Here is a 115,343-nt window from a genome sequence, read left to right as displayed (position 1 = left end):
AATGGCTTTCCAAGGCAGACGCATGAGCATGAACGGCGCCATCAGCAACAGCCAGGTGAAGGCGATGCGCGGGTGGGCGAAGACGCAGAGCACGGCGAGCAGCACCGTCAGAACCAACCAACGCAGGATATGGTACCGGTCGGCAAGCGCGTCGAGCAGGCGCAACGTCACGTAAAGCCAAAACGGCAGAATGCTGGTGGCCAAACCGAACGCGATCAACGGGCCGGAAACCAGCATCTGGAAAGGATGGCTGGCCGACGCGACCGCGAGCAGGGGCACGATCAGCATCATCGCGCACGAGAAAGGACGCCAGTGGGGCGAATGGGAATCGACGATCTCATCCCAATTCCCTTCTTTTTCTTTGGCTTCGGCGAACGCGCTTTTAGAGGGAACCGCCGCTCCCAAGGGTGAGGGCAGATCCTTGAGCCACGGTTTTTCTGACTTTCCCTTGCGTTTCCGGGAACCCAAAGCGACATGAACGGCAGATTCGAGGCCGCGCCATCCTTCGACGAATTTGCCGTCGACCTTGCGCGTGAAATAGCTGGCCCAAAGCGACACACCGGCCGGCCAGACCAGACCGGAAGTCATCAGCCAGACGAGATTGAAGGCCGTATAGATATTGACCTTGATATGCAAAAGGTTGCCAAGCGAAATGATGGCGGCCGCGATGAGATGGAACAACGGTGGATAATAGGCGTCGTTGGGCCACAGCCTGGCCGCGGCCGGGAGCCCCTGACGCAATAGCTTGCGAATAAAGTAGTAGTGCGCGGGTGCGTCGATTTCCTGCAATGGCAGGTTCCACGCGTCCCACGTTTTCGGGAACCATGCCACAACGATGCCGAATGCCGCCAGCACGCCGAGAACCGAACATATAGGCAAAGCGGCATGGCCCAGACGTTGTTTCCATTTCGTATTCATCACCGATAATCCTACCTGTCATATGGCGAATTTATCGGCATTTCCCGTAATACCGTCAAATAATTCCCTCATATCTCCGCCAGAAAATAAAAATTCCCAGAAAACTTTCAACATTTCCTGAGGTTTTGTTCGTCTCATCCAAGCTAAGGCACATATACTTGAACCTGTTGCCTATGCTGCGGCCTAGCATCGAAAAGGTGCAAGCCCAAAACGGCGGGAAACATGTGGTGCCTGTGTGTCATGCTCGGCGAAAAAGTTTTCAACGTGGCAAACCTCAGGCCTGAGCAGCGGGAGAAATAGATGTTCGTGCTAACCAATGCCTTCTCAAAGGTGATACGTCATAAATGGCGCAGCATCATGATGCTCCTTGTCGCCGGAGTCATGATATTCGGCGTTGTCTTTGCAACCGCCGTATCCAGCGCCAGCGACACGGCGCATGGAGACAATTACCAGGCACAGGCACCAATCGCCGTTGTTCGGCCAAATGCCGCAATGGAAAACAAGCTCAAGGGCGACGACGCCACAAGCGTGAAAAAGTACATTACTTTCGACAACTATAGCAACTACGCGATGGTACTGCAGCAAATCGGCGTGCAGCAACCACAATTCTCAATCAGCATCTCCCTGCCGATGCGTCAAACCGACTCGACCAAGGCCATCGCGGGCAAAAGCGACGAAAGCGCCAAGAAAACCGGCGGCGAGACCACACTTTACAGCTATTACGACAAAGACGGCATCTCGATCAATCCATGGGGCGCTTTCAAGATCAGTCAAGGAAAATCCTTGGATTACCAAGCCAAAGACGGCAGGAATGTGCTCGTCTCCCAGGCTTTTGCCCGCAAGAACAACCTGCATGTGGGCAGCACGCTCAAACTCGGCAATCCGATGACAGAAGACACCTATCAGCTGAAGGTGCGCGGCATCTACACCTATACCGATCCCGCACCAACCGGACATGGCAGCGACGCCAAACTGGCCAAGAACAACCGCGACAACGCAATCTACGCCGAACCGTCGGTTCTTACCAAGAACAAACTGCTCAGCGACAATCCCGAGGGATGGCTCAACCCGCGTTTCGACGTCGGTTTCAAGCTCGAAAGCGTCGACCAATACAAGGCCTTCACGCAAGCCCTCAAAGGGATGAAAATGCCGAAAGGCTACGAGGTCAGTTCACCTACGCTCGACCGTTACAACGCCTCACTGAAACCTTTGGATTCATTGAACAACGTCATGGTCAAGGTTCGTATCGGTCTCTACGCGGGCGGCGGAGTTGTCCTGCTGCTGCTCTTGGGGCTCGCCTTGCGTCGCCGTAGCGACGAGATTTCGATGGATATGGTCATCGGCGTCACCCGCCCCCGCATCGGCTGGCAGTTCTCTTTGGAAACGCTGATTCCCACCATTCCGGGACTGCTGATCGGCGGCATCGCCGGGGCGCTATCTGCCAAACCTTTGGGGAAGGCCTTGGCCGGAGGAATCAACACACCTGCCGTATCGGCTTGCTGGATGGCAATGTGGTATTCCATCGCCATCGTCGCGGCGCTGGCCGTCATCGCCTTCTTGAGGGCTATGTTCGCCGGAACGCGACGCATTTTCGATGACCGCCAAGCAGTCGGCAGTGCCGAGCAATCGCCGGTTGCAGGCGCGAGCGAAGAAACCGACGAAAGCACGGTTGACGATGACGCGGAGTCGAAGGCGGGCACGGACGCCGACAGCGACACCAACCAACCAAGCGATAATGACGATAAAACCGACAATCACAACGCGTCCGAAGACGATACGGAGGCTCAAGCATGAGCAAGAACACCGATTCGAAAGACGAAGCCAAAAGCTACGAACCCGATAACACGGGCAACTTGGACGAAAACGCGGAAGGCACCTCGGCGGTCAAGTATGATGTTGTCTTCGATGATGACGATGATGCCCTTGACCTTGGCAGCCTCGCGACCCCCGGACAGGTTTCTGACGACATGGCCAGTGCTGATGGCGATGAACTCCAAGATAGCAAAGCCGAGGATTCGGACGAGCAAAAGGCCGAATCCGATAATGCCAAGAGCGCAGGAGCCAAGAATTCACGGACAGGCACCAGGGCCAAATCTGGAGACAAAACCGAAGAAACAAGAGAACCCGAAGAAGCCGACGAGGAAGAGAACGCTGAAGACAAGGCAAGCCCTGATAGCGCTGCGAGCGCAAATGCCCAACGTGTCAACGAAACCCTCGGGCTGGCCATGGAGGAAGAGGACAAGCTGAGCGCTCACGAAGCGAAATCCCCTGTGATCGAGCCGGCCACCGCCGTCTCGACGCGCCTCGACAAAGAGACCATCGCCGAAGCCGACATTCTGCTGAAGCCGAACCCTACCTTCGCACTCGACCACGTCACCTTCACCAATCGCAAATCCGGACGAAACGTCTTGGACAATATCGACTGGGGATTCTTCGCCGGATCGCTATACGCCATCACCGGCGCCGACGACGAGCAACGTCGTGCCCTGTTGGCGGTGGCTTCGGGCTTCTACCGCCCCGACAGCGGCCAGGTCATGGTGAAAAGCCAGAGCCTGCTGGAGCTCGAGACCAACGAAATTCGCGGCCATCGCATCGGACTGATCACCCAGCGTTACAGCCTGCGTAGCGACCTTGACGCGCTGACAAATCTGACTTTGACCATGCGCGCTTCCGGACGCACGTTCCTGAAACCGATTCCTGTAGTGGCACGTGACGTGCTCAAATATGTCGATTTCGATGAAGCGGCCACGGGAGTAAAGACCGCCGACCTCAAACCGGTGAATCAGCGCCGCCTGGCCATCGCACGAGCCATCTGCTGCGAGGCCACGGTCATCCTCGCCGACGACCCGCTGGGTGGACTTGATAGCGACGACCGCACCGTCATCCTCGACCTGCTTGCGCGCATCGCCCACGCCAGGGATCCAAAACGTTGCGTAATCGTTTTGGTTCCGGATTTTGAAAGCTCCTACGCCAAGGGCGACCGCAGTGCCGACGGCACGGCAAGTGCCCATGATGATGGCGGAAACAGCACGAAAACCAAGGCCGACACTGCCACGAACAGGAATTCGGACGAGTACAGCAGCAAAACGGACTATGAGGCCAAAGCCGATAAAGTCTACTCGTTCTGAGCCAAACCGTTAGTGACGCCTTCCCGCTCACATGTACTTGATTCTATAAGTGCGACGAAAAGCACGGTTACGCATGCTTTTCGTCGCACTTTATTCATTGCTGCGACCAAAAGCACGAAATCAGACTATTTTTCGTGCTTTTGGTCGCAGCAGCATCGAACTCCGGAAGGCCGACTACTCATCCAGTTTCATGTCGAACTTCTTGGCGAGGGCAGGAATGTCAGGAACGCCGTATTTCTTGACGAGGTCGAGCCACTGGCGCTCGTTGTCGGAGCCGAAGCGCCGTGCCTTGCGCGCGTAGGCCCCAGCGGTGAGGAAGCGCGGCGGAATGGACTTGCTGTTGTATTTGTCGGCCACCATCACCACCTCCTGTTCGAGGTTCATCGGCACGTAGTCGGCCGGCGGAAGCGGCAGGCCCTGCGCTACGACCTGTTCACGGGTCAGCCCTACTCCGGTATGGTTACGCGCGAATTGCGCGATGGACTCGTCAACGCCCTGCGAAAGCAGCCAGTCGTAGCCGCGCAGACCGTGCAGGATGTAGTTCGGACCGTCGAATTGCAGCTTCTCGCCGTCCGAGCCATCGTGTTTCAGCACGAGATAGGTGCCAATGTCGTGAAGCATTGCCCCCACCACCGCGAGGTTCTCGTCGAGCAAACGCGGCGGAACCATGCCTCCGGTCACGCCGTCGGTCGGCGGAACCGTTGCGTTAATACCGGCTAAAATGTTGAAATTGCTATGTTTCTGAGCCAACACGGCAGGTGTGGCAGGGCTATCAGAAGCAGGTTTCGCACGATCCGAATCCGCGGTATCGGAAGTACCGTCTGCCTTGCTACCAGTACGGCCGGCACCACGGCTTCGCCTGGACTCTTCGTTCCCGCTATCATCGCAATTCACGGAACCACAGGCACTACGGCTTCCTCGGAACCCTTCGTTTTTAGCAGGACCAACAGCAGCGGCATCACCGCCACCCACACCAACAGCGGAAGCGTTCGCTCTCTGCGTTTCGCGGCAGGGAACCGAAACGGTATCCCCAGATCTCCCCGTAAGTTCAGGCGCGTCTTTGGGCAACGTGCAGCGCCGCACAAACAGTGCGTTCTGCCGACGTACGAGCTGCCGGGTTATCGTCGCAATAATGACGCAATGGGTATGGATAAGGTCATAGGCGGCCTGCGATGGCGCGATCTTATGATGCAGCTCATCCGCCTGGGCAAGTGTAGGAATATAACCGGTCATGACCTCTATTGTAGGGAGGTTTGGATACCTTCACCTCGCACAACGTACATGACACAACAAGTTAAACCGAGCCCCAAACCGTCGAACCTCGGCAAACACCATAGAAACAAGATTGGTCATCCGCTTGGAACAAAAGCGAATGACCAATTCGATATCGTTACTTTGTCCGTCACTTCAAGTGAATCGCCGTCCACGAAACCGGTGGCAACGTAAGCTTCACCGTTCCCGATTGCGGGTCAAATGCAACGGTTGCGTTGGCTTTCGGGGTAACGCGGTTCTGATTATCCAGCGTATTCTTCGCGTTGATGTCATCGTCGTTCAAGGTCTGCGCCTCGACACGCAGCCCGGATCTACCACGCACATCCTCGGGAAGCCTCACTTCGAATTCGGCGGGCGTATCAAGGGAACGATTGACCGCGAAAACCGAGACCGTGCCATCACCGCCGCGTACCGCCACCGCGTTGACGCCATCAACATTCCCGTACTTTGGGGTGGAAACTTGAGAGGAGTCAAGCTTCGGCTCGAGCACCGTGCCACCCTTGGCAAGCCTGGCGGTAATCGCGAAGGGATAGAACGTTGTCTGCCTCCAGGCCGGGCCACCGGGTTCTGTCATAATCGGCGCGATGACATTGACCAGCTGGGCCAAACTCGCAGCATGAACACGGTCGACGTTTTTCAAAAGAGTAATCATCAAATCGCCGAAGACCACCGCATCAGCCACGGAATAGACGTCCTCCAACAGCCGTGGGGCGACCGGCCAATTGCCGATACCCTCAGGGTTCTTGCTCGCTTCGGCGTCCTGATACCAGACGTTCCATTCGTCGAAGGAAATGAATACATCGTGCTTGCTCTTGAGCCTCGCCTTGGTGGCATCGATGGCGGCGGCCACATCCTTGATGAAGCCGTCCATATCGACGCCGGAAGCCAAAAAGCTGGCCATGTCGCCGTCGTGAGGCTGATAGTAGGCGTGGCAGGAAACGAAATCCACCAGATCATAGGTCTTTGAAAGCACCGTCTCCTCCCACGTGCCGAACGTGGGCATATTATGCGCCGAGGAACCACAGACCACCAATTCGACGTCAGGATCCATCTGCCTCATTCCACGTGCCACCGATGCGGCCAACGTGCCGTAGTCCTCGGCCGACTTGTGGCCGAGCTGCCACGGCCCGTCCATCTCGTTGCCCAGGCACCACATGCGGATGTCGAACGTCTTGTCGGCGCCATTAGCGCGACGTTCTTCGGAGAGTTTCGTTCCGCCAGGGATGTTGGCATATTCCAGCAAATCCATCGCGTCCTCAAGACCGCGGGTGCCGAGGTTTACCGCCTCCATCAGCTCATTACCACCGACCTTGTCGAGCCACTTGGCCATCTCATGCAGGCCGAACTGGTTGGTTTCGGTGGAGTGCCACGCCATGTCGAGACGGCGCGGACGATCGTTCTTTGGGCCTACGCCATCTTCCCAGCGATAGCCGGAAACGAAATTCCCGCCTGGGTAACGGATGGTGGTTGCCCCCAGCTCACGCACTAAATCGATGACATCTTGCCTGAAGCCGTTCGCGTCAGCAGTGGGATGGCCCGGTTCATAAATGCCTGTATACACGCATCGACCAAGATGTTCGACAAACGAACCGAACAGCCGGTCATTGACCTTGCCCACTTTGAAATCATCGTCGACAATCAACTCTGCTGAATTGGTGGATGACACCTGAGTCATATCACTCCTTTGATATATAGGCTGGAATGCCATAAATGCCATGTTAGCGAGAACATTCGAAATAGAACAGTCATTACCCGCCTACCCGTGTCGCGAAGAATTCATCGGTCATCATGAAGAATCGGAACATCGCTAAATAGCCTGTCAGTCTTTCTTCGTCTTGGCTGGATCACGCTTATCCGTAGACGCTGCACCAGAAGGATCCGAGGAACCATTGGAAATATTGGCGGAAGCAGCTGTCTTACGCCGGGTGGAGGTGTGGAAAGCAACGCGCTTCAGGCGCGGGGGACGGCGGGTGGAGAGGAAGAGCGGCTGCACTTCGACCACCGGGTTATAGGGAGCCAGGCCGAACCACTTGACCGGCGAACCGGCCATATGGCGGATGGCGTACTTCATCTTAAGGCTCAACGCCTCACGACCGGTAATCTTAGACTCCGGCATCAGGGCCTTATGAACCAGCACGTAACGCACAGTACCGATATCGGGGTCGGCGTCAACCTTCGGATAAACCGACTTCTGCTCAGGCAATTCCCCGGACGATGACAAATCGTGCATGATCTGATGGATATAAGCAGGAATCGATTGGGAGACCTTGAAACCGAGCCTGATCCGCACGCGGAAGATATAGTCCGTGTCGAAGTTCTCCACCGAATACTCGCGCGTGAATGGCTCGTCCGTGGTCACCACGGAAACCGCCCACCAGGCGCGCGCACGCTTGGGATGGTCGGCGAAGATCGAGAAGAAGATGTCGGTATCAAGCCGGCGCAACTCGGAATCGGAAGTGAGATAAACGATGTTGTCCGCGAAATATGGGATACGGAAATCATCATGCAATTTCGCGAGCGCGGGCTTGAAATCACGCGGCTTCATATGCCGACGCTGCGAACGTTCGATCTTGGTTCCGTCGTTCCACGTGATCATGATCAGCAAGATCACCGCGGTCAGGAGCATCGTGAACCAACCGCCGCGCAGGAACTTCGACATCGAGGAGATGAAGAACAGCGAGTCGGTGGTGACGAACAACGCGAAGAAGAACACCGCGCCCACGCGATGGTGATGGTGCCAGACATATGTGGTCAAAAGAATCGTCGTGGCCAGCATGGTGATGGTCAATGCCAGGCCGTATGCGGCGGAAATATGCTCGGAATCCTTGAAAATGGCCAGCACCGTAAGAGTTGCTATACACAGCACGACGTTGACGGTCGGGATATAGAGCTGGCCACGGGTACGCGAGGGGTAGCGCACCTGAAGATGCGGCATCCAGTTGAGGCCAGTGGCCTCCGAGACCATCGTGAACGCGCCGGTGATCAAAGCCTGCGAAGCGATCACACCAGCCGCCACGGAGAGGATTACGCCGACGTAACGCACGTTCGGGCTCATCATCTGGAAGAACGGATTGACGGTCGCATTTGCCCCCGCCAGCGACTTGTCGCCGCGGTTGCCCAGCATCCACGCGCCCTGCCCGAAGTAGTTGAGCACGAGCGCGACGTTGATGAAGGGCCAGGTGAAGTAGATGTTGCCACGCCCGACGTGACCCATATCGGAATACAGCGCCTCGGCGCCCGTGGTCGAAAGGAAGACCGTGCCCATCAGCGAAATGCCGGCGACGTTGTGCGAGCTGAAGAGGAATTCGACACCGTAGACCGGGTTGATGGCCTCGAAAATGCTCCAGTCGCCGCTCAGGTTGACGATGCCGACCAGCGCGAGGAACGCGAACCAGACCAGCACCACCGAGCCGAAGACCTTGCCGATGCTCTCAGTGCCACGCGCCTGGACGGAGAAAAGCACGACGATGATGACGATGGTGATCATTAGCGTCAAACTCGTGTTCTCTTCGAACGCGTGGGTGAACGCAGGGATGGTTTTGAGACCTTCCACTGCCGAGGAGATCGAGACGGCCGGAGTCAAGACGGAATCAGCCAGAAACGCCGCACCGCCGATCATCGCGGGCACGACCAGCCATTTGCCGTAATGACGTACCAGCGAGAAGAGCGCGAAAATGCCGCCCTCGCCCTTGTTGTCCGCGTGCATGGCGACCAGCACGTATTTGACGGTGGTAATCAGCAGCAAGGTCCAGAAAATCAGCGAAAGCATACCCAGCACCGCGGGCCGATCGATCTTCGCCAGTCCGCCCTGCCCGGCCAGGAACGTCTGGACAGTGTAGAGCGGCGAAGTGCCGATGTCGCCGTAGACCACGCCGAGGGTGACAATGGCCATCGCAAGCGTCACTTTGTCGGGGCTGGCCTGCACCTTGCGCCACCAGCGGCCAATCGGGCTGCGGGAGGTCTTTCTCAGTTTCTTGGCTTCCTTGCGCTCTTCCTTGACGTGCTTGGCGATCTCCTCGCGCTCCTCTCGGGTCAAGGTATCGCGCGACACCTTAGGCGCATTGGTAAAGGTGTCGGCACGCAACAGGGCCTTCTTTTCAGCCGCTGCAGCCCGTTGCTCGGCAGTCAACGCCTTCTTTTCGGCGCTGGCCACTTTCTTTTCCGCAGTCTTCGCCTTCCGTTCCACGTTGACGACTTTCTTTTCCGCGTTCGCCGCCTTCTTTTGGGCATGGACGACGGTTTTCTTCACCTTGGTTGGAGCCTTGTGAGTTCGCAAAGACGTTTCTGCAACGTTTTTCACCGCCTTCGCCTTGGCTTCGACTTTGCCCGCGGCCCTGGCTGTGGCCTCGTGCGCATGCGAAGAAGTTTTCGCAGCATGGCCTACAGCCTTGGCTTTGGCGGCCACACCCAACGGGGTCTTGACCCGCTTCGTCTTGCCTGCCTTGCCGGCATCAGCGGTGTGCTTGGTTCCAACGTTATCGGTCTTATTGGCTGCCTTAGAAGCTTCACCGGCATTTTCGGCCGTTTGCGTGTCTTCAAAACGCGTACGAGCCTCTTGATTTTGCTGATTTTGCTTTTGCTGACGATTTTGAGGTTCACTTGACCCATGATGTTGCGATTGCGCCATGATTTGCCCTCCAGAAACGGAAACCTTTATGCGCTTGTCTTCTTCTCAAGCCCGGCTATCGGGCGCTCTCGTTTACAAACCAACGGGCAAGTGTAGCCATCAATTAGTGAAAACCAAAATCGAAATTGAATGTCAAGATGTAATTATGATTATTACTAGATAATCGTCCGGAAAATCAGCAGAAAACGTGTTGCCTCACACCGTTTTGAGGCAAAATACGACAATCCTATCCTGCTTTAACCTCCATGATTACCAAGTCGAAATTATGCTGTGAGAACATGCGATTACCGTCCTCTCGATTTATTCGAAGCTCCGATAATCCTTATATCAGTAAGTTGGCTTTTGGCGGCGTGCGGCACTTTCTAAAGTAGAGGCTACGTAGGTTTTCGGGTTAAATGTCAGAATGTGGGCTTTTTATGGGGTCTGAGGCCTTGCGGAAGTAAGCGTTTCGAGGGTTTTTCTTCTTCACGGTCGAAGAAGGTCCTGCGGAAAAGAATACGAAAAGTGCGCCACCCGTATTTGACGGCTGACGCACTTTAACGGTGACACCCGAAGGCTATACGGCTATCGAATTATTCGATTATGACAGCTTCCCGGATTTCTTGGCAGCGGTATCGGGACGCGGCATGACCTTGGTCTGCTCGCCGGTATCGGCTTTCTTGCGTTTGGCCTCACTGCCGTGGCCGGTATCGTCTGCGGAAGCGCCGGCCTTGCCCTCCGCGTCCTGCATTTTCTGCAACTTGACGGATTTGGCAAGATTGCCGAGGCCCTTGCGACCTTTGGCGAGTTCCTCGCTATCGATACCGTGGCCGGTCTTCTTGACAGCAGTTGCGCTGCCGGCTGCACTCGCCTTGGAACGCGTGCGCTCCGTCTCCGACTTGCGAGCAGTGCCACCCGCTTTCGGCTCGTGGGATTCCACGCGGCGTTTGCCGGTGGTGGCACGCAGCGCCACGCGCTTGAGCCTCGGCGGACGACGAGTGGATACGAAGAGCGGCTGCACCTCGACCACCGGATTGTAGGGGGCCAGGCCGAACCACTTGACCGGCGAACCGGCCACGCGACGGATGGAATACTTCATCTTGAGCGACAGCGACTCGCGGGCCGTCAGCTTCGATTCCGGCATCAGGGCCTTGTGCACGAGCACGTACCGCACGGTGCCGATATCGGGATCCGCGTCGACCTTCGGATAGACCGACTTCTGCTCAGGCAAATCACCGGAAGCGGACAAATCGTGCATAATCTGATGGATATAAGCGGGAATCGATTGCGAGACCTTGAAACCAAGCTTGATACGCACGCGGAAAATGTAATCCGTACCGAAATCCTCGACCGAATACTCGCGCGTGAACGGCTCGTCCGTGGTCACCACGGAAACCGCCCACCAAGCACGCGCACGCTTGGGATGATCGGCGAAAATCGAGAAGAAGATGTCCGTGTCAAGGCGGTGCATCTCCCAATCGGAGGTCAGGTAAACGATGTTGTCGGCGAAATACGGGATGCGGAAATCGTCATGCAATTTCGCGAGCGCGGGCTTGAAATCACGCGGCTTCATATGCCGACGCTGGCTGCGTTCGATCTTGGTCGCGTCGTTCCATGTAATCATAATCAGGAGGATCAACGCCGTCAGAAGCATCGTGAACCAGCCGCCATGCAGGAACTTTGCCATGGAAGCGACGAAGAACAGCGTCTGGATGGCAATGAACACCACGAAAAAGATGATGGCGAACACGCGATTGTGCTTGAACCAGAGATAGACGGTGAGCAAGATCGTCGTCGTAATCATCGTGACGGTGAGTGCCAGGCCGTATGCCGCGGAAATGTGCTCGGAATCCTTGAACAGCGCGAGCACGGAAAGCGTCGCTATACACAGCACGACGTTGACCACAGGGATATAGAGCTGGCCGCGTGTACGAGCCGGGTAGCGCACCTGAAGATGCGGCATCCAGTTGAGGCCGGTGGCCTCGGAGACCATCGTGAACGCACCGGTAATCAGCGCCTGCGAAGCGATTACGCCTGCCGCGACGGAAAGAATGACGCCGACGTAACGCACGTTTGGGCTCATCATCTCGAAGAACGGGTTGACGTTGCCAAGCGCGGTGTTGCCTTGGTTGCGCAGCATCCACGCGCCCTGCCCGAAGTAGTTGAAAACGAGTGAAACGAAAATGAAGGGCCAGGTGAAGTAGATGTTGCCACGGCCGACATGACCCATGTCGGAGTAAAGCGCCTCGGCACCGGTGGTCGAAAGGAAGACCGTACCCATGATGGCCAGGCCCGCAAGATTGTGCTTGCTAAAGAGGAATTCGATGCCGTAAACCGGGTTGATGGCCGCGAAAATGCTCCAGTCGCCACTGATGTTGACGATGCCGGTCAGCGCGAGGAACGCGAACCAGACCATGACCACCGAGCCGAAGACCTTGCCGATACGCTCGGTGCCGCGCGACTGCACACAGAAGAGCAGAACGATGATGATGACGGTGATGACGAGGGTGATATTCGCGTTCTCGTGGAACATAGGCTCGAAAAGCGGGATGGTCTTCAAGCCTTCCACTGCCGAGGAAATCGAGACGGCCGGGGTCAAGACGGAATCGGCGAGGAACGCCGCACCGCCCAGCATCGCCGGGATCACCAGCCATTTGCCGTGGTGACGAATCAGTGAGAAGAGCGCGAAAATGCCGCCTTCGCCTTTGTTGTCGATACGCATGGCGACCAGCACATATTTGATGGTGGTGATTAGCGTGATCGACCAGAAGACCAACGAAAGCAGGCCGAGAACCGCAGGACGGTCGATGTTGCCGAATCCGCCTTGGCCGACGACGAACGCCTGCGAAGTGTAAAGCGGGGACGTGCCGATGTCGCCATAGACCACACCGAGCGCGACGATGGCCATGCCAAGGGTGACCTTGTCCTGGCTGGACTGCATCTTGCGCCACCAGCGGCCGATTGGGCCGTGCGCCGAGGCCTTGGTCAGTTTCTTGGCCTCTTGCTCCTCCTCCTGCTCGTGCTTGGCAATGACCTCGCGCTCCTCACGTGTCAGCGTGTCGCGCGAGACTTTGGGAGCATTGGTGAACGTGTCGGCACGCAACAACGCCTTCTTCTCCGCGCTTACCGCACGTTTCTCCGCTTTAAGAGCCTTTTCCTCGGCGCTGACAGCTTGTTTTTCCGCCTTTGACGCGACCTTGCTGGCCTTGTCGGTTTCCCTGACAAGCTTGCGAACGGCTTTCTTCTCTGCCGGCTTTTTGCCTACGCCACTATTCTCGCTTTGATTCCTGCTGCGACGACGATTTCTTCGATTTTGAGGCTGCTTCGACTCACGATCCTGCGATTGCGCCATGACCTTGCCCTCCAAAACGGGAAAGCGGACACTCCCCCGTATTTATCTTCTTTACAGCCCGGCTACCGGGCGCTCTCGTTTATAAACCAAGGCGATAGTTTAGTCTTGCACCCCAAATAAACCAAAATCAGCCTGAGGGAAGGCTATAAGGAAACTTTCAGAATTAGGCCAAATTGACATAAATTTTCGCAACTGCATATTTTTCACCAAAGACTCGCAAAAATCGCTGTAACTGAGTTTTATACACCGTAAACGACCCTCGTTGTTCGGCGCGTCGCCTCGGCAACTTCACCTATCGGCAAATCAAGGGTGTCCGCGAGCGCTTTCAAGGTATAGGGAATCATATAAGGAGCGTTCGGACGGCCGCGATACGGCATCGGGGTGAGGTAGGGGGCATCGGTTTCGACCATGATATGGTCAAGGCCTACGATTGCGGCGGACCTGCGGATTTCCTCGTTGCCTTTGAAGCTGGATGCGCCGGAAAAGCTGAGGTACCAGCCCTGCTCTTTGGCGATTTGCGCAAGTTGCGTGTCGCCCGACCAGCTGTGGAAGACGGTGCGCTCGGGGCTGCCGTCCTTGAGCAGGGTTTCGATGACCTCTTTGTGGGCGTCGCGGTCGTGAATCTGCATCGGCAGGTTGAGTTCCTTGGCCAGCGCGATGTGAGCGCGGAAGGCGTCACGCTGGATTTCTATCGCGGCCTCGCCGGTGCGGAAAAGGTCCATGCCGGTCTCACCGATGGCGACCACCTGCTCGGGGTATTTCGTGGCCAGGCGATGGACTTCCGCGAGCGCGTCCTCGAAGCTCACGTCGTGCCACGGCTGGTATTTCAGCGGCAATCCGTCGGGGCCGGGGACTCCGCGATGACCGTGCAAGACGGCTTCATTCGGATGAATCGCAAGTCCCGCGTGGACGGTTGCCGGGTGGTCGAGCGCCATCAGCACCGCGACCTTGAGATTCGGCAACTCGCAGCCCACGTCGATGACGCCTTCGACACCCACGGCTTTGGCCTGATCCAAAATCTCATCGACGCTATAAACCGGCACTGGCGGCTGGTCACGCTCGATGGCCTGCCGGTTCATCTCGCACGCGAACGGCACGACGCTCGCCACATGCGTGTGGTCATCGACCACACGCACCCCGTCCGGCAACGCCTCCGGCGCCGGCGCCCAGCTTCGATCCCGATGTTTCTTGCTCATGCCGCCCAGTCTAACGAAAGGCGTAACAGCATGCACCAGCCAAAAGCCGGCAATTCTGCGGTTTTCGGATGTACGCTGCCAGTTTTACCCTAGGAAAATTCTGTAATCCTGCCAGTTTTACCCTAGGAAAATTTGGGATTTCCGCCGATTTCATCCCAGGACATCCGATGTTATCGACCATTTTCATGAGCGACTCAGCGGCCGTAGGGCTGGCCAGTCAGGTCTTCTACCGTGGCGCGAATCGCGGGGTCTACGTCAGCCGGGGCGCCACCGGACTGCACGCGGTTGACTTCGGCCAGTGCGATGGCGTCGGTACGCTTGTCGAGCGTGAAACGGCGGACGATAATCCATGCGATGATGACGGAAATGCCATACCAACCGAACATGAGCGCGGCGAGACCGTTGCACGCCAACTGCGATTGGGAATGCAACGAGGAATTAAAACCGACAGCACCGAGCACGGCACCCACGCAAACCGAGGCGAGACCGGCGGTGCACTGGCGGAAGAAACCTTGGAAGCCGGAGAACGTCGAGCCTCGGTAACGGCCGGAAACCAGTTGGTCGACGTCGGCGATGAACGGGAACACGGCCCACGGCAGATAGCTGGAAAGCCCCTTGGCGCAGAAGAAGAACATCACGCTTGCCACCGCAAACACCGTCCACCACCCGCCCGGCAACGTCCCTTCCAGCTTCCACGCGGCGAAAATCCACGTCAGCCCGACAAGGCAGCCGGCAAAGCCCAACTTATAGAGCCGTTTGGGCCCGAATTTGGTCATCGCCACACCAAACAGCGGCGTCAGCGGCACGGAAATGATGCTCGCGCTGAGCAGCAACGAGGCGAAAGCGGCGGATTTATGCCAATCGTAAATGACGAAGAACAGGAAGGTCTGGTTGAACACGTCTCCGGCGGTCAGAATAAGCAGATAAATGGCCAGGTGACGGCGGAACGACGCGATTTTCAGCGTGCTCGTGTACTCCCCCATCATCTTGGCAATCCGACGACCCCAATCCCGCAAACCGATATGGGAAGCACGAACCCCGTCATGAGCATAGCGGTCAAAGCCGGCGTCGGCGGGAGTCATCTCCCACGTGGCGCGCCAGCAGACCAGCACTTCCAGTACGAAGCACAGCGTCACGCCGATGGCCAGCACCATATAGCCCAACGGCCGACGCTCTCCGAACACCGAAAGCACCAAGCTGCCCATCCAGAGGATGACAGTGCTGGAAGCCCCGGAAATCAGGAGACGAACCGTGGAAAGCTTGGTACGGTCATCAAAACTCGAGGTCATCTCGCCTGGAAGCGTGTTGTAGGCCGAAGCGAAAAGCTGGCCGGCGGCGACCCACAGCAGATAAACGAGGAAATAGACCACGAACGGCAAGCCGGGAACCCACATCAGCATGCCGACCAGCAGCAACGGAGCGGTCAGAAGAATGAAGAAATGCCGGCGACCGAAACGCCGCCCCAAGCCGAAACGGAAGAGGTTGTCGTCGAGCACGCCGAAAACCAACGAGGAAACGCCGCTGATCACGGCGCTCAGGCCCAACACGGACTGGGCGGTGGAGATGGACATGCCGCAGAAACGGGTCCAGAAGAGCACCAGATAGGTACTGACCAAGCCTCCTGACCCGCCGCCGTAGGCGTCGCCGAGCCCGTAACCGATGGCGTCAAGCAGGCTGATGGGCGCACTGCGGTCGCCACGGTAGGGATGGCGGTTCCAGCGGGTGGGGGTGGAGGCGGGATTGGTGGTATTCATGGATTTGAACGATTCCTAACAACTATGTTTGAAGTGATGAATCTATGCGCCTGTGTGTTTGTTTGAGTGTGTGGGTACGTGATTACGATTCGCATGTTTGCACGTTCAGCGATCCAATACAAACCAAAGGACACCGTGCGGCTCAATGGTGCCGCGGATGACACAATCGGAGCCGGTTCCTTCGAGTCTGGCAGTGGAGCGTTCGGTCTCACCGTCTTGGATTCCGGCGAATAAATCGCCAATCGTCCACGATTGTTTGTTTTCGGCCTCGTTTTCGACCTTTTCTTTGTTTTCTGGCCAATAACTTTTGTTTTCCTTATTCTTATCGCTTTTGTCTCTGACATTTTCCAAACCGACTATGCTCTTCAGCTCGATATTGCCCTTGAGCTCGTGCGGCTTGTCGCCCGTCCAGAAAATCGCGGCATAGTATGCGCCCGGATGCGCCGAAGCCGTGCCATCGGCCCAATCAGCTGCATCAGCGGCCCAAACGATCAGGTCACCCTCATAGGTGCTCGGGTCGCCCCACTCGGCATAGATTCTCTCGCGTGTAACTTCGTGGTTGTTGGTCGAGCCTGCGGTCACTTCCCGCAACGCAGGATTGGCAAGCAGGGCGATGGTTTCGGGCGTGCTGGTCGGCAAATCACCACCCACCATCAACGGCGAGCGCCCCATCGCCCAGAGTGCCACCAGCGTACGCCGCTCATCGCGGGTCAGCAGGCTGTCGCGATTGTCGCCGCGTTCCGCACGCAAACCGATATGACCGAGCGGCAGCATATCCGCGTCGGCCCAATGTCCGGATTGCTGGAACGGCGCCCAACGCGCGAGACGAGAGAATTGCTGAAAAACGTCTTCCCACTGGTCCCACAAATCGTCGGAGATGCGCCACATCTCGGCGTTGTCGCGCAGAAAACCGGTATAGGCGGTGCTCAGCCACTGCCCCGGTGAAAGGGAAAGCGAAATCGGATAGCCATATTTTGCCTCGGCCTTGGCGATCGCGCGATGGTAGGCGGCGATCTCATCGTCGTGGAACGGCGACTGCATGTCGTCCACTTTGAGGAAATCGATGCCCCAAGTTCCGAACTGGTCGATTTGCGCGTCATACCATGCCTGAGCTCCGGGATGCTTCTGGTTCAGTCCGTAATTGTCCGGATTCCAGACGCAGACGTGCTTCTTGTCGGCCACGTCCCGTGCGGTGTATGACGTGCCTTTGACCGGCAGGTTGCGTTCGACGGCGAGCTTGGGGATGCCACGCATCACATGAATGCCAAGTTTCAGTCCCAGCTCGTGCACCTTGGCGGCGAGCGGGCCGAAACCCTTGCCGTTTCTCGCACTCGGGAAACGTACCGGATCGGGCAGCTGGCGACCGTATTCGTCAAGAACCAGCGGAGCATCGGTGTTATAGCCGTGAGCTCGGGCGGTCGGATCGTACCAATCGATGTCAATGACCACCGTGTCCCAGCCGACATCTTTCAAGTGCTCGGCCATGAACCGGGCGTTGGCCAGCAACTCGTCTTCGGTAACCGTGGTGCCATAGGAATCCCAGCTGTTCCAACCCATCGGCGGACGCAGCGCCTTGTGCCTGGCCGCGTTTCCCTCGTCTGCGAAACTGTCGGTCTGAGCCGTCATATCAAACCTTTCATCGTTGAATAATGCTGGTTGAACGTATTATCCGCTACCTTCACTGTAGCTTCTGCCGAGTGACAAATCGACATACCTCATCGATTAGGCTAGTTTATTGCCTCGCTCGGCATTCCCATTTGGGTTTCCATGGAACAGAGCGATGAGGCCAGTCATACGGAAACCACACAGGAATCATATAGAATCGGCGGAATACTGATGTTCTTGAATTGAAAATAATCAATCTTCTCATCGAAAAACGGATGTCGAGAAAAGCACGCATCTCGTTTTCACTGCGATTGGCCCACGCGAAATAAGGAATCGGCGTCGGCAGATACATGTGTGTCGGCACGCTTGCTGTCTTTAATTATTCTTTCAATTTCAATGTCGCCGTGTAGATGGCCTTGCGATTCGGGAGGGAGCCGTCGGGGAGCGGATGCTCCTTGACCACCTCGGCGATGGCGTCCTTGATGCGTTCGTTGGTTTTGTTGGCCCGTTCGATGGCGAGCGCGGCCAGATCATCGACACTGAGGACCGTTGCCATAGCTTCTCCGGCCTTGAGGGCTTCATCCTCACTCGCGCCGGCGATAACCAGAACAATTTCGCCGCGCGGCGGATCGTCGATGACCGACTGATGAATCTCGCTGATGGTTCCGCGACGAATCTGCTCGTAGTCCTTGGTCAGCTCGCGGCACAGGGCCATCGGGCGGTTCGGGCCGAACATCTCCAGCAAATCGTCCATCGTCTCGGCGATACGGTGCAGCGTTTCGTAGAAAACGATGGTGCGCCGCTCCCCCAATAGCGAACGGAAGCGCTGGATGCGCTCGTTGTGTTTGCGGGGTACAAAGCCCTCATAGCAGAAGCGGTCGGTCGGAAGACCGGAAAGCGCGAGCGCATCAAGCACGGCGGAAGGGCCGGGGGCACAGGTCACCGGCAGATCGCGCTCGATGGCGCGGTGGACGATGGCCACGCCCGGATCGTTGACAGTGGGCATGCCCGCGTCCGAGACCACCAGCACGGTCGCCCCGCGCTCGACCTCGTCAAGCAGGCCGTCGGCCTTCGAACGCTCGTTGTGGTCGTGGTTGGCGACGACACGGCCACCAACGTGTACACCAAGCCGGTTTGCCAAATCGTAAAGTCGACGCGTGTCCTCCGCCGCAACGATATCCGCACGCTCAAGCAACGCGCGCAACCTGGCCGAGGCGTCGCCCACATTGCCAATCGGCGTGGCCGCCAAAACGACGGTTCCCCGCGGAATCTCGACCATCACACCATCTTCCGCGACTTCGCGCTCCGCATGGGGATTTTCACGAATATCACCTTCGTCAATCGCTTCTTCCGCAACTTCGCGTCCGTTGGTCACACTTCCCGACAGGCTGCTTTCCTCGCCGCCGGTCCCGCGTTTTGTAATTTTGATTTCCTCCACATCACGTTCTTCGGCGCCACGTTCCTCCACATCGCGTTCTTCGGCGCCATCTTCCGTTACATCACGTTCGTCGGTCTCATCCGCCACTGATTCCATATCACTCGTTTCCATACTTTAAGTATCCACCACCACAATGACGCGCAACACATCAACCATTAAACCGTTTCCTACATCGTCATCTATCTTCGTCATCATCAGAAAAATGACGAAGATAGATGACGATGACGAAGACATGTCCATGTGAAATGACCATGAGAGCTGCGCAATAAATCAACGAATCAGTCGCGCAAACCCATAATCGGATGACAAATTGCTCTTCAATAGGGATTTGAACTGCCTCCAATCGGTCACTTCTGCGAGAAACCGGTCAATTCCGCTAGATAGCGTACGTTTTGAAGCCGTAAAACGTACGCTTTCTGGCAGGATTGTCTTGTTTCTAACAGGATTGACCGGTTACCAGCAGGAAAAGGCCATGTTCTTATTGAAAACAGGCACACAAACCGTCGGGCAACCTTCTTAGAATCCGGAAGTAGGAATCAGTTGGTTCGACAGCATCATTGATAATTATTGATAAGGCACGAAAAGACCACTGACTACAAAAAGGGGCATGAAATGCAATACATTACTAAGACCATCAAAGGCATCGACGGGAGCGCAGCGACGCTGACCGGCTATATCATCGACAACTCCAAGGAAATCGACCCAGACCGTCGGCGTCCGGCGGTGCTCATCTTCCCCGGCGGCGGATTCAACAAGGTGACCGACCGCGAGGCCGAACCCATCGCAATGATGGCCGTGGGCGCGGGTGTGCAGGCGTTCGTGCTGCGCTATTCCATCGCACCCTCGCGCTACCCGGTGCAGATGCTCGAAGGCGCAGAGGCCATGAAGCTCATCCGCGAGAACGCCGAGGCCTGGCACATCGACCCCAATGCCGTCACGGTAATCGGCTTCTCGTGCGGCGGCCAGCTTGCCGCCTCGATGGCAACGACCACCGGCGACGACGTGATGCGCGAAAACGGTTACGATCCGGATGAGGTTCGCGCCAACGGCCTGGCGCTGGGCTATTCCGTGCTCACCGCCGGCAAATACACGCACGCGGGCACTGTTGACAAGCTGCTGGGTGAAAAGAAAACCGACCAGAAGATGCTCGACGAAATCTCCTGCGAGAAGCACGTCGACGCCAAGACGCCGACCACCTTCATCTGGCAGACCGTCACCGACGCGGTGGTGCCGGTGCAGAACTCACTGCTCTTCATCAACGCCTGCGTCGATGCCGGCGTGCCTGTCGAAGCGCACATCTTCCCACACGGCCCGCACAGCCTCTCACTGGCCACCGCCGAGACGGCCGCCGTCGGCAACACCGCGCAGATCGAGCCGAGCGCCCAGGTCTGGCCGAGCCTCTGGGCCGCGTGGATCAAGCGCAATTTCGTGAAATAAAGTATCGAAACCGAAGGGCTGGTTTGTGCAATGACGCAGAAACCAGCCCTTTGACGGTAAAACCACAGCATTAAAAACTGACCGCCGTTAAAAGCAAGGCATCCGTAGCATTGAAGCCAGAAAACACTCGTTTCACGCTTCAATGCTACGTAACACAAAAACACTGAGGGACAGATTCGCGCAATGATGCCGTTTTCTGAATAACGCTCAATGTGCAGACCATCAAAACGCAGCTTTAAAGACCAAAATCACTGTTCCCGTCGTTCCGCGCTACACGCACCGAGGAATATACCGCCTCAGAGCGCAAGTTTCCCTGAAACCCAAGAAAGTCGGCCGCCGGATTCTCATTCGGCATCCGAGCCTACATACCCGTTTCATACAAGGCCTTTTGGCCGAAACCGACATTTGGCCGGTCACCCGATTGTGGGTGACCGGCCAAATGCTTATAGAAAGAAAAGTATGAAATGGGACTGCAGTTGCCTGGCCTTACTCGCTCAAGGCTTCGATCATGTAGTTGTTGATCGTGGCCTTGACGGACTCAAGGTGATCGGAGTGCGTGGAGGCGATAAGCTCGCTCTGCGGCTTGTCGATCGCATAGTCCTCAAGCGTGGCCAGCGTGGCGGTGCCGTCTTCGACGGTCTTGCCGATGCCGGAATCGTAGGAGCTGTAACGCTGGGCGACGAGATCCTCGATGTACTTGTCCTCGTGCATCTTGGCGGCGACCAGCAGGCCGGCGGCGAAGGAATCCATGCCCGCGATGTGGGTGCGGAAGAGGTCGATGGCTTCGAAGGAGCTGCGGCGCGGCTTGGCGTCGAAGTTCAGGCCACCGTGAGGGCCGATCTGGCCTTCGGCGAGGACTTCCCACATCACTGCGGTGGTCTCGTAGAGGTCGGTCGGGAACTCATCCATGTCCCAGCCGATGAGCTTGTCGCCCTGGTTGGCGTCCAGCGAGCCGAGCTCGCCGGCGTCACGCGCGATGCGGATCTCGTGCTGGTAGGTGTGGGTGGCGAGGTTGGCGTGGTTGCCTTCGAGGTTGAGCTTGAAGGTGCCCATCAGGTCGTACTTCTGCAGGAACGAGATGGCGGTGGAGGCGTCGAAGTCATACTGCAGGCTGCAGGGCTCCTTGGCCTTCGGCTCGATCAGGAACTGCGCGTTCATGCCGATTTCCTTGGCATAGTCCACGCACATGTGGAAGAACTCGGCCATGTGGTCCTTTTCGCGGGCCATGTCGGTGTTCCAGAGGTTTTCATAGCCTTCGCGGCCACCCCAGAAGACGTAGTTCTCGCCGCCGAGACGCTTGCCAATCTCCAGGCTGTGCTTCAGCTGGGCGCCGGAATAAGCGAAGATGTCGGCGAACGGCGAAGTGGAGGCGCCGTCGACGAAGCGCGGGTTGGTGAAGAGCGATGAGGTGTTCCACAGGAGCTTGACGCCGGTGGACTTCATGTTCTCTTCGATCTTGTCAACCACCTTGTCGAGGTTGGCGTTGGTCTCGCGCAGGGTGTCGCCTTCCGGCGCCAAGTCGCGATCATGGAAGCAGAAGTACTGCACGCCGAGCTTCTGGAAGAGCTCGAATGCATAGTCGACCTTGGCGAGCGCCTGATCCATCGGATCGGTGTACTTGTAATAAGGACGATGTGCGGTGCCGTCGCCGAACGGATCGACGAGCTGCTGGTCGAAGGTGTGCCACCAAGCCACGGCGAAACGCAGCCAGTCCTTCATCGGCTTCCCGGCGACCACGCGGTCGGCGTCATAGTAATGGAAACCAAGCTCTTCCTTGACCCCCTTGTCGTGCCCGACGTACTGAATCTTGTCAACATCCCACAACCCCATAGGTTGCTCCTTTGCACACGTGCCGTCGTTGCAGGCGACATCGATTAATTCGTTTCACCTATATCGTAAGCCGCTTGACCCCATTATGTCAAATCATTTAATTATTGTTTCGGCAAACATTTCTTCCGATAAGCCTATGCTCCGAACAACAAACAATATAGAAAGATACCCACCAACAAATAAAGCGGCGTAAGGGCCCTCCGCCTGCCATTGCAAGCATACGCAGCCATTGCAATTGCGACGATTGTGCATTCGGGAATGTCATAACCGCAGTAGTTTGTTGTATTTGCGACGGTTATCCACTTGCCGGCGTCTCACCTGCAACCGGACATTGCACTTACGACGCTTACAACCACACTGGCGTCGCAAACGCAAGATGCTATCGCAAGTGCGACGCTCTCAGATCAGCTAGCGTCGCATTTGCAACGCTCACAATGTCACCTTATGTCCGAGCAAAACCCAAACATCACTTCAGACGGTACGAAGCTCGCCTTTGACTTTGAGGGTCACCGGGTCACCGGAGACACGGCGGACGGTGACGCCGCCGTGCGTGACGGTGACGACCAGGCGCGAGCCGTGGACGACGAGGCGATAGGTGAGGCTGTCCCACTCGTTCGGCAGGTGCGGGTCGATCGAAAACTCTTCGCCGCCGGAATCGCGCAGGCCGCCAAAGCCCGCCACCACCGACATCCACACCCCGCCGGCCGAAGCCAGATGGATGCCGTCGGAGGTGTTGCTGTGCAGGTTGGCGACGTCGGCGTACAGCGACTCCAAAAAATACTGCATGGCCAAGTCGCCATAGCCGACCTCAGCGGCCAAAATGCACTGCGAGGCCGCGGAAAGCGAGGAATCACCTGTGGTCAGCGGGTCATAGAAGTCGAAATCGCGGCGTTTGACGTCCATGCCAAATTTCGAAGAAAGCAAGTAAAGCGCCAATACGGTGTCGGTCTGCTTCAAGACGCGACGACGATAAATGACAATCGGATGATAATGAAGCAGCAGCGGGCGCTGGGTGTCGTGTTCGAAATCCCATGGTTCACGACGCAGCACGTCGTCGTCCTGAAGGTGGACGCCGAGCTTCTCGTCGTACGGCAGCTTCATCAGCTCGGCCACCTCGCGCCAGCGCATCGATTCGCCGGGCTTGATGGAAAGGCGCTGAACCGCGGCATTGAGCTCGTCGCCGTCAAGCGATTCAAGGGCCTCCGCGGCCTTGCGCAGGTTGAATTGCGCCATGGCGTTGGTGTAATAGTTGTCGTCCACCAAGGCCGTGTATTCGTCGGGACCGGTGACGGTGTTGATATGGAAGGTGCCGTCCCAGCCCATGTAGCCGAGGCTCGCCCACATCCGCGCGGTCTCGACCAGGATGTCGATGCCTTGTGTGGCCAAAAACTCGTGGTCGTCGGTCGCCGAAACATACTGGCAGACGGCGTAGGCGATATCCGCGTCGATATGGCATTGCGCGGTGCCGGCTTCGAAAAAGGCCGAAGCCTCCTCGCCGTTGATGCCGCGCCATGGGAAGAGCGCGCCTTCCACACTCATCATACGGGCGCGTTTGCGGGCAGCCGGCAGCATGCGGAAGCGATAGGAAAGGATATCGCGGGCGCGCGCCGGGTTGGTATAGATAAGGAACGGGACGATGTAGGTTTCCGTGTCCCAGAAGTAGTGGCCGGAATAGCCGGTGCCACTCAGGCCCTTGGCCGAAACGCCGTTCTCAACAGTGGCCGTGGCCTGCGCAAGCTCGAAAAGCTCCCAATGCATCGTCTGCTGGAGCCGCCCGTCGCCGCCGTCGACGATAGCCACGTCCGATTCCTCCCAGAAGCGGGTGAGCCACGCACGTTGCTGCTCCTGTAGACGTTCGAGGCCCTGAGCGACGGCCCAGTTGAGGGTTTGCGCGCAAAGCCTGATGAGTTCGGCGGAGTTCTGAGTGCCGATGGTCGCGACCTCAAGTCCTTTATCGACACCGATGGGATTGATCGGATATGTATTGTATGCGGCGTAACGCAGCACCTGCTTTTCGCCGCCGTCCGGCACTTCAATGTCGAAAACTTCGGGAATCATTTCGTCGCCGGTTTGCTGGCAGAAGCCGACGCCCATCGTAAGCCCGGAATGCAGGCAGTGGAAGGCGCCGAAACTTTCGTCGGCCACGCCTCGGGAAATGGCGTCGACTTCGAGCTTGCGCAGGCCGCCGTCGGCGATCAGGTCGGCCTTGCGCGGGTCGACGGCACGGGAGACCACGGGGTGATCAGTGTTCATCTTGCCCTCGACGTGGACGTTCAAGTCGCGCCCGTGGGCTTTGAAGGTCAGGGCCGTGGCCATCAGGTCGGCGCGGAACAGGCAGACCATGGTGACGATATCGATCTCGAGGCTCACGCCGTCATCGATGTCATACATATAGGAACGGGTGGCAGTACCTTCCTTGAAATCAAGCGTCTGCGAGGTTTTTCGAGGGTTGCTCAGCTCCTTGCCATCCACGGAAAACTTGAAATCCACCGTATCGGGCACGCCCTGCACCACCTGGCCGACGCGCGCGAAACCGTAAGCCTCCTCGGCGTGACGGATGGCAAAGGTCTCGTGGAAACCGCTCAGGAACGTGCCGGAACCTAGATTTCGTGGGGCGTTGGCCTCACCGCGCACGCCGATGGTGCCGTTGGAAAGGGAAAACAGCGTCGCGCTTTCGGCCGTCGGCTCGCCATATTCCGTGAATTTCCACGGATCGATGGGGTAACGGCCGGCGTCAAGCGGGTCGTCCTGCAAGTCCAATTGTCGAATCTCGTTACTGTCCAAGGCTTTCCTCCAACATCGCCGACATTCCCAACATCGTGCCGCACCCCGGATGTCGCCTGACGACATGGCCCATGGTTGGCAGCATGAAAAACACAAGGCTGCCCGCAATCTCACATTATTTGGACAGCCTGCGCATCATTTACTGTTGGCAAGCATACTCCACACGAAGTAATAGCGTGGCCGGGAAACACCATGAGAACATTAACGAAAACTTTTATTCCTCGCAGCCTCACCTCGGCTGACGGAAATGACGGTCACCGATAGGCGGGAAGGGGGTATGCGGCTCGCGCTGGTACCAATAAGCGACGCTGGCCACGTCGTCGGAACGCTCGAAAAGCCCGGCTTCCTGGCTGCCGATCTGCTGGACGGTCACACGCAGGTTGTCCTCGAAATAAATCGGGTCGGGAATATGCCAACGGTAGAGACCACGGGTCACCGGCGTGGATTTGTCCCAGTAATCGCTTTCCCGGTCGCCGAGGCTTTGCGAACGGAACGGGAAGCCTACGAACGGAGCGCAATAGGTCTGCTCGCGCATGTGATGGTTTTCATCGAAAGCGGCGAAGCTCCAGGCCCCGCCGAAATAGTCCTCGGTGCCGGTGCTGGTGACGGTCGGATAATCGCTGTCGCCGTCCAGGTAGAACTTCATCTCGCCCTCGCCCCACCAGCGGCTTTCCAGCGCCGTCAACGCCAGGTAGGTGCCGACGTAGGTGCCTTGACCGCGCACGCCGTCGAGAATGGTGTAATCCTGCTGCTCCTTGGTGACCCGTTCGCGGCGCCACTGGGCGTGGAAACGCATCGCGTCGGCCGGCAGCGCGTCGTATTCGGTGTAATCGATTTGGTAGAAAAACGCCGGAACGTCCTCGTTGTGGTCGCTGCGCAACACGATTTTCGCATGTTCGAACGGCATGGCGAAGTAGCAGTTGAAGCCACGGTTGGGCGCGACCATGATGGGCATGGAATTGACGCGGCAATCCTGCGCATGGCCACAGCAGAAGAAGTCGCCGATCGGGCAGACAACCGACGGGCTTTCCTCGCCGTCCCAATAGAATTCGAGGATGAGGTTGCGCAGGACGTTCGGTCCGGTGGGAGAAGTTTTATCGGTTACGGTCATCCAGATATGGCGGATGACGCCGGGGCCGTCAACGTCCATCAGCGTCACGGATTCGCCGGCCGGAACGGCGCCGAGGCAGGGAGTTCCCTTGCGCGAGGGGCCGAGATCGCTCGCGCTCATCGCCGCAACGCCTTTGCCCCCGGTCGGGTTCTCCGCGTTGACGCAGCGAGAGCGCCCGCGCGAGGCCGTCGCCAGCCCGTCCATCATGCCGATGCCAAAACTCGGGATACTCTCATTTATTCCTGCGTTCACACCGTTCATTGATCCCTGCCTTTCATATTTTATTCAACATTATCGCTAAGGTTATGCAAATTCGCCCCGCCGAATCCAACGACGCGAATTTACATAACCGTCGTCATATATATCTGTTTATTAATTGCGTCTTCTTTATTGGCCTCGTTTACTTCACCGCGCCGGCGACAATGCCCTGGTTGAGCTTGCGCTGGAAGAGGATGAAGAAGATGATGGTCGGGATGATGCTCAAGAGCGACGCTGCGGCCAAGGTGGTCGCGTCCATCGTGTGCTGGCCCTGCAGGGTGGCGAGCGCCAGCGGGACGGTCTGCACGTTGTCGTCCATAAGGAAGGCCATCGGAATCATGTATTCGTTCCAGGTCCACACGAAGAAGAAGACGAACAGGACGCTGATGGTCGACCACGAAATCGGCAGCACGACCTTCAGCAGGGTCTCCCAACGGGTTGCGCCGTCAAGCGTGGCCGCTTCGAGAATGGCCTGCGGGAACGTGCCATAGACCGAGGAGAGCAGGTAAGTGCCGTACGCGCTCTGGATGATGGTGAAGATGACGACGATCGCCCATTGCGTGTTGTAGAGGCCGATGTGCTTGAACATCGTATAGAGCGGGAAGAGCAGCGCTTCCTGCGGCATCATGTTGGCGAGCATGATGATCAGCACGATCCAGCGGTTGCCCTTGACCTTGCCGATGCCCAACGCGAAGGAGTTGAGCACGGAAAGCACCACGCCCAGCACCGCGACGATCAGCGAGATGAGCAGGGAGTTGCCCAGCTTCACTGGAAAATCGCTCATCTTCCAGAAGCCGACGATGCCGCTCATCGTGGGGTGCGCCGGCAGGGAAAGCGGACCGGTGGCGTTGTAGTCGCCGATGGTCTTGAAGGCGTTCATCGTCAGGATGATGATCGGGAAGAGCATGATCAATGCACCCACAATCAGAAGGATCAGCGCCATCCAATCGCCCCACGACCTGATGTGCTTGGCCTTGTGATTGACCTGCGCGGTTTTCGCCTCACTGCCTTGCTCGACCACAGAGGCTTTTGCATTACTTTCCGTTGCGGCGACGCCGGCCTGCGCCATCTGCGAGTTACTCGCGTTGCGCGCATTGCGCCGCACGGTTTTGATGGCCCTTGACTTGACGCTTGATTGGGCACCGCCCATAGCGGCTGCCGATATTGTTGCTTCAGACATGTTGCACTCCCCTCAGTCGTCCATGTTCTTCTCGACATGGCCCTGGAAAATCGTGAACACCACGGAGAACACGATGATGACCAAGGTCAGCGAAGTCGAGATGGCGGCGCCGTAGCCGACCTGATGGATTTGGAAGAATTGGTTGTAGGAATAATAGGACGGCACGATCGTTGTAGTGCCGGGGCCGCCTTTGGTCAGCAGATAGACCGGGCCGAAGGTCTTCAGCGCGCCGATGGTGGCGGTGAGGATGACGACCATCAGCTCCGGCATGATCGACGGCAGGGTGACCACGCGGAACTTCTGCCACCAGTTCGCGCCGTCAAGTCCGGCGGCTTCGTAAAGCTCGGGGTCCACGCGCTGCAGGCCGGACATGAAGATGACAATCGGATAGCCCAGCTGAATCCAGATGAGGATGAACATCAGGCTTGGCAGGGCCAGTTTCGGATTGCCGAGCCAGTTGATGGCGACCGAGCCGCTGGTGAACTTGGCGATGAGCGCGTTGATCGCGCCGTCGTCCGGGCGGAAGATCCAGCCCATGATGATGGCGGCCACAGCGACCGGCAACAGCTGGGGAAGATAGTAGAGCGCGCGGATGAACGAGGCCGTCTTGGAGCCGAATTTCTTCTGGATGACGTCAGTCAGCACCGAGGAGATAAGCAGGCCGAGAATGGTCGGGATGACCACGATGGCGACGATGATCCAGAACGAGTTGAGGAACGATTTCCAGAACGTGGCGTCGGCCATCAGCCGGATCCAGTTCTTGGTCCCGATGAACTTCATCGGCCCGACACCACGCCAACGCGTGAAGCTCAGGCAGACGTTCCATAGGAACGGCACGATGATGATGACTGCAAGCCCGAGTATGCCGGGAATGAGGTAGGGAACGAATTTCGAGGATTTATTGCCGGGAAGGCGCGACATCGCGGGCCTCTTGGCTTTGTCTTTTTGCATTACAACCTCCTTGGAAGTAATGAAACGATGAATTGATGATTGAGATGATCGGTACGGAACGAATCCAAAGGAAGAAACGGCAAACGCCGCTCAGTCCTTGAAGCCCATGTCGACCACACCGGTGTCGTAGGACTTGTGAAGCGAGTCGAGCACCTGCTTGGGCGTCTCGGTGCCGTTGACGAGCTCCTGGAACTGCGCGGAGATGTCGTCAGTCAGGTTCGAGGCCGGATAATCCGGGTAGTAGGAGAGGTCGCCCTTCTTGGAATATTGCGAATACTCCTTGATCATCTCCTGGTTCTTCACGTTGGTGATCTTGCTCATATCGGCTGCAAGCGGGATGCCGCCTGCGTTGCCGATGCCGTCCTGGTTCTCCACGGAGAGCACGTTGTTGAGCAACTTTGCGGCAAGGTCCTTATGATGCGATTTGGTGGGGATGGTCAGCAGATTGCCCGTGCAGCCCTGCAGCATCTTGGTGCCCGGCAGCGCGGCGGCGGTCCATTCGAAGTTCTTGACCTGGTCGATGAAACGGCTTTGGTTCCACGTCCCGGTCTGGTAAATCGGATATTCCTTGCCTTTGATGAAGGAGTTCGTGGTGTCTTCGGCCTTGAGACCGGTGGCGCTGCGGGAGATATAGCCTTCCTTGACCCAATCGTTGATGGTGTTGGTGGCGTAGGTCAGCGGTTCGGCGTTCCAGTTGACATCGTGCTTGTACATCTGCCAGTCGGCGATGAATTTCTTGTCGGCCTTCGTGCCCACAAGAGACCACCAGAGCCACATCACGCCATATTCCTGGGCGTCGGCGGCGATCGGGGTGATGCCGTGCGATTTGAACTGCTTGCACGCCTGCTCGAACTCGGCCATCGTGGTGGGAATCTTGATGCCGTATTTGTCGAACATCGTCTTGTTGTAATACACACGCTGGTATTCGGCGTAGCTGGGCAGGCCGACCCACTTGGTGCCGTCCATGATGCCCATCGCATCGTACTTGGCGATCGAGGCATCGGCCTTGGTGATCTTCTTGTCCCAACCGTATTTCTTGACGTATGGCTTCAGATCGCTCAGGAGCTCCATCGAGGAAAGCATGCCGGCCGACCCATTGCCTCGGTTGGATTCCATGATGTCCGGGGCCTGGTTCGAGTCGAGGAACTGGCTGGAGTTCTGCGCGATCTGCGTGAACGACTTGACCTCGAATCTCACCTTGACGCCGGTTTGTTTGGTGAACTGGTCTGCCGCCTTCTTCCAGGCCTCGGTCTGGGCCGCGGTTGGCAGGTCATAGTACCAGAACGAAATGCTTTGCGGATGCGCATCGTCCTGGGCGTTACTCGACCCGCAGGCCGAAAGCGCCGTCAACGAGAGCACCGCCGCGAGCGCTGTCGCGACAATCTTCCTTATCTTCATCTTTCCTCCTTGAAATATCCAGATGAATGGAATTATGCAACTTATAATCGAAACGTTTCGATTTACGGGACAATGAACCAAGCACTATTTTTGTGTAGTTTCCTTGCTTCATTGAAAGGCAGAATCAAAGCCACGCGTCATTCAAGCTCTCATCGCTGAAAGTCTGACCAACCGAAGCCACCAATCCTTCACGCAACTCAATGTTTGCCGTTGATTCAATCCATGGGTTCCCCTTCCAGGTTTCTGCTTTGGCTAGCAGAAGCGATTGATTCCGAAGCTGAAGTTTCGACGTCCGCCTGAGCAGAATCAGCCTGTGCCAGATCTGCCTGCCGGCCGCCAAAGGATGCGGAAACGGAAAAACCACCGTCACCGGAACCCACGTTTCGCGGGGCAGAAGCAAGCGAACCTCGATCAATGAATTTCGGATCGATCAGCGTCACTTCCCCGGCAATGCTCTGACGTTTTTCGATCGAGGAGATCAACGAGCCCATGGCGATCGCGCAGAGCCGTTCCGGTTCGAACGGCTCTTCGCTGACCGGCCGGCGCATCGGTTCGTCACGCAGGAACGTCCCGCAGGAAAGCACCGAAATATCCTCGGGAATCTTCAAGCCAGCAGCCATCAAAGCGGTGACCGTCAGGTTGAGGATACTGACTCCGGACTGACTGACCAAAGCCGTCGGGCGCGGATTTCGCGAAAGCATGTCGGACACGAATCTTCTGGCATCGAACGTCGCGTTATCGACGGGTCCTGATTCGAAGACATCAAGCCCGATCTCGTCTGCGCGGGCGAGGAATTCTTCACGGAAGAGCAGCACATAACCGGCATGGCGCTCGTAGTCGATTTCCTGGGCCCGCAGCAAAGCCACCTGACGATGCCCCAACGCAAAAAGCCTATCGGCGCTACGCCGACCCATTTTGGCGAAATCGATGTCGATGCAGGCGCAATCCTTATGGCTTTTCGGCAACCCGATGGCCACGCAAGGCTTGCGGTATCGGGCGGCGGCAGCCACCCGCGCATCCCGTTCCTCCACGTCGAGCAGAAGCACACCGTCGACGAGATTGCTGTGCGTCACCCGCTCGATGTCGGCCACGGCATCGGGTCCGGTAAGCAGCAGCACATCGTAACCGGCGCTTCTGGCCTGCCAGGCGGACTGCATGAAGTAGGCACTGTATTGCATCTGGTTCATGCCCTCGTGCATCGGTTCGCTGATGGCGATGATGTGGTTGAGCTGCCCGCGCATCTTCTGCGCGCTGGCGTCAGGAATGTAGCCGAGCTCCTCGATGGCCTTCAGGACCTTGTCAGTGGTTTTCGAAGAGATGGGCCGCTTGCCCGAAAGCACGTAGGAAACGGTGGAAACGGAAACCCCTGCAGTCTTTGCAACGTCTTTGATACCAGCCATGTGTCGCCTCCTTTACCGTGCACGTAGCGCCGAACTTTCCCCTTAGTCCGTCTTTCAACGTTCCGAAAACTTTATCGAAACGTTTCGAAGCTAGTGACTATGCTAGACCTCTTATCGTTGATTTGTCAATTCAGCATCGTTGAAGCTTTTTGCGGATTCGCTCCTCCCGTACCGCGTCATCTTCCCATCCCATCAGGCTGCGCTGTGTCTTGGTTCATCTCGTTCTCTCGCCGCTCAGGACCACCGAGCAATCCCCTTAAACTTTCCAAGGAAAAATAAATGCGAAGCCTTTCCTCCCGCAAGAGCAAAACCCAATCAGAAACAACATTTTTGGCTTACAACCAGGAAATGGGCAACCCAGTTTTGCCATACGCAACAATTTTGTGCAGATTCATGTGGATGTCAGGCACTTGACAGCCAATTGCCAGAATGATGCTGGTACAGTGGAGCAGTTGGACAAAATCGAGCGTTTAATACGCGCAATCCGCCCACAGAGCTTGCGGTTCAGGCGATTCATTGACACGGCTGAGGCCGCGCACAGCGCAGGCAGAGGCCAAAGCACCTTTGACCGACGACTTTACCACCGGGATTTTTTAGTACGACAGACGGGACACCATGGGTTTCATTCACTTCCTCATTGAGCTTCTGAAAGACCCACGCACCATCATCGCCGGCTGGATCTCGATGGGGGTGGCGCCGACACTCGGCTTCATCTTCCTGATCGTCTTCATCGAGACCGGCGTGGTCTTCTTCCCGTTCCTGCCAGGCGACTCGCTGCTCTTCGCGGCCGGCTTCTTCGCCGCCCCCGACGCCGTGACCGGAAAATCCGCACTTCCTTTGATCGCGCTGCTGCCGATTGTCTGGAGCGCACCCATCATCGGAGACCAGTGCAACTACTTCATCGGTCATTTCTTCGGCCGCAAGATCATCGAAAGCGGCAAGGTCAAGGCCATGACCCCGGAGCGTCTTGCCAAAACCGAAGCCATGATCGACAAATGGGGTCCGCTGGCCGTCTTCCTCGGCCGTTTCTTCCCGTTCATCCGCACGTTCATGCCGTTCATTTCCGGACTTTCGGGCATGCACTGGCGCCGCTTCACACCGTTCTCGATGCTCGGCGGGCTCACCTGGTCGACGCTCTTCACCCTGCTCGGCTATTTCTTCGGCGGCATTCCGATTGTCCAGAAGAATTTCGAGTTGGTGATCGTCGCCATCCTCGTCATCTCGCTGCTGCCCACCATCATCGGGCTGGCAAAGGCCAAGTTCGGCAAGAAGAAAAGCGCCACGACAGTTGAAGAAACCTCGGCGGTTGAAGAAAGCGAAATCGCCGACTGAGGCGATAAAACCAAACACCAATTTCACCCCAATTAAGACAACGCTGTGCCGCAAAATAAATGTCAAACGTTATTATTATTTCAACAGTCACTCATTTTTTGCCAGTTGGCAATAGGCAAATTTATTGTCTAAAACCAACAAAATAATGTAAACGACTAATTTAAATGTTCTCAAAATGCCGCAATACAATAAATTTACAGACCGGGCGTATAATCGTCAAATCTTGTAATTCCTTTATTTTGCAAGCATTACCAAACACTTTATTGCAACAAAGATGTTAATAAATAACTAGTTTAAACAAAAAATGTGAGCAAACTCACATTGACATTTCTCCTTTTATAGTAAATCTCGGCTTTTCATAATTTCTTCCATATATCGTTATATGTTGAGGGTTACTTTTGATGGAGCATTGAACGTTAGATATATACGCGCAAAGAAGCCATCGATACAAGCCTATAGCAATAACATCTAAGGCCAACTCGAAGGAGTCAAGATGAAGGTAGTGATTTTCTCCACCTGCCTGGTCGACCTGATATTTCCCAATGTCGGGAAAGCCATGGTTGAAGTTCTGGAAAGGTTCGGCTGCGAAACCTACATGCCGATGCAACAGATCTGCTGTGGGCAGATCACGTTCAACAGCGGATATGTCAAGGAATCCACCAAAGTGATGCACAACGAAATCGACGCCCTGATGAGCGTCGACGCCGATTACATCGTCGGGCCCGCCGGTTCCTGCGTCAATATGCTGAAGGAACTGCAGTTCCACCTGCCCAAGGGCGATGACGCATACAAGGCCAAGGCCCATGAAATGGCCAACAAGACCTATGAGTTCTCGCAGTTCCTCTATCGTGTGCTCGGCGTGCTCGACGCCGGCGCCGAACTGGACGCGGTGGCGACCTACCACCGCTCCTGCCATATGACCCGCCTGCTCGGCGAGCGCGAAAGTCCTTATATTCTTATGGACCACGTCAAGGGCCTCAAGGTCCAGGAACTGCCGCATATCGAAAACTGCTGCGGTTTCGGCGGCATGTTCTCCATGAAGATGCCTGAAGTCTCCCAGGAAATGGTCAACGAGAAGGTCGCGGACGTGCAAAGCACCGGCGCGCAGGTCCTGATTTCCTGCGATCCCGGCTGTTTGATGAACATCGGCGGGCGTTTCAACCGCTTGGGCAAGAAGATCACCATCATGCATCTGGCGGAAGTGCTCAACAGCAACGTCGACATGAGCCGCGTGAAGTATGTCGACGCCGAACAGCGCAAGGCAATCGACCAACAGACTTTGCAACATTCCAACGCACATGAGGAGGCATTGGTATGAGCAACACCCAAATGGACGACACCCTGTTCAAGCGTACCGGCAAGAAGACCGGTACCATGCTGCAATACGGCGATCCCAATTTCGTGACCCGCGTCAAGATCAACGAGAAGGACAAGTTCGCACACAAAGCCATCTCCAACGCGCAGGACGCGCAGTGGGTCAAGCGTGAGACCGCACGTGCCGAACTCGGCAACTGGGAAGGCTGGCGCGACCTCGGCGAGCAGATTCGCCAGCAGTGCGTGCGTTACCTGCCCGACTACCTGGAGGAATTCGCCGACAACGTCGAAAAGCGCGGCGGACACGTCTTCTTCGCGCAGACCGACGTCGAGGCGCGCGATTTCATCACCGATCTGGTCAAGAAGAAGCAGGCGCACAAGATCGTCAAGCCGAAGTCCATGGTCACCTCGGAAATCGGGCTCGACAAGGCACTCTTAAAGATCCCCGATGTCAAAGTAACCGAAACCGACTTGGCCGAGTTCATTTTGGAGCTCGACAACTGGGATGAGCCGTCGCATTTGGTCTTCCCGGCCCTGCACAAGAACCGCGATCAGGTACTTGAGCTCTTCCGCAAGATCGGCTACACCGGCGACAACGACCCACAGCACGAGGCGCGTTTCTCCCGCAAGGTGCTGCGCGAACGGTTCCTTGAGGCCGACATGTCGATCACCGGCTGCAACTTCGCCGTCGCCGACCAAGGCATGGTCAACATCGTCACGAATGAAGGCAACGCCGATCTTTCCATGTCCATCGCGCCCACGCAGGTGGTCGTCATGGGTATGGAACGTATCGTGCCGACGCTGCGCGAAGCCGAGACGATGGACAACATGCTGGTCCGTTCCGCCGTCGGTTCCAAGCTCACCTCCTACTGCAGCTTCGTTTCGCCGAAGCTCCCCGACGAGGCCGACGGACCCGAGGACTTCTACGTGGTCATCGTCGACAACGGGCGTTCCAACGCTCTGGGCACCGAGTTCGAGCCGATTCTGCAGTGCATCCGCTGCGCTTCCTGCCTGAACGTCTGCCCGATCTACCGCAACATCGGCGGCAAGGGCTACGGCTCCATCTATCCGGGACCCATCGGCGTTGTGCTCTCCCCGTTGCTGCAAGGCGACTATGGCGAGTTCCATGATTTGCCGTACGCTTGCTCTCTCTGCTCTGCCTGCACTGCGACCTGCCCCGTGAAGATCCCGCTGCATGAGATGATCTTGAAGCACCGCGAGATCGAGATGAACGACAAGCATATGGGCGACCTCATCGCCGACACTGTGATGAAGGTCGTCGGTATGGGTACCGGCCATTCCTCGCTCTTCCGCACCGCGCTGACTTTCGACCATGTTGCGATGAATACCATCGCCAAGAAGGGCCACAAGGACCCGGCCACCGGGCAGCGCGTCCCCGACACCGCCAAGAACCTCGACGAAAACGGCAAGCACGAAGAATGGATGCCGTTCGTCTTCGGCGGGTGGACCAAGGTCCGCGATCTGCCGGAGCCGCCGGCCCATTCCAAGAACTTCCGCACGTGGTTCAACGACCGCAAGAAGGAGCAGGTGAAGGCCGCAGGTGGCGAAGCCGCATTCCACAAGAAGCAGTCCGCGATTCTCGCCGAGAATCCGAATACCCCGGACTTCGGCTCGTTTGACAACAGCGTTTCGGCGCGTAGGGCCGCAAAGTACGGCACCAGTGAGCCCGCACCATTGAGCGACGCGACCGTACCTGTGGCTTTGGGAACGATCGAGGAAGCCGGCACCGGCAACTATGGGAAGAAGGACTGAGCAATGACAGATCGCGAAGTATTTCTTGATTATCTAGCAGCCAAGAGCGGGCGTCCGCGCCATCAGCTCAAAGACCATCCGATGACCCCGGTCAACGATCTTCCAGAGAGCACGCTTTCCGGGCATACCCAGGACGAGCTGCTCGAGATCGCGCGCAAGAACGCTCCTGCCGTCCACGTCGATTTCCAAACGACCGACAAGGCCGGACTGCCTGCGGCGCTCGATAAGTTCATCGCTGCCAAGGCCGACGGCAAACTGTTGCTGCCGACCTATGACGAGAACTATCAGGCGTTCGGGCTTGAGGCTTGGCGCGACGGGCTCGACCCGAAGCCTTCCTTCTGGATTCCGGGTGCTGGCCGCGAGGTCAATATCGATACCGCGAACCACTCGGAGGCGGCCATCGGTTTCGCCGACTTCCTGTGCGCGGAATCCTGCACCATTACCGCCCCGACCACGCCTGGCCAGGGCCGCGCCTTCCACTTCCTGCCGGTTCATTACCTGAGCATCATTCGCAAGTCGAAGATCGTGCCGAGAACCCGTCAGGCGATGGATTACTATGAGCCGGCCATGAAATCCGGCAAGCTCAAGACTTCGAACATCAACTTCATCACCGGCACCTCATCGACCGGCGATATCGAGATGGTACTGGTCGTGGGCGTCCACGGCCCGCTGGATATGACCTATCTGGTCGTCGAAGACATGTGATTGATATCAGTTCATCTGCCGCCTGACTAGTCACAGACGATAGATTACAGCTGAAAATAATAAATTGGGCATCTCCTTGAATATTTGAGGGAGTGCCCAATTGCTATTTCTGATATTTACCGACCGTCATAACTCACGTGCGGCATCAGTCAGTCCAGGATAGGGTGCATCATCGTGTCGCCCTCGACGACAGCGCACAAATAGTACGTCGAGTCTGCAGAGAGCTCATTAACATTTCACCCGGAAGTATAGAGCGGCATCGTTCAACCGGAGTTGAAGGTACGCGCCACAGCACCCCGAACCAGCACTGACAAAACGCATGCGGCAAAAGACCCCCCCCCGGAAGGTGAAGGTGTACAAAAGTACATCGAGTCTTCAGTAGGTCTTTAACAGTTCACCCGGAAATATAGAGCGGCATCGTTCAGCCAGAGATGAAGGCGTACTTAGGGTACGTCGAAATCTCTGACTGGGCGATGCCGCTCTATATTTTCAGTGCTGGCCGTAGACGTTCTGGTAGCGGTCGTTCAACTTATCGATGTCTTCCTGCGCGATCGGGATGATGTCGCCAATCTGGCGGGCGGCCCACATCGTGTGCGCCACCTCTTCGGTCATCGCAGCGGCCTTGACGGCGGCCTCGGCATCCTTGCCGATGGTGAAGGGACCATGGTTCTGCATCAAAACGGCCGGCGAATGCGGATACTTCTTGAGTGTATCCACCACGCCCTTGCCGATGGCCTCCGAGCCGATCAGCTCGAACGGACCGACCGGAACCGGGCCGCCGAACTCGTCGCCCATCATCGTCAGACCGCACGGGATGTTCTGGCCGGTGGCCGCCCAAGCCGTAGCGTACGTGGAATGCGTATGCACCACACCGTAAACGTCAGACATATTGCGATAGATATACGCGTGCGACTTGGTATCGGAGCTCGGCGCGGCCAGGCCGTCAACCGGGTCGCCGTTCAGATCGCAGACCACCATCGATTCCGGCGTCAGGCTCTCATAGCGCATGCCGCTGGGCTTGATGACCATCAAATCGGCCGTGCGCAAGCGCTGTGAGACATTGCCCGCCGTCCATACCACCAGGTTCCACTTCAAAAGCTGCTCATGCAGCGTGGCGACGACCTCGCGCACCTGCTTGACCTCGGCGCGGACCTCGGGCTCGAAATCATCCAACGTAGTCATTGAATGCTCCTTTCAATCACAATCGCCACAGACGTGACTTCCACGTCACCGGCAATCATCCATCTTTATTGATATTTCAAGCTTACAGCATCTATGTTACCGCTCACATAGGCGTAGCCGCAACCAAAGCCCAAGATTTAAAAACCCCCGGTTTTTGGGCCGCACCACGGTTTTGGGCCGCACCACGGTTTTGGAGTGGACCTCGGCTTGGACTGCACCCCGATTTGGGATTGGTCCCGGTTTGGGGGATGGATCACAGTCTTGGATTACGCCCGATTGTTGGACAACGAAGATTCTGTTCGACGACTGGGCGCGATTCTTTCCCATCCCACCACAGCGCGCGGCAAACCCACCACAGCGCAACAGCAACCCGCCGGATTGTACTTGGGACTGGGTTGTACTAGAATATGTAACGTTGTCTTGAGCGATGAACTTAGGCAACATGGGGCTGTAGCTCAGTTGGTAGAGCGCTTCGTTCGCATCGAAGAGGTCGTGGTTTCGATTACCATCAGCTCCACGATATGGGTTTTCGGGATTTTACCGGAAACCTTTTTATGTTCTCTTATGCGCTTTGCCGTCCAAGCTCCCTGTGGCAGGCTTCGCGCATGAAATCGGCAAAACTCACGCCACGCTTCTCTGCGGCCTTGCGAAGCGCCTCCGGCTCGCTGCCCGGCATACGGAACGTCACCGGAACCATCGGCTCCTCATACAGTGGCGGACGACCAAGCGGCTTGTTGACAATCAACTTGCCGGGAGTGCCATGGTAGACACCGTTATCGGCGTCCCTGTCCCACTGGTCGATCATCTCGTCGGTGACTTCGACTCCGCCTTTTGCCCTGTAGTCCTTCATGGGTTATCTCCTTCCCAACAACTGACGAATCATAGCAGAGAACTTACCTCGGTTTAATACACAGCCAGACGATAAATGAAGATACGGAAGTTTTTGCTTTCACAACAATTGGTTGAGACGCAAAAGTGATAGCCTAGAATTCAATAGCACGACAACTCATCGGATGAAGGTGGAGGCGAAATGAGTACCGAGACATACGATCCCATGATTTACGACACCATGCGTGAAACCGCGAACCGGCTCGTCGGAAAGTATTCGCGCAGACTCAAGCAATCCTCTGACACGAATCAACGTGAGGCCTTGCTCAAAAACATCAGTGGCGTACGGCGCTGGGTATCCGGCATCGATGCGAACGACAAGCAGTCCGTCCTCGATGTGACCAATCAATTGCGTCAACTGTGCGACGATCAATCTGTGCTGTTGCAGGTTGAGGAACTGGCGATGCGCCTCACCGGTAAACGCGACGATAAATCCGACCGACAAGTTGCATATGTCTGATGAACAGGATGCTCTCTGACACAACCCTGCAAGCTATTTTCGATACAGAAATAGCGCCCATTCTCGATTCAGAAATTGCAGGCAGGACCAGAATTGAACAGCCTGTTTTGTTTATGGTCGGTGCCCAGCCCGGAGCCGGGAAGACCAAAGCCATCGCGAGCATAGCATCTGCGAACAACGCGATAGAGATAAACGGTGATGATTTAAGAACTCATCATCCTGACTACGACCAGCTGATGGACACTGACCCTTTGCTGATGCCCTCGGCCACGAGTCAGGCTTCAGGTGCTTGGGTTGGCATGTCCCTTGATTATTTGAGACACCGGCACGTAAACACTATCATCGAAACGACTTTCAATCATCCGGATTCCAACGCCAAGACGCTGCGTGACTTTCATCAGGCAGGATTCCATACTCGGCTCATTGCCCTTGCCGTTCCTCCGACCCTTTCCCTCTCCGGTATTGTCATGCGTTACATACGCCAGGTCGAAACCAACGGGAGCGGGCGCTGGACCGATCCCGCATACCACGACAAGGCCATGCAGCAGATTCCCGAAACCTTACGTCTGCTTTTGGAAACCGGTAACATTGACATGGCGAGCATTGCGAATCGCGACGGCGACATAATCGAAACCGTTGAAGTCGACACAGCCAGCATGAACGAACAACCCATTGAAGAGTTGCTAAACGCACTTGCTAATTCCACAAATATCGAGGCCATAACCTCTGACCAAAAGCAAATCTTCGACGACAACCTTGAAAAGATTCAGACATTCCTTGAAAAACATCCCGATGAATACGCGTTGATTCAACCCGTATTTGAACGTCTCGAACATGCAACCGATGAGCTGTCTGAAGAGCCGAAAAAATGACTTTAGGTACACATACAGGTACACAAAAGTTCAATAAGGTCAGTAATCGTTGAAATATCAACAGATTATGCGATTACCATCAGCTCCACGATATGGGTTTTCGGGATTTTCCCGGAAGCCCTTTTTCCATGCCGTTTTGCGAGTGTTTGCAAGAGTCTCCGACATTTTGCCGGAAACTTTTTCATTACTCCATAGTAGCCAACCGCTGCTCGACATAACGTTTGAGGACTTCGGCGGTAAGGCCGTCGTAACTACTGATTGAAGCGAATTGGGGGCCGGCGGACGTGTCCGTCTTGATAAAACCGGTCTGAGCAATGGTCGTCGCGCCGGAAGCGGCCGCGGACTGGATGCCCGTCATTGAATCCTCGATGGCCACGCATCTTGCGATTGCAAGAAGGAAATCGTCATACGTTGGGACGACAGCCGCATCGTTGACATCGGTATGACTCGCTTCATCAGCACGAATCGCTTCCTCGTCGCGGTTTATCTTGCCGGCATTATTGCTCTCAGGAGCACGTTGCCCATTGTCAGCACAGTTCGTCTCGCCAGCACGTCTCGTTTTGCCAGCACGTCTCGTTTTGCCAGCACCATTCGTTCCGCCCACACTACGCTTTCGACCAGAGCGATCGAGTGAAAAATCGGCCAAGCCATTGGCCTTTACGAGATCGCTCGGAATTTGGACTCCTATGACTTCCGCGGCAGCAAGATACGGCGCGGGATTCGGCTTTTTCGGGAGGTCATCCTCGCCACAGACGTAACCTACAAATGCGCCTTCGGGGGCCTGACGCACCAAGTTTTCAGCCATGAGTCGCGGCGATGCCGTCACCAGAACTGAAGGAATACCCGCCGCAATCAGCGAGCGCAGCACATCTTCCACCCCATCAATCCAAGGCATACGTTCCGCTTCCATGCGCGCCACGCCTTCGATCATCAACCGGCCGACTTCTGCGACAGACAACCGGGTGCCCTTATCAATCATGAGCTGAGCGACCTGCGGCACCGGCTTACCCGAGCAGGTCCAACCGATCTCCTCGCTCCAATAGCCGCCATGCTCGCGGGCGATATCCATTTCAACCTGATGCCAGTAGGGCTCGGAATCGATCAACGTGCCGTCCATATCCCAGAGCACAGCCTTGAACAGAGCCGAGTCGATCTTACCGTTCATCGAATGCAATGTCATCGTCCAACCTAATTCGTTTCCAAATCGTCTTTTCAACGCGCAAAATATCGGAAACCGCCCAAACATCAGAAGCAACTATTCACAAACCTGTGAACGATCCCCCATAGCAGTTTCTCTATAATTCCGTACGCGACGAAACCATTATATAGGAAGAACAAGCTCAGTCTCTTTGGCCTGCGCCCGTGGAAGTGTCATTGGAGCTCGTATAACCCATCTCTTCAGAGATCTTCTTGGCATACTGTTTGATGCGCTCACCAAGCTTACGCATTCTCTGCGCTGGCATGAACGTGGCAATTGCGGAAATCGATATAGCCGCGATTGTTTTGCCTTCAACCCCTTTGATAGGCGCCGCCACGCAACGAATATATTTCTGATTCTCTTCAAGATCGTAGGCAAACCCTTGTTTTGCGAACTTTGCCATCGCGTTGGCAAAAACGTTGGCATTGGCATAATCATGCTCGGGAGATCGATCCTGCAGACTTCTATCCTGCAAGTATTGGGAGGTCCAACGCTTGGAGTCATCAATAAGAAGAGCCTTGCCGACGCCGGTATAGGTCAACGGCATCCGGCACCCCGGCCACGAACGAATTTCAACACCTCGTTGGCCATGTATCTTGTCGAGGTAAAGCACGCTTCCGCAATTCTCTATGGCCAGATGAATCGTATCTTTCGTCTCATGACTCAAATCGACGAGGTATGGGTGGGCGACTTCCTGTATCGAGATACTGTCACGCGCCTTAAATCCCAGCTCGATAAGAGCAGGGCCTAAGCTCAAACCACTTCTCCCTTCATCCCTCAGAAAACGTTCGCTACACAAAGCCTGCACCAATCGGTGAGCGGTGCTTCGATTCAAATGAGTAGCAGCCACAATCTCCTTGAGGTTGCTGGCTCCATCTGACACCGCCTTCAACACGGCGATTCCATGCATCAACGTCTGTGTTCCTGCTGGAGCTTCACTACCATCCATATATTCCATAATATATCCATCTTTGTCTAATAAACGCTCGAACACGATACAGAAAATGGCCGTGCAGCAAAACCGCAACGGCCATATTCTTTGACTAGAACTTATTGATTTCCGACAGACATAGGCATAATGGCTATCCGACTACCGGAACTGCTCAAGTTCCTCGCTCAGGGCATGCACATAAAGATCAGTGTCCCCAGCGACTGCAACGAAATTCGCGCCCCAGTCAAAATACTTCTTGGCGAGATCCGTGCCAAAAGCCAGCGACCCTATAGCCTTGCCATGCGAAGCAATCACATCGAAAGCATGGTGAATCGACTTTTGGACATCCGGATTCTCAGCATCGTCGGGATGACCGAGGGAAGCCGACAAATCAGCCGGTCCGATGAACACGCCATCGACGCCATCGACGGAAGCAATCTCGTCCACATTCGCAAGCGCTTCCTTAGTCTCCACCTGCACCAAGATGCAAATGTCGTCGGCGGCAACGCGCATGTAGTCGGGAATCCGGCCCCAACGCCCGGAACGCGCCAAAGAGGCACCTACACCTCGGAAGCCTTCTGGAGCATAATGAGCGGCACGCACCATTGTTTCGGCTTGTTCACGAGTGTTGACCATCGGCAACAACAAGGTCTGGGCGCCAAGGTCGAGGACCTGCTTGATGAGCACAGGATCGGAGTTAGCCGGTCGCACGATCGGATTGACCGGGTACCCATAAAGGGCGCGCAGCTGCTCGAGAATGGTCGTCAGATCGTTCGGACCATGTTCGCCATCGACCAGCACCCAATCGAACCCGGCGTCCGCTGAGATTTCAGCAGCGGTCGCCGATCCGAATGCGAGCCACAGGCCCAACAGTTTCCGGTCGCTTTTCAACGCCTCTTTGAAGGCGTTATGTGGATTTGCATATTCCACGGGTTTTCCTTTCCTATAATATTCGTCTCATCTGCCTGAAGATGGCGCCCATACGCAAATCAGTGCGTGTAAGGACGCTCGAGCGGGCACTTGGTGTTCAACTCAACGCCGAAACCAGGCTTGTCAAGCTCCTCAGCGGTGATAATGCCGTCATGAGGCACAGGCTCGCCAATGAGGACCGGGTCGAACTGCGGACGAATGCGATCAGCCTTCGGAGCGACCATGAGCATCTCGCTGAACGGCGTGTTCGTGAAGGTGATGACCGCATGGTGCGAATACACGGAGGAGCCATGAGGAACCACCAGCTGGCCATGCGACTTCGCCAAAGCGGCGATCTCGCACAGCGAGGTGATGCCGCCGCACCAGCCGACATCCGGCTGCAGGATGTCAACGCCGGCCTCGCACAGTTCCTTGAACGCCATGAGGTTACCGGTGTGCTCGCCCGTGGTCATCATCATGCCCTTCGGCATATTGGGCTTGAGCTTACGATAGCTTTCAACATCAGCCGGCGGGAAGCACTCTTCGAGCCACTTGAGCTTGTAAGGCTCAGCCGCCTTTGCGAGCTTCGTAGCGTAATTAACGTCCTGGCTCATCCAGCAATCGAACATCAGCCAGAAATCATCGCCGACCTTCTCACGCATGCCCTTAAGACGCTCGATATCCTTGTGGATGCCCTCGTCACCAAAGGCAGAGCTCCAATGCGTCGTCATCTTGCCGCCGATAAAGCCCAGTTTCTTCGCCAGATCAGGACGATCGCCGGTCGCATAGAAGTGAATCTCATCGCGCACCGCGCCACCGAGAATCTTGTAAACGGGCAGACCAATGACCTTGCCGTAAAGATCCCACAGCGCCAAGTCGACGCAGGAAATCGTGTTCATCACAACACCGCCGCCACCGGAATAGAACCAAGTGGAATTGAGCATCTGGTCGTGAATCAGCTTGATCTGATCAACGCGCTTGCCCTCAACAAAGCGGTTCAGATGCTTCTCGACGATGAAGCAGCCAACCTGTCCTGCCGTTGAGATGGCAAAACCTTTGGTCCCATCGGAAGCCTCAACCACGACCACCAGCGTGCCCAGCACGTTAAGGCCGAAGGACTGACGAGACTGCTCGTATTCCTTATACTTGCTCATCGGGGTCGCAATATGGTTGTCAATCCAATGGCCCTTGGGCTGATCGTGGTAATCGCCACCACCTTGCCCTTGGATCTTGGCAGCGGCACCACCCATACTGTAGGCTCTAATCGCCGTAATTGTTGGTAGCTTCATTGCTGCTTTTAGCGACATATCTGTCTCCTTCGTAGACGTTACAGAACAGCCTCCATACCGTTCTGCATTGCACAGCCCCGCTTTAGCTACACGTGGCGGAGCCGTCAATTGCCACTATAAGATTCACGAATCGGCCATCCCGATATATGAACGGCCCCTCATCCAACGGGATAAGCAAACCGCACTTTTCCCCATATTCTTTAATGTAACCTAAATCACATTTGTTCACATACCGGGACGACCTTCAGCCCCTACATACGATGGTGGCAACAGGGAGAACAGGCTTAACTCATTTATGGTCATCATCAGACTATATTGCGCGCAATGTCGCGTAACCATTTAACTCAACCGAGGCCTGAACTTTTTGTTGTGTAAATGTTCGATTTGCCATGCAACAGGGAGGTTTATATGGCGGAAACAAACGTTTCAGCGAAGAGACAGGGAAAACCGAAAGAAGACAAGCAGGCAGAGCTGACTCGAATCATCAGCAAGACTGCGCGGCATCTTGTTCCGTTCCTGCTACTGATGTATGTTATGGCGTTCTTCGACCGCAGCAACATCAGTTATGCACAGCAGTCATATATGGCAGACACAGGGCTGACCGCCCAAGGATACGCATTGGGTTCAGGCATGTTCTTCGTCATATACGCGTTCCTCGGCACACCGGCGAACCTGATGTTGCGCAAGGTCGGCGCACGTAAATGGTTGACGATACTGACCATCGTTTGGGGCATCGTCGGCGCTTCGATGGCGTTTACCAACGGCACCTCTTCCTTCATCATCGTTCGAGTACTGCTGGGCGTGGCTGAAGCCGGATTCTTCCCGGGCGCGATTTATCTGACCACTATCTTCTTCCCGAAGAAACAGCAGGACGAGATACGCGGCCTCTTCTATATGGGCGTTCCGATAGCCATGGTCATAGGCGCCCCGCTTTCTGGCCTCCTGCTGCAGATGCACGGCCTGGGCGGAAAGCCAGGCTGGTTCTGGATGTTCCTCATTGAAGGCATTCTCGCTATTTTCGTCGGCTTTGCCGCTTGGTATTGCCTTGACGATTCGCCGCGCGTAGCACGCTATCTCACACACGATGAAGGCGAGTTGCTCGCTGACACCATTGAAGAGGAAGCGAATTCCGGCGAGGTCAAGACCGAGTCCAGCATGTCTGGAGCCGTCAAGTCCTGGCGCGTATGGGTTCTTTCCATCGTCTATTTCATGATTCAGGTTGGCGTCTACGGAATCACCTTCTACCTGCCCACCCAGGTTTCCGGGCTTATCGGCAAGAAAGTCGGCATGACCGTCTCGCTTATTTCAATGATTCCGTGGGCTTGCGCACTTTTGGGAACCTGGCTGCTTCCGAAGATTTCTTCGAAGTATGGCCATCATCCCCAGTTTGTGGCGCTTATCCTGCTCATCACCGGACTGGCCATCGCGCTTTCGCCATTCGTCCCGCCGGTGCTTGCCATTGTGTGCCTCTGCTTTGCGGCGACCGGCGTTGTGGCTTCGCAACCGATCTTCTGGAGGATGCCCACCGAGCTGTTCACCGGCGCCGCTCTCGCCGGCGGTATCGGCATGGTCAATATGGTTGGTAATTTCGGCGGATTCTTCGCCCCGAACCTCCGCGTTTGGTTCGATACGCTGTTCGGCACCCTTGGCTCCGGTAAGGCGGGCCTTGTAGCGCTCGGTTCCTTCGTTCTGGTAGGCGCTTTGCTTTCCTGGATCGTAGGATTGTCAGAACGGAAGCCGAAGAAGGAAGCTGCCTCGAAGTAAATAGCCGAACCTTAAAAATCGAGACACAATGACCAACAATCGGCCGGTCAACGTCAACTAGTCAATGCTGACTGGCCGAAAGGTCTGCAAGATTCAAACCTATCTCAATCAAACCAATGGCCTGTGGCTTTTGGAAACGCACATAATCGTGCAATATCCAAAAACCACAGGCCATTTTTTACTTTCCAAATTCATCGGTTTACGGTTCCGGTCATTCCTATTTCATTGAGGTGACAGCAATCACCAATCAGTCGAAATAGTTGCTCCAGACGACCAATGAACGCGGATCGACGAACGGATCGGAATGCGGCGAATCGTCGCCGGGCTTTGCGGCATGACGGGGCTTGTGGGCAGCGCCTTGTTCCTGCGATGCGTCGGCTCCGGTTCCAGCTGCGTCCGATTGCGCATTCGAAACATGGGGATTGACGGCATCGTTGGCATAGTACGGGCGACCGGGAAGCTCACGGGTATGCGCCTGTACCTCGTGACGCCAGCGACGGGCCTGACGAGAGCGCTGAATCTCGGTGATGTCACCGTCGGAATCGGCCGCGAAAATACTTGAACCGCGCGGGCGTTCAAGACGCTTCACCTCGCGCCGCAGTTGGCGGTTCTCCTCCTGCAGGTCGAGGATACGCGAAATGCCGGCGAGGTTGATGCCGTCTTCCTGGCTCATCCGCTGAGCCTCGGCGAGCTTGTGCACATCGCGCAGGGAGTAGCGGCGGGCGCCGCCTTCCGTTCGCTGCGGAACAATAAGCCCCTGACGATCGTACTGACGCAGGGTCTGGGGATGGATGTTGGCCAGCTGCGCGGCACGGCCGACGCTGAAAACCGGCAGGTCGATATCAAAACCGACGTCGTCGGCACCGTCCAAATCAGCACGCTGCTCGACCAGCGCAACGGCGCATAATCCATACAGCGCCTGTACTTCACGAGAAATCCGAGCCATCACATTCACCTCCGCTCGTCGTTGTCTGTCACTTCATTCATAACGTATGACGCTGACCTCTTTATTCGCCAATGTCATACAAAATGCCTAGCCAACCCAGAACTGCTTAATTGACCTATCCGCAGATATCCTAGATACTCACGAATAGGCCAATCAAACAGCCTATCGCTTGACTTGATGAATACGACCAATCGTCGCGATCCATCAAATCAATACGTCAACCACACATTTCAGCCGGCACCTGAACCAAACCAACGGTTCTTCAACCGGTCATTTCATTGTCGGGTTCGACAGCCGATTCACAACTAACCGACCGTCAAACCATTTCCGCAAAATTCAAGCCGAATATCACTCATCTCTACCCGGTTTTGCTGTAGCCTCAGCCGCGCGAATCACTCGCGCTCTTTGGCCACCTCGTCGACGAACTCACCGGAATTCTTGTCGAATTCCTTGGCGTCGTGCTTCTGCGCCATGCTGGGCCTGCTCGGCACGCGAATCTCCACGCGCCCGACCAAGTCACCATCACGACCAGGAACACCCTTGCCGCCGACACGAACCTCGGTGCCGCTCGACGTACCGGCCGGCACGCGGAACGTCACTTCGTTGCCGTCGAAGTCGAGCGCCTTGACGCGGGCGCCGGCAACGGCCTCGCCGATGGTCACCGGCAACGGCATCACGATGTTGTTGCCGTCGAGGCTGAACTTCGTGTCGTTCTTCACGTGGATCTGCAGGTACATATCGCCTGCGCGCCCGCCGTTGGAGCCGAGCTTGCCCTTGCCGGGAAGCCGGATCTTCTGCCCGTCCTTGACGCCGGCCGGGATGTGGGTCTTGAACTTGCGTCCGCCTGCTTTGAGCGAAACGGTCGCGCCCTTCACGGCCTGACGGAAGGTCAGCGTGATCTTCGAGTTACGGTCCTCGCCGCGCACCGGTTCCTGCGGTTCGCGGTAGGTACTCGACCCGCCGCCGAAACCGCCACCGTAAGGCGAGCCTGCTCCCGCATAGCCGCCGGCACCCTGGCCAGCCGCGTTGCCGAACATCGAGAAGATGTCGTTCAAGTTGGTCGGACCGCCGCCGGAGGTCGAGAAACGAACCCCGCCGGGGCCGCCCGCGCCGCCGCCGAACATCGAACCGAAGATGTCGGAGAAGTCGGAGGCTCCGCCGCCAAATCCGCCTTGTCCGGAACCGCCGGCGAACCTTGCGCCGCCGCCCGCGAACTGGCGGATAGCGTCGTACTTGCGACGCTGGTCCTCGTTGTTGAGCACATCGTAGGCCTCCGAGATGTCCTTGAACTTCTCCTCGGCCTCTTTGGTCTTGTTGAGATCGGGATGATACTTACGCGCGAGCTTGCGGTAAGCCTTGGTGATCTCCGCGCTCGTCGCGTCCTTGGAGACGCCGAGCACCTTGTAAAAATCTTTATCTAGCCATTCATTCTCAGCCATATCACTGCCCTCCTTCTCGGGCTAAGCCGATACATTCCCTGCAACGACTTTACAAACGATAAGTGCGACCCTCCGGCCACGCGGGGAATCGCACTCTACGTATTACGTCATTGCGGAAACCCGCTAGGCCTTCGGGGAAGCCACCACCACACGGGCGGCCCGGATCACCCGGTCGCCGATGCGATAGCCCGCCTCTACGACGGTGTCCACAGTCTCTTCGGTCGCGTTGGCGTCCGGTTTGTGAAGTATCGCCTCGTGTTTGGTCGGATCGAAGGTTTCGCCCTTCTTGCCGAACTTCTCCACGCCGAATTTCTCGAACGCCTTGTCGATCTTGTTGGCAACGGCGGCGAACGAATCGTCCAGATCGCTGTGCTCGCGGATGCGGTCGATGTCGTCGAGAGCCGGGAGCAACGCGGTCAGCACATCGATGATGCCATGCTGGCGGAAGATCTCCTGCTCTTTCTTGGAGCGGTTGCGGAAGTTGACGAATTCGGCACGCTCGCGTTGGAGCGCATCGAGGTAGTCCGCGGCTTCCTTCTTCGCCTGCCCGAGCGGTGTCAGCGTGTTCTCGCCGTCCTTGCCATCGGCAGTGTCGGTCGCATCAGCCTTGTTTGCGTCGCCGGTTGCTTTGTCGCCGTTAGTAGCGTTAGCGGCAGCTGCGGCACCGGCAGCATTGACCTGACTATTGTCAGCACCAGCCTGACCAGTACCCGCCTGCGCGGAAGCGTCGTTCACATTCGTATTGTCGTTGTTGTTGGCAGCTGAAGCGGCAGTACCATCTGGGTTCTGCTTCGCCTCGTCGTCGGCCTTGTCATTCGACTGTTCGGAGCTCATTGTTTCACCCGCCTTTTCGCCGGTTGCACCGGCGCTAGTCTGCTCGGGTTCGGCCGGATTGGCCCCATCGGGGGACCCGCCGAATCCCTCACCCGGCGCATTGAACCCAGCCATCGAGTTGAGCCATGCGTCGTCGGGATCCGGCAGATCCTTCAGATAGTCGTCCTTATCGAACCCGGACATAATTACTTGTTGTCCTTCTTGTCGTCATCGTCGTCAACGACCTCGGCGTCAACCACGTCGTCGTCATCGGACGAGGACGAGCTGGAGCCTGCCGCACCGGCAGCACCGGCACCTGCGGCGCCAGCGGCACCCTCGGCACCCTGCTGCGCATAGAGCGCCTGACCGATCTTCTGCGAGGAAGTGGTCAGCTTCTCCTGCGCGGCCTTGATCTTGTCGATATCGTCGCCTTTCAGGGCTTCCTTCAGGTCGTTGACATCGGCCGTGACTTCCTTGACCACATCATCGGAGAGCTTGGCCTTGTTGTCGTTGACCATCTTCTCCATCTGATAGGCGAAGGATTCGGCGGTGTTGCGGGTATCGGCCTCTTCCTTGCGCTTCTTGTCGTCGGCCTCGTGGGCTTCGGCTTCCTTGACCATGCGGTCGATCTCGTCCTTCGGCAGGGCGGATCCGCCGGTGATGGTCATGGACTGTTCCTTGCCGGTGCCCTTGTCCTTGGCGGAAACGTGCACAATGCCGTTCGCGTCGATGTCGAAGGTGACCTCGATCTGCGGGACGCCACGCGGAGCCGGAGCGATGCCGGTCAGCTCGAAGGTGCCCAGCGGCTTGTTGTCGCGGGCGAACTCGCGCTCACCCTGATAGACCTGAATCAGCACGGAAGGCTGGTTGTCTTCAGCGGTCGAGAAGACCTCGCTGCGCTTGGTCGGGATGGCGGTGTTGCGGTCGATGAGCTTGGTCATGATGCCGCCCTTGGTCTCGATGCCGAGGGAAAGCGGGGTGACGTCGATCAGCAGGACATCCTTGCGGTCGCCCTTGATGACGCCGGACTGCACCGCGGCGCCGATCGCCACGACCTCATCCGGGTTGACGGACTGGTTCGCGGCCTTGCCACCGGTGAGTTCCTTGACGAGTTCCTTGACGGCCGGCATACGGGTCGAGCCGCCGACGAGGACCACGTGGTCGATCTCGGAAACCGAGATGTTCGCATCGTGCAGCACGTTGTTGAACGGCGTGCGGCAACGGCCGAGCAGGTCGGAAGTCATTTCCTCGAAGTGGGCGCGGGTCAGCGTCTCGTCGAGGTGGACAGGCGTTCCGTCGGGGGTCATGGCCAGATACTGCATCGAGATGTTGGTCTCGGTGGAGCTGGAAAGTTCCTTCTTGGCCTGTTCCGCGGCTTCCTTCAAGCGCTGCAGAGCGATCTTGTCCTTGGACAGGTCGACGCCGTACTTGTTCTTGACTTCGCTGACGAGCCAATCGATGATCTTCTGATCCCAATCGTCGCCGCCGAGCTTGTTGTCGCCGTTCGTGGCCTGCACCTGAATGGTGGAGAAGCCGTCGTCGTCCTTGCCGATCTCCAGCAGGGACACATCGAAGGTGCCGCCGCCGAGGTCGAAGACCAGGATGCGTTCGTCTTCCTTGCCCTTTTCAAGGCCGTAAGCGAGTGCCGCAGCCGTCGGCTCGTTGATGATACGCAGCACGTTGAGGCCTGCGATCTTGCCGGCGTCCTTGGTCGCCTGACGCTGTGCGTCGTTGAAGTATGCGGGGCAGGTGATGACCGCGTCGGTCACCGGTTCGCCCAGGTACGCCTCGGCGTCCCTCTTCAACTTCATAAGAATCTGTGCGGAAATCTCCTGCGGAGTCCACTTCTTGCCATCGATATCCACCGACCAGTCAGTGCCCATGTGGCGCTTGACCGAGCTGATGGTGCGGTCGACGTTGGTCACGGCCTGACGCTTGGCGACCTCGCCGACGAGAATCTCGCCGGACTTGCTGAACGCGACCACCGACGGGGTGGTGCGAGCGCCCTCGGCGTTCACGATGACCGTGGGTTCGCCGCCTTCGAGCGTTGCGATGCAAGAGTTTGTGGTACCCAAATCAATACCTACTGCACGTCCCATATTCGTATCTCCTTATTCGTTACGTTTCACATCTGTTCGCTCGGGTCCGGAAGCCGTGCCGAGACTTTCATTTCTCGTTCGCGGCCCGTATCCAGGTTCGCACCTGATTGATGTTCCAAAACCTGAGCCTACTTCACTCAACTTTGTATTGTCAAATTATATTCCCAAATTGAAGAAAAAACTTGAGTCTTTTTGGCTCAAGTTTTTGAAATCGGAGATTTATTCGTCATGAAACGTTGGAATTCCAAGGATTTAATAGATAAATCAAAAATCATACCTTGGTAGAAATCTGAAACTCACGCAAAAGCATCGATTCGCCATACAGAGGCCTTTATCAACTTGATTCCAGTTCGATACGACATGCGCTCCGCCCATTGGGCGGAGCGCACATTAATCACCGATGCTGCCAACCATGGCCTGGCTGTTGGGTTGGTGGGAGACGATCACCATTCCCTATCGTCACAATATGGGGATTCGGCACAGCTCCTCCCCTCGGTCCAACCTCAATATAAGAACCAGGTTGATGATTATCCTCACCGGGCTTGTATACTTCTGTCATGTTGACTCCTATTTAGTCAAAAGCCTATGGGAATCAAAAGAGGGCTTGACATACTTCATTCCGCTCTTGCTGCAACATGTTTATGTGCTTTAAAATCGCTTAAACACGCACGACACCCATGGGCCAATTTTGCGACTTCGGCCTACTGGAACAGGCCGAAGTTTTTTATTATCCGACCCGCCACAGCATGCCAAGTCGTTAGCAATAACAATACCACAAAAATACAATTTGGGACATTAATTCTAAAATTGGGACAAAATTGAGTAAAATTATGCTATAATTATCTTAGTTATAAACAATCTCTAAACGCAGGAATTAGGTGAAACGCAATGAAGAAACGTGACGTGCTCAATCTCATCAGATATTATTCAGAGCACAACGATGCCGCATTCAGAAACGAGGCATACAACATTGCTAAAGATTTCGATCACTCCGGAGACTCTCAGCTAGCGGAGTACATCATAGCGCTGCTTTCCGGCACAAACACTTTTGTACCACAATCGACAGAATCCGATGTTCACTCAGGTTTTCTTAACAAATTGCCGGTTGTGAAAACATCGTTACCTTTACCAACAGCCATAGCACAGGATATTCAAGGACTAATTAACGCTATAGGTCGAAACGTTGGTATTCATCGCTTTCTTTTCCATGGCCCTGCAGGAACCGGTAAAACCGAATCGGTTAAACAAATATCATCAATCCTGCAGCGCGAACTTTACGTTGTTGATTTCAGCGCGATGATTGATAGCCGACTTGGCCAGACAGCAAAAAATATCACCAGCCTCTTTGCGGAAATCAACAGCTTCACACAACCGGATAGAACGGTAATTTTATTTGATGAAATTGACGCATTAGCTCTAGACCGCGTGGATTCCCATGACGTGCGCGAAATGGGCCGAGCAACTTCGACATTGCTTACACAGATGGACAACCTGCCTGAGAACATCGTTTTATTCGCAACCACTAATCTGTTTAGCAAATTCGACAAAGCATTTATTCGTAGATTTGATGCGGTTATTGATTTCGGTCGATACACGAAAAGCGACCTTTCTGATGTGGCCACAAATATCATGAATGACTATGCGGGGCAATTCTCCTTTATAGGCAAGAACATCCGCCTGTTTAAAAAAATTATGAATCTTGCACCGAAACTTCCCTATCCCGGCGAGATGAAAAACATCATTCGCTCCTCGATTGCATTTAGCAAACCAGGAGACGAATTCGATTATCTCCGCCGAATCTATACCTCATTAATCCCAAACGGAAATGCCGTACTCACCGATCCTCAAAAACTCAGAGCACAAGGATTCACTGTACGGGAAGTAGAAACACTAACGGGCATTCCAAGAAGCACTGTATCGCGAGAAACGAAGAGAGGTAAGAATGAATAACATCCTTCGCCTTAAAGGCACGTTACATCGTGGAAACGGCTCGGCACCTGGGCCGGCACACCTACCTGCTCATGAAAAAGTGACTGCCGATGAAATACTCCAGAAAAAGCGGCAACTACTTTCAGTACTCAAGTTCTGGCAGGCGCAACGAATAAACATAGATCCACTCGTCGAAGTCCATTATCGTACTGTCGTAGCAAAAAGCAATCGCATTAAAAAACTGCTTTCTTACCCGAACCACCTCGCAAGCACTTCAATTGTTGGTGCCACCTTTGAGGGGCCAGAAGAAAATCCAAATCACGTCATCACGTATTGCGTGCCATTAACGGCAATCGAGTCAACAATTATCGACTTGCAACGCTGTGCTGATACGCTCAATGTGTACGGCAAAGAAATAACCGCTACTGAACTCAGCGAAATCACTAAAAACGGCCTATCAACGTCGGCAAGCCGGTTTGGCCTGAGCAAGTCATCTTTTGCGCAAATCATATGCGACGTACATGCTATCAACAGATTCGACGTCAAAAGCGAAGCGCCAGAAAATAGCCACTCATCCTTAGTTACCATTTATGACACGAAAAAAGAAACCGTGCAGCTTCTTAATGAGCTAGGCCTTGATATTATCGACGCGAACCTCCTTGACAAGACGACAATAAATCTGCGGCCCGATCAATATGATATCCTTCGGGCAAAAGCCCCATATCTCGTTGCCATGTCGTTGCAAGATATTACAGAGTTCAAATTCGAAAAGAGCACAAACGGACAACGTTCCACACTAGAAATTCCAGAGCCTAAAAATGAGCCCATCATCGGCGTCATTGATACATGCTTTGACAAAACCGTATATTTCAAGAATTGGGTCGAATACCATGACGAACTCAATCCAGAATTCGATAAAAATCAAAGAGACTATCGTCATGGTACCGAAGTCTCATCAATCATCGTTGACGGGCCACATTTAAATCCAGAACTTGATGATGGTTGTGGCCGTTTCCGCGTACGACATTTTGCTGTTGCAACCGCTGACAAGAACAGCTCCTTCACTATATTCAAGTCAATCCAACGCATCGTTGCTCAAAATCAGGATATTAAAGTATGGAATTTAAGTCTAGGCTCCATATATGAAGCACCCACAAATTTCATCTCACCTGAAGCAGCACTCCTCGATGAGTTGCAAAATCGTTATGACGTGATTTTCGTCGTTGCAGGTACTAACAAACTGCCAGGAGATGACCCGAACCGTCCAAAACGGATAGGTTCACCTGCAGATTCAATCAACTCAATTGTTGTCAATTCCTCATCAAGCCTGAACGAGCCTGCAAGCTATACACGAGAAGGTCCCGTCCTCCAATTCTTCAGGAAACCAGACATTTCCTGTTTTGGCGGAGACAATTCAGATCGCATGGCAGTTTATTCGCCCGATGGCATCACTACAACTGCCGGAACCTCGTTTGCGGCACCTTGGATCGCCAGGAAAATGGCTTTCTTAATACAGACCATGGGATTGTCTCGTGAAATAGCAAAAGCACTCCTCATCGATTCAGCTTCAGCATGGGGAAGTGTCAATACCAACAGAACAAAACTCGGCTACGGAATCGTCCCACGGAAAATTCAGGACATATTAAAAACACCAGCCAACGAAATACGATTTGTCATAGAAGGCACAGCTAAAACCTTCGAAACATCAAACTATCGCATCCCGGTTCCAATAACAGATGACAAATATCAATACACTGCTCGCGCAACTTTGTGCTATTTCCCAAAATGTAGCCGGCAGCAAGGAGTGGACTATACGGACACCGAACTCGATTTCCATTTTGGAAGAGTCAAGAAAAACGGCATCGATTCTCTCGACCAAAACGTCCAAGGCGACCCTGGAGCAAAAGTATATGAGGGATCGGCACGTCAACTGTATCGAAAATGGGACAATGTCAAACATCTAAGTGATGTTGAAAAAAGCCGTTTTATACCTCGAAAAATTTTAGGACAACCATATTGGGGATTCAAAATACGGTCAACAACACGTTCTGATACTCAGGAAAAAAGAGACCTACGATTTGGAATCGTGGTCACTCTGAAGGAGATGAAAGGACGTAACCGAATCGATGAGTTCATTCAGACGTGTCAGCTTCAACCTGAACCATGGATTGTGAACGAAATTGACATGAATACCGGTATTGAGCTCTATCAGCAATCTGAAGCTGAAATCGACTTTGATGAGCACGATGATGAAACTGGAGATACGGACTAAAAACAAACTTATACATGCAAGGCCCCATGAAAGTCACTCATGCGAAACATCATGAAATTCCGGGGTCAATTCATTTAAGAGGACGAAGTTTGCCGAAGCCAACTTACGCTAACCCGCAGTCACCAAATACCGTACATACCTACTAGATTTCCTTTGGCAACCATGGGTTAGGCTGAGCGTACAACAGCGAAAAACATCCATCCACGCGGGCGCTCTTCTATGGACGAATCAATCCAAACCGCCAAACAGTCGCATCTCATAACCATCTATAGTGATACGCCATGAGTCCAAGGATGCCACCTATGACGGCAGCCACCACCACGACCACGGCAAACACCTTCCACTGATTTTCCCATCGCTGCCAAGGCTTTCGGGAGGAACGGTCGATATCCTCACCGGCAAGATATGCCTTAAGTTCCTTATACGTAACGATGTCGATATCTCGCGACAGCCGGTAGCTGGCACCCCCCAATCCGCAACTCAGCGCCAATAGCAATATGCCCGTACCCATCAACCACCACCACTCCAACCTCGGGCAGACCGCGAAAGCGACACCCAGCATCACTAAGCCGACAATGAGTGCGATCCACCCTGCCGTGTTTAACATCACCAGCTGTCGCCCATTGCGCTTGATTTCCTCGTTCATGGTTTCCACATCTCCTTTGACCAGTTCGTCCAGTGTGATGCCGAAAAGATTGCCGAGAAGCAAGAGGTTCTGCACATCGGGATAGGTGCGGCCGGTCTCCCAGTTCGAGACCGTCTGACGCGAGACGAAGATCTTGCCCGCAAGGTCGTCCTGAGACAGGCCCATCGCCTCACGATGGTCACGAATCTGACCACCCAACTGCATCTCGACCGCCATCGTACTTCACCGTTCCTTATCCCAAAACAGAAGATTGCCATTGCCAGACTGCACCGAACCGCTCGCACGCATAACCAGTCATGTGAGTTCCTCAAGCTTCTGCAATCACCTTTAGCTTACAGAATCAGGATGGAACAGACACGGCCAACTGTGGAATCCGTTACGAGCATTCAGTCGGCTCAGCCAATTCACCGGCAACCGTTCCGGCAATCCCAACGTAATCCAACGCGCCCGGACGCACCAAGCCAGAACGCGAAAAATCCCTGCCAAAAGTCTTTGACATGGCGGAATTTCAACGATTCTGAGATGTCTTTTCAAAAGCGGCCATCACCAACCAACGAATTACATAATCCGAAACCGTCAATTTGCATAAAACGAAACCGACAACTTGCATAAGCCCTAATTGACAATTTGCATAGTTCGAATTTAACAATCTACATAGTCTGAATTGACAGATTTACATAATTTGAATTTTACAATTTGCATAACTTGAACTGACAGATTAACATAATTCCTACTGACAGATTTGCATAAGTTCTAATCGTCAATCTGCATAATTTCTATTGACAGATTATCATAACTTGAACTGACAGATTTGCATAATCCGAATTGACAGATTAACATAATTTCTGCTAACAGATTTACATAATCCGAATTGACAGATTATCATAAGAAAGTGCGACCATGATTCCTCGATTGCTCACCGAAGAAGCCAAGAAAATGGCAACCTGGTTCCCTATCGTCTCCGTCATGGGGCCACGCCAATCAGGAAAATCAACCTTGCTCCGCAACGCATTTCCCGACTACACCTACCTCAATCTCGAACTCGGACGCTTACGGGATTCGGCCAATACAGACCCTGAAGGGTTTATGGTCACGCAACCAGTACACTCATTCATCGATGAGATGCAATACGCGCCCGATTTGTTCCCAGAAATGCAAGCAGTCTCGGACGAGCGCCACGAAACCGGACAATATCTGATTTCCGGATCGCAGAATTTTCTAATGAACAAAAACATTACGGAATCGCTGGCCGGCAGAGTGGGAATTCTGGAATTGCTGCCGCTCAGCTACAAAGAAGCCCAAGGGGTTCCAAGCGTTCCAAGCGTCGACGAATTCACCTTCCGAGGCGGGTACCCGCATCTTTATGAAACAGACGTGCCGGAAGGTACGTTCTATTCAAGCTATCTGTCAACATACGTCCGCCGCGACGTGAGTACACTTTCCAATATCCGCGATTTTTCATCATTCGAGACGTTCCTGAGGCTTTGCGCACAGAGTTCCGGCGAATTACTGAACACGACGCATCTCTCCAGGGAATCACAAATATCGTTGAACACCGCGAAAGGGTGGCTGAATATCCTCGCAGCCAGTTATATCGTGTTTCTGCTGCCGCCGTATTTTTCGAACGCGCGCAAACGACTGACGAAGACGCCAAAGCTCTATTTCTACGACACGGGTTTGCTCTGCTATCTGCTCGGCATCCGCAACGTCGACGAACTGATTCGACATCCGAAGCGCGGAGCCGTGTTCGAGAACCTCATCATCGAGGAGACGCTTAAACGCGGGTTCAACGCCAACAGCGAATCGAGGCTCTATTTTTATCGTGATTCCAATGGCGTGGAAGTCGATCTGATGGACATGACGGATTCACTTTCGCCGCAGCTCATAGAGATCAAGTCCGGCATCACACCGCGCGACGATTTCTTCCGCCACTTGAAAACCGTCGGTCGTGACCTCGATATCCCGATCGAGCAACGACAGGTCGTTTATCGCGGCAAGTCAAGTTTCCGCACCCCCAACGGCCGGTTCGTATCGGCTAAGGATTATCTGCTGAAATAGATTCAACACGAAAACCTGTAAAATCTTTAGCCTGATGAGATTCCGAAGTCTAGCAATCGGTAGAGCGCACAAATCCGTTATACTTTTATAGAAGTCAAAAAGGAATACGGGCTATGAATAAATACCTGATTCCTACTTGTGGGGCAGCGTCATTCGTGACGGATGCCCCACAAGTTTATGCAGTCAAACTTTCCAAATAATCCGAAACCATAGATACTGCTCTATCTATCGCCGGTTCTTGAAGAAGGCGAAAAGCTGGGTGCTGCGGATGGAGGTCAGACCGACGGCGGTGCCCAGTTGCGCGGTCAGAAGGGCGGCGATCAGCGGCGGGAGCTGTACGAGCGTGAAGGTGACGGCATTGGCTCGACCGGACATGGCGGTTGCGGCAAACATGGACGCGGCGACACACAATAGCACCGCGGGCACGCTCCACCCAAGGGTTTCTAGGGCGAAAATGACATGGAGGCCACGTCGCGGCAGACCCATGTGCAGGTCGTCGGCAATCTCAACCTTGCGCATGCGTACGGCGAAAAGCGCGATGACGAATGCCAGCAACGGAGTAAGAGCCAGCATGAAACGGCTTGACCGCGCGTTGTATTGCGCATTGAGATCGGCGGAAGTGCCCAGCGAAACGTTAGCTTGGCGAATCTGTGAGCTGGGTATGCCGCCGGGATAAGCGAACCACGCGGTGTTGATCAGGTCTTTGGCGCTGGGATTGCTGGGGTTGACGCTCGCCCAGCACTCGTCCCACGGTTCGTCCCAGCTTGTGGAGGTGGAGGTGATGACGGAGTAGGCGATGCGCTGGTCGCGACCGTCTTCGGGCCACGGGAATATTCCAGCGATATGCATGACACCTTGATTGCTGGGCAGGCTATCGCCTTGACGGACTTTGAGCGTATTCGCCAGCTGATCGGATATCCACACGCCTGACGAGGCCGAATCACTGTTCGAGAATCTGACACCAAGTACATCCGCCATCGACGGCGTTACATCCCATTGATCAAGCTGCACACTCGGCATGGCATCGAGAGTGACATCATCGTCTTCGCGCAGGGCACCGGCCGACTGGATGGGATGGGTGCGTTTCCCGTTCGCGCCTTTGCCCGACGCCTCAGTAAGCGCACCGCAGGAAACCGGGTTGATCTCCTGCTCCTGCGCGAGGATATGGATGGACGAGCCGCTCGAAACCCATTGCCGGGCCTGATGCTGCAGGCCTGCCACAGTGTTGAGGTCGAACATAGTCACCACGATGGCGAGCACGGCCAGAATCGCAAGGCAACTGATGGTGCGCGAGGTGCCGGAAGTGATGTCGCGCCAAGCCTCCGAGAAAATGCTGGAACGTTTCATGCCTGCTCCTTACGCTCTTCGTGGTTTTCATGCCACGCAAGGTCGATGACCCTGCTGCAGGCCGCGCGGGTGTTGGGGTCGTGGGTGGCGATAACGACGATGGTGTCGCCAGTCGCCAAGCCGGTCAAGGTCGCGTCGACGTCGCTGGCGGTGCGCTGGTCGAGTTGGGCGGTGGGTTCGTCGACCAACAGCAGCCCGGGCTTGCTGGCTACGGCACGGGCGAGCATAAGACGTTGGGCCTCGCCGCCGGAGAGTTCGCGGAATTGTCGGTCGGCCAAATCGGCCAGATGGAATGTGGTCATGATGTCCATCGCTTCATCGACAGCCTGCTCGCGTTCGTAACCCCGCCCGAGCAGCGGCTGGACGACGTGGTCAAGCGCGGTTCGGCGAGGCATGCCGTGCGGGTTCTGGAACACCCACCGAACGCTGCTGATATTGTGGCGCTCGACCTGCCCTTCGGCCGGTTTAGCAAATCCCGCGACGATTGAAAGCAGCGTGGATTTCCCTGAACCGGAGGGTCCGCACAACCCGATGGCCTCCCCTGGTCTCAGTGTGAAATCAAGGTCTCTGAACAGCCAAGGCCCGTCGCCAAAGCGATGTCCCAAATGCTCCCCGACAACCGCAGGTTCACCCGCATCATCGGCAATGTCGGAAGAGGAATCGGTCACATTGGTTTCATTCGCAACAGCAAAAGGGACGACGGCATCCTCAGCTTTGGTATTCCGAAGGAGATTTACAGTATCGGCTGGTTGCGTACGAGAGCTGTCGGGTTTCTTGGCCGAATCATTTCCGCTCGAATCATCCTCAGATATGTTGGTATTCTCAGATATCGCAGTATTTCCAGGACCTATGTCTGAAGAAGAATCCGTATCGTTAACGCCATCGGTCACACCTGCAACTTCGCCGACGCTCTTAGTATCGTCTGCAACCGCAGGCTCATCAGATAATAACCGTGCAGAATCCCCGGCCATTATTCCGTATCCTTTTGGGTGCCTTGCACGTCGGTTTTCCCGTCTCGCAAGTTAGCCGAAGCGGAACCATCCTTCAAATCGCTCATATCACCCTGTTTATCAACGCCGTTGCCGCTGCTGCCTGACTTGCCGCCCTTATCCGCTTTGCCCGCGGTGCATTTCACGCCATCAAGGCGATGGCCGAGCACGACCTTGCCGATCGGCGTCTTACCGTCGGAAGGCTGGACGAGCGTGGCTCCCAGCGCGGAACCGATGACATTGACCGGTATGGCTTTCTTCCCATCGGGCGAGACGCAAGCGGTTTCGCCATCCTGCCCGACGATGGCCGACGGCGGCACCTTCATGGTTTCGATGGGTTTTTCTAGGGCCAGCAAACCGTTCGGTTTCTTGCTTTTGTCAGCCAAGCTGTCCTGATACTCTTGGCTGGCGGAAATCTTGCTAAGGAATGTTGCGTCCGTAATACGTCCGTCCACTTTGTCAAGTCCTATCGTGACGTCAAACAGCGAGAACGTACGCCGCCCTGCCCGCAGCCCGGTTGGAGGCCGAAAGGTGACGGCGGTCAGCTGGCCACCGACCTTCATCACTTCGACATCCGGCGAAAGCGCCGCGTTCAGATCCACGGAACATTGCGTAGGAACGACCGTGGATTCGGGAATCCACACCACATCTTCGGGTCCGATCGATCCGCCGGCATTGGAAATTCCTGCATGTTTGAGCAGTTGGGAGACGCCATTGGCGGTCGATTTGCCGTAGACGCCATTACCGTCCGCAGAATAGCCCAGCAACGAGAGCTCACGCTGTAATGCGGCAACATCCGCGCCGGAAGCGCCCGACGAAACCGACCTATACAGCGGAGTATCGGTATGCAACGCGATAATCGGCTTGCCGTCTACCGACATCAGCTTGTCGCCGGAATGAACCGCCTGACCGGCCTTGCACGATGATTCACTGACCGTCCCCGAGGTTTTCGCGGTGACCGAACGCACGGGACTGGTCTCAAACGTTACCGCGGGCACCGTGATCTTGTCTTCATACGTCTGCCTCGTGGCTTTCACCATATCCGGCGCAGCGGCAACGTCAAGACCTTGCGGCGTAGGGGTGGGGACGAGCAACGAGCCGACGATCACGCCAACGGCCAGCGCCGCCAGTCCGGTGATCGCCAAGGGAATCGCCAACTTAGACAGGGACGCATGCTTTTTCGATTTTTCCATCATCGATGTTCCTTGATATTCGATTCCGCATCACTCATATATCTATGCTCATACCGTTACCGGCCAAGCAGTTCTGCGCGGCATCCGTGGACGCATCAAAAGGAAGCTTCTTCCTCAGATCGCCGCCGCCTTCCAACGCGTCCTTAAGCTTTTTGGCGGTATAGCTCTTATCGACGACCTTGCTTCTTTGCAGGCAGGTGACGGTGGCTTCATACGTGTCAGAAAGGAGATCCGGATTGGTCTGCTGGGTTTCATACAGTATCTCGATATCCGAGGAATCCACCGAGCAACTCTTGTTGGCATTCGCCATTTTATTCACCTCGGCATCACTGTGCGGAACCGGATCGGTGCCATTGTTCGCGTAAATGCCGCTCGGCAGTTTCTTTTCGAGCATTTTCCAGCCCTTGCTGGCCATGCACGAGACCTCTTTGGCGTGCGCGGCCTCGTAATCCTCCGCACTGACCTTGCCGTTTTTCTTGGATCGCGTGATCACTTCACGCTCATAGCTGCTCAGTTTCTTCTTCGCCAGATATTGGTCGAACAGGGCATCCATACTTGACGCCATCTTCGCACTTTTCTTCGTCTCGTTCGAACTGGAACTTGAATCCGACGACCCCTGCGCATCGTGCTTCCATGGTGCGGAGCAAGCAGTCAGCGAGGCAAGCAGACCGACGCACGACAAAGCAGCAAGAGCACGGCAAGAGGCGCTTTTGCGGCGTATAGTCGATTTCCGACTCTTTTGGCCGATGGATTCGTTTTTCTCAGACAAATTTCGATGCAAGTAATCAAACAACCTTGTTTTTAACATCCGCACAAGCCTCCTCAGTGAGTCATCATCCAGTGATAGATACCACATTACTATGCCATATTGGATATAACTGAGAGTAATGTCCGATATTTCTGGAAAAAATATTGGATAAAGCTTAAAGTTCTTTGAAAATCACTGATGTCAAAGGCGTGCGGTCAAATTCGCGCCGATTAATAACGGAAATAAACAAAACTCCGCTCACACTAACCCATGGTTACCGAAAGAAACCATGCAAATACGTACAGTATCTTTTGGTAACCATGGGTTAGTGTGAGCGCGAATCCACAACAACACGAAAAAGCCCCGCCAAAACTTTGGCAGGGCTGGATTTCAGGAAGTTCGGGACGCGGGGGTCGCGATAGGCGCCTAAAACGTCCCGAACACCTTAACGCACTCAGCGCTCAACTCGACGTACTCACTGTTCAACTCAGCGCACTCAGAGCTCAACTCGCCACACTCAGCGCTTAACTCAACGCGCTCAGGATTCAACTTAGCGCACTCATTACTCGAGCGTGGTGGAGAGTTCCTTTTGACGCACGAAGAAGAACACGATTACGGCGACAATCATGAACGGGACCATCCACAGGAAGATGGGCAGCAGAGCGCTGTTGTAGGCGTCGATGATTGGGGTGCGCAGCATGCCGGGCAGTGCGTTGACGCCGCTCGGGGTCAGACTGCTGGCGCTCAGATGCATGGCACCGTTCATCGCGGCCGTGCCCCTGTGCCCCATAACCGCACCGCTGGAGGCCATCTGAGCCATCACGGCGGCGAGGTTGTCGTGTACGAAACCGGTCAGGCGCGAGGTGAAGATGCTGCCGACGACGGCCGAGCCGATGGTGGCGCCGACCTGCTTGAAGTAGTTGAACGAAGCGGTGGCGGTGCCGACGATCGAAGTGGGGAACGCGTCCTGGACGATGAGCGTCAGGATCTGCTGGCCCAGGCCGAGGCCGATGCCGAAGACCATTGTGTAGAGGCAGAGCAGCCAGACCGGCGAATCGGCTTCCAGCGTCGAGGTCAGCGCGAGGCCGACGGCCATGATGGCGGTGCCGACGATCGGGTAGATCTTGTACTTGCCGGTTTTGGAAACGAGGTTGCCGGAGATGATCGAGGTGATGAGCACGGAGGCCATCATCGGCACCATTAAAAGGCCCGCCTGGGTGGCGGTGACGCCGGTGGTCATCTGGATGTAGGTCGGCAGGTAGCTCAGCACGCCGAACATGGCCACGCCGATGAGCAGGGCGCCGATGGTGGCGACGTCGAAGTTGGAGTTGCGGAACAGAGTCATCGGCATGACCGGTTCCTTGACCTTGAGCTCGACAAAGACAAACAGGGCGATCAGCACAGCGAGCGCGACGATGACCTCGGCCCAGTTCCAGGTGTGGGGCTTGCTGGCATTGGTGCAGACCAGCACGACGATGACGGTGATGGCGGCAATCAGAGCCATGCCGAAGTAATCGATGTGGGAGCGGTTTTCCTTGCTTGGCTTGGGCAGATGCAGGAAGACAGTCACGGCCACGAGCGCGAGAATGCTCAGCGGGATGTTCATCCAGAAGGCCCAGCGCCAGCCCGGACCGCTTGTCAGCCAGCCGCCGATCAGCGGGCCGGCCACGGAGGAGACGGCGAAGACGGCACCCATGACGCCCATGTACTTGCCGCGTTCACGGGCAGGCACGACGTCGGCGATAGCCGACTGGGAGAGAATCATCAGACCGCCGCCGCCAAGGCCCTGAATGACGCGGGCGGTGACCAGCAGGTTCATGTTGCCAGCCAACGCGCCGACGATGGAGCCGGACATGAACAGCACAATAGCGATCAGTAGAAGAGGTTTACGGCCAAAGATATCGCTGATACGGCCGTAGACCGGCATCATGACGGTCATCGCCAGCGCGTAGCCGGTGACGACCCAGGTCATGCGGTCGACGCCGCCGAGATCGCCGACGATGGTCGGCATGGCGGTGGACAGAACGGTCTGGCTCAGCGAAGACATGAGCATGGTGACCATCAGACCGATGAAGACGAACATGACGTCACGCTTCGAAGGCCCTTGTTGCCGCGAACGCTTGGTGGCGGGCGCAGCGTCTGTCGCTTGAATAGCAGTCGTTGACATAGCACTCCTTCACAAATTGGTTAGGTGGCCGTCTCTGAGATTTCATTCATTGCGTAAGAGACAAAAAACCGGTGCCGCGCAATGCGAACGAATCGCCATTGACACGACACCGGCCAGAGATTGAACGACGGCCTGAATTTCTTTTCCGCAGCAGACTATCGGCTGGAAATTCGGGGTGCAAGCTCGTTGAGTGTGATGCTCGTCATACGCTTTCAGTTAGTGATTTTGATTACGATTGTTGCATTTCATCGTCTGATGACCTATAAGCGCCTAATATCAACGAAACTGAACAGTGTTAGGTAATACAATCGCGCTTGTCTTTTGTTCTGTCGGCGAATTGTGCACGCTCAACATCATCCCGAAAACGAACGCTTAAAATCAGCTGCCAGCATAGGAGCGAACATTTCATCTGATACTCGGATTTCAATACGATTGATTTTTGAGACAAATTATATATAAATAGTCCCCAAGATTTTCGCTGATGCAACCCTCGTTCGTTCGCAAAAGTAGCAAATCCCGGAACCGTACTCTTGCCCAGCAAAGGATTCATCAGGCGGAAAGGCAGGTACGAAAAAACTTGCGGCACCTCCTGTAACCGAATCATTCGATTCGACCTACAAGAAGATGCCGCAAGTTGCTTTAACCAGATGCTATCTAGATATTGCCCGCAATATCTTTGGGTGCCTCACTCAATGAACCTGCGCCGCAACGCAACCACGGCCGCGAGCGCAAGGGCCAGCACACCGGCCAGCTCCGCCACCGCAACCACTGCGTTGACATCGGCACCGGTGGCGCTCAAGCTTGCGCCGCTCGCACCGGCAGCACCCGACCGGGCATTCTTACCTGGCTTGTTGCCCACTGCCGCCGGGCCGCCGGGCAGACGCGGCGAGGAGCCAGGCAGCTGAGAGCCGGAACCGGGACCCTGAGACGCTCCGGGGCCAGCCCCGCCACCGGGAACCGGAGATCCAGAACCAGCCCCGCCACCGGGAACCGAAGATCCGGAACCCGAACCAGGGCCTTCGGAAGGAGGCGTGGAAGGTTGCCCGCCGGAAGGATGCGCCTGCTCGTAGTCGCTCAGCGATTGCACTCCGACGCGAAGCAGACCAGACAATCCGGGAACCTGCTGGCTGGTGGCCGTCACCTCATATTCCGCGGTTTCAGCGTCGGCGGGAACGGTAAGCGTTCCGGATTGGTCGATCGTCGGCTCGCCCGGAGTCTCACCTTGCGCCGAAATCTGCGAAAGCGACTCGTCCTGCGAAGGCGTATCACTCCGCGCCTCGCCTTGTACCGAAACCCGCGAAGGCGCTTTGCCCTGCGACTCACCCTGCGCAGCGTCCTGCGCCGAAGCCGAAGACGCGTCAACGCGCGTCAACGACCAGCGCACGGCCTTGCCCCAATCATCAGTCTGGGTATAAGGCGCCTTTCCAGTCACATCCAGCGCAAAGTGCACCGAAGCCTGCTTACCGGCGACAATCGGCCCCACGGAACCAGCCGGCAGGGCCAGTTTGATGGTCGCCGGAATCGGATGCGTGCGCACCTCCTGCCGAGGCTTCAAGCCGTCCGGGTTCGAGATGCCGAGCGGCAGTACCAGCGAACCGGGGAAATGATAGGTTCCGGGAGCGCTCTGATCGGTGTAGTTGCTCGGATCGTCGTCCCAACCGGGGATATTGAGCGTGACCTGCCCGCCGCTGGCAAGATGCGCGACGATGGTACTCGGCATACCCAGCTGCGTGCGGCTCAGCCCCACCGGCCTGTCAAGCGCAGGCAACGGGTCGAGCGAGGTGATGGCATCGGACTTGACGTGGATCGTCGCCGCCACCGGCCTGCCGATCTGCGGCACGTCCGCGCTGACCGTGAAATCGCCGTCCGTGGTGAAGCTCTGCGCATCAAACGTCGGCCATGTCACCGGCACGTCCATGTTCCTGCCGTCGGAATAGGTGACGTGCACCTTGTCCGGCAACGTCGGCACCTGGCCGGGCTTGATGGTGGCCTCGACCGGCGTGACCGAGGAGATATAGGAGTCGGAGATCAGCAGCTTGGGCGCAAGTGCGTCGGCAGTCATCGTAAAGCCGCTCATCGAGGCAGGCAGCTTGAACGTCCCGACCGCATGGTCGATGAACGCCTGCCGCGCCCCCTCGGTGGAGAAGGCGTCGAACCCGGCGTTGTCACGGTTGAAGTTCGGGGTATCGCTCATGGGCACATCCACCAGGAAGCTCACCGGCTTCATCGTGCCGAGGCTTTGCAGATACTGCGTCACGTCGATGTCCAACGCGTATTGGTTGTCGATGATTTCGCCGTTGGTCACCACCCGGCTGCCCGCCGGCTTAAGCGTGCCGTAGGTAGGGATATTCTCACCGGAACCCAAGGGCTGATGGTTGGCCGTGGTGACATCGTTATTGCCGGGTCCGTTGTTCCACGTGACGGTGTTCGCTTCCCAATTTGCATCGGTGGCGTAGGCATCCACGCGGAACGCGGTGTTGCGCAGCTGCTCGTCCGGGGTGGAGCCGGCACTGGTGTTGATATTGAACTGATTGACGTACACCCGAAGCTTCGCGTTCTTGATTTCGTTCGGCCTGCCCGCGTACGCGGATGGGTCGAACTTCACGTAGAACCTCCGGTTGTAGTTTGGCGAGGCGGAGTTCTTCAATCGCAGAACCAGGTTGTTCGAATAGTTCATACCGAACGGCGACTTGGGGTCGCTGGAAGCGGTTCCGTTTCCGGCCTGCGCTCCCATGGCCGTATCTGCGCTGCCACGTTGCACGGTGGCATCGCCCGTGGTGGTAAATGAACTTTGCACATTCGTCCCGGCTCCCAGCGCACCGGTCACCGTCACTGTAGCCTTCGCCTTGACATCGGTGATACCGTCAATCGCGCCGTAAACCGTAATCGTTCCGGCGTTCTTGTAGTCATCCTGCTTGACGTAATCCCACTTGACCGCATGGTTTTCCGTGCGTTGCGTGGTGCTGGAATCGACGGTTTCCTTGATGGTGACGTTGATGGACTGCGGCAGCTGCGGATAAACGCCGGCGGGCGTTGTAACGTTGACCGTTTCGGGCGTATAGTCCTTACGAATCTCGTGGTCCGAGACCTGATGGGCCCCGATATCGATACCACGGTCGAGAGTGCTGTCGCCGAAGAGATCCTCGCCCGGCATGCCTTCCTGCTTCTGGCCTTTGGCCACAGCAGGACTGTCGGCGGCGATCTTGAACAGGGACGCGCGCTGGCGCAGACGTTCCTTGGGATTGGCCCACGGCAGGCTGGTCGCCGGGTTGTCGAGCACGGTGTTGATCTGGCCATCGAGCTCACCCACGCCATTGGCCTCTGTTTCGATGGCAAGCTTCGGGTCGGCGAAGACATTGCCCGTGCCTTGCAGCCCCGACACGGTGGTGCCGCTGGCAGCGCTGGCGATGTCGGTGGTCGAGAAGAGGTTGTGGTTCAGGTAGGAGGCGGCATTGGCATGCAGATTGTGTTCTGTCGGGGTGTTGCCGTTCGGCGGATAGTTCGAAAGGAACTTCACCTTGCCCGCGCCGGCCTTGGCGACAACGTTGTTGTTGAAGTGGGCGATGACGCCGCTGCTGTCGCTGTTGTTGCCCTCGCCAAACAGGGATGTGGTCACGCCGTCGCCGACGTAGAACGTATTGTTGTAGATGTTGGGCATGGCGGCGCCGTCATCCTGAATCCAGTAATGGAAGAGGCTCTGCTCCTTGTAGGTGTAAGGATAGCCGCCCGCGCCGGGCCCGTCGGCGTTCGTGCCGGCGTTGCCGCCGCCGTCATTGGCCGAGATGTTGTAGCGTACCGTCGAATTGGCCTGGTCGCTCATCAGCAGCATGAAACCGCCGCCGTTGCCGTGGCTGTAGTTGTATTGGTAGGTCACGTTGCTCGACTGCATGTCGATGTCGAACGCCTCGGCGTCGTTGTATCCGAACCTGTTGCCATAGACCTCGTTGTATTGCGCGAGCACATTATGGCTGGCCATCACCCACAGAGCCGCGTAATTCTGCGTGCCGTAATCGGCAGCGCAGGCGTGGACGACGATATTGCCTTCGATCAGGCCGTTGTCGCCGACCTCGGACATCACGATGGCGTCGCCGGCGACGTTTTCAAGATAGTTGTTCTTGATGATCACATCGGTGAAGAGCTTGGGATAGTAGCCGGTATCGCTTTCGGCCTTGGTGCGCAGGCCTTCGAGGCCGACGCGTTGGACGATGTTGTTCTGCATGGTCAGATGGCTGAAGCCGGTATCGGCCACGCGGTTGGAGCTGTCGACGGGATTGCCATCGGGGTTGATCCAGTAGCCGAGCGCGATGATGCCGCCGGCGTGCTTGAGCTTCATCGGCAACCCGTCATGCTGGGCCTTGAGGTAGTACTCGGACTGCACGTCGTGCACGTAATCGTTCTCCACTGTGACGCCGTTGAGGTTGCGGTGAAGGCCATAACCCAGCAGCAAAATGCCCGCGCGCTGCTTGTCTCCGGGCTTCTTGTAGCCGTTCGGGTTGCTCAGTTCGGGGGTATTGGTCACCTCGAGATCGCGGATGGACCAGTATTCCTGGTTGGTCAGCTGCACGGCCCCGGAAATATAGCGCTTGAAAGTGCCGAGGACGTTCTCGGTCCCGTTGCCGTTGATGACCGGCCGCTTCGACGCGGTGTAAGTGGCCGCGCCGCCCTCGCTACGGGTATAGAGATCGACGACGATGGGCTTGCCGTTCACGCCGTTGCCTTTGGGCATCAGCGTCTGGCCGTTCCACGTGCTGCCGGACTCCAGGAGGATGTGGTCGCCCGGAGCATAGGTCTGCGCCGACACCTTGGTCAGGTTCTTCCATGCAGCCTGTGGACTCTTGCCGTCGTTGGCGTCATTGCCGTTGGCGTTGTCGACATAGTAGGTCGTGCCATCGGTGGACGGACCAGCCGAGACGAACGTGGCGTCGCTCCCGCGCGTGCTGACGCCTTGCGATGACACGGTTTTCGCGGAAGCGCTTTCACCTTTGCCCTCGCTTGCCGGTGCCGCCACCGCCATCGACGGGCTTACCAGCACCATCGAAAGCAGCGTGGCCGCCGCGGCAAAAACCGCCATCAGCTTCCCTTTTTTGCGATGTTGCCTTTCGGATTTGTGATCATTCGACTTTCTCATTACTCTCATAAACCACCTCATTCGTAAGTCCGTGACATCGGCCACTTCGCCGAAATCATCAAAGAACGCACTATGCGTACTTGATAAGTTTAATCATAATCCGATAATAACAATCACGTTTGCCGTTATTTGCAGTCAACTGTTTGCAGAAATTCCCGGTAGGGCACGATTCAGCATTCCACTATCACAAAAGCGGGGCTCAAGAAGGAACGGACCGTATCCGTTTCCTCCTGAGCCCCGCCTGGTATCAGCCTACGAAGAGGTTCTAGTCACGACTCGATAGATGCCTCCTGCGCGCGAACGCAAGCACGCAGCCGCCAACGAGCAGCAGCACCATCAGCGCTGAAATCGCAGCAACCGCGGAACCGCTGGCGACAAGACCGTTTGCAGAATTGCCGCCCTTTGCAGCATCGGCATGCTGGCCGTTGGTACCAGCGTTCTTAGAGCCGCCCGCCGCACCGGAAGCAGCGGAGTTGCCACCGGCTACGCCCAAGCCTGAGCCAGGACCGTGACCAGAGCCGTCACCGGTTCCGTTGCCAGAACCATTGGAGCCATGACCAGAACCTTGGCCGCCAGAGCCGCCATGACCGGAACCACCTTGGCCAGAACCCTGACCAGAGTTTCCATTGCCGGAACCGCCGTGACCAGAGCCTTGGTCGCCAGAACCTTGGTTGCCAGAGCCACCATGGTTGCCACCGTGATCAGAGCCTCCGTTGCCGGAACCATGTCCATCGCCGGAACCCTCAGAGCCCGAGCCGCTGTGATCGCCACCGGAACCACCGTGGCCGGAACCGCCGCCCTGACCAGGACCGCCGGAAGGCGTGGAGCTGCCGCCGCCGTGGCTCGGAGAAGAAGAACCGCCATCGTGACCAGGACCGCTCGGAGGCGTGGAAGGACTTCCACCACCATGGCTCGGCGAAGAACCGCTATCGTGGCTAGGCGGGGTCGACGGGCTCGGCGGGGACGGCGAGGTGCGCGTCAGCAAGAACACCTGCACTTCCGAGGTGTTGCCGGTCGCATCCTTGACCGCGATACCCACCTTGTCACCGGCATCCACTCCGTTCGGCCAGCTCTCGGAGAATGTGCCGTTCGCAGCCGTAGTCTCATGGGAGGCCAAGACATCGGGCTTCGGTGTCACGCCGTCGGACTTAAGCCACGTCAACATCACCGTATCCCCGGACTCTGCGACAGGGCCGCTTCGAGTCATTTCATCGTCGTAGGAAACCACCGTGCCAGAGACCGTACCATTCTTCGAGACGACGGCATGGCCGGCCTCGTTCGACACCCACGGCGCCTTCAAGTCGATGGACTCGTCCAGCTTGGCGAGCGCGGACTTCGTCGAATCACTGGTTTCGACCCACGCGCGGAACGTGTAGTCGCTGCCTTTACCGGTGGTATCGGAAGCGAAGGCGGATGCCGGGAACTCTGCGGCCCAGTCGCTGCCGGAAACCGTCACAGCAGAAGATGGGTCAGCGCCGGGAGTCGCATCAGCAGTGTCCTTGGGCACTACGTCCGCCTTCACGGTGTCCCCAGCCTCAAGTCCGCTAACGGTACCGCTGAACTTCACCGTACCGTTGGGCGTCGCGCCGGTCGTCGGCGTGATCACTACCGTGCTGATCACTGTAGGCGCCGTCGGAATACCCCGAGGCCGCGTCAACATCGTGGTCTCGGAGGTGTTGCCTGTATCGTCTTTCACCGTAATCAGAGCCTTGTCACCGTGCTGGGCACCGCTCGGCCAGTCGGCGGAGAATTCGCCGGTCATCGCGTCCGCGTCCAGTGTCGTATCCGCGTACAGTGACGAGTTATCGGCCTTCTGCCACTTAATCGTGACATGGCCATGCGCTTCGGCTACAAGGCCGGTTTGAGCCGTACTGTCAGCTGAAGTCTTGACTATTCCGCTGACCTTCGTCGTGGTGACCTGAGTATCCGTAACGCCCGGAGCCACCACGTCGACGGTTGCGTTCTTTTCGCCGAAATCAGACTCGTTGTTGGTAGTGTCCACGAGCTTCGCACGGAACGTGTATTCAATGCCCTTGCCGACAAGATCCGGGGTCTGCTCCAACAGCTCGGACGCGGGCACCGTCGCCGTCCACTTGCCATCGTTGTCCACCGTCACGTTGCCGGCAGGGACCTCATAGCCGGTAACGGTATCCAAGGCATTCTTCGCCACGACGCTGACTTTCACCGTATCGCCGGCGACGTAACCAGTGGTTTCGCCCTTCACCGTCACCGTGGCATTGGGAGTCGCCCCGGAAGTCGGCGTGGTCACTTCTACGCTCGTCACGCTCGGCGCGATTGGGTTGCTCTGCGGCATCACCAACGCCGCAATCGGTTTGGAGACATTACCGGCCAAATCAACGGCCGAAACCACCGCCTTGTCGCCCTGACGGGCCGATGACGGCCACGAAGCTGAAAATGTTCCGTCACCATTCACCGTCGGATTCGAATCGGCGACGGAGTCCCGCATTGCCGGCATCGGGTCACCGTCGGAAGTCTCCCACTTCACCGTCACCCGTGCGGTCGTGTCCGCCTTGCGATGATTTTGTTTGCTGGTATCAGCGGAAGTCATCACCTGGCCGCTGATACCTTCAGCACTGGCCTGCGCATCAACCACCCCAGGCGGGACCAAATCGATATGCTTCACTATCTTCGCATTTGCGCTCTTGCGGTGATCGGAAGTGACCATATGCACGCGGAACAGATAATCCGCTCCGTCACCGACGTCATCGCTGAATTGTGACGCCTTGAAACCGGCATACCAATTGCCGTCAGTGCTGCCGCTGTGAATCGTCAGACTTGCAAAATCGGCCGGTTTACCGGTCGTTCCATCAGGCGTGCTTTCACTACCGCCTTTGACCATATCCGCAACGACCGTATCGCTCGACGCGGGATTCTCCAGCGTACCGCTCACGGTGATCGTCGACGCCACGTCGTCAATGGCCGGCACGTGCGTCACTTTGCCCCAGATGGCATACAACGTCTGGTTTTCAACACCGTCAAGCGGCAACGTGACCTCCGCACCGGGCTGGTATTGCGCAACCGTATCCGTCCTGTTCTTGCTCCACCCAAGCAAATCGAATCCAGGTCTTGAAATGCCACTGGTCGCATCCGGCAGCTTAGCTGCAACACCTTTGCCTTCCGCAGGAATGTACTGCTTCTGAATTTTCCGAATGGTGCCTATTCCACCGTTGCTATCGAAGGAGAGCGAAGTCGATTTAGGCATAGCATCCTCGCGATACCACCAGACAGGAGTGGAATTTTTAGGAAGACCATCTGTATCAGGTGTTTTATAGGTAGAAGTGCCTTCCTTATACCATTTCTTTTTAAAATTCGCGAAGGAAGTTGTCGTATGGCCGGTATTGGCATCTCTAAACCATTTGAGAGGCAGACCCGTAAATGTATTATCGGGAATCCACGTCGAGGGGTAGCCTCTGTCCACCCTTCTCAGGAAAGGATTGTTGCCGATTCTGATTCTTCTCAGATTGGTGTCCCCCGCGAAAACCGCATCGTAGGCCCAAAGCGAATTATGACGGACTATCGTCGTTCCTGATAAATCCAACTCAGTCAGGGAATAGTCATGATAGAACTGGCGGCCTGCTCTGCTCCACGAAAAATATTGACTATCCGTCATACTCGAATACTGCGAATCATAGAAATTATCAAGTGTTACCTTGTCGAGGCCTTCTATCGATGTGGCATGGGTAAAATTGGCAAAAGCCCAATCATAAGTACGCAACTGGGCAGTTACCTTGACCTTGGTAACCATTTCAGAAATGCTTTTATCGGTGAATCCCGGAGTCGTGATTTTTCGCCCGATCCACGGGATTTGTGTTTCATTATTAGCATAAACATAAAGACCGTATGGCGAAGTTCGGTGATACAGGAAGTCGCCACCACCGAAATCCATCTCACATTCGGTGCCAACCTGCTTGATCTCCCAACTTACGCCGTTGAAAGTCTGCGGACCAGTAGGCACGCACGGAGGCAGCGGACCTGCCGGGTTGGGCGGGTCACCCTGCGTTGAAACGGCAGGAGCGTCTTGTGTCTGCGCTTCCCCGTCGCTTCTAGTTAACGACTGCTGGCTATCCTGCGTATCCTGGCTATCCTGCACAACCGGAACAGCCATCGCAAATTGGGGAGTTACCAATGTCGCCGCACCAGCCAATAATGCCACCATGCATGATGCCAAATGACGAATCTTCATCATCGAACCTTTTCCTTCAACCAATTATCTCTATCGACACAAAAAATTAAGGAACTCAAGCAAATGCGAACTTTCCATCGCTAAAATGTAATATACTGCAAAATCTAGACATATACTCTGGTATGTCTAGGTTTTTGAACGATTCGTCTAATCTTTTATTTCTTTGCGACTTCCCGATCCCATTACAAAGCAAACATAGCAAGCAATTGTCTAATAAAAACAATGAATGAGTTCTCGACTCGCTTCGACGAAAACATGAAAATGCCCTGCCAAGATATCGTTGGCAGGGCATGATTGCGAAATGACGAAATCTTAATTATGCAAAGACTATGCCACCTCATCGCGCTTGGCGGCGCGGGCGACCCAGACGGAAGCAATCAGGCCGATGGCGAGCAGGACGATGGCGGCGACGAGCGTCCATTGGCTGGCGCGGGTGAAGGCCGAGGTCATCGCGTCGAGAACCTGCGGACCGAGAGCGCCAAGCTTGCCGTGGACGCCTTGGGCACGGATGCCGACGATGGCCGAGCCGGCCGAAGCGTCGAGCGAGGTGGTGAGGCCGGAAACCAGTTGCGACGGCAGGCCGCGCACACTTTCAAGGGCGGTCGGCGCAATGTTCGTGACCATAACGGAAAGTACCAGGCCGGCGAGCGCCGCACCGATGCCGGTGCCGAGCTGGCGAATGGTCGATTGTGTCGCGGAGCCTTCTCCCGACTGGGCGACGGGCACTTCGGAGAGTACGAGGCTGGTGAGCTGGGCGGCGGCGAAACCGAGGCCGACGCCGTACATCACGAACGGCACAAGCAACCAGACCACCGACAGGCCCGGCCGCATCATCGCCATGAGGATGACGACGCTCAGAATCTCGACGATCAGGCCGAACTGCACGGTGTGCGGTGCGCCGATTTTCGCGGTGACCGGGCGCGCAAGACCGCCGGAAACGATGGCGCCGAGGCCCATGGTCGCCAGCAGCGCACCAGTGGGGATCATATTGAGACCACGCACATTAATAAGGTAAAGCGGAAGCACGAACATGATGACGAATTCGCCCGCCTGAATGGCTCCGGCGGCGATGTTGCCCATCGCGAAGGTCGGGATGCGGAAAAGCGAAAGGTCGAGCATCACCGGACGCAAGCTGCGGGCACGGCTGTTTTCGGCGTAAATGAACAGCGCGAAGAAAATAATGCCCAGCACGATGCAGATCGGAATGACCGAAACCGGCCAGTTCGCGTCCCACTTGAAGCCGAAGATGCCGAAGCCACCCTTTGGCTCGAGCCAGCCGTAAGTCTGGCCTTCAATCAGGCCGAAGAGCAGGAATGCGGAACCCAGCGCGGAGAGCACGACACCCAGCGGATCGAAGCCGTCGGGTTTGCCGGCGGACTTGGCGGCGTCTGCTGCGGCGAGTTTCTGCGCGGCGGCACCCATCGCCTTCGCTCCGGCCTTGCCGCCGGTTTTCGGTACGAAGAAGATGGCGGAGACGAAGACGATGATGCCAATCGGCAGGTTGACCAGGAAGATCCAGCGCCAGCCGATGGTCTGGGTGAAGAGGCCTCCGAGGAACGGACCGACCGCCGCGGCCGCGCTCATCACCGAACCCCAGACGCCGAACGCGATGGCACGGTTCTTGCCGCGGAACGAAGCCGAGACGATGGAAAGCGTCGATGGCATCACCAGCGCTCCGCCGATGGCCTGCACCGCGCGGGCGCTCAGCAGCAGCGTGGCCCCGTTGGAGGAGGCGGCGAGAGCGGAACCAGCGACGAAGACGACCACGCCGACCTGCAGAGTCAGCTTGCGCCCCTTGAGGTCGCCGAGCTTGCCGAACGGCAGCAAGAGCGCCGCGAGAATAATGTTGTATAGCGAAGTGACCCACTGCGCGTCGGTCAGGTTCAGCCCGATCTCGCGGATCATCACCGGAATCGAGACGTTGACGATGGAGCTGTCGAGCACGATCATCGCGAGCGCAAGCGCCAAAACCCACAGCGCGTTCCACGGCGGCTTCACGGCCGCGCCGGAAGTGGTTCCCTGAGCGCCAGAAGCGGTTTTGCCGGCGGAACGAGAAACGGGATTTTCCGCGCCCGCTTTGCTCAAACCAATCTCGCTACCTGCTTTCATGCTTGGCTTCTTTCCTGCAACGGACGAAGGCATCTTGGTTGCATTCTCCGGAACCGTATCCCTGTGTTTCTGCGGAATCCGGCCGTTTTGTTGTTCGTCCATAAGCGTTCTTTCCTGAAGATTTTGATGAGATCATAAACCGTAGAAACCCAAATGGGTCAGTATTACAGTAAGTGTATATTTTTAGGACACATTGTCTCAAACTTTGTGTGACTATACTCCGTTGCCGCAAGCCATGCAACTCGACGGCCCCTTCCGGCCACGAAATTCGCCCAACGGAAAATGAAATGTACGACACGGTTCATTCTGTCGCGCAGCAACGGCCAAACGTCCGCACCCCGAGCGGCAACGGAACGCGGACAAGGCAGACGGATAATATAGGACATAACGCTGCCGCCAGCAGCCATGCTGCGAAAACGAGAGGACGATATGCCACGCATCAATGAGGCCAATCTTGAGGAACATCGCCGTCACACCATGAACGCGCTGCTCGATTCGGCGGAAAAAATCATGCGCGAGCAGGGCGGCGAAGCCCTCACCCCGGCCAACGTCAGCAAGGGAGCCGGCATCGCCCGCAACTCGATCTATCGTTACGTGCGTGATATGAAGGACCTGCGCCGCCAGCTCATGGCACGGCACATGCCGCAATGGGTCGAGGCGCTGGAAAAGGGCTTGGGCGGCGTCACCGACCCGGCAGAAATCATCGTGCAGTGGGTCAAGATCAATCTCGAACAGTCCATTTTGCAGGGCCACGATTGGATGACACAGATACCGCTGAGCGACGCCGAAACCTACCGCGACGACAAAGGCCTTTGGCCGAAGCCCGGCAAGGACGGCGATGGCAATGGCAACAGCAACGGCCACGAACCGCGAGAACGCAGGAACGAAGCCGGCCCTCAAGGCGCGGCAAGCCAAGTGCAATCCGCCAAAATCGACGGCAACAAATCGAACAACGCCTCGAAGTGCCCGATAGACATACCGGAAAACGTCTCGGGATGCCCGATAGACATGCCATCAGGCACATTGAGCGAAGATGACGCGCAAACTCCCAGCGACCAGCCGCTCGAACCAACGCAACCGAGCTTGCACGAACGCATCAATACACCGATCGTCAGGGCTTGGGGGCAGCTGAGCCCGACAAGCCCGCAGGTCGGCATCGCGGTGACCGAAGGCCTCGTTTCCAGCGGAATGAAGCTTTTGAGCGGCAAAGAGCAGACCTCTGAACTGCGAGCCGCCGAAATCCTCGACATCGAACGCGCCATCCGCGCCATCGTCAAGGAACTGCGCGAGGACCAATAGCCCGCGAACGTCCCTAATCGGACGAACATCGCCCGTAACCCCACGCAACAGCGCCCCTTTGCCAAGACCGCGATCGTCATAACAGAGCGTTCGCGCTATCACAGTGGATTCTTGCGCGCCAAAATCAAACAGCTCACCTCAAGCAAACCGCGGTTTCAAAATAAATTCTAAAATAATAATTATAATTACTTTATAGTAGTATTGAGTCATTCCATTATGGAGATGAGCCAATGCCGTATTCCGATACGATTCGCAGCAGAATCGCCGCCCTCGACCGCAAAGCGTCCGAACTCAACGCCGACCACAGGGATTTCACGGATCGCACCAAACAGCAGTTCCTCCAATGGGCCAAAGAAGTGGAACCGAAGAACGCTTGGCAACAATTCTGGGACCCAATCGAAAACGGGTACATCGCCAACGAGCTCTCGCAACAAGAGACAGTTGCGGCGCAGACAGGCACCGAACTAGCGGCGGGCTACGAACGTGACGTCATCGATATGAACGATATGTCCGTCCAGCAGATCAACAAGATCTGGCAGAAAGTGAACGATGACGCCAACGAGGCGCTGTCGAAATTCGTTGCTACTCGAAGCGACCTTGAAGGGTTCCAGCAGCAACTCGACGCGCTGGCGGACACCATGTCCGGCGGCACAGGAAGCGGAACGCTCGACATCGACTATATCAATGGCGGGCTCAGTGCGAGCGTCGCCTCCTTCAACAAGCTTGACGCAATCTACAAGGACATCGAAGGCATGGGGCTGACTGAGGCCGAGGCGTCACAATCGCCCGACGTGATGGCCGAAGTGCTTAAGCGCATGGGCAACAACATCCTCCAACTGGAGCCTGAACTAGCGGCAAACGGAACATTCGAAGTCGGGCTCGGACCTGGACTCGTGATGACCCTGTCGCTATCGACCGAAAGCGATCACCGGAGCGGTCTTAAAATTACTGTTCCGGATTCCATCATCAAAGGCCAAAGAACCGAGCTAAAGGACCTCATCTCCTTCGATCCAGAAGGGCTCGTTGTAGGCGCCGACGGACAGCCGGTTGACAATCCGTACCTGAAGGACCAAGGATACGGGGATTGGGAAAATGAACCTCCCATCCCTGCTAAGAATGGTGACATTACATACAAATCCACCAGAAAACATGGAGACAAGACACAAAGGTATTCCGAAACAATCAATCTCGCCAAGCCTTCCTTGGCTATGTCTGTAGGGGTTTCTCAACCAGTAAATGGAGGCACCGTATCTACTGATATCGGACTTAAAACTACTATGAATGATTGGCATCCTTTCCGTAAACCCGACCCGGTCAAAGACCCAGTAAGGGTTCCTGTACCAAACCTACCCGATTGGCATCGGGAGCCTGTACGCGAGCCGGTACCAGGACGTTCGCCAGTACCGCTACTCCCATATCCAATTCCTCCCGTCATCCCTGCATTCTGAAAGAACCTACGAATGGCACAATCTCACTTACGACAGAAAACGAGCTTGCAAACAGCCGCCGCACTGCTGCTCGCCGTCCTCACCATGCTCCTCGCCACCGCATGCGGGGCCGCGCCCCAGGAGAGCACACCGACACCTTCCCCCAATCCCCGGCCCAAGACCGAGCAAATCACCTACCCGGCACAATTCATTCATGCTTTTGGCTATGACGATGGAATGCGTGGATCTCGCAAAGCCGCCAAAGATTTCAAAGACTCCGGCGACTTCACCAACGCCTACGCCATGAAAAACGGAGACGTCATCGTCATCGCCACTGAAAAGCAACGGCAAAATCGTATTAAAGAATACGATACGAAAATCGCAGAAGGCGAAAAGGAATTCCAACAGGGAAGCCCCGACTACCGCTACCAAATCAACTCTGGCGGCACCGCCATGACCATATGGGCAGACAGACACCTCACCCCTACGTCCGACAGCGGCATCTCCTTCACGACGCCGCTCTATTACGGCTACAACTATTACATGAAAGGAAACACCGGCCCGTGGGACATGACCATCACCGTACGCAACTGCCACACCGACCAGTTCATCCACCAATACCAGCTCTCTCAAGGATGGAAACATGGAATGGATGAACTCGGCGAATGAGATGGAAACATCTATGAAACACGAAAGCCACACTTGGCGCGGAACGAGACCGGCAGCCTCCCGACACCGCGCAAAGCAGAAAACCAGCCTGCGAACAGCTGCTACACTCCTGCTCGCCGTCCTCACCATGCTCCTCGCCACCGCATGCGGTCGAGCACCTACGACCACAACGCGCAAACCGTCCCCGCAGCCCAAGACCCAGAAAGTCGTTTATTCAACGCAATACGTCCATGCCTATTACCGCAAAAACAGCCAAGGAGCGGCAAAGGCCGCCAAAGACCTCAAAGAGTCGGGCGATTTCATCAATGCCTATCCTCAAGAGGATGGCAGCGTCGTAGGCGTTACGACGGAACGAAAGCTACGGAACCGCATCAAAGACAACAACGAGCGAATCGAAAATTGCGAAAAGGGGTTTCTCAAAGCAAGCCCGGACTACCGGTACAACGTCAATGAAGACGGCACCGCCATGACCATATGGGCCGACAAGAACCTCGGCCCTGTAGCGGACAGCGACATCAGCTTCATCGCCGCAACCGCTTTTGGCGATAACTACTATCTGAAAGGCCATACTGGCCCCTGGGATATGACCATCACCATACGCAACTGCCACACCGACCAGTTCATCCACCAATACCAATTCTTCGAAGGCTGGAAACATGGAATGGACGAGCTTGGCGATTGAAACAGGACATCCATGAGACATGAAAACCACACTCGCCGCGGAACGAGACCAGCAACTCCTAAACACCAAATTGGACAGAAGACGAGCTTGCAAACAGCCGCCACACTGCTGCTCGCCGTCCTCACCATGCTCCTCTCCACCGCATGCGGGGCCGCGCCTACGGCCGACACGCAACAAACCGACAAGCCACAGCCCAGGACCGAAAAAATCGTATACCCCGCCCAATTCGTACGCACTTTCGGATACTACGATGACATAAAAACACCTGCCGCCGTGGCAAAAAGCATGGAAGACACCGGCCAGAAATACGTGACCAAAGCATACGCCGACAGCAACGGCGACGTCGTCGCGCTCGTCACCGAACGGCAACGGCAAGCCAACATCCAAGCCAACAACGAATGGATAAACAGAGGAGAAAAGGACTTCCAAAAAGGCAGCCCGGACTACCGCTACCAGATCAACCAGGACGGCACCGCCATGACCGTATGGGCCGACAAGCACCTCACCCCCGACCCCAGCATCGGCATCTTCACGATAACCCCCGTGTATAGCGGCATGAACTACTACATGGAACGACACACCGGCTCGTGGGACATGACCATCACCGTACGCAACTGCCACACCGACCAGCAGGTCGGCCAATTCACCGCCACACAAGGCTTCACCCTCGACCCCGCCACCTTCGGCGACTGAGCGCGTTAAAACCATCGTGAAACAAACGAATATTCCGAGCAAGGAGCAGAGATGAAAGAAGAGAGCATCTTCGACGGAACGGTAACGCTTAAGATTCCGGATAGCTACGAACGCTGGAACGGGGATACACAGCAATCTGACGACACCGAAGAAACCACGGCATCTCAGACCAGCGTCGACGACGACCCGTACAATGCCCAGTTCATCCAAAACCTCGCGCCCAATGGCTTGTTCAGAGCGCGCGCCGACACTTACGTCACCGGCTCGATTAGCCAAAATCCTTGGCAACCCGACAAACTCAGTGAGCGTCTTAACGACTATTACCAAACCGCCATGCGCAGTCTACCGATGGTCCGCAATGCGGAAATCGGGACCCGCCCCGCCTCGCACGACAAGGAAACGCAGGAAATCGGCATGCTCCATTACACGTTCGCAACCCCGACAAGCGACTGGTTCGCCTGCACCATCCTGCTACCGGTTGACGCCAAGGAAGCCACGCTCACTATGCTGTGCACATTCGACCATGCAATCGTAGGAGCTATGGAATTCATGTCTATCGCCGACTCCGTCACGCTCAACCAGCTTTCGCCAGCACAGGAATAACGTTCGTTGCAATACCCGTAATCAACCAATTCGGAATCCGGGAAATCAGAGACTTGTCCACCAAAATATCCACGTTTTTCCACATCAATCCACTTGTCTATTTTTATTTGCACCCAGGATTTGTGAGATAGAGCACAGCGGCCGAAAGACCCTCTCACGCGCCCTTATCCGACTACCCTTCTGCCACATGCCTTTCGAGGCTACAAGCACTATATCTAGTGGTCAATTAAGCGACACGCTACTATAGGTTGGGGTTCAGTTTGGAACTACAACCATGTAGTCTGAGTTCTTGAAAGCTTACAACACATCAATTCGGAGGTTACGATGACCGTCACCGTTTTCACCAAACAACACTGCCCGCAATGCATGGCGACCGAACGCCAGCTCAAGCGCCAGAACATCACGTTCGAGACGGTGGACCTGACCAACAACCCCTCCACCGTGCAGCAGCTCATCGACGCCGGCTTCAAGCAGACACCCGTGGTCATCACGCCGGACTCCTCATGGAGCGGCTATCGCCCCGACCTCATCAAGGCGCTCGGCACCGGCGACGTCGCCGAAACGGCTGAGACCGCGGCGGCCACAGCACCGGCAAACAGCCACGTGGCGGCATGATCTCCGTCTCATTCGCAAGATCGGCGATACACAGAGCAATACACACCCAGCAGTTCACGCAAAGAGACATGAACCGTTACGAACACAACGAGCAAGAGATACATGAAGTCAGCAACGACAAGTGATTCATTGAACCCGGACGGAGCGCCCGAACCCGCAGCACAAGCCACAGCACCTGCGCAAAACAATACTTCGCGGCCGGTGGATGAGCAGGATCTGCTCGCGGCCAGCGAACCAGAAGCCAGGGCCAACGGCGAACACATCGGTGCCGTGGTCTATTTCTCTTCGGTTTCCAACAACACAGCGAGGTTCATCGAAAGCTGCGGATTCCCCGATGAAGGCATCAACGTCTACCGCATTCCGTTGCGCCCCAAAGAGGCACCGCTTGAGGTGCGCGAACCTTACGTCCTCATCGTGCCGACCTACGGCGGCGGCAACATCGCGAAAGCGCTGCTGCCGCAGATTCGCAAGTTTTTGAACGGGCACAAGAACCGCAGTTTTATTCGTGGGGTCATCTCGTCGGGCAACAGGAACTTCGCCACTGCGTTTTGCGCGGCAGGCGACATCATCTCCAAGAAATGCCACGTCCCGTTCATGTACAATTTCGAGCTCTTGGGCACCCCGGACGACCAACGTCAGGTACGCGAAGGCGTCCGCGACTTCTTCCTTGACGCGAAGAAGAAACAGAATGCGCAAGGTCGGCAGCAGTAAACGCTGCGACCAAGAAGCGATAAAAGTTTTGCGCCGCTATCCTGCCATTCGTTAGGCCCGATGGCGGCCATAAAAATTGAATTCGATATAGACAATTGCCGCGCTTTTACGACGGCAGATAAGAAGATAGGAACACAATGGCTCTCAACGATACAGCGCTGAGCATGGACAACACCGTCGAAGACACCGGTTTCGACCCGGAGCACGACTATCATTCGCTCAACGCGATGCTCAACCTCTACGACGAGAACGGCAACATCCAGTTCGACGCCGACAAGGAGGCCGAGCGAGCCTACATGACCACGCACGTGGCCAAGAACACCAAGAAGTTCGCCTCCACCGCCGAACGCCTCAAGTATCTGGAAGACAACCTGTATTACGATAAGTCCGTCTTCGACCAGTACACCCCGGAGTTCCTGGATTCGTTCTACAAGCACGTCGAAGATGCCGGCTTCGAGTTCGAGACCTTCCTCGGCGCCTTCAAGTTCTACCGCTCCTACGCGCTGAAGACCTTCGACGGCAAGCAGTATCTCGAGGACTTCCCGCAACGCAGCGCCGCCGTGGCACTCGAGTTGGCCGCCGGCGACGAAAAACTCGCCGTCAAGTATGTCGACGAAATTCTCTCCGGCCGTTTCCAGCCCGCCACCCCGACCTTCCTGAACCTCGGCAAGGCCCAGCGCGGCGAGCCCGTCTCCTGCTTCCTCGTGCGCATCGAGGACAACATGGAATCCATCGCCCGCGGCATCAACTCCGCCCTGCAGCTTTCCAAGCGCGGCGGCGGCGTGGCTCTGCTGCTTTCCAACCTTCGTGAGCAGGGCGCTCCGATCAAGCACATCGAGCACCAGTCCAGCGGCGTCGTGCCGGTGATGAAGCTTTTGGAGGACTCCTTCTCCTACGCCAACCAGCTCGGCGCACGTCAGGGTGCGGGTGCGGTCTACTTGAACGCTCACCATCCCGACATCCTGCGTTTCCTCGATACCAAGCGCGAGAACGCCGACGAGAAGACGCGAATCAAATCGCTCTCCCTGGGCGTGGTCATCCCCGACATCACCTTCGAGCTCGCCAAGCGCAAGGAGAAGATGGCCCTCTTCTCCCCCTACGACGTCGAGCGCGTCTACGGCAAGCCGTTCGCGGATATCTCCGTCACCGAAAAGTATGACGAAATGCTGCACGACGACCGCATCCACAAGACCTATATCGACGCCCGCGAGTTCTTCATGACCCTCGGCGAGGTGCAGTTCGAGTCCGGCTACCCCTACATCCTCTTCGAGGACACCGTCAACCGCGCCAACCCGATCGACGGCCGCGTGACCATGTCCAACCTCTGCTCCGAGATCCTTCAGGTGCAGGAACCCTCCACTTATAACGCCGATCTCAGCTACGACCACGTCGGCAAGGACATCTCCTGCAACTTGGGATCGCTCAACATCGCGAAGGCGATGGACGGCGGCCTGGCCGACCCGGTGGAGACCGCAATCCGCGCTTTGACTTCCGTTTCCGAGCAGACCCACATCGATTCCGTACCGTCCATCAAGCGCGGCAACGAAGAGGGCCACTCCATCGGCTTGGGGCAGATGAACCTGCACGGCTTCCTCGCCCGCGAGCACATGTTCTACGGCTCCGAAGAGGCGCTGGACTTCACCGACATGTACTTCATGACCGTTGCCTATCACGCTTACAAGGCCTCGCACAAGCTGGCCGTCGAGCGCGGCCACGCCTTCTCGACCTTCGGCACCTCCGATTACGCCAAGCCTGCCGGCCAGGGCAACTACTTCGACAAGTACACCGATGGCCGCCGCTCGCTTGAACCGAAGACCCAGACCGTGAAGGACCTCTTCGAGCGCTTCGGCATCCACATCCCCACAGTCTCCGACTGGGAAACGCTGCGCGACGAGATTCTCAAGGACGGCATCTACAACGAGTACCTGCAGGCCGTGCCGCCGACCGGTTCGATCTCCTACATCAACCACTCCACCTCCTCGATCCACCCGATCGCCTCGAAGATCGAGATCCGTAAGGAAGGCAAGGTCGGTCGCGTCTACTATCCGGCGCCGTACATGACCAACGACAACCTCGAGTACTTTGAGGACGCCTACGAAATCGGCTGGAAGAAGATCGTGGACACCTACGCCGAGGCCACCCAGCACGTCGACCAGGGCCTTTCGCTGACCCTCTTCTTCCCCGCCGGCGTCACCACGCGCGAGCTCAACAAGGCGCAGATCTACGCCTGGCGCAAGGGCATCAAAACCCTCTACTACATCCGCATCCGCCAGCAGGCGCTTGAGGGCACCGAGGTCGAGGGCTGCGTCAGCTGCATGCTGTAAACAACCATAAACAATAAATAATAAATAATATGAACCCCTCCCAAAGTCGCTTGATTTCGGGAGGGGTTCATATTATCGAAGCCCGTAAATGCCCTGTTTAATAGGTTCCGATGACCGATCAAACAGGGCGTCCAATAGCCGATATCGTTTTACAAATGAGTCTCCGGATGCCCGCAGAACGGATCGACAGGGCTCTTGCCCACGAATTCCTCCTGACCTGTCATTTTGCGTATGACCGCGTCGATGGTGACATCATTGCCGGTATAGGCGTTGATATACGTCGAAACGGAGGGAATATCAAACAGATGGTAGGGATTGCAGGTCGAGACGAAAACCGTGGGAATGCTGCGCATAAACCAAGGCGCATCGGCAGCCATCAGATGTATCCAATCGAGTCGGGTGGTCGTCTGGTTGCTTGCGGTTTCGACATTGGCGACATAAAAAGCCAAATCGAATTTCGCTTTTTCCTCCTTCAGGCCGCCTTCAAAAACCTCATGGAAATCAAGATGTTCCCGGTCGAAAACAGTAACTTTGAAGCCCTCTGCCTCCAACTTCGCCTTGAATTTGTCGGTAACCGAACCGCCTTCCTTGAAACCTCCATCACTGACATCACCCAGCACGACCAAGCGTATGCGCGGGTATTTTGCCGGAGTAATCGGCAGGATACCGTCCCGGTCCTTGACCAACGTAACCGATTCCGTCGCGACCTCGGCCGAGAGCCGCTTATGCTCATCAAGCTTCAGATCTATCCGCGAAGAAGCAGGATTCAGAAGGCTGCCATCGCCGCCCATAACACCTTGCGATACTTTGGTCGCGACGATACGGGTGACGGCCTCGTCCACACGAGCCATATCAAGAGTGCCATCGGCAATCGCATCCTTGATATAGCAGTAATCCTCATCGATGTTCTTGTTGAAGAGAATCATGTCATTGCCGGCGTTGATGGTGGCCGGCAACGCCTGCGGACGCGGAAGCGCCGTGTTATAGCCGATCATCGGAGTGGCATCGGTAATCACCAAACCATTGAAGCCAAGAACTTTGCGCAACAACCCATCCACAAGCAGCTTGGAGGTACTGGCCGGGCGAAGGTCCTTGTCTTCGATGCCTTCGCAAAGACGACGCTCCCAAGCCGGTTGCATGATATGCGCGACCATGATGACAGACAGATTCCGCTCGATAAGGTGACGGTATATCCGCCCGTAGGACTCCATCCATTCGTCGGTCGACAACGAATTGATCGAACTCAACAAATGCTGATCACGTTCATCGACACCATCACCCGGAAAATGCTTCGCCACCGGAATGACATTGTTGGCTTTGAGGCCTTCAATCTGTGCGTCCGACATCGCAATGACGGTATTGATATCGCTGCCGAACGTACGCGAATTCATGATCGGATTATGGAAATTGAGATCGAGATCCACAATCGGCGAGAACGACATATTACCGCCGACCTGATGTGCCTCATATCCGGAGACATCCCCAAGCTCATGAGCCTTTTCGGGATCGCCTGTGGCCGCGACCTGCATGGGCCGAGCGAACCACGTTCCTTCAGACACTAGCCCGTTGCCACCGGACTCCAGGTTGGCGGCAACAAACAGCGGAATGGCGCTTTCATTCTGACATGCAGAAATCTCATGTTGCAATTTAACGGCTCTATCAGGCCGATACATGATTCCGCCCGGCTGATATTTCGCGATGAATCCCTTCAAATCAACAAGGTCTTCGTCCTGACCGATAACAAAAAACAATTGACCGATTTTTTGGTCGACTCCCATATTGGCGACCGTACGTTCCACGAAGCGGATCTGCTGCGGCGTCAGAGCGTACGGTTCCTTCGTCAAATCCATTTGGATGACATGCCTCCTAAAACGAAGCTCCTCGATACCATTTTTCTGCGGAGCTACCGAGAAACCCAAGTCCCAGCCTGCTTATTTCTGTGTTCCCAACGGGTCACAGCCAGGACGCACCAACACCGGCAAGGTGTGGTAATCGTAGATTTGGGTGTACCAGCGGCCGGGTTCATACGTTTCACCGGTGAGCAGGTTCTTCCATGCCTCACCAGCATGTTCGCCGCCTGCATCCGGAACGTAGAAACGAGCGTCGCCTTTTTCGGAGAAAATCGGAGCAACCAGAATGTCGTCACCCAACATGTATTGCGTGTCGATATCCTCACACGTGGGGTCATCCTGGAATTCCAGCACCATCGAACGCATCATCGGCACACCGGTTTCATGCGTTTCATGCGACATCTTCACCAGATAGGGCACCAGCTTCTGCTTGAGCTTGGTGAATTCGCGCGACACCTCGACCGCTTCGTCGCCGTAAAGCCACGGCACCTTGTATTCCCTCGAACCGTGATAACGCGAATGTGAGGAAAGCAGACCGAATTGGGTCCAACGCTTATAGAGATCGGGCGTAGGCTTGTCCTCAAAGCCAGCGATGTCATGGCTCCAATAGCCGAAACCGGACATGCCGAACGAAAGGCCGGCACGTAACGATTCGGCCATCGACGGATAATTCGAGGAGCAGTCACCGCCCCAGTGCACGGGATAGCATTGGCCTCCCACCGTGGCAGCGCGGGCAAAGAGGACTGCCTCATCCGCTCCTTTGACATCGGCGGTCAAATCGTAGACAGCCTTGTTGTAGAGCTGCGCATAATAATTGTGCATCAGTACGGGATCGGAACCATCATAATAGACGACTCCCTTGGTAGGGATGCGTTCGCCGAAATCGGTTTTGAAGCAATCCACCCCCTGCTCCATCAAATGCCGCAGCTTATCCTGATACCACTTGGTGGCGGCGGGGTTGGTGAAATCAACAATCGCCATGCCGGCCTGCCACTTGTCCCATTGCCAGACCTGACCATTTTCACGCTTGATGAAATAGCCGGCCTTGGCGCCTTCGTCGAACAACGGTGATTTCTGCGCGATATACGGATTGATCCACACGCAGACCTTGATTCCACGGTCGTGGATTTTTTTCAGCAGCCCGACAGGATCCGGGAACTTGTCCGCATCCCAATCGAAATTGCACCATTCGAGTTCCCTCATCCACCGGCAGTCAAAATGGAAGACGCTCAGAGGAATATCGCGTTCGGCCATGCCATCAACGAACTTCATCACCGTTTTCTCGTCATAATCGGTGGCGAAGGAAGTGGAAAGCCACAGCCCGTAACTCCATTCCGGAACCAACGGCGCCTTGCCGGTCAAGTCGGTATAGGTGTTGAGGATGTCTTTCATCGACGACCCGCCGATGACCGAATACGTCATCTCTTGGCCTTCTAAGGTGAAGCGGACGCGGGAAACTTTCTCCGAACCGATTTCGAAACTCACTTTGCCGGGACTATCAACAAAAAGCCCATAGTTGCGGTTGCTCATATAGAACGGCACATTCTTATATGCCTGCTCGCTGCCCGTTCCTCCGTCGCAGTTCCAGATTTCGACGCTCTGCCCGTTCTTTACGAAATTGGTGAAACGTTCACCCAAGCCATAAATCTTCTCGCCTACGCCAAGGTCCATCTCCTCGTTGATGTACGACTCGCCATTCGGGTCGACGACCAAGGCCTTCGCACGCCAACCGGACCTCGCTATTTCCTTGCCATCAAACGAATAGCGGAAATCAATGATCGCACCTTTGGCGATACGCAATGAAGTCCGTCCGGAAGTGAACGTCCATGCCTCTTCGGTTTCTTCGATATCGACGGCCGGGTCGCTCTCGTTAAGCGCAAACTTCGGGCAATGACTACGGTCCGTCTTGTAATTGAACAAACGTGTGGTGATGATATTCGGACGCGGACTGGTGACCTCAATAGTGAGCACCCCACCGTCCAACGTCTGTCCGGCATTGGAAATCATGCTGCCGAACGGGCAATATAAAGTCAGCTTTTTCTCTTCGGTCTTCGCTTCGAATACATTTGCGGCGTACTTGACATTGTAGCCATCGCGAACCAGCCATCCGCCATTCAAGAACTTCATAATAACTTCCCTCGTTTTTTATAACGTTTACGTTTAATATCGTTGGCACATGCCTTTCGGCAAACATGCAGGCACTGGTAAGACAGGGCGTGGCCGAATTTTTCGGATACTTGAAAATCGCCCCGTCTTGCCGTTACGGATTTCTATCGTCTACTTGATGCCTGTCATGCTCACACCCTGGATGAAGTAGCGCTGCAGGAAGACGAACAGCAGCAGAATCGGGGCAATCACCAGAACCGCTCCCGCAAGGAGCAGACTGTAGTTGTTCGCATTCTGGCCGGTCGTATAAAGCGACAACGCCACCGGAAGGGTGTATTTATCCATGCTCTGCACCGCTACCAATGGCCACAGGAAGTTGTTCCAGGAACCGAGGAAGGTCAGGATGCACAGCGTTGCCAAGGCGGGCCCGCACTCGGGCATGACAATCTGGAAGAAGATGCGCAGCTCGCCCGCGCCATCCACTTTTGCGGCTTCCAATACCGCATCGGGGACGCCATCGATGAACTGTTTCATCAGGAAGACACCCATGGGCTGCGCAAGGAACGGCAATATCAAGGCTGCATATGTGTCAACCAGATGCACGTCGGAAATCAGCACGAACATCGGCACGAAGGTGGCCACAGAGGGGATCATCAAGGTCACCATCACACATCCGAAGACGATTTTCTTTCCTTTGAATCTGATCTTGGAAAGCGCATAGCCGACCATAGAGCAGAACACAACATTACCGACCACAACCAGCACCGAAACGACAAAACTGTTGGTGAAGAAGCGCCAGAAATGCAGCTGGCTGAACCACTGCTGGAAATTGACGAAGGTCGGTGCTTTCGGCAGAAATTGGGGATGCGGCCCGATAATTTCACGTTGTGTCTTAACCGATCCCAGAACCATCCATATGAACGGGAAAATCCAAACGACCCCCACGAACGCCAGCACCACATACACGATGCCATGCGAACGGACGAAACGCTGCCACAACGGGAGCTTGTTATCCGGCACCACAGAGACCTGCCCGGATCGGGAAGTAGCGATTGCCGACGTTGCTTTTGTAAAGTTACTCATTTGCCTACCCCAATCAGTCTTCACGCATGATGCGGAACTGCAGCATGCTTACCAGTGCGATGATGATGAACAATATCCAGCTGGCTGCGGATGACAATCCGTACTTGCCGAAACCGAACTGCCGGAAGACGTAATATGATGCCGAAAGCGTGGCGTCAAGCGGTCCGCCTTGGGTCATGACGTAGGATTCGTCGAAGAACTGGAGATAGGAGACGGAAACCATCACCGCACCGACGAGGATGGTCGGCTTGAGCAGTGGCAACATCACATGGATGAAACGCTTCCAGGCGTTGCAGCCATCGAGGGAGGCCGCTTCCATCAGCTCTTGGTCGATGCCCTGTAGACCGGCGATGAAAATGATCATGAGAGTGCCCATATTGCGCCATGTCGTCATGACGATCAATGAGGGCAACGCGGTACTCGTGTTATTCAGCCAATCAGGCCCCTGAATGCCGACGAGCGCAAGCATTGAATTGAGCAGACCGTTCTTCTGCAGGATATAACGCCAAACCACTGCAACAGCAACGGTACTGGCGACCACAGGAGCGTAGAAAAGCGCCCTGAAGAACGAATTGACATGTTGGAGACCTTTGTTCAGTGCCACAGCCAAAGCCATGGCGATGATCATCGTCAACGGCAATCCGATGACGACGAACACGCCCGTCACCCAAATGGAATGCAGGAACTGTTTGTCCTTGAACAAGGTTATGTACTGGCTCAAACCTACGAAATTCACATCGAATGGAGTTCGTAGATCACGGGCCGTAATGTCGGTCAGAGACATATACAGCGATGTCAGTAATGGAATAAACATGAATACCGCGAATATAATCACGAACGGCATCGAAAACAGCCATCCGGTCAATGTCCGACGGCGGCGGAGGCTTTTTGTCGAATCCTCCGCACTGGTCTTGCGACGTGCCATCTAAGACTCCTTACCCTACTCTCATTGCATTGTCGAAAGGAATCGACTACTTGCCCATTCCGATTGAATCGGCCTTGCTCTGCATATCCTTCAGAGCGTCATCAACCGACATGGTATTTTTGTAAATTTTCTCGACGTCCTCGGAACCCGTGATGGAAATCTGCTCCCACTCAGTTACGGTCGGATTGGGAACGCCGGTCTTCAACTGTTCACCGAAGGGCGCAAGCTTCTTGTCGTTGGCGAGCTTGGGATCCTTCCAAGCAGACTGAGCCGACGGCAAATCGGTCGAGAGTTCATACCACTTGACCTGGTTCTTGGCCTTGCTGGCCCACTTGATGAACTTCCAGGCGGCGGTTTGGTTCTTGGAGCTCTTCATCGTCGCCAGCGCGGAACCACTCAGGCTGGAAACCGAAAGACCGGAATTCTTGTCCTTCTTCGGGATGGGGGCCGTTGTGAATTTGTCGCTGAAGCCAGGTCCACCAAGCTCATTGAGCTGGCCGATGCCGCTCGGCACATTGAATTCCATCGGGGTCTTGCCTGAAACAAAGTTCGCGAAGTCAGCACCGAACGTGGTATCGGCCTCGGGGTCGGCGATCTTGTCAGTGAAGAACCCCTTGATGTATTCGAAGGATTCCTTCATCTTCTTGTTGTCGATGGTCCACTTCTTACCATCAGTAAGCCTGGCGCCGTTGCTGTAATAGATCGGAGATACATTGGAGAAGGCGGCATCCGTCTTAGGCATGATGAACATTCCATATTGCACGCCGTTGACCTTCTGCATGTCCGCAGCCATCTTCTTCAACTCAGCCCAAGTCTGCGGGGCATGGTCCCAGCCCGCCTGCTTGGCGATATCGGTGCGGTAATAGAGCACACGGGTATCGGAATACCACGGTACAGCTACTTGTTTGCCACCAACCTTGACGGTGCTGAGCGCGGCACTAGAGAAATCCGAATTATCGAAATTGGAGGGGACTTGAGCCAAGCCGGTCGAGAAATCGGCCATCCATTCGCCCATAATCTGCGAAATATCGGGTCCGTTGCCTGCAGCAATGGCGGTCTGGACCTTTTCATGCGCAGACGACCATGGGATGGCGGTGACCTTTACCTTGACATCAGGGTTTTCCTTCTCAAATCCCTTGACATACTGGCTTAGTTTCTCGCCTTCCTGCCCCATCGCCCAGATGGTCAGGTTGCCAGTGGCGGGCTTGTTGTCCATCGCCGCCGACGAACCACTGTCTTTGGCCGAACCACTGTCGGTCTTACGGCCGCAGGCAGACAACGAAAGCAGCGTGAGGACGCTGAGTCCTGCCGCAATCGTTCGTTTTATTGATTTCTTCATGTTGATTCTCCTTTGATTTCAATACATCCGATCCAGACACGATCGATGTGTCGGGATTTGTTGAAAACTTTTGCAATTGCAATCAGTCCAAAACGCAATAGAACATTCGACTTTGAAAAACTGGTAAAGCCGCAATCCGCCAAAACGGAAGTCACTTAACGATCCGATTCGACGAGCACTGGGCTAAGCCGACTCGTCTATCTATCGCGCCAGGACTATCGTTATGAAATACCTCCTTATATTTTTTGCAAGTTTGCTCAAACCGGTTTATTTGCGTATCGCGTTCCAGCGGCTTGAAGGCCTTCACCAATCAGAAAAATGTCTTCACAGGAATTAGGAAAACTCTCGATAGTCGCGGAACCATACGGCAATCGGCAAAAACAATCAGCGTCGGCTCTTGAAGCAGTTGTCGATAACGACAAAAGCACAGGATTGCGGTGGCATATCGAACGTAAGTTTGCCCGAGGAGACAGTCACCTGCTCATTTTGCAATTCGGAAGCAGCACGGAGTTCCTTGACCTGACGGCTATCCGGATATTCGGGCTTACCCATTGCCTTCCACTGTTTTTTGGCGTTGGCATGGTCGTCATCGATACGCTCAAGGCAGCCTGCCGTATTATCGGCCCCAATGCAAGCCGGCAGCTGGACCGAGATGGTCTGCGTGTCGATGGTTTTGCCGGGAATATTGTGATTGTAGGCCACAAGCTGTAAGTCGTCGCCGTCACGGACCGCCAGAAGCTCGACTGTGGAATCCGGCTGGGAGCTTGTCACTTCGATACGCTGCGTGCCAAGCTGATGAAATATCTCGAAAATCCGATAGGCCGGCTTTTCGATGCCCTGGTACGTTTGCAGGCCAAAACCGTCATGGAAGACGCCCGGGGTCTGGGAAAACTCTTCGAAAATATCAGAGACGCACCAATAGGAATAACCTTCGACCAAACCGCTGTTATCGACCAAGGTCTTAGCGACAAAAGCTGCGGCATACGGGTCATCGTGCATTACAGACGAATTCCATTCAGTGTAGTACAAAGGATAGTTCTTGGCCTCTTGCCGCGCCCTCAACGCCATGTCGCGGAGGACCCCGCGATGGTAATCGCTCGCCTCAGAGCCCCCGTTTTTGAAGAACTCCGAGATATCGACGCCACCCTTCCACAACGGGTCATCGGCGGGATAGTGATGGGTAGAGATGAAATCCAACGGCACTTCATTGGTCTCGCAAAAATCCACCATGTCGGGAATCCACGAATTGAACGACGTCGCCGGCCCGCCGACGCGCAGCTTGTCATCAACGCGTTTCAATGCACGGGCCGTTATTTCATAAAGATGGAAATAATCTTGTTTGCTTCCGGCAAAGAAGAGGGCGAGATTCGGCTCATTCCAGACTTCAAAGAACCATGACTCCACCTCCGCCTCGCCGTAACGATCGAGCAGATGGAGCGCGAATCGCTCAATCAATTCCGCCCAGAGACTCTCGTCTTTGGGCAAAGTGACATTGCCGCGGTAAGCCCCGAAAGTCCTATCACCGGAAGCCAAGCAGCTGGGCATAAAACCAAGCTCAAAGAACGGCTTCATACCGATGCTTAAAAGGAAGTCAACGATGTTGTCGACGTTGACGAAATTGTAAACAATACCTTGCGAATTGCCGTCGAAATCCACATTTTCATAACAGACGCTCATATCGTCATCAAACAGACCATGGAACCGCACATATTTGAAGCCAAGTTCGTCGTGCGCCTTGCGGACCTGCGCTCTCCAATCCTCACGCAATGCCGTATACGCATGGCAGCTGCCAACGCAGGTTTCCCAATAATGCGGGAAATCCTCTGCCCGTGATTGGACAGTGAAGTTAACCATTCCCTTCATATGACATCACTCCCTCTAGCTCTCACGCTATGTTCGATGGACTGCTTTCCAATCAGCCGTGATTGTTCGGCCGTCCACGGCAATACGCGTAAACGATTGGTTCAATCGTCTAACAAATTGATGTTATTGTCTTTATATCCCCCGGTTCGGCATTCTCGAGAACCGATTTCCACCCAGTGGAAATAGAAACATATCCCCGAAATGCCTCATTTACAATATAGGTATGGAAGTCTATCAGCCAGAGCCAAAGAAGACAAATTCTCATTCTGACTCATCTCAAAAAGGGATGATAGACCGAATATTCCTCATTCTCGATTGCTTTACATCCGATAATCCACAGCTGAACCTCACACAAATCGCAGCCCGCAGTGGCCTGCCGATAAGCACCACCAGCCGTTTGCTTTCCGGACTTGTCCAGCACGGGGCCGTGGAGCGATGGCGGAATGGCAGCTATACCATCGGAACGCATCTGATCAACCTCGCCCAGACCGCCCATCCGATGCTATACATCCAGGAAACCGCCTCACCCTGCCTCGACAATCTCGAACATGTCACCGGTCTGCATATTCAGCTTGCGGTTTTACAAGGCAACGGCGCACTCATCATCGACAGGCGAGACGGACGGCAACGCCTTCCCGTTTATTACCACGTAGGCGACGTGCTGCCCTTGGTACCTACAGCGGTCGGAAGGGTCCTGCTGGCTTTTGGTCCTCCCACATTGGAATCCTCGGTTCTGGACAGCAATGATTTCGTATGGCCTTCTTACGACATCAAACGCCCTACTCCGGAAAAAGTTCACGATGAACTCGACAAAATACGGCATGACCGTATAGCTTTCTTCGATCCGCCAGACATCCCCGTCAATTCGATAGCAGTCCCGATTTTCGATCGGAGAATGAACGTTGTGGCGGCGATAAGTATTGTCGTCAAGACGGGCACCATTCCGCTGTCGACAAAGCTCATCACACTGCTCAAGGCCACGGCTTCAGAAATAGGGCACAAACTTGCCGGTCCAAAATCAAAACGTATATTGCCGCCTTGGGATGCCGACATAGCAGATATGCCAACGCCAATTTAAAACGGAACGACTGGTAACTTTAGATTCTTTCCAAAAGCGTATACGGGAATGGGAACCGGTATCCTGTAAACGATATCGACTTTTACATATTCTCAAGTATTGATGAGGATTTTCATGACTTTTACCGCGATGGACTGGAATCTTGGTGGCACGAACGCCGATGCTGACCGTGACGCCTTTAACACCATGACCGCGAATCTGTGGACGCCGGAGCAGGTTTCGCTCGTTGACGACACGGACGATATCCGCGGACTCAGCGACGCCGAGCAGACTGCACTGAGCCATATCTTTGCCGAGTTGTCCGCTGTGGAATCGCTGCAAGCGAGCAGCGCGACGAGCGCCTTGAGTGCAGACGCCGGTCGAGATAATGCAGGCACAAGGCAAGCGGTTTTGACTGCCATCGCTTTTGACGAATCGATACACACAAAAGCTTATTCAGCGCTCATTGCGGCATTGGACAGCAACGCGAACAAAGCGGACAATCCCAATGCCGCCTACGGAAATGATTCTCTGTGATCCGCATTCGCTTGGGTGCAACAGAACGAATCGATACAGGAAAAACTGCGGCTGCTCAATGACGCGTATACGACAGCTCCCAATAACGTGGATTCCCTTGGAACTGACCGAGCAGCAGCCGGCTCAAACCAGAGCACAAATATGCCTGCCGATTCAACGAGTGTCTCCTCACCAACGGAGATTGCCACACCGAATCCTTCGGCCTCCGCTTCCGCTACGAACGGCATCCCCGACCTTGGCGTACTCAAGCGACTTGCGGCGGCTGTGCTTGCGGAAGCGTTGACAGTAGAGTCCGGCTTCTACCTGCCGATATGTCTCTCCAGCCGCGGAACGATGGCAAAATCCGCCGATATCATCCGCCTGGTCAACCGCGATATCGTAACCTCCAGCTCATACCTTGGCTCCGTTTACCAACGAGGCCTCGACCAACTCGACAACAATACTCGGGAAACCATGCGCCAGTATGTCTACAACCTGGCCAACAACCTCTATTTCGCCGAAGAGGATTACAGCTATACACTGCCTTACGCCGACCTCGGTCTCGATGACGACATCGAAAAATTCCTGAGCTACAACGCCAACAAAGCCCTCTCTTACCTGGGCTACCCTGCCCTGTTGCCCGCCGAAATCAGCCAGCCGAACCCGGCCGTGACCGACGAACTGAATGATATGGAATCATTAGCATCCGCGCTTAAACCCGCCAGCGTGTTCGGCGGCTCCGGACTCAATTTCGCATCCACCAATTCCACGAGCGCCGCCACCGGAACATCATCTTCTTCAGCCGCAACTTCAACGGGCGCCACCGCCACAAACAAAGCAGAGGAAACCAGCGACGATGACTGGGATTTCTGACCCCGCGCAGCCAACTTCACTCCAGCAACCAATCACTCCAGCAACCAATCGACGGCATTGACAATCTTGATGCCGTCGACAACCCCAAGCCCAACTGTGTCATACGTCAACACCATACGTCGTAGCCCTTCGTTGACGGCCTGGGGCATGAGCTGACGTAGCGGAGCCAATTCCCGCTGACGAGTTTTGTCCTCCAACATGGTCGCCGTAACCTGAAGCGCGAGTTTCGTCTCGCCTTTGGTTGCGATGAAATCCACCTCAATGGCCCCGAGTTTGCCGATACGAACGTCGAATCCCCTGACCCGCAATTCGTTATAGACCGCATTCTCAAGCGCGAAACCCAGATCTCCCGTAGGAAAATCCAAAAGCATGTCGCGAATACCAGAATCGGCGGGATAGTATTTCTCCCCGCCCTGCAGCCAAGTTCCGCCCTTCAGGTCGTAACGTCGCGCCCGCGAGAAGAGAAATGCATCCACCAATCCCTGCACGTAGCGTTCTATCGTACCCCCAGCCGTTTTGCGGTGGGCACTGGCCAGCCGGTGCTCGATGTTCGTGACAGCCACGCTGGAGCCGGTGGTGTCGGCCAAGAAACGCGCGACATCGCCGAAAATCGCCATATTTCTGATCTGAACGTGTTGTACGACGTCCTTCACGACCACGGTGTTATAGATTCCCGAAAGCATCGTTTCGGCTAGCTGCCGGTCATCTCCCTGATCCACAACAGGCGGCAGTCCCCCGAAGCGCAAGTATCGTTCCAGCCCAAGCCGGCTGTCGGAAAGCCCAGCATAGCGCATGAATTCCTTGAACGAAAGCGGGTAGACGTTGATTTCCTCGTAGCGCCCGGAAAGCAGCGTAGCCAGTTGTGAGGAAAGTAGATAGGCGTTCGAACCGGTCAGGTAGACGTCCGCGTCGGCGTCCACGCGCAAGGCGTTGATGGCACGCTCCCAGTGGTCGACCAGTTGCACCTCGTCAAGCAGCACATAGTAATGGCCGGGGTCCTTCATCCGCTTGTGCAGCCACGCGGTCAAGCTGCGGTAATCCGTCACGTCGAAGAACTCGGAGGACTCGAAATTCGCCATCACGATGTTGCTTTGCGGCACACCCTTTTCGCGCAAATACCTAGCAAGCATGATGAGCAGGCTCGATTTCCCGCAACGGCGCATGCCAGAGATGACCTTGATGGCACCGTTGTCCAGGAACTTCGCCAGAGTGGCCAGATAATCCGGGCGCGGTTTCAGTTCTAATGTCGCGTCATCGAACTGTCCGATTCCGCCGGCGGTCGCCTCACCCAGCGTTCCAGCTCCAGAGACCAAGCCATCGCCGTCGTTGATACGTTTATTCTTTGCCATTACGCCACCAACTTTCCCACTTATACCATGAAAAGCATATCAGATAATCAAACTTTTCATAGTATACTTAGAAAAGTTATAAAAATGACGGACTTTTCATAGTATAAATTGAAAAGTCATTAATTTGATGAACTTTCTGTTTATACCATGAAAAGTCAATGAGCCTGAAAACCAAACGGGCTTACGCGCGACCGGACCACTTCGGGTTGATGCTCATCGTCTGGAAACGATGCTGCATCACGGTGTTATCGAAATGTTCGCCGAAGAACTGGGCGACCGGGGATGTCTGCGGCAGGCCGGCGATGCGGCCATACCAGCAATCAAACGCCATCAGCGTCACGGCGATATCGACAAGCATGAATACCAGCATGACCGCAGTGAGCGCATACCGCCACTTCCACGGAATTAGGTTGATGAATTTCAGCAGACGCGGCAACAGCTCACGCAACCAGATCAGGCCCGCCAACCCCCAGAAAACCATGTATTTGCCGCAGGTCTTCCCACCGAAAAGCGGCAGCCAGTCGTTCGAATAGTTCCATGCGATGATGCCGAACGCAATTTGCATGAACCATGCCACAAACGCTTCAAAGCAACCGCCGATAATCGCGCTGGCGAAGAAAATCAGGATGGCATTGGAGTGCCAAAGCCGGTTCAGGCACATGGTGAGTACCACGACGCCGAAGCCGTAAATCGGCGAGAACGGGCCCCAAATCAGCCCCGCACGATCCTGCCATTCGTTGAAAAATATAAGGTGATAGATTTCCTCAACAATGAGACCGCCGACGCAACCGACCACGAAAAGCCAGAACACGTTGAAAACGTTGAGCTCGACGTAACCCTTGCCGCTCGGGTCACGGCCGAGCATGCCGGCGCCTTTGGCCTCGATGTATTCGTCGTGCTCGTCCATGCGCTTGAGTTTGCGCTGCACGGCACGTTCGCCGATCAACGCCGGGTCGAGCCCAATGGCGAGCGCCACCAGAATCGCGATCTGAATGAGGGATAGTCCAACGCCAAGGCCAAGCCCTTGCAATGCCAACGAAAGCATGCCCTGGGCCACGGTCACCGCCATTAGTAAGTACGCCCATTGCGCCGCATGCTTGCGCGTATCGCGCAGTAACATCACACCAAAGACGATCAGTGCGGCGGCGTTGGCGAACGAAACGACGGTCTGAGCGCAGGTCAGCAGGAACGTCAGGTCAAGGGGATCGGCGTGAAGCCGGCCGGTAAAGAATCTATGGACGCCGTCGAAAATCGCGTAACCGACGTATGGCACGCCGACAAGCCCCACCAGCAGAACCAAGACACCATAGATACGGCCGATCACAGTGAGATGTTCAGACGCATGGTTGGCGAGGTTGCGAGAGGCGTCACTGACGCCTTCGGCGGCTCTTGCGGCTGAATGCGCCACTGCGCCTGCGGCAGAGCTCGCTGCCCTGCCGAGTGCGTTTGCCGAGGATTTGGCGGAGTCCGTCGCCCTGTCAAAAGCATTCGTTGAAGATTTCGCGGAGTTGAGCAAAGTCTTGTTGGTGTTGTCAACGCTATCGGCTTTATCTGCTTTACTCGTACGGACTGCTTTATCAGTGTTGCCGACTTTGCTTATTTTGACAGCTTTTCCAGTTAGCAGTTTTTCCGAATTTTCATCATCAGGAGCAGCCCCCATCGTTCCACTCCCCTTCATAGCGCATCTCCGGCAATCCTTTCAAGGGTACCTTGCACCACGGTCGGGTTCAAATCCGATTTGAAAAGAACCGATATAAATTAATCAATATATTATTATTTGTCCCATAAAACCGATACGTTGGAATCGGGGATATTTCATATATCACACCAAAGATGGCGTGACGTCATCGCGCATAACTAAACACACGATCTTTCGGATCGCAAACTACGCAAATAAACAAAAAGCAGAAAAACAAAATCCAAAATTAGACAACAATATAGAAACAACTGACTGTCCGACTAACGAATAATCAGGAAAAATCAATGAAGACACGAAATATAATAGCCACTGCGGCCGCTTCTTTGGCCGCTCTCGCCCTTGCCATAGTGCCGCAAACCGCGATGGCCGGGGAGCCTCATCCATCCGAAAGCATCGAGCAGACATCAGCCGCTCAAGCTTACTGCGATGCCAGCAAACGCTCGTTTGGCACCGACGCCTACTGGCAGTTGAGTTCGGACTGCTCGCAACTGCATCTTGGAACCAGATACGAGGGGCGTATCGGCACCTTGCCCAACACCCGACCGTGGTATTCCGTGAGGTACTCGATCAGACAGGTGACGGTGGATTCGCCCGTCAAGGCGCATACCGACTCCTCTCAGATGTTTTATGACATGCCGTATCTGACCAGCATCGACCTGACCGGCCTCGATACCAGCGACGCAACCAACATGCGAAACATGTTTTATAAGAACCCGTCGCTCGGCAGCATCACTTTGGACGATAAATTCGACACCAGCAAGGTGACCGATATGAGCTATATGTTTGCATCGAATTCCACGCTCAAAAACCTTGACTTAGGGGACAAATTCGACACCTCTGAAGTCACCAACATGAACCACATGTTCGGGGGAATGAAAAGCGTGACATCGATCAATATGGGGCCATCGTTCTCTACCGGCAACGTGATCACCATGGCTTCCATGTTCCAAGGCGACTCTGCGCTCAAAAGGCTCGACCTTTCCGGCTTCGATACCGCCAAAATCAGCGGCGACGACAGAATAGACAATATGCTGGAAGGCTGCACCAACCTGCGTTTCGTTAACGTCGGGGCCAATGCGTCGTTCGGAAGCGCAGCCAACGCACCTTCCAGCAGCTGGAAGAGTCAGGACGGTAATTGGACAGGCGACCCTGCCCTTGGTTTCGGGCAGGATTCACCCAGCACAACTTGGTACGGCAGACCGGAGGTTTCGCTGGGTTTCAATGCCAATGGAGCTCAAGGTGCGGCTCCGGCGACGATGACGCGCGACGCTTGGCCAGGAGATCCCGCCGAATTCGAAATGCCCGGTCAGGGAGAGATGACCAAGAAAGACCATATTTTGGCCGGTTGGGCGCATGACGAAGATGCCGTAGAACCTCACTATCAGACCGGTTCCGTGTTCACTTTGGATAATGACGACGACACCGACAACGACACGACGATGCACGCGGTCTGGCAGCGAAGCAGCCCCGAAGACGGGACCGAACCGGACGAGGACGAGACCGGCGAGACTGGATCAGAACCTGACGAAGGCGGCACCGACACCAGCGAGGGCGAAGCGGGTTCCGGCGAAAGCGAGGCGGATGGCAACGAAGGCGGAACCGACACTGATGAAGGCGAAGTCGAGGTGGAAGAAGGTGAAACCGACGAAGGCGAAACCGAAGAAGGCGAAGGAGAAATCGAGCCAGAGGATGAGGAAACCGAACCGATAGTCGTCGGCCCCGCACTGCCTGAAGCGTCTGGTCACTCGTCGCTGACCAAGCCGGAACACACTACTGCGCCCGCAACCCTCACGCAAAGCCCAGAAGACATAACCGCGGCGTCCGATCAGCAGCAAACAAGTGACGCACAACCGCAAAATGGTCTTGCGAGCACCGGCTCATCCGCCGTCAGCCTCGTCATCGTTACAGTCACTCTTACACTTATCGGATTGGCCATAACCTTGCGCCGCTCTTTAATCCGCCAAGAAACAATGTAAACAAAGCATCTCAATAAAATAATCGCGCACAATGCGGCGGGAATGGGACCAGCGGTTCTGTTTCCGCCGTTTTCATATTCTTTTAAAATGAGTCGATAATCAATCCACCAAGTTTTCCACAATTTCCAAGGCAAAGCAGCCATTTATCCCCTTATGCACATTTGTCTCTTTTTAATTTGTGCGAACGGCCGTCTCTTGATTTGCTGGACCACACCAGCGCCAAACAAAGAAGAACGGTTCTGGAACACGTCAGAAGAGAGGAGTGAGATGATTCCCGAAAGCGATGAAAATGAGCCACAACCACCCGATGGATTTATGTGGTACAATATTAAATTGTTTCCATTAAAATCCGCTTTCAAGCATGGGGTCAGCGAAGAGGACATGTGCTACGCGGTTCGGCACCCTCGTTTCATTACGCCCTTACGCGAAGAACCTTTGAAAGAGCTTTATCTTGGATTCGATACCGTCGGCAGACCGCTGGAGGTGATAGTCGATGACTTGCCACCCGGTAAAGCCATCATCCACGCAATGCCGATGCGCAAGAAGTACATACTCTATTTAGCGAAAGGTGGCAGAAAATGAAAGACGGAGTACTCGATTTCGACGATTTTCCACCCGAAGAAGCAGCGATGCTCCGCGCAGATGTGGAGGAGGCGGAACGCGGCTACACCGAAGAGCAGCTGAACCACTGCAAAATGCGCTACCCAGGCCATCCTCTGTTGACCGCAAGAGCGAATATCAGTCGCCATATCAGCAACATCAAAGCCGATCACCGTCACCCGGGACGGCCGCTCGCCGTAGGGGAAACGCGTGCCGACAGCGTGATTCGCGTCCGGCTTGACAGCGCACGCAAGAACGCGCTCGAGACCTATATGAAGAAAAATCACATCACCAATCTGAGCACCGCCGTCCGGCAGCTGCTTGACATCGCGCTGGCAAGCGAATAATCCTGCCCGCACAATAATTCCACCACCCCAAACCACCAGATATATTCGCTTTGAACAAAAGATTCAGGGCATCAAATATGGTGATACATCAGGGATAATAGTGAATACAAGCAAGGAACCGGCAGGTTAGTCGGACGTTTTGATTCCAACCGACAACACGAGCCTAAAGGAGCCCGCTATGAGCAACGTTTTGGCCATCGTGCGACGCGACATCGTGCGCCTGCTGCGCGTGCCGGCGGCTTGGGTCGTCCTGTTCGGACTTGTCTTTATCCCACCGCTTTACGCGTGGTTCAATATCGCGGGTTTCTGGAACCCATACGGCAATACCAACGGTATCGAAGTAATCGTGGTCAACAACGACCGCGGCACCGATTCCAAGGCCATCGGCAAAATGAACATGGGCGTGCAAATCGTACGCCAGCTCAAAAGCAACAACCAGCTGGGCTGGAAATTCGCCGACCGGTCCGAGGCTATGCAACGCGTGGAATCCGGGGCCAGTTACGCCTCCATTGTCATCCCGGAAGATTTCAGCGACCGCGTCGCCGGCGTGATCGAGGGACACAGCACACGCCCGACGCTGGAATATTACGTCAACGAAAAGGCCAACGCACTGGCAAGCCGGATAACCGATACCGGCGCATCGACGGTCGACAGCCAGGTCAACGAGACTTTCGTTTCCACGGTGAGCAAGGTCGTTTCCGGCGTTGTCAACAAAACCGATTCCGACATCAACACCAAAGCCGACACCGCTACGGCCGATACCCTAGCCGACCTTGACAAAGCGCAACGATCCGTCGCCGACATTCGCAGCAACATCGCCGATTTGACAGCTACATTGAATGGCGTTCCCAACAAGACCAAAGCGGCCCGCGGAACGCTCGACAAAACGCAAAAAGCGGGCACACAAGCCTCCAAGCAGCTCAAGGACGCCGCTGCCGCAATCACGGACACCCAAAACAGCCTCAACGATTTCAGCAACAATGCCGGCGTCACGCTTGACCAGAGCTCGAACCTGCTTTCACAGGCCAGTTCGCAGTCGAACGTCGCCATCAATTCGGTCGCGGCAGGACTCACTAAAGCCAACGGGGACGTGGGTTCCGCACTTTCCACGGCCCAGCAAATCAACACCGATACCGCCAGCCTTATCAGCCGTCTCGAAGCAGCAGGCGTGCCAGGCAGCTCAAGCGCCATCGCCGATCTCAAAACGCAGAACCAGCGTCTCGGCGACTCGATTTCTGCCCTGAACGACCTCAATTCCAGCAAGAACCTCGGTTCGACGGTTTCCAGCACCGTTTCGGCGGCCAACGGCATCAACACGTCCACGCAATCGGCTTTGGGAAACGCTGCGAACGCTCGGAAAACCATTACAACAGGCGCGTTGCCACAGCTTAACAACGGTCTGAACGGCCTTTCGAGCGTCGCCGCGACGTCTTCGGCCAACCTCGCTTCGCAAGGCTCGCTGATCACCCAATCCACACTCGTCCTGAACCAGCTTGACCAGGCCGCCGCCACCGCCGCCAAAGCCCTTGCTGGCACCGACAAAGGTCTGGCGAGCCTGCAAGGCCATCTGTCGACGCTGACCACAGATATTTCCGCGCTTTCCAGTTCCTCGGCGCTTGGCAGCTCGGGAATACTGGCAAAGTCTGTGGGCGGTGACGGCAAGCTTGATGCGGCAAAAATCGCTGATTTCATGCTCTCGCCCACCGTCCTCGACACGAAAGTGGTCTACCCGGTGAGCACCTACGGTTCCGGGATGGCACCGCTGTTCACGAATCTGACGCTGTGGGTCGGTGCGTTCATGCTGGTCGTGCTGATGAAGCTGGAAGTGGACGACGACGAGCTGGAAAGCGAGCCGACACCCGCCCAGCGCTACTGGGGACGTTGGATTCTTTTCGCGCTCATCGCCTCACTGCAGGCCATCGTCACCGTGCTGGGCGAGCTTGTCATCGGCGTGCAATGTCACAATGTGCCGATTTTCATCATTACCGCAATGCTTGCTTCGATGGTCTACGTCAGCATCACCTATGCGCTTTCCGCCACCTTCCTGCACGTCGGCAAAGCGCTGTGTGTGGCCCTGGTCATCATTCAGATTCCCGGATCGTCGGGCATGTATCCCATCGAAATGATGCCGAAATTCTTCCGTGACATGTACCCCTACCTTCCGTTTACCTACTCCATCAACGCGCTGCGCGAGACCATCGCCGGCTTCTACCACGCGGATTGGTTCGTCAACATGGGTCGCCTGATGGTCTTCGCCATTCTGTTCTTCATTCTGGGGCTCGTGGTCAAGCCGCACATGGGCAATCTGCAGCGTTTGGTCGACCGACAGCTCAAGGCCAGTGACATCATTACCAGCGAGCCTGCGTTGCACAAGTCCCATGAATACCGGATTTCACAGGCCCTCAGCATGTTGGCCGACAAAGAGGAATACCGTGCCGGCATCGAGGAACGCGCTCGGAAATTCGCCTTGCTTTACCCCAAGCTCATGCATGGCGCGCTGGCTGTCGGCATTGCCGTCCCGGCAGCCATGGCCATCACGTTCTCGCTGACCACCGGCACCAAGGTCATCGCGCTGGCCGCGTGGGTCATCTGGTTCCTTGCCATCATTATCTTCCTGGTCGTCGTCGAGTCCATCCGCGACAGTCTCGCCAGGCAGGTGCGCCTCGGCAATCTCGAGGATGACGCCGTGCGCACGTTGCTATACGAACGTCAACGGCCGCGCAGGAAGGGGAAACCCAAAAATCCCCGTCCGACGAATGACGCGGAAGGGGGCGAGAAGCAATGAGAACGATGCGGAAACTTTTCACCGGCGACATTCGGCGCATCACCAGCAATATCATCTCGATCATCATTCTGATCGGCCTGGTCGTCATTCCCGCGCTGTTCACCTGGTTCAACGTCACCGCAAGCTGGGACCCCTTCGACAACACCAAAAACCTCAAATTCGCCGTGGCGAGCGTTGACGAGGGCTATTCCAGCGACCTCATGCCGGTGAAAATGAAACTCGGCGACCAGGTCATCGGCCAGCTGCGCGCCAACAGCCAGCTTGACTGGACTTTTACGACCAAAGACAAGGCCATCGAAGGCACCAAGGCCGGAACCTACTACGCGGCGGTCATCATTCCCAAGGATTTCAGCCGCAATATGATGACCTTCTTCTCCTCCGACGCCAAGCACGCCACACTTGAGTATTACACCAATGAGAAGAAGAACGCCGTCGCGCCGAAGGTCACCGGCCAGGGTGCCGATCAGATTTCCAAAGAGGTCAACGAGATGTTCGCGCGCACCATCACCAGCACGGCGCTGAGTGTGGCCAACGGGCTTTCCAAACAGCTCGATTCCTCCGACGCCCGCGAGCGCCTGACCACATTCAACGGCAATATCAACGATCTGGCCAGCCAGCTCAACGATTCCGCGACCAACGTGGACGCCTACGCCAGCCTCATCGATGTGTCCGAAACCCTACTTTCCAGCTCCTCGACCCTGCTCAACAACGCCTCGAACGATGCCGGCAAATCGCTAAAACAGCTCAACAAGGCCGGTGGCAGCGTCAAGAACGTTTCCGGCGCACTCGATACCGCAACTTCCGCACTTTCGCAGGCATTGAACGCCAGCAGCGCAGGCAACGGCGCCATTGCCGCCGACATCGGCAACGCCTTCGACAGCGCCGGCAAATCCTCCGCCGACGTCTCGGCGACGATCCGCAAGCAGGCAGGACTCATCGGCGATCAGGCAGCGCAATATCAGAAAATCCGGGATTCACTTGCATCGATTTCCGGCGTTCCCTCCGACACGCTTACCATCCTCGACAACATCATCACCCAACAGAAGGCCCTGCAAACCGCACTGAACACTTCGGCCAACGACCTCGACGCGAAGACCGGCGATGCAGCAGGGCAGCACGAGCAAATCGTGGGCCTCGCCAACCAATCCAAAACGGCCATCGACGGGCTCAACACCAATCTTTCGAAGACGTTGAAGCCGCAAATCGCCAGCATCACTTCGTCGCTTTCCTCGGTTTCCGGGGCTCTCGGCTCTGGTGGAACCGACCTCAACAACAGTGTGACGGCGCTCAATGCCACCGCCAATCAGGCCAGCAGCAAGCTCAAGCAGGCGCGGGCGACGTTGAGCGACACCTCGACCACCCTTTCCGATGCCAGCGGCAAACTGACCACATTCAGCCAGCAACTTACCGAGGCGCTGAACAGCGGTGACATGGCCAAAGTCAAGAAGCTACTTTCGGGCGACCCCGACAAGCTCGCCGCCACCCTGGCCGCACCCGTCGCGCTCAAACGCAACGCGGTCTTCCCTGTCGAGAATTTCGGCACGTCACTGACCCCGTTCTACACGTTCATCCCGCTCTGGGTCGGTTCGCTTTTGATTGCGCTGACTATCAAAACCAACGTTTCACGTGAAACGCGACGCAAGCTGGGTGAAATTGGCTCGGGAGCCGGTTGGAGCTGGATCCGCAAACGCCGACGGCAGCGGAACCGCAAATCCACAAACCAAGCCAAAGCAACTGGCGACATCACTGCAATCAACAGCGCAAGCACAGCTCCGATCTCGGACATTGTCGCGGGCTCATCTGCCCGAACCGGCAATGACAGCGCTACGGCAAGCACTTCGGCAAGAACGGCCGCCGCTTCGGACTACGAGGATACTCCGGTTTTCGATTCCCCGATTGCCACCACTGGTATCGACGGTACCGCCACACAACGTACGGATTTCTTCAAAGCCAACGCTAATGCTCATCCCGATGCCAACAGCGCCGCTAAAATCATCTCGCCAGATAGCAAATCGGTTCCCGTCGATGATGCTGACAACAACGACACACAACATATAGCTACCGGCGAGACCGCGGCCGAACAATCTGCCCTGCCGGATAACGAATCCGTCCCGATCGACGATGCCGGACGTCTTTTTGACGAACCCAAGCCCTATCAGCTTTTCCTCGGCCGTTTCGGCATCTTCGCCTTCATTTCGCTGCTGCAAAGCACTTTCTCCTGCGCTGGAACCCTGCTGTTCCTGCGGGTTCACGCGGTTCATCCGATGCTGTTCATGCTCGCCGGCTGGGTTTCCGGCCTGGTTTATGCGTTCGTCATTTATACGTTGGTGGCCTGCTTCGGCACCATCGGCAAGGCATTGACGGTCATCGTTTTGGTGATGCAGATTTCCGGGTCTTCCGGCACTTATCCGTTGCAGGTGCTGCCCAAGTTCGTACAGATCATCAACCCGTTCCTGCCCGCAACGCACTCGATACAGGCCGCCCGCGCCGCCATCGCAGGCATCTACCAGGGCGATTTCTGGATTCAGATGGGCATCGTCCTGATTTATGCCGCCGTGATGCTCGTCATCGGCCTGATCATGCCGAAGCCGTCAAAGTTCAACACCTGGTTCTCCGGCCAAATGGAACGCACCAAGCTGATCTAAATCACAACAGACAACGCATCAATCCCAAGTGCACATCCGCAAGCTGCCGGGTCTGGCCTCAGGCCTGGCAAGTGGCGTCGCACCCGAACATTGAATTGAGCAAGAACAAACAGCAGCATAGCATCATTCTCATTCCGAAGTCCCTTACACAGCCCCTACCCATGGCTCGTCCAACCTGAAATTCCTGAAATAGCCCACAACGTTTTCGACGGCAAGTATCTGCCATGTCACGCAAAGGGTACAATCGCAAGCCCGAAGCCACACCTAGCGTTTCCTGTAAACCGGTGAATTGAAGTTCAAGCTGCTACAAGTCGAAATTGCCTTATTCCGTTATCCTTGGACTTTCGCAGCTTTCGTCGGGTTGGCGAACGAAATCGGGGCATCGCCTTGCTGGGCGCCTTCGACTTGCGCGCCGGTGGAGGCTGGTTTGCCTCCCGCTGCTTCGTAAGCCTCACGCGCCTTTTGATCGTTCCACTGCTCGCCGACCAGCACACCGTGGTTCAGCATGATCTCGCGTTGCGCACACGAGGCGACCAACGCGTCGTGCGTCACCACGATGATGGTGGTTCCCTGCTCATGCAACTCACGGAAGAGGTCAAGCACGATTTTCTCGTTCTTCTCGTCCAGGTTGCCGGTGGGCTCGTCGGCCAAAATCAACTTGGGATGATTGATCAGCGCACGGGCGATGCACACACGCTGCTGCTCGCCGCCGGAAAGCTCGCTGGGCAGATGCTTCGCACGGTCTTTTAAGCCCACATGGTCAAGCGCCTCAAGCGCCTCCTTTTCGTCGACCACCGAATGATAGTACTGCGCCACCATCACGTTTTCGACGGCGGTCAGGTGCGGCACAAGGTAGAACTTCTGGAAGACCAGACCGATGACGTTCTTGCGCACGTCGGCCAGCTGAGTGGCGTTCAAGTCGTTGAGCTCGCGGCCTTCAAGCGTCACCGAACCCTTGGACGGCGAATCCATGCAGCCGATGATGTTCATCAGCGTGGTCTTGCCGGAACCGGACGAGCCCACGACCGCGAGCCACTGCCCCGCCGGCACGGTGAGGCTGAGGTCGTCCACCGCGTGAAGGTCGCCGTAGATCTTCGAAATATGATCAAGTTCGAGCAGCATAGCCACTCCTTTCACTCATTACTAAAATTTGTTCTTTCGTGCCAATAATCGGGCTTTGTCGCTTTCCGATAGTCCGTATCGGCATTATCAATAGCTTTATCATTGGGAAATTCATCGTGTTCAGGACCGGCATTCGGCCAACGAATTCGGTCCCGTAGCACGGAAAGCGTAAATAACGGAATTCCGGTGTTAGTCCTGTGAATGCGTAGCACGGAAAAAGCGAATGATACTTTATCGGTTTCTCTGCTGCCAAAGACTACTTCACCAACAAGAGGAACCACGGAATTCCAACCTTTTGAGATTTCAGTTACCGATAAAGCACAGCACGGACTTAATAAAGACTGCCTTGTTGACTTCCGTGCTGCTTCACTTGTTCCTACAAGATGAAATGCTCTCATACTGCTATTCCTCCTGCAGCACCACGGCCGGATCGATCCGCACCGCGTTGCGCACCGGGGGCAGCGACGCAAGCACCGCAACCAACATACTTACCAACACAGAGGCGAGCGCCAGCGGCCAGTTGAGAGAAAGCTTCTGTCCGAAAACGGAAGCGCTCAATGCACGCGCGAGCACATAGCCAATGGCCGTACCGAACAATCCGCCAATCAACCCGTAAAGCGCCGCTTCGACGGTGAACTCCACCGCGATGTCGCGAGACGAGGCGCCGAGTGCCTTGCGCAAGCCGATTTCGTTGCGTCGCTGCGAGACGATGGACGAAATCGTGGTTCCCACACCGACGAGCGTCAGCACGAGCACGACCACGGTGACAATCCAGAACAGCGTCTGCAGCATGGTGATGATGCGAACGTTGGACGAGGTAATCTTCGTGACCTTCTGTGCCTTCGCGTTGAGCGAAGCTTTCTTGTTGACGCTACTGACGAGATTGCTCAACTCTGCGTCAGAGGTATCAACGGAAAATTCGACCACATCCGCACCCCGCTCGAAACCGGTGAGTTTGTCGACGTCGAGGTTGTTGGCATAAACCATATCGTCCTCGCTGCCGCCGGTGTCGACGATGCCGTCCACCCGGAATTCCATCCCGCCCGCGTTGGGAGCGGTGGGCTTCCATTCCGCCAGTTGGACCGAGCCGGAACGATTATCCGCCTTTCCGACGTTCATTCCCGCCAAGTTCCATCCCGCCGGCGTTGCGGAACCAAAATGATTGTCTGCCTTTCCAACACCCATTGTTCCCGATGATTTCCATTGTGCAAGATTGACGGAACCAGAACCCTTGGCCGACATCTTCATGCCTAGCATATTCGCCATGTCGTGCGTGTCCTTACCCGACATATCCATACCCGTCATATCGGGAGTCTTGGCCTCTGCCGACATACTGTCCAATGCCTTGCCCAGCTTGTCCTTCGCCGTCGCGTCGGTCATACCTTGCTGCACAGTATCGGCATGCGACGAATCGGACATTTTCATGCCCTTCATATTCGACATGTCGTGCCCGGAGGAATTGCCACCTGTCGATTCCGAAGAACCGCTGTCTGAGCCACCGCTATTGCCGTTGCCATTCGCAAAGCCCTGCGAACTTGAGCTCTCACTTCCCGAACCGGAGTTACTGGAACCACCAGTCTCACCAGTAGTTGCGGCAGCAACGCTTTTGCCGGGACTGTATTTGATGATGATGGTCGAGCCGATCTTAGCATCGAGCTTGGTGGCCGCGTCGCGCCCGAGCATGACCCCGCCGTCCGACGGCCACTTGCCCTCCACACTCCAGTGATGGTTCAATGCCTTCACATCGTGCGGATCGATACCCGCCACCACGAACGGCAACGAATTGATACGAGTATTCTCATACCGATACGCGGCCGAACGCTCGGAACCAGCGTTTCTGACCGTCGAGTTCAGCGCCGCCACGGTTTTCTGGTCGAATCCGGAATCCGCGACATTTACACTGTCTGCATTATTTTTCTCATTAGTCGCGTTTGCGTCGCCGGACCAGTTGGCTCTATCGGCTCCATTAGAGCCTGTCGTCGTTCCGACACCCCCATCCACCGAGCCGGAATTATGAGCGCCATCGACGGCCTTCCCGGCCACAGTCCGCTGGGTCGGCGTAATAATGAGATTGGCACCATAAGCCCGCATTTCCTCGTTCATCTGCTGCGGCACCGCCACGCAGATCGCCGCCAGACAGAACAGCGTCGCCGCGCCCACCAGGGAAGCAACCACGGCCATCATCGCCCGCGAGCGCCTCCGAAACACCGCACTAAACAACATGCGGAAGAACATGCGCCGGTTCGTCATCGGACGCTCGATAGAAATGTCAGCAGAACCCGCAGAGATATTTGCATTACTTTCCACACAAGCATCGGAGTTCGCGCCGTCATTTTTATAGACGCCTTTGCTGTCATCGTTCCGTTTCAAGTCACTCATGCCGTCCTCCTTTCGTTACTATCGGCATCGACGAAAAACCGGCCTCGCACATGTCGTGCCCGCATCTTTGCCTCTTTACCATCACGCTCGCTCCGAGCCCATTGCGATCAGCGGCCATGCAGCACCTCCGCCGGACGCAAATGCAGAATCGAACGAATCGAGGAGAACGAAGCAATCAGAATGGTCACGGCCAACAGGACGAACACCAGCACAAACACCATCGGCCGCATCGCTACTCCCGAGCCGAACACGACATGGCCAATGACTTGCGCAAGCAGTGAGCCGAGTCCCGCGCCGACCAAGCCGCCGATAAGCGAAATCACCGCCGTTTCAGTGAGCATCAGCCTCGAAGCCGCACCGTCTGTAGCCCCGATGGCCTTGAGCAACGCCAGTTCCGAACCACGCTCACCAATCGAAGACGCCATGAGATTGGCCACGGCGATAGCTGCTGCAATCAAGCTCAGCGCGGTCATCAGTATCATCATCGCCTGCGTCTTGTGCAGCACATCGCCCTGCAGCGCCGCAACCTGCCGAACCTGCTTGGCGACGGCCCCCGGCATCACTTCCTCGATCTGATAGGCAATCGAAGACGGATAAGCCGTGCAGTACCAGGTCTCCCATTCCTCCTGGCTCAGCGCCGCCGGGTCTTTTTCGGCCTTGCGCGCCAAATCGTTTTCGGGGGTCGTGAGCGCCTTGACCTCGATTTTGTCGATGGAATCCGGCAAATCGGCAAGCCGCTGCGCCGACCATGAAGGGATGTACATGCCATTGGCATCGTTGTCGCCGGAATCGAAAATCCCGACAATCCGCACGCGCTGGCTGCGGTGCTGCCCATCGGCCGCAACTTTGGAAACTGTAACGGTCTGCCCGACTTTGGTATGGGTGGCGTTCGCCAGGTCCTTGCCCATCATGCCTTGAACGACACCATCCGCACTCGTAGAATCTGCCGTATTTCTACTTTTCGGAGCGTTCTTGGAGCCGACACCGGCCGCATCGTTCTGAACATTCTTAGAATTGGCATCAGCGGCTTGCTTTCCGTTGTCGCCTCCCATAGCCATATTCATGGAGCTTCCGGATTGGCCTTTGTCACCCTGCTCATCTGCGCCAGCAGTTTTATTGGTGTCACCAGCGGCCACGACTTTGCCGGTTCCTGCGGCTCCGGCACCGTCCTTGGCCCAGGCTCCGTCGACCTTCCACCACGAACGCATGCCTTTGACCCCGGCGATCACGCTTTCGCCGGTCGCCAGCGGCACTTTCTTGTTGAACCACGTCCCCGTCACCGGCACGTTGCGCCCGTCGATGGTCGCGTTCACGTTGAGTTCCGGCGCGAAATCGGTGATGTTGAACGCCCAGAACGTCGTTTTGATGCTGGGCACGTCCGATTCCTTGAGGAACGAAGTCGGGTCCGCGTCTTGTGCACCGTTACCCGCGTCGGCGGTATTGTACAAGTCCGACACCACCGCGTCGGCCTTGGGTTTGACCACGATATTCGAGCCATAAGTAGACAGTTCGGCGTTGAGTTTGTCGCCCACATCGAAGACGACGCCGAGCATCGCCACGCAGATCGTGGCCGACAGGCACACAGTCACCGCAATCAGCAATCGCCGCTTGAGCTGCCGCGAAAACGAGCGGAATACCATTCTCAGCAGAAACATCACGCTCTCCCTTCAGCAATAATCGCGTTCATACCTCTAACCCTGTTTTTATGCGCACTTCCGTGAGGGTTAGGAGCACGATTGCAATTCCCTGCCTTTAAACCAATAGAAACTCGTATTTGCCGTAGGTTTAGAGGCGGTTTCGTCTTCACATGCGTAGATTTCGCCATAATCGCCCGCCTTATTCCTTAAAGTGGCTCGACAGCGCGTCGAGATCGGAGGTGTGGATGGTGATTTTGCCGTGCGACGCCTCGAACGGGAACGGTATCGGATTGCAACCGCCCTTGAAGCCGATGGTCGCGACGTTCATCTCTACGCCGCAGCGTTTGCAGATGATCTTGCCGTCCTTTTCGTAGTAGCCGGCATCTCCACATGTCATACATGCATCAAGCCCGACGCCGTAAGAACCGCCGTTCTTCTTGATGATGATGAAGCGCATCACGGTGCCGTCCTTGGCCTTGTACTGGAAGCGGTGCAGGTGGCCGTCGTCCACCTTGTTGAAGGCGATGGTCGCGATGCCGTTGTGCTGCGAATATCCTTCCGGCGGCGAAAGTGTCGGCTGTTCATGGACTTTGGCCACACCTGCGGTCAGGGCGAACGTCACCACAATCATGGCGATCAGGCTCCATGCGCCGGCCGCTTTCGCGCGGCGCCGGAACGCTTTGTGCTCACGAACGACGGCATCATTGGCACCGGCCAGCGGCGTACGGAAGCCGGCCGCAATCGAAGCGATAACAGGGATGATAAAGACCAGCACCGAGGCGATGACCAAATTCATGTCATTATTCGCCGCGACAATCAGCACGTTAAATGCGGTCCCGTCGAATTCGACAAACATCATCGACATCAGCAGCGAGCAAAGTTGCGTCAAATGGCGAACCAGCAAAATCAGCAGCATCAACATTGAAGCCGCAAGGAAGCTGCCACGTACCGCCGTGGTACGCATGGTACGGAAAATCGCCGCCACCACGACGGCCGTCGCGATGCCCAGCACAAAGCCGAGTGCACGCAACAGCATCTTGGAGGTAAACGGGGATTCGCCGGTCTCCACAAAACTGGTCAGCTGCATAAAGACATCCTGCGAGGCAAAGAACGTAGTCAACGCAATGCCTATTGCCGAAATCGCGTTGGCTACATGCAGCCGGACCGGATGCTCATGCCAGTCGCGCACAAGCCCTTTGGAGCAGGCCATAATCGCGAGTATCAACACATCGCAGACCACGCACCCAATGAGCACCGGCAGATTGACCCCAGAACGCCGGTCGACGATGACCAGCACGCGTAGCATAGTAAAAATCAGCGCCGCCGCAATCCCGACAATCAACCCATAGAGCCGCCACTGTCGACTGACCGGCCTATCGCGCCCCTCGCCGACCCCGAGCAGCACGCTCAGTGTCATCACCAGCAGCGCCGGCGCCACCATCCCCGGCAGCGCCCCCACAAATTCCTCGAGCATTTTCTCGAATCCTTATCCTTGCCAACCGTAATTAGCTAGCTTTTATCTCATTACCAAGGAATCAACTGACGCAGTTGTCTGGGAATATACTTGCTTCGACACCCTCCAGGCCGGTAGGCCAAGCTTTATGTCTCAGCAAGCATATTCCCAGACAACTACTCAACCAATGAATCATTAGCATTGGCAATTAGTTAAATGACATAGCAATACGAAGTAAACGCAAACTACTAAATCTTTGCGAGCTAAGCGTTACGTAGGTTAAAAAACATCCGCAACTACGCAAAACTATTTTTTATCCGCTCCAGTCGCTTTGCATCTAGTTACCGTTGAGTGGTGGAGGAAGGCATGCTTGCTGAGGAATAAAGCTCGGCCT

The 115,343-nt window shown here is 55.7% G+C and carries 73 protein-coding genes, 1 tRNA gene and 8 pseudogenes (1 of these 82 running past the window's edge); 30 read left to right on the top strand and 52 right to left on the bottom strand.

The genetic code is table 11. From position 1 onward, the window contains the following. Positions 1-918 carry the beginning of a DUF6541 family protein gene (locus tag OZX67_RS01070; protein ID WP_277144812.1) on the bottom strand. 1,596 nt of this gene lie to the left of the window's left edge, so only the first 918 of its 2,514 coding nucleotides appear in the window; it begins with the start codon at positions 916-918; its stop codon lies beyond the left edge, outside the window. 357 nt (positions 919-1,275) lie between these two features. On the opposite strand from OZX67_RS01070, the gene OZX67_RS01065 reads away from it, so the two are divergent. Together OZX67_RS01065 and OZX67_RS01060 are read left to right on the top strand one after the other, a co-directional pair. Next, positions 1,276-2,712, top strand: a complete 1,437-nt coding sequence (locus tag OZX67_RS01065; protein WP_277143339.1) for an FtsX-like permease family protein — start codon at positions 1,276-1,278, stop codon at positions 2,710-2,712. Next, the gene (locus OZX67_RS01060; RefSeq protein ID WP_277143337.1) at positions 2,709-4,046 is read left to right on the top strand and encodes an ATP-binding cassette domain-containing protein; all 1,338 of its coding nucleotides are present in this window, start codon (positions 2,709-2,711) and stop codon (positions 4,044-4,046) included. The genes OZX67_RS01065 and OZX67_RS01060 overlap by 4 nt, the downstream gene beginning before the upstream one ends. 174 nt (positions 4,047-4,220) lie before the next feature. Here the strand turns inward: OZX67_RS01060 and OZX67_RS01055 are convergent. The 9 genes and pseudogenes from OZX67_RS01055 to rsmI all read right to left on the bottom strand — a co-directional run. Next, positions 4,221-4,748, bottom strand: a pseudogene (locus OZX67_RS01055) (HD domain-containing protein); the annotation flags it as partial. A 351-nt stretch (positions 4,749-5,099) separates the two neighbouring features. After that, positions 5,100-5,279, bottom strand: a pseudogene (locus OZX67_RS01050) (phosphohydrolase); the annotation flags it as partial. Between the two features lie 169 nt (positions 5,280-5,448). Next, on the bottom strand, positions 5,449-6,993 hold the full coding sequence (locus OZX67_RS01045; protein WP_277143335.1) for an alpha-L-arabinofuranosidase C-terminal domain-containing protein: 1,545 nt from the start codon (positions 6,991-6,993) through the stop codon (positions 5,449-5,451). A 144-nt stretch (positions 6,994-7,137) separates the two neighbouring features. After that, positions 7,138-9,945 carry a KUP/HAK/KT family potassium transporter gene (locus OZX67_RS01040; protein ID WP_277143333.1) on the bottom strand — a complete coding sequence of 936 codons (2,808 nt, stop codon included), beginning with the start codon at positions 9,943-9,945 and terminating at the stop codon, positions 7,138-7,140. A 580-nt stretch (positions 9,946-10,525) separates the two neighbouring features. After that, positions 10,526-13,276, bottom strand: coding sequence for a KUP/HAK/KT family potassium transporter (locus OZX67_RS01035; protein ID WP_348519606.1), 2,751 nt, complete (start codon positions 13,274-13,276; stop codon positions 10,526-10,528). A gap of 239 nt (positions 13,277-13,515) precedes the next feature. Then, the gene (locus tag OZX67_RS01030) at positions 13,516-14,472 is read right to left on the bottom strand and encodes a TatD family hydrolase (protein ID WP_277143330.1); all 957 of its coding nucleotides are present in this window, start codon (positions 14,470-14,472) and stop codon (positions 13,516-13,518) included. Positions 14,473-14,666: 194 nt separating this feature from the next. Then, positions 14,667-16,226, bottom strand: coding sequence for an MFS transporter (locus tag OZX67_RS01025; RefSeq protein ID WP_277143328.1), 1,560 nt, complete (start codon positions 16,224-16,226; stop codon positions 14,667-14,669). A gap of 105 nt (positions 16,227-16,331) precedes the next feature. After that, positions 16,332-17,783: a glycoside hydrolase family 27 protein gene (locus OZX67_RS01020; protein WP_348519615.1), complete on the bottom strand. Its 1,452-nt coding sequence runs from the start codon at positions 17,781-17,783 to the stop codon at positions 16,332-16,334. A gap of 427 nt (positions 17,784-18,210) precedes the next feature. After that, positions 18,211-19,365: a 16S rRNA (cytidine(1402)-2'-O)-methyltransferase gene (gene rsmI, locus OZX67_RS01015; RefSeq protein WP_277143324.1), complete on the bottom strand. Its 1,155-nt coding sequence runs from the start codon at positions 19,363-19,365 to the stop codon at positions 18,211-18,213. Positions 19,366-19,881: 516 nt separating this feature from the next. Here rsmI and OZX67_RS01010 point away from each other — a divergent pair. Continuing rightward, a complete protein-coding gene (locus OZX67_RS01010; protein WP_277143322.1) occupies positions 19,882-20,706 on the top strand; it encodes an alpha/beta hydrolase in 825 nt (274 codons plus the stop codon). 486 nt (positions 20,707-21,192) lie between these two features. On the opposite strand, the gene xylA is transcribed toward OZX67_RS01010, so the two are convergent. The 7 genes from xylA to OZX67_RS00975 form a co-directional block, all read right to left on the bottom strand. After that, positions 21,193-22,536: a xylose isomerase gene (gene xylA, locus OZX67_RS01005; protein WP_277143320.1), complete on the bottom strand. Its 1,344-nt coding sequence runs from the start codon at positions 22,534-22,536 to the stop codon at positions 21,193-21,195. A 471-nt stretch (positions 22,537-23,007) separates the two neighbouring features. Further along, complete coding sequence (locus OZX67_RS01000; RefSeq protein WP_277143318.1) at positions 23,008-25,320, bottom strand: glycosyl hydrolase family 65 protein; 2,313 nt, start codon at positions 25,318-25,320, stop codon at positions 23,008-23,010. A 229-nt stretch (positions 25,321-25,549) separates the two neighbouring features. Continuing rightward, positions 25,550-26,692: a glycoside hydrolase family 172 protein gene (locus OZX67_RS00995; protein ID WP_277143316.1), complete on the bottom strand. Its 1,143-nt coding sequence runs from the start codon at positions 26,690-26,692 to the stop codon at positions 25,550-25,552. A gap of 139 nt (positions 26,693-26,831) precedes the next feature. Further along, positions 26,832-27,869 carry a carbohydrate ABC transporter permease gene (locus OZX67_RS00990; protein ID WP_277143314.1) on the bottom strand — a complete coding sequence of 346 codons (1,038 nt, stop codon included), beginning with the start codon at positions 27,867-27,869 and terminating at the stop codon, positions 26,832-26,834. A gap of 12 nt (positions 27,870-27,881) precedes the next feature. Then, complete coding sequence (locus OZX67_RS00985) at positions 27,882-28,820, bottom strand: sugar ABC transporter permease (protein WP_277143312.1); 939 nt, start codon at positions 28,818-28,820, stop codon at positions 27,882-27,884. A gap of 90 nt (positions 28,821-28,910) precedes the next feature. Further along, positions 28,911-30,218, bottom strand: a complete 1,308-nt coding sequence (locus OZX67_RS00980) for an ABC transporter substrate-binding protein (RefSeq protein ID WP_277143310.1) — start codon at positions 30,216-30,218, stop codon at positions 28,911-28,913. A gap of 215 nt (positions 30,219-30,433) precedes the next feature. Further along, positions 30,434-31,618 (bottom strand): LacI family DNA-binding transcriptional regulator, encoded by a 1,185-nt coding sequence (locus tag OZX67_RS00975; protein ID WP_277143308.1) that lies wholly within the window; start codon positions 31,616-31,618, stop codon positions 30,434-30,436. 615 nt (positions 31,619-32,233) lie between these two features. On the opposite strand from OZX67_RS00975, the gene OZX67_RS00970 reads away from it, so the two are divergent. From OZX67_RS00970 to OZX67_RS00955, 4 genes are all read left to right on the top strand, one after another. Continuing rightward, entirely contained in the window at positions 32,234-32,950 is a 717-nt protein-coding gene (locus tag OZX67_RS00970; protein ID WP_277143306.1) for a VTT domain-containing protein, read from the top strand. A gap of 493 nt (positions 32,951-33,443) precedes the next feature. After that, complete coding sequence (locus OZX67_RS00965) at positions 33,444-34,268, top strand: (Fe-S)-binding protein (RefSeq protein ID WP_277143304.1); 825 nt, start codon at positions 33,444-33,446, stop codon at positions 34,266-34,268. Next, entirely contained in the window at positions 34,265-36,037 is a 1,773-nt protein-coding gene (locus tag OZX67_RS00960) for a LutB/LldF family L-lactate oxidation iron-sulfur protein (protein ID WP_277143302.1), read from the top strand. The genes OZX67_RS00965 and OZX67_RS00960 overlap by 4 nt, the downstream gene beginning before the upstream one ends. Before the next feature lie 3 nt (positions 36,038-36,040). Further along, a complete protein-coding gene (locus OZX67_RS00955; protein ID WP_277143300.1) occupies positions 36,041-36,742 on the top strand; it encodes a lactate utilization protein C in 702 nt (233 codons plus the stop codon). A 489-nt stretch (positions 36,743-37,231) separates the two neighbouring features. Here the strand turns inward: OZX67_RS00955 and OZX67_RS00950 are convergent, their stop codons facing one another. Further along, entirely contained in the window at positions 37,232-37,924 is a 693-nt protein-coding gene (locus OZX67_RS00950; RefSeq protein ID WP_277143298.1) for an L-ribulose-5-phosphate 4-epimerase, read from the bottom strand. Between the two features lie 444 nt (positions 37,925-38,368). Between OZX67_RS00950 and OZX67_RS00945 the strand changes: the two genes are divergently transcribed. Then, positions 38,369-38,441: transfer RNA gene (locus OZX67_RS00945), tRNA-Ala, on the top strand. Positions 38,442-38,486: 45 nt separating this feature from the next. Here OZX67_RS00945 and OZX67_RS00940 read toward each other — a convergent pair. After that, on the bottom strand, positions 38,487-38,774 hold the full coding sequence (locus OZX67_RS00940) for a CopG family transcriptional regulator (protein ID WP_277143296.1): 288 nt from the start codon (positions 38,772-38,774) through the stop codon (positions 38,487-38,489). Between the two features lie 180 nt (positions 38,775-38,954). On the opposite strand from OZX67_RS00940, the gene OZX67_RS00935 reads away from it, so the two are divergent. Continuing rightward, positions 38,955-39,272 carry a hypothetical protein gene (locus tag OZX67_RS00935; protein WP_277143294.1) on the top strand — a complete coding sequence of 106 codons (318 nt, stop codon included), beginning with the start codon at positions 38,955-38,957 and terminating at the stop codon, positions 39,270-39,272. After that, positions 39,272-40,144, top strand: coding sequence for a zeta toxin family protein (locus OZX67_RS00930; protein ID WP_277143292.1), 873 nt, complete (start codon positions 39,272-39,274; stop codon positions 40,142-40,144). Before OZX67_RS00935 ends, OZX67_RS00930 begins: the two co-directional genes overlap by 1 nt. A gap of 184 nt (positions 40,145-40,328) precedes the next feature. Here the strand turns inward: OZX67_RS00930 and OZX67_RS09585 are convergent. The 5 genes and pseudogenes from OZX67_RS09585 to rhmD all read right to left on the bottom strand — a co-directional run. Beyond that, positions 40,329-40,532, bottom strand: a pseudogene (locus OZX67_RS09585) (HAD family phosphatase); the annotation flags it as partial. 291 nt (positions 40,533-40,823) lie between these two features. Continuing rightward, positions 40,824-41,309 (bottom strand): annotated as a pseudogene (locus OZX67_RS09580) (HAD family phosphatase); the annotation flags it as partial. A gap of 175 nt (positions 41,310-41,484) precedes the next feature. Continuing rightward, complete coding sequence (locus OZX67_RS00920) at positions 41,485-42,300, bottom strand: IclR family transcriptional regulator (RefSeq protein WP_277143289.1); 816 nt, start codon at positions 42,298-42,300, stop codon at positions 41,485-41,487. Between the two features lie 132 nt (positions 42,301-42,432). After that, positions 42,433-43,203 (bottom strand): HpcH/HpaI aldolase/citrate lyase family protein, encoded by a 771-nt coding sequence (locus tag OZX67_RS00915; protein ID WP_277143287.1) that lies wholly within the window; start codon positions 43,201-43,203, stop codon positions 42,433-42,435. A 59-nt stretch (positions 43,204-43,262) separates the two neighbouring features. Beyond that, positions 43,263-44,471: an L-rhamnonate dehydratase gene (gene rhmD, locus OZX67_RS00910; RefSeq protein ID WP_277143285.1), complete on the bottom strand. Its 1,209-nt coding sequence runs from the start codon at positions 44,469-44,471 to the stop codon at positions 43,263-43,265. Between the two features lie 408 nt (positions 44,472-44,879). On the opposite strand from rhmD, the gene OZX67_RS00905 reads away from it, so the two are divergent. Next, a complete protein-coding gene (locus OZX67_RS00905; RefSeq protein ID WP_277143283.1) occupies positions 44,880-46,235 on the top strand; it encodes an MFS transporter in 1,356 nt (451 codons plus the stop codon). Positions 46,236-46,683: 448 nt separating this feature from the next. Here OZX67_RS00905 and OZX67_RS00900 read toward each other — a convergent pair. From OZX67_RS00900 to OZX67_RS00880, 5 genes and pseudogenes are all read right to left on the bottom strand, one after another. Then, positions 46,684-47,181: pseudogene (locus tag OZX67_RS00900) on the bottom strand (helix-turn-helix transcriptional regulator); the annotation flags it as partial. A gap of 392 nt (positions 47,182-47,573) precedes the next feature. Beyond that, complete coding sequence (locus OZX67_RS00895) at positions 47,574-48,620, bottom strand: DnaJ C-terminal domain-containing protein (RefSeq protein WP_277143281.1); 1,047 nt, start codon at positions 48,618-48,620, stop codon at positions 47,574-47,576. Positions 48,621-48,743: 123 nt separating this feature from the next. Further along, positions 48,744-49,637, bottom strand: a complete 894-nt coding sequence (grpE, locus tag OZX67_RS00890) for a nucleotide exchange factor GrpE (RefSeq protein WP_277143278.1) — start codon at positions 49,635-49,637, stop codon at positions 48,744-48,746. Positions 49,638-49,639: 2 nt separating this feature from the next. Beyond that, complete coding sequence (dnaK, locus tag OZX67_RS00885; RefSeq protein WP_277143276.1) at positions 49,640-51,532, bottom strand: molecular chaperone DnaK; 1,893 nt, start codon at positions 51,530-51,532, stop codon at positions 49,640-49,642. Positions 51,533-51,926: 394 nt separating this feature from the next. Continuing rightward, the gene (locus OZX67_RS00880) at positions 51,927-52,091 is read right to left on the bottom strand and encodes a YjzC family protein (protein WP_277143275.1); all 165 of its coding nucleotides are present in this window, start codon (positions 52,089-52,091) and stop codon (positions 51,927-51,929) included. A 329-nt stretch (positions 52,092-52,420) separates the two neighbouring features. On the opposite strand from OZX67_RS00880, the gene OZX67_RS00875 reads away from it, so the two are divergent. Both OZX67_RS00875 and OZX67_RS00870 read left to right on the top strand, forming a co-directional pair. Next, positions 52,421-53,482 carry an ATP-binding protein gene (locus OZX67_RS00875; protein WP_277143272.1) on the top strand — a complete coding sequence of 354 codons (1,062 nt, stop codon included), beginning with the start codon at positions 52,421-52,423 and terminating at the stop codon, positions 53,480-53,482. Continuing rightward, positions 53,475-55,733 (top strand): S8 family peptidase, encoded by a 2,259-nt coding sequence (locus OZX67_RS00870; protein WP_277143270.1) that lies wholly within the window; start codon positions 53,475-53,477, stop codon positions 55,731-55,733. Before OZX67_RS00875 ends, OZX67_RS00870 begins: the two co-directional genes overlap by 8 nt. Before the next feature lie 256 nt (positions 55,734-55,989). On the opposite strand, the gene OZX67_RS00865 is transcribed toward OZX67_RS00870, so the two are convergent. Continuing rightward, the gene (locus tag OZX67_RS00865; RefSeq protein WP_277143268.1) at positions 55,990-56,583 is read right to left on the bottom strand and encodes a helix-turn-helix domain-containing protein; all 594 of its coding nucleotides are present in this window, start codon (positions 56,581-56,583) and stop codon (positions 55,990-55,992) included. A 696-nt stretch (positions 56,584-57,279) separates the two neighbouring features. Between OZX67_RS00865 and OZX67_RS00860 the strand changes: the two genes are divergently transcribed. Then, a complete protein-coding gene (locus tag OZX67_RS00860) occupies positions 57,280-58,437 on the top strand; it encodes an ATP-binding protein (RefSeq protein WP_277143266.1) in 1,158 nt (385 codons plus the stop codon). A 225-nt stretch (positions 58,438-58,662) separates the two neighbouring features. On the opposite strand, the gene OZX67_RS00855 is transcribed toward OZX67_RS00860, so the two are convergent. From OZX67_RS00855 to OZX67_RS00820, 8 genes are all read right to left on the bottom strand, one after another. Next, complete coding sequence (locus tag OZX67_RS00855) at positions 58,663-59,784, bottom strand: hypothetical protein (RefSeq protein WP_277143264.1); 1,122 nt, start codon at positions 59,782-59,784, stop codon at positions 58,663-58,665. Then, entirely contained in the window at positions 59,781-60,389 is a 609-nt protein-coding gene (locus OZX67_RS00850) for an ABC transporter ATP-binding protein (protein ID WP_277144807.1), read from the bottom strand. The genes OZX67_RS00855 and OZX67_RS00850 overlap by 4 nt, the downstream gene beginning before the upstream one ends. A gap of 365 nt (positions 60,390-60,754) precedes the next feature. Next, entirely contained in the window at positions 60,755-61,969 is a 1,215-nt protein-coding gene (locus OZX67_RS00845; RefSeq protein ID WP_277143262.1) for a peptidoglycan-binding domain-containing protein, read from the bottom strand. 31 nt (positions 61,970-62,000) lie between these two features. Further along, positions 62,001-62,531: a hypothetical protein gene (locus OZX67_RS00840; protein WP_277143259.1), complete on the bottom strand. Its 531-nt coding sequence runs from the start codon at positions 62,529-62,531 to the stop codon at positions 62,001-62,003. Positions 62,532-63,276: 745 nt separating this feature from the next. Beyond that, positions 63,277-64,881 carry an MDR family MFS transporter gene (locus OZX67_RS00835; protein ID WP_277143257.1) on the bottom strand — a complete coding sequence of 535 codons (1,605 nt, stop codon included), beginning with the start codon at positions 64,879-64,881 and terminating at the stop codon, positions 63,277-63,279. Between the two features lie 685 nt (positions 64,882-65,566). Continuing rightward, complete coding sequence (locus OZX67_RS00830; protein ID WP_277143255.1) at positions 65,567-69,952, bottom strand: Ig-like domain-containing protein; 4,386 nt, start codon at positions 69,950-69,952, stop codon at positions 65,567-65,569. 322 nt (positions 69,953-70,274) lie between these two features. Next, complete coding sequence (locus OZX67_RS00825; RefSeq protein ID WP_277143253.1) at positions 70,275-74,216, bottom strand: hypothetical protein; 3,942 nt, start codon at positions 74,214-74,216, stop codon at positions 70,275-70,277. 324 nt (positions 74,217-74,540) lie between these two features. Next, on the bottom strand, positions 74,541-76,424 hold the full coding sequence (locus OZX67_RS00820) for an MFS transporter (RefSeq protein WP_277143251.1): 1,884 nt from the start codon (positions 76,422-76,424) through the stop codon (positions 74,541-74,543). A 327-nt stretch (positions 76,425-76,751) separates the two neighbouring features. Between OZX67_RS00820 and OZX67_RS00815 the strand changes: the two genes are divergently transcribed. The 9 genes from OZX67_RS00815 (at position 76,752) to nrdE (ending at position 85,345) form a co-directional block, all read left to right on the top strand. After that, positions 76,752-77,621 carry a TetR/AcrR family transcriptional regulator gene (locus OZX67_RS00815; protein ID WP_277143249.1) on the top strand — a complete coding sequence of 290 codons (870 nt, stop codon included), beginning with the start codon at positions 76,752-76,754 and terminating at the stop codon, positions 77,619-77,621. Positions 77,622-77,851: 230 nt separating this feature from the next. After that, positions 77,852-79,069 (top strand): hypothetical protein, encoded by a 1,218-nt coding sequence (locus tag OZX67_RS00810; RefSeq protein ID WP_277143247.1) that lies wholly within the window; start codon positions 77,852-77,854, stop codon positions 79,067-79,069. A 12-nt stretch (positions 79,070-79,081) separates the two neighbouring features. Beyond that, entirely contained in the window at positions 79,082-79,717 is a 636-nt protein-coding gene (locus tag OZX67_RS00805; RefSeq protein ID WP_277143244.1) for a hypothetical protein, read from the top strand. Further along, a complete protein-coding gene (locus OZX67_RS00800; RefSeq protein WP_277143242.1) occupies positions 79,692-80,399 on the top strand; it encodes a hypothetical protein in 708 nt (235 codons plus the stop codon). The genes OZX67_RS00805 and OZX67_RS00800 overlap by 26 nt, the downstream gene beginning before the upstream one ends. Before the next feature lie 87 nt (positions 80,400-80,486). Next, positions 80,487-81,092 carry a hypothetical protein gene (locus tag OZX67_RS00795; RefSeq protein ID WP_277143241.1) on the top strand — a complete coding sequence of 202 codons (606 nt, stop codon included), beginning with the start codon at positions 80,487-80,489 and terminating at the stop codon, positions 81,090-81,092. A 51-nt stretch (positions 81,093-81,143) separates the two neighbouring features. Then, on the top strand, positions 81,144-81,695 hold the full coding sequence (locus OZX67_RS00790; RefSeq protein WP_277143239.1) for a hypothetical protein: 552 nt from the start codon (positions 81,144-81,146) through the stop codon (positions 81,693-81,695). A gap of 324 nt (positions 81,696-82,019) precedes the next feature. Further along, positions 82,020-82,310, top strand: a complete 291-nt coding sequence (locus OZX67_RS00785; RefSeq protein ID WP_277143237.1) for a glutaredoxin domain-containing protein — start codon at positions 82,020-82,022, stop codon at positions 82,308-82,310. A 216-nt stretch (positions 82,311-82,526) separates the two neighbouring features. After that, positions 82,527-83,021 (top strand): class Ib ribonucleoside-diphosphate reductase assembly flavoprotein NrdI, encoded by a 495-nt coding sequence (gene nrdI, locus OZX67_RS00780; protein ID WP_277144806.1) that lies wholly within the window; start codon positions 82,527-82,529, stop codon positions 83,019-83,021. A gap of 164 nt (positions 83,022-83,185) precedes the next feature. Beyond that, positions 83,186-85,345, top strand: a complete 2,160-nt coding sequence (nrdE, locus tag OZX67_RS00775) for a class 1b ribonucleoside-diphosphate reductase subunit alpha (RefSeq protein WP_277144803.1) — start codon at positions 83,186-83,188, stop codon at positions 85,343-85,345. 149 nt (positions 85,346-85,494) lie between these two features. On the opposite strand, the gene OZX67_RS00770 is transcribed toward nrdE, so the two are convergent. The 6 genes from OZX67_RS00770 to OZX67_RS00745 all read right to left on the bottom strand — a co-directional run bounded on the left by OZX67_RS00770 (position 85,495) and on the right by OZX67_RS00745 (position 94,511). After that, the gene (locus OZX67_RS00770; RefSeq protein WP_277143235.1) at positions 85,495-87,195 is read right to left on the bottom strand and encodes a glycoside hydrolase family 3 N-terminal domain-containing protein; all 1,701 of its coding nucleotides are present in this window, start codon (positions 87,193-87,195) and stop codon (positions 85,495-85,497) included. 81 nt (positions 87,196-87,276) lie between these two features. Beyond that, complete coding sequence (yicI, locus tag OZX67_RS00765; RefSeq protein ID WP_277143233.1) at positions 87,277-89,322, bottom strand: alpha-xylosidase; 2,046 nt, start codon at positions 89,320-89,322, stop codon at positions 87,277-87,279. Between the two features lie 150 nt (positions 89,323-89,472). Continuing rightward, positions 89,473-90,384, bottom strand: coding sequence for a carbohydrate ABC transporter permease (locus OZX67_RS00760; RefSeq protein ID WP_277143231.1), 912 nt, complete (start codon positions 90,382-90,384; stop codon positions 89,473-89,475). A gap of 13 nt (positions 90,385-90,397) precedes the next feature. Then, positions 90,398-91,309 (bottom strand): sugar ABC transporter permease, encoded by a 912-nt coding sequence (locus OZX67_RS00755; RefSeq protein WP_277143229.1) that lies wholly within the window; start codon positions 91,307-91,309, stop codon positions 90,398-90,400. A 46-nt stretch (positions 91,310-91,355) separates the two neighbouring features. After that, positions 91,356-92,648 carry an extracellular solute-binding protein gene (locus tag OZX67_RS00750; protein WP_277143227.1) on the bottom strand — a complete coding sequence of 431 codons (1,293 nt, stop codon included), beginning with the start codon at positions 92,646-92,648 and terminating at the stop codon, positions 91,356-91,358. A gap of 384 nt (positions 92,649-93,032) precedes the next feature. Beyond that, a complete protein-coding gene (locus OZX67_RS00745) occupies positions 93,033-94,511 on the bottom strand; it encodes a hypothetical protein (protein WP_277143225.1) in 1,479 nt (492 codons plus the stop codon). 286 nt (positions 94,512-94,797) lie between these two features. Here OZX67_RS00745 and OZX67_RS00740 point away from each other — a divergent pair, with 286 nt between their 5' ends. Both OZX67_RS00740 and OZX67_RS00735 read left to right on the top strand, forming a co-directional pair. After that, positions 94,798-95,589, top strand: coding sequence for an IclR family transcriptional regulator (locus tag OZX67_RS00740; protein WP_277143223.1), 792 nt, complete (start codon positions 94,798-94,800; stop codon positions 95,587-95,589). 102 nt (positions 95,590-95,691) lie between these two features. Next, positions 95,692-96,957, top strand: a pseudogene (locus OZX67_RS00735) (ribonucleotide-diphosphate reductase subunit beta). A 32-nt stretch (positions 96,958-96,989) separates the two neighbouring features. Here OZX67_RS00735 and OZX67_RS00730 read toward each other — a convergent pair. Continuing rightward, positions 96,990-98,306 (bottom strand): ATP-binding protein, encoded by a 1,317-nt coding sequence (locus OZX67_RS00730; protein ID WP_277143221.1) that lies wholly within the window; start codon positions 98,304-98,306, stop codon positions 96,990-96,992. Between the two features lie 181 nt (positions 98,307-98,487). Continuing rightward, a complete protein-coding gene (locus tag OZX67_RS00725; RefSeq protein WP_277143219.1) occupies positions 98,488-99,984 on the bottom strand; it encodes a putative ABC transporter permease in 1,497 nt (498 codons plus the stop codon). A gap of 305 nt (positions 99,985-100,289) precedes the next feature. On the opposite strand from OZX67_RS00725, the gene OZX67_RS00720 reads away from it, so the two are divergent. The 5 genes from OZX67_RS00720 to OZX67_RS00700 all read left to right on the top strand — a co-directional run bounded on the left by OZX67_RS00720 (position 100,290) and on the right by OZX67_RS00700 (position 108,358). Next, complete coding sequence (locus tag OZX67_RS00720; protein WP_277143217.1) at positions 100,290-101,981, top strand: BspA family leucine-rich repeat surface protein; 1,692 nt, start codon at positions 100,290-100,292, stop codon at positions 101,979-101,981. A 267-nt stretch (positions 101,982-102,248) separates the two neighbouring features. After that, on the top strand, positions 102,249-102,563 hold the full coding sequence (locus tag OZX67_RS00715; protein WP_277143214.1) for a toxin: 315 nt from the start codon (positions 102,249-102,251) through the stop codon (positions 102,561-102,563). After that, positions 102,560-102,928 carry a hypothetical protein gene (locus tag OZX67_RS00710; RefSeq protein ID WP_277143213.1) on the top strand — a complete coding sequence of 123 codons (369 nt, stop codon included), beginning with the start codon at positions 102,560-102,562 and terminating at the stop codon, positions 102,926-102,928. The genes OZX67_RS00715 and OZX67_RS00710 overlap by 4 nt, the downstream gene beginning before the upstream one ends. Before the next feature lie 178 nt (positions 102,929-103,106). After that, positions 103,107-105,713, top strand: coding sequence for a YhgE/Pip domain-containing protein (locus OZX67_RS00705; protein ID WP_277143211.1), 2,607 nt, complete (start codon positions 103,107-103,109; stop codon positions 105,711-105,713). 5 nt (positions 105,714-105,718) lie between these two features. Beyond that, positions 105,719-108,358, top strand: a complete 2,640-nt coding sequence (locus tag OZX67_RS00700) for a YhgE/Pip domain-containing protein (RefSeq protein WP_277143209.1) — start codon at positions 105,719-105,721, stop codon at positions 108,356-108,358. Between the two features lie 330 nt (positions 108,359-108,688). On the opposite strand, the gene OZX67_RS00695 is transcribed toward OZX67_RS00700, so the two are convergent. The 6 genes and pseudogenes from OZX67_RS00695 to OZX67_RS00670 all read right to left on the bottom strand — a co-directional run bounded on the left by OZX67_RS00695 (position 108,689) and on the right by OZX67_RS00670 (position 114,970). Further along, positions 108,689-109,480: an ABC transporter ATP-binding protein gene (locus OZX67_RS00695; protein WP_277143207.1), complete on the bottom strand. Its 792-nt coding sequence runs from the start codon at positions 109,478-109,480 to the stop codon at positions 108,689-108,691. An 11-nt stretch (positions 109,481-109,491) separates the two neighbouring features. Beyond that, complete coding sequence (locus tag OZX67_RS00690) at positions 109,492-109,878, bottom strand: hypothetical protein (protein WP_277143206.1); 387 nt, start codon at positions 109,876-109,878, stop codon at positions 109,492-109,494. 4 nt (positions 109,879-109,882) lie between these two features. Continuing rightward, positions 109,883-110,521 (bottom strand): annotated as a pseudogene (locus OZX67_RS00685) (FtsX-like permease family protein); the annotation flags it as partial. Positions 110,522-111,232: 711 nt separating this feature from the next. Further along, positions 111,233-111,730: pseudogene (locus OZX67_RS00680) on the bottom strand (hypothetical protein); the annotation flags it as partial. 236 nt (positions 111,731-111,966) lie between these two features. After that, the gene (locus OZX67_RS00675; protein WP_277143204.1) at positions 111,967-113,514 is read right to left on the bottom strand and encodes an FtsX-like permease family protein; all 1,548 of its coding nucleotides are present in this window, start codon (positions 113,512-113,514) and stop codon (positions 111,967-111,969) included. A 181-nt stretch (positions 113,515-113,695) separates the two neighbouring features. Then, positions 113,696-114,970, bottom strand: coding sequence for a Fe-S-containing protein (locus tag OZX67_RS00670; RefSeq protein WP_277143202.1), 1,275 nt, complete (start codon positions 114,968-114,970; stop codon positions 113,696-113,698). Positions 114,971-115,343 lie beyond the last annotated feature (373 nt).

The organism is Bifidobacterium sp. ESL0728, from assembly GCF_029392015.1.
GTDB lineage: Bacteria > Actinomycetota > Actinomycetes > Actinomycetales > Bifidobacteriaceae > Bifidobacterium.
Note: the sequence above shows the minus strand (reverse complement) of the source record. Positions and strands in the feature narration are given on the sequence as shown.

What these genes read in the sequence shown, in the direction of transcription:
- OZX67_RS01065 (WP_277143339.1), top strand. Translation starts at nt 1,276, where the DNA reads ATGATGCTCCTTGTCGCCGGAGTCATGATATTCGGCGTTGTCTTTGCA.
- OZX67_RS01060 (WP_277143337.1), top strand. Translation starts at nt 2,709, where the DNA reads ATGAGCAAGAACACCGATTCGAAAGACGAAGCCAAAAGCTACGAACCC.
- OZX67_RS01045 (WP_277143335.1), bottom strand. Translation starts at nt 6,993, where the DNA reads ATGACTCAGGTGTCATCCACCAATTCAGCAGAGTTGATTGTCGACGAT.
- OZX67_RS01040 (WP_277143333.1), bottom strand. Translation starts at nt 9,945, where the DNA reads ATGGCGCAATCGCAACATCATGGGTCAAGTGAACCTCAAAATCGTCAG.
- OZX67_RS01035 (WP_348519606.1), bottom strand. Translation starts at nt 13,276, where the DNA reads ATGGCGCAATCGCAGGATCGTGAGTCGAAGCAGCCTCAAAATCGAAGA.
- OZX67_RS01030 (WP_277143330.1), bottom strand. Translation starts at nt 14,472, where the DNA reads ATGAGCAAGAAACATCGGGATCGAAGCTGGGCGCCGGCGCCGGAGGCG.
- OZX67_RS01025 (WP_277143328.1), bottom strand. Translation starts at nt 16,226, where the DNA reads ATGAATACCACCAATCCCGCCTCCACCCCCACCCGCTGGAACCGCCAT.
- OZX67_RS01020 (WP_348519615.1), bottom strand. Translation starts at nt 17,783, where the DNA reads ATGGGTTGGAACAGCTGGGATTCCTATGGCACCACGGTTACCGAAGAC.
- rsmI (WP_277143324.1), bottom strand. Translation starts at nt 19,365, where the DNA reads ATGGAATCAGTGGCGGATGAGACCGACGAACGTGATGTAACGGAAGAT.
- OZX67_RS01010 (WP_277143322.1), top strand. Translation starts at nt 19,882, where the DNA reads ATGCAATACATTACTAAGACCATCAAAGGCATCGACGGGAGCGCAGCG.
- xylA (WP_277143320.1), bottom strand. Translation starts at nt 22,536, where the DNA reads ATGGGGTTGTGGGATGTTGACAAGATTCAGTACGTCGGGCACGACAAG.
- OZX67_RS00995 (WP_277143316.1), bottom strand. Translation starts at nt 26,692, where the DNA reads ATGAACGGTGTGAACGCAGGAATAAATGAGAGTATCCCGAGTTTTGGC.
- OZX67_RS00990 (WP_277143314.1), bottom strand. Translation starts at nt 27,869, where the DNA reads ATGTCTGAAGCAACAATATCGGCAGCCGCTATGGGCGGTGCCCAATCA.
- OZX67_RS00985 (WP_277143312.1), bottom strand. Translation starts at nt 28,820, where the DNA reads ATGCAAAAAGACAAAGCCAAGAGGCCCGCGATGTCGCGCCTTCCCGGC.
- OZX67_RS00980 (WP_277143310.1), bottom strand. Translation starts at nt 30,218, where the DNA reads ATGAAGATAAGGAAGATTGTCGCGACAGCGCTCGCGGCGGTGCTCTCG.
- OZX67_RS00975 (WP_277143308.1), bottom strand. Translation starts at nt 31,618, where the DNA reads ATGGCTGGTATCAAAGACGTTGCAAAGACTGCAGGGGTTTCCGTTTCC.
- OZX67_RS00970 (WP_277143306.1), top strand. Translation starts at nt 32,234, where the DNA reads ATGGGTTTCATTCACTTCCTCATTGAGCTTCTGAAAGACCCACGCACC.
- OZX67_RS00965 (WP_277143304.1), top strand. Translation starts at nt 33,444, where the DNA reads ATGAAGGTAGTGATTTTCTCCACCTGCCTGGTCGACCTGATATTTCCC.
- OZX67_RS00960 (WP_277143302.1), top strand. Translation starts at nt 34,265, where the DNA reads ATGAGCAACACCCAAATGGACGACACCCTGTTCAAGCGTACCGGCAAG.
- OZX67_RS00955 (WP_277143300.1), top strand. Translation starts at nt 36,041, where the DNA reads ATGACAGATCGCGAAGTATTTCTTGATTATCTAGCAGCCAAGAGCGGG.
- OZX67_RS00950 (WP_277143298.1), bottom strand. Translation starts at nt 37,924, where the DNA reads ATGACTACGTTGGATGATTTCGAGCCCGAGGTCCGCGCCGAGGTCAAG.
- OZX67_RS00940 (WP_277143296.1), bottom strand. Translation starts at nt 38,774, where the DNA reads ATGAAGGACTACAGGGCAAAAGGCGGAGTCGAAGTCACCGACGAGATG.
- OZX67_RS00935 (WP_277143294.1), top strand. Translation starts at nt 38,955, where the DNA reads ATGAGTACCGAGACATACGATCCCATGATTTACGACACCATGCGTGAA.
- OZX67_RS00930 (WP_277143292.1), top strand. Translation starts at nt 39,272, where the DNA reads ATGAACAGGATGCTCTCTGACACAACCCTGCAAGCTATTTTCGATACA.
- OZX67_RS00920 (WP_277143289.1), bottom strand. Translation starts at nt 42,300, where the DNA reads ATGGAATATATGGATGGTAGTGAAGCTCCAGCAGGAACACAGACGTTG.
- rhmD (WP_277143285.1), bottom strand. Translation starts at nt 44,471, where the DNA reads ATGAAGCTACCAACAATTACGGCGATTAGAGCCTACAGTATGGGTGGT.
- OZX67_RS00905 (WP_277143283.1), top strand. Translation starts at nt 44,880, where the DNA reads ATGGCGGAAACAAACGTTTCAGCGAAGAGACAGGGAAAACCGAAAGAA.
- OZX67_RS00895 (WP_277143281.1), bottom strand. Translation starts at nt 48,620, where the DNA reads ATGGCTGAGAATGAATGGCTAGATAAAGATTTTTACAAGGTGCTCGGC.
- grpE (WP_277143278.1), bottom strand. Translation starts at nt 49,637, where the DNA reads ATGTCCGGGTTCGATAAGGACGACTATCTGAAGGATCTGCCGGATCCC.
- dnaK (WP_277143276.1), bottom strand. Translation starts at nt 51,532, where the DNA reads ATGGGACGTGCAGTAGGTATTGATTTGGGTACCACAAACTCTTGCATC.
- OZX67_RS00880 (WP_277143275.1), bottom strand. Translation starts at nt 52,091, where the DNA reads ATGACAGAAGTATACAAGCCCGGTGAGGATAATCATCAACCTGGTTCT.
- OZX67_RS00875 (WP_277143272.1), top strand. Translation starts at nt 52,421, where the DNA reads ATGAAGAAACGTGACGTGCTCAATCTCATCAGATATTATTCAGAGCAC.
- OZX67_RS00870 (WP_277143270.1), top strand. Translation starts at nt 53,475, where the DNA reads ATGAATAACATCCTTCGCCTTAAAGGCACGTTACATCGTGGAAACGGC.
- OZX67_RS00865 (WP_277143268.1), bottom strand. Translation starts at nt 56,583, where the DNA reads ATGCAGTTGGGTGGTCAGATTCGTGACCATCGTGAGGCGATGGGCCTG.
- OZX67_RS00860 (WP_277143266.1), top strand. Translation starts at nt 57,280, where the DNA reads ATGATTCCTCGATTGCTCACCGAAGAAGCCAAGAAAATGGCAACCTGG.
- OZX67_RS00855 (WP_277143264.1), bottom strand. Translation starts at nt 59,784, where the DNA reads ATGAAACGTTCCAGCATTTTCTCGGAGGCTTGGCGCGACATCACTTCC.
- OZX67_RS00845 (WP_277143262.1), bottom strand. Translation starts at nt 61,969, where the DNA reads ATGATGGAAAAATCGAAAAAGCATGCGTCCCTGTCTAAGTTGGCGATT.
- OZX67_RS00840 (WP_277143259.1), bottom strand. Translation starts at nt 62,531, where the DNA reads ATGGCGTCAAGTATGGATGCCCTGTTCGACCAATATCTGGCGAAGAAG.
- OZX67_RS00835 (WP_277143257.1), bottom strand. Translation starts at nt 64,881, where the DNA reads ATGTCAACGACTGCTATTCAAGCGACAGACGCTGCGCCCGCCACCAAG.
- OZX67_RS00830 (WP_277143255.1), bottom strand. Translation starts at nt 69,952, where the DNA reads ATGGCGGTTTTTGCCGCGGCGGCCACGCTGCTTTCGATGGTGCTGGTA.
- OZX67_RS00825 (WP_277143253.1), bottom strand. Translation starts at nt 74,216, where the DNA reads ATGATGAAGATTCGTCATTTGGCATCATGCATGGTGGCATTATTGGCT.
- OZX67_RS00820 (WP_277143251.1), bottom strand. Translation starts at nt 76,424, where the DNA reads ATGGACGAACAACAAAACGGCCGGATTCCGCAGAAACACAGGGATACG.
- OZX67_RS00815 (WP_277143249.1), top strand. Translation starts at nt 76,752, where the DNA reads ATGCCACGCATCAATGAGGCCAATCTTGAGGAACATCGCCGTCACACC.
- OZX67_RS00810 (WP_277143247.1), top strand. Translation starts at nt 77,852, where the DNA reads ATGCCGTATTCCGATACGATTCGCAGCAGAATCGCCGCCCTCGACCGC.
- OZX67_RS00805 (WP_277143244.1), top strand. Translation starts at nt 79,082, where the DNA reads ATGGCACAATCTCACTTACGACAGAAAACGAGCTTGCAAACAGCCGCC.
- OZX67_RS00800 (WP_277143242.1), top strand. Translation starts at nt 79,692, where the DNA reads ATGGAATGGATGAACTCGGCGAATGAGATGGAAACATCTATGAAACAC.
- OZX67_RS00790 (WP_277143239.1), top strand. Translation starts at nt 81,144, where the DNA reads ATGAAAGAAGAGAGCATCTTCGACGGAACGGTAACGCTTAAGATTCCG.
- OZX67_RS00785 (WP_277143237.1), top strand. Translation starts at nt 82,020, where the DNA reads ATGACCGTCACCGTTTTCACCAAACAACACTGCCCGCAATGCATGGCG.
- nrdE (WP_277144803.1), top strand. Translation starts at nt 83,186, where the DNA reads ATGGACAACACCGTCGAAGACACCGGTTTCGACCCGGAGCACGACTAT.
- OZX67_RS00770 (WP_277143235.1), bottom strand. Translation starts at nt 87,195, where the DNA reads ATGGATTTGACGAAGGAACCGTACGCTCTGACGCCGCAGCAGATCCGC.
- yicI (WP_277143233.1), bottom strand. Translation starts at nt 89,322, where the DNA reads ATGAAGTTCTTGAATGGCGGATGGCTGGTTCGCGATGGCTACAATGTC.
- OZX67_RS00760 (WP_277143231.1), bottom strand. Translation starts at nt 90,384, where the DNA reads ATGAGTAACTTTACAAAAGCAACGTCGGCAATCGCTACTTCCCGATCC.
- OZX67_RS00755 (WP_277143229.1), bottom strand. Translation starts at nt 91,309, where the DNA reads ATGGCACGTCGCAAGACCAGTGCGGAGGATTCGACAAAAAGCCTCCGC.
- OZX67_RS00750 (WP_277143227.1), bottom strand. Translation starts at nt 92,648, where the DNA reads ATGAAGAAATCAATAAAACGAACGATTGCGGCAGGACTCAGCGTCCTC.
- OZX67_RS00745 (WP_277143225.1), bottom strand. Translation starts at nt 94,511, where the DNA reads ATGAAGGGAATGGTTAACTTCACTGTCCAATCACGGGCAGAGGATTTC.
- OZX67_RS00740 (WP_277143223.1), top strand. Translation starts at nt 94,798, where the DNA reads ATGATAGACCGAATATTCCTCATTCTCGATTGCTTTACATCCGATAAT.
- OZX67_RS00730 (WP_277143221.1), bottom strand. Translation starts at nt 98,306, where the DNA reads ATGGCAAAGAATAAACGTATCAACGACGGCGATGGCTTGGTCTCTGGA.
- OZX67_RS00725 (WP_277143219.1), bottom strand. Translation starts at nt 99,984, where the DNA reads ATGAAGGGGAGTGGAACGATGGGGGCTGCTCCTGATGATGAAAATTCG.
- OZX67_RS00720 (WP_277143217.1), top strand. Translation starts at nt 100,290, where the DNA reads ATGAAGACACGAAATATAATAGCCACTGCGGCCGCTTCTTTGGCCGCT.
- OZX67_RS00715 (WP_277143214.1), top strand. Translation starts at nt 102,249, where the DNA reads ATGATTCCCGAAAGCGATGAAAATGAGCCACAACCACCCGATGGATTT.
- OZX67_RS00710 (WP_277143213.1), top strand. Translation starts at nt 102,560, where the DNA reads ATGAAAGACGGAGTACTCGATTTCGACGATTTTCCACCCGAAGAAGCA.
- OZX67_RS00705 (WP_277143211.1), top strand. Translation starts at nt 103,107, where the DNA reads ATGAGCAACGTTTTGGCCATCGTGCGACGCGACATCGTGCGCCTGCTG.
- OZX67_RS00700 (WP_277143209.1), top strand. Translation starts at nt 105,719, where the DNA reads ATGCGGAAACTTTTCACCGGCGACATTCGGCGCATCACCAGCAATATC.
- OZX67_RS00695 (WP_277143207.1), bottom strand. Translation starts at nt 109,480, where the DNA reads ATGCTGCTCGAACTTGATCATATTTCGAAGATCTACGGCGACCTTCAC.
- OZX67_RS00690 (WP_277143206.1), bottom strand. Translation starts at nt 109,878, where the DNA reads ATGAGAGCATTTCATCTTGTAGGAACAAGTGAAGCAGCACGGAAGTCA.
- OZX67_RS00675 (WP_277143204.1), bottom strand. Translation starts at nt 113,514, where the DNA reads ATGTTTCTGCTGAGAATGGTATTCCGCTCGTTTTCGCGGCAGCTCAAG.
- OZX67_RS00670 (WP_277143202.1), bottom strand. Translation starts at nt 114,970, where the DNA reads ATGCTCGAGGAATTTGTGGGGGCGCTGCCGGGGATGGTGGCGCCGGCG.